The organism is uncultured Sphaerochaeta sp. (assembly GCF_963676625.2).
In the GTDB taxonomy this organism is placed as follows: domain Bacteria; phylum Spirochaetota; class Spirochaetia; order Sphaerochaetales; family Sphaerochaetaceae; genus Sphaerochaeta.
The window spans coordinates 230,230-345,572 of record NZ_CAXXYB010000001.1 but is presented as its reverse complement, the minus strand read 5'-3'; the positions used below and the strand labels follow the sequence as shown (position 1 = coordinate 345,572).

At 44.4% G+C, this 115,343-nt stretch carries 110 protein-coding genes, 1 tRNA gene and 2 pseudogenes (2 of these 113 only partly in view); 69 read left to right on the top strand and 44 right to left on the bottom strand.

Annotated elements, in window-relative coordinates; all coding sequences use genetic code 11:
* From ACHZBG_RS01590 to ACHZBG_RS01575, 4 genes are all read right to left on the bottom strand, one after another.
* Positions 1 to 369: the beginning of an amino acid ABC transporter substrate-binding protein gene (locus tag ACHZBG_RS01590; protein ID WP_320127686.1), read on the bottom strand. The gene continues 441 nt to the left of window position 1, outside the view; 369 of the gene's 810 nt are visible here — the first part of the coding sequence; it begins with the start codon at positions 367 to 369; its stop codon lies off the left edge, out of view.
* Between the two features lie 116 nt (positions 370 to 485).
* Positions 486 to 683, bottom strand: coding sequence for a FeoB-associated Cys-rich membrane protein (locus ACHZBG_RS01585; RefSeq protein ID WP_320127685.1), 198 nt, complete (start codon positions 681 to 683; stop codon positions 486 to 488).
* Between the two features lie 9 nt (positions 684 to 692).
* The gene (gene feoB / locus ACHZBG_RS01580) at positions 693 to 2,654 is read right to left on the bottom strand and encodes a ferrous iron transport protein B (RefSeq protein ID WP_320127684.1); all 1,962 of its coding nucleotides are present in this window, start codon (positions 2,652 to 2,654) and stop codon (positions 693 to 695) included.
* A gap of 3 nt (positions 2,655 to 2,657) precedes the next feature.
* Positions 2,658 to 2,882 (bottom strand): ferrous iron transport protein A, encoded by a 225-nt coding sequence (locus ACHZBG_RS01575; RefSeq protein ID WP_320127683.1) that lies wholly within the window; start codon positions 2,880 to 2,882, stop codon positions 2,658 to 2,660.
* A gap of 132 nt (positions 2,883 to 3,014) precedes the next feature.
* Between ACHZBG_RS01575 and ACHZBG_RS01570 the strand changes: the two genes are divergently transcribed.
* The 5 genes from ACHZBG_RS01570 (at position 3,015) to ACHZBG_RS01550 (ending at position 7,793) form a co-directional block, all read left to right on the top strand.
* Positions 3,015 to 3,392, top strand: coding sequence for a metal-dependent transcriptional regulator (locus tag ACHZBG_RS01570; RefSeq protein WP_320127682.1), 378 nt, complete (start codon positions 3,015 to 3,017; stop codon positions 3,390 to 3,392).
* Between the two features lie 241 nt (positions 3,393 to 3,633).
* Positions 3,634 to 4,944: an extracellular solute-binding protein gene (locus ACHZBG_RS01565; RefSeq protein WP_320127681.1), complete on the top strand. Its 1,311-nt coding sequence runs from the start codon at positions 3,634 to 3,636 to the stop codon at positions 4,942 to 4,944.
* Between the two features lie 165 nt (positions 4,945 to 5,109).
* Positions 5,110 to 6,042: a sugar ABC transporter permease gene (locus ACHZBG_RS01560; protein ID WP_320127680.1), complete on the top strand. Its 933-nt coding sequence runs from the start codon at positions 5,110 to 5,112 to the stop codon at positions 6,040 to 6,042.
* 9 nt (positions 6,043 to 6,051) lie between these two features.
* Positions 6,052 to 6,900 (top strand): carbohydrate ABC transporter permease, encoded by an 849-nt coding sequence (locus tag ACHZBG_RS01555; protein WP_320127679.1) that lies wholly within the window; start codon positions 6,052 to 6,054, stop codon positions 6,898 to 6,900.
* A gap of 2 nt (positions 6,901 to 6,902) precedes the next feature.
* The gene (locus ACHZBG_RS01550) at positions 6,903 to 7,793 is read left to right on the top strand and encodes an HAD-IA family hydrolase (RefSeq protein ID WP_320127678.1); all 891 of its coding nucleotides are present in this window, start codon (positions 6,903 to 6,905) and stop codon (positions 7,791 to 7,793) included.
* A 93-nt stretch (positions 7,794 to 7,886) separates the two neighbouring features.
* Here ACHZBG_RS01550 and ACHZBG_RS01545 read toward each other — a convergent pair whose 3' ends face one another.
* Both ACHZBG_RS01545 and ACHZBG_RS01540 read right to left on the bottom strand, forming a co-directional pair.
* Complete coding sequence (locus tag ACHZBG_RS01545) at positions 7,887 to 8,657, bottom strand: helix-turn-helix domain-containing protein (RefSeq protein WP_320127677.1); 771 nt, start codon at positions 8,655 to 8,657, stop codon at positions 7,887 to 7,889.
* Positions 8,647 to 10,425 carry a sensor histidine kinase gene (locus tag ACHZBG_RS01540; protein WP_320127676.1) on the bottom strand — a complete coding sequence of 593 codons (1,779 nt, stop codon included), beginning with the start codon at positions 10,423 to 10,425 and terminating at the stop codon, positions 8,647 to 8,649. The genes ACHZBG_RS01545 and ACHZBG_RS01540 overlap by 11 nt, the downstream gene beginning before the upstream one ends.
* A 485-nt stretch (positions 10,426 to 10,910) precedes the next feature.
* On the opposite strand from ACHZBG_RS01540, the gene ilvN reads away from it, so the two are divergent.
* From ilvN to ilvB, 9 genes are read left to right on the top strand one after another with little or no spacing between them, the layout of a single operon-like run.
* Complete coding sequence (gene ilvN / locus ACHZBG_RS01535) at positions 10,911 to 11,441, top strand: acetolactate synthase small subunit (RefSeq protein WP_320127675.1); 531 nt, start codon at positions 10,911 to 10,913, stop codon at positions 11,439 to 11,441.
* Positions 11,442 to 11,501: 60 nt separating this feature from the next.
* Positions 11,502 to 12,494, top strand: coding sequence for a ketol-acid reductoisomerase (gene ilvC / locus ACHZBG_RS01530; RefSeq protein WP_320127674.1), 993 nt, complete (start codon positions 11,502 to 11,504; stop codon positions 12,492 to 12,494).
* A gap of 36 nt (positions 12,495 to 12,530) precedes the next feature.
* Positions 12,531 to 14,147, top strand: coding sequence for a 2-isopropylmalate synthase (locus tag ACHZBG_RS01525; RefSeq protein WP_320127673.1), 1,617 nt, complete (start codon positions 12,531 to 12,533; stop codon positions 14,145 to 14,147).
* On the top strand, positions 14,137 to 15,738 hold the full coding sequence (gene cimA / locus ACHZBG_RS01520; RefSeq protein ID WP_320127672.1) for a citramalate synthase: 1,602 nt from the start codon (positions 14,137 to 14,139) through the stop codon (positions 15,736 to 15,738). The genes ACHZBG_RS01525 and cimA overlap by 11 nt, the downstream gene beginning before the upstream one ends.
* 14 nt (positions 15,739 to 15,752) lie before the next feature.
* Positions 15,753 to 17,024, top strand: a complete 1,272-nt coding sequence (leuC, locus tag ACHZBG_RS01515; RefSeq protein ID WP_320127671.1) for a 3-isopropylmalate dehydratase large subunit — start codon at positions 15,753 to 15,755, stop codon at positions 17,022 to 17,024.
* A complete protein-coding gene (leuD, locus tag ACHZBG_RS01510; protein ID WP_320127670.1) occupies positions 17,024 to 17,527 on the top strand; it encodes a 3-isopropylmalate dehydratase small subunit in 504 nt (167 codons plus the stop codon). Before leuC ends, leuD begins: the two co-directional genes overlap by 1 nt.
* The gene (gene leuB, locus ACHZBG_RS01505) at positions 17,524 to 18,582 is read left to right on the top strand and encodes a 3-isopropylmalate dehydrogenase (RefSeq protein WP_320127669.1); all 1,059 of its coding nucleotides are present in this window, start codon (positions 17,524 to 17,526) and stop codon (positions 18,580 to 18,582) included. Before leuD ends, leuB begins: the two co-directional genes overlap by 4 nt.
* 14 nt (positions 18,583 to 18,596) lie before the next feature.
* Positions 18,597 to 20,282: a dihydroxy-acid dehydratase gene (gene ilvD, locus ACHZBG_RS01500; protein WP_320127668.1), complete on the top strand. Its 1,686-nt coding sequence runs from the start codon at positions 18,597 to 18,599 to the stop codon at positions 20,280 to 20,282.
* A gap of 25 nt (positions 20,283 to 20,307) precedes the next feature.
* Positions 20,308 to 21,990: a biosynthetic-type acetolactate synthase large subunit gene (gene ilvB, locus ACHZBG_RS01495; RefSeq protein ID WP_320127667.1), complete on the top strand. Its 1,683-nt coding sequence runs from the start codon at positions 20,308 to 20,310 to the stop codon at positions 21,988 to 21,990.
* On the opposite strand, the gene ACHZBG_RS01490 is transcribed toward ilvB, so the two are convergent.
* The gene (locus tag ACHZBG_RS01490; protein ID WP_320127666.1) at positions 21,921 to 22,190 is read right to left on the bottom strand and encodes a helix-turn-helix transcriptional regulator; all 270 of its coding nucleotides are present in this window, start codon (positions 22,188 to 22,190) and stop codon (positions 21,921 to 21,923) included. The genes ilvB and ACHZBG_RS01490 overlap by 70 nt on opposite strands.
* Before the next feature lie 239 nt (positions 22,191 to 22,429).
* On the opposite strand from ACHZBG_RS01490, the gene ACHZBG_RS01485 reads away from it, so the two are divergent.
* Positions 22,430 to 22,900, top strand: a complete 471-nt coding sequence (locus tag ACHZBG_RS01485) for a rubredoxin-like domain-containing protein (RefSeq protein WP_320127665.1) — start codon at positions 22,430 to 22,432, stop codon at positions 22,898 to 22,900.
* Complete coding sequence (locus ACHZBG_RS01480) at positions 22,900 to 23,385, top strand: 4Fe-4S ferredoxin (protein ID WP_320127664.1); 486 nt, start codon at positions 22,900 to 22,902, stop codon at positions 23,383 to 23,385. Before ACHZBG_RS01485 ends, ACHZBG_RS01480 begins: the two co-directional genes overlap by 1 nt.
* A gap of 37 nt (positions 23,386 to 23,422) precedes the next feature.
* On the opposite strand, the gene ACHZBG_RS01475 is transcribed toward ACHZBG_RS01480, so the two are convergent.
* The 5 genes from ACHZBG_RS01475 to ACHZBG_RS01455 form a co-directional block, all read right to left on the bottom strand.
* Complete coding sequence (locus ACHZBG_RS01475; protein ID WP_320127663.1) at positions 23,423 to 24,679, bottom strand: MFS transporter; 1,257 nt, start codon at positions 24,677 to 24,679, stop codon at positions 23,423 to 23,425.
* A complete protein-coding gene (locus ACHZBG_RS01470; protein WP_320127662.1) occupies positions 24,676 to 25,482 on the bottom strand; it encodes an HAD family hydrolase in 807 nt (268 codons plus the stop codon). The genes ACHZBG_RS01475 and ACHZBG_RS01470 overlap by 4 nt, the downstream gene beginning before the upstream one ends.
* A 278-nt stretch (positions 25,483 to 25,760) precedes the next feature.
* Positions 25,761 to 28,430 carry a bifunctional acetaldehyde-CoA/alcohol dehydrogenase gene (gene adhE / locus ACHZBG_RS01465; RefSeq protein WP_320127661.1) on the bottom strand — a complete coding sequence of 890 codons (2,670 nt, stop codon included), beginning with the start codon at positions 28,428 to 28,430 and terminating at the stop codon, positions 25,761 to 25,763.
* A 194-nt stretch (positions 28,431 to 28,624) separates the two neighbouring features.
* Positions 28,625 to 29,740: a Gx transporter family protein gene (locus ACHZBG_RS01460; RefSeq protein WP_320127660.1), complete on the bottom strand. Its 1,116-nt coding sequence runs from the start codon at positions 29,738 to 29,740 to the stop codon at positions 28,625 to 28,627.
* Positions 29,727 to 30,104, bottom strand: a complete 378-nt coding sequence (locus ACHZBG_RS01455) for a NusG domain II-containing protein (RefSeq protein WP_320127659.1) — start codon at positions 30,102 to 30,104, stop codon at positions 29,727 to 29,729. The genes ACHZBG_RS01460 and ACHZBG_RS01455 overlap by 14 nt, the downstream gene beginning before the upstream one ends.
* Positions 30,105 to 30,342: 238 nt before the next feature.
* Between ACHZBG_RS01455 and ACHZBG_RS01450 the strand changes: the two genes are divergently transcribed.
* The 3 genes from ACHZBG_RS01450 (at position 30,343) to ACHZBG_RS01440 (ending at position 33,312) form a co-directional block, all read left to right on the top strand.
* Positions 30,343 to 31,068 (top strand): response regulator transcription factor, encoded by a 726-nt coding sequence (locus ACHZBG_RS01450; protein WP_320127658.1) that lies wholly within the window; start codon positions 30,343 to 30,345, stop codon positions 31,066 to 31,068.
* Positions 31,069 to 31,078: 10 nt separating this feature from the next.
* Positions 31,079 to 31,804 carry a response regulator transcription factor gene (locus tag ACHZBG_RS01445; RefSeq protein WP_320127657.1) on the top strand — a complete coding sequence of 242 codons (726 nt, stop codon included), beginning with the start codon at positions 31,079 to 31,081 and terminating at the stop codon, positions 31,802 to 31,804.
* A 167-nt stretch (positions 31,805 to 31,971) separates the two neighbouring features.
* Positions 31,972 to 33,312, top strand: a complete 1,341-nt coding sequence (locus tag ACHZBG_RS01440) for a HAMP domain-containing sensor histidine kinase (RefSeq protein ID WP_320127656.1) — start codon at positions 31,972 to 31,974, stop codon at positions 33,310 to 33,312.
* On the opposite strand, the gene yfcE is transcribed toward ACHZBG_RS01440, so the two are convergent.
* The gene (gene yfcE, locus ACHZBG_RS01435) at positions 33,302 to 33,853 is read right to left on the bottom strand and encodes a phosphodiesterase (RefSeq protein ID WP_320127655.1); all 552 of its coding nucleotides are present in this window, start codon (positions 33,851 to 33,853) and stop codon (positions 33,302 to 33,304) included. The two genes, ACHZBG_RS01440 and yfcE, sit on opposite strands and share 11 nt — an antisense overlap.
* A gap of 271 nt (positions 33,854 to 34,124) precedes the next feature.
* Between yfcE and ACHZBG_RS01430 the strand changes: the two genes are divergently transcribed.
* Positions 34,125 to 35,126 carry a hypothetical protein gene (locus ACHZBG_RS01430; RefSeq protein WP_320127654.1) on the top strand — a complete coding sequence of 334 codons (1,002 nt, stop codon included), beginning with the start codon at positions 34,125 to 34,127 and terminating at the stop codon, positions 35,124 to 35,126.
* A gap of 168 nt (positions 35,127 to 35,294) precedes the next feature.
* Here ACHZBG_RS01430 and ACHZBG_RS01425 read toward each other — a convergent pair whose 3' ends face one another.
* Complete coding sequence (locus ACHZBG_RS01425) at positions 35,295 to 36,041, bottom strand: hypothetical protein (protein WP_320127653.1); 747 nt, start codon at positions 36,039 to 36,041, stop codon at positions 35,295 to 35,297.
* A gap of 427 nt (positions 36,042 to 36,468) precedes the next feature.
* On the opposite strand from ACHZBG_RS01425, the gene ACHZBG_RS01420 reads away from it, so the two are divergent.
* Entirely contained in the window at positions 36,469 to 37,641 is a 1,173-nt protein-coding gene (locus ACHZBG_RS01420; protein ID WP_320127652.1) for an MFS transporter, read from the top strand.
* A 65-nt stretch (positions 37,642 to 37,706) separates the two neighbouring features.
* On the opposite strand, the gene ACHZBG_RS01415 is transcribed toward ACHZBG_RS01420, so the two are convergent.
* From ACHZBG_RS01415 to ACHZBG_RS01405, 3 genes are all read right to left on the bottom strand, one after another.
* Positions 37,707 to 38,129 (bottom strand): hypothetical protein, encoded by a 423-nt coding sequence (locus ACHZBG_RS01415; RefSeq protein ID WP_320127651.1) that lies wholly within the window; start codon positions 38,127 to 38,129, stop codon positions 37,707 to 37,709.
* Between the two features lie 153 nt (positions 38,130 to 38,282).
* Entirely contained in the window at positions 38,283 to 40,478 is a 2,196-nt protein-coding gene (locus ACHZBG_RS01410; RefSeq protein ID WP_320127650.1) for a heavy metal translocating P-type ATPase, read from the bottom strand.
* A complete protein-coding gene (locus ACHZBG_RS01405) occupies positions 40,475 to 40,681 on the bottom strand; it encodes a heavy metal-associated domain-containing protein (protein ID WP_320127649.1) in 207 nt (68 codons plus the stop codon). The genes ACHZBG_RS01410 and ACHZBG_RS01405 overlap by 4 nt, the downstream gene beginning before the upstream one ends.
* A 130-nt stretch (positions 40,682 to 40,811) precedes the next feature.
* On the opposite strand from ACHZBG_RS01405, the gene ACHZBG_RS01400 reads away from it, so the two are divergent.
* Positions 40,812 to 40,883 (top strand) — tRNA-Val (locus ACHZBG_RS01400).
* A gap of 409 nt (positions 40,884 to 41,292) precedes the next feature.
* Here ACHZBG_RS01400 and ACHZBG_RS01395 read toward each other — a convergent pair.
* On the bottom strand, positions 41,293 to 41,847 hold the full coding sequence (locus tag ACHZBG_RS01395) for a rubrerythrin family protein (RefSeq protein ID WP_320127648.1): 555 nt from the start codon (positions 41,845 to 41,847) through the stop codon (positions 41,293 to 41,295).
* Between the two features lie 524 nt (positions 41,848 to 42,371).
* Here ACHZBG_RS01395 and ACHZBG_RS01390 point away from each other — a divergent pair.
* Entirely contained in the window at positions 42,372 to 43,406 is a 1,035-nt protein-coding gene (locus ACHZBG_RS01390) for a hypothetical protein (RefSeq protein ID WP_320127647.1), read from the top strand.
* 120 nt (positions 43,407 to 43,526) lie between these two features.
* Here ACHZBG_RS01390 and ACHZBG_RS01385 read toward each other — a convergent pair whose 3' ends face one another.
* Positions 43,527 to 44,741, bottom strand: coding sequence for an MFS transporter (locus ACHZBG_RS01385; RefSeq protein WP_320127646.1), 1,215 nt, complete (start codon positions 44,739 to 44,741; stop codon positions 43,527 to 43,529).
* Between the two features lie 207 nt (positions 44,742 to 44,948).
* Here ACHZBG_RS01385 and ACHZBG_RS01380 point away from each other — a divergent pair, with 207 nt between their 5' ends.
* The gene (locus ACHZBG_RS01380; RefSeq protein WP_320127645.1) at positions 44,949 to 45,401 is read left to right on the top strand and encodes a GNAT family N-acetyltransferase; all 453 of its coding nucleotides are present in this window, start codon (positions 44,949 to 44,951) and stop codon (positions 45,399 to 45,401) included.
* Positions 45,402 to 45,417: 16 nt separating this feature from the next.
* Here the strand turns inward: ACHZBG_RS01380 and ACHZBG_RS01375 are convergent, their stop codons facing one another.
* Complete coding sequence (locus ACHZBG_RS01375) at positions 45,418 to 45,972, bottom strand: chromate transporter (RefSeq protein WP_320127644.1); 555 nt, start codon at positions 45,970 to 45,972, stop codon at positions 45,418 to 45,420.
* Positions 45,962 to 46,543, bottom strand: coding sequence for a chromate transporter (locus tag ACHZBG_RS01370; RefSeq protein WP_320127643.1), 582 nt, complete (start codon positions 46,541 to 46,543; stop codon positions 45,962 to 45,964). Before ACHZBG_RS01370 ends, ACHZBG_RS01375 begins: the two co-directional genes overlap by 11 nt.
* Positions 46,544 to 46,655: 112 nt before the next feature.
* On the opposite strand from ACHZBG_RS01370, the gene ACHZBG_RS01365 reads away from it, so the two are divergent.
* Positions 46,656 to 47,540 (top strand): LysR family transcriptional regulator, encoded by an 885-nt coding sequence (locus ACHZBG_RS01365; RefSeq protein WP_320127642.1) that lies wholly within the window; start codon positions 46,656 to 46,658, stop codon positions 47,538 to 47,540.
* 9 nt (positions 47,541 to 47,549) lie between these two features.
* Here the strand turns inward: ACHZBG_RS01365 and ACHZBG_RS01360 are convergent, their stop codons facing one another.
* The 9 genes from ACHZBG_RS01360 to ACHZBG_RS01320 all read right to left on the bottom strand — a co-directional run bounded on the left by ACHZBG_RS01360 (position 47,550) and on the right by ACHZBG_RS01320 (position 54,614).
* Positions 47,550 to 48,566: an ABC transporter permease gene (locus ACHZBG_RS01360; RefSeq protein WP_320127641.1), complete on the bottom strand. Its 1,017-nt coding sequence runs from the start codon at positions 48,564 to 48,566 to the stop codon at positions 47,550 to 47,552.
* Positions 48,563 to 49,279 carry an ABC transporter ATP-binding protein gene (locus ACHZBG_RS01355; RefSeq protein ID WP_320127640.1) on the bottom strand — a complete coding sequence of 239 codons (717 nt, stop codon included), beginning with the start codon at positions 49,277 to 49,279 and terminating at the stop codon, positions 48,563 to 48,565. Before ACHZBG_RS01355 ends, ACHZBG_RS01360 begins: the two co-directional genes overlap by 4 nt.
* 174 nt (positions 49,280 to 49,453) lie before the next feature.
* Entirely contained in the window at positions 49,454 to 49,924 is a 471-nt protein-coding gene (gene folK / locus ACHZBG_RS01350) for a 2-amino-4-hydroxy-6-hydroxymethyldihydropteridine diphosphokinase (protein WP_320127639.1), read from the bottom strand.
* Complete coding sequence (folB, locus tag ACHZBG_RS01345) at positions 49,914 to 50,291, bottom strand: dihydroneopterin aldolase (protein ID WP_320127638.1); 378 nt, start codon at positions 50,289 to 50,291, stop codon at positions 49,914 to 49,916. Before folB ends, folK begins: the two co-directional genes overlap by 11 nt.
* A 5-nt stretch (positions 50,292 to 50,296) precedes the next feature.
* Positions 50,297 to 51,115, bottom strand: coding sequence for a dihydropteroate synthase (gene folP, locus ACHZBG_RS01340; protein WP_320127637.1), 819 nt, complete (start codon positions 51,113 to 51,115; stop codon positions 50,297 to 50,299).
* A gap of 46 nt (positions 51,116 to 51,161) precedes the next feature.
* A complete protein-coding gene (locus ACHZBG_RS01335; RefSeq protein WP_320127636.1) occupies positions 51,162 to 51,641 on the bottom strand; it encodes an HD domain-containing protein in 480 nt (159 codons plus the stop codon).
* A complete protein-coding gene (gene folE, locus ACHZBG_RS01330) occupies positions 51,628 to 52,236 on the bottom strand; it encodes a GTP cyclohydrolase I FolE (RefSeq protein ID WP_320127635.1) in 609 nt (202 codons plus the stop codon). Before folE ends, ACHZBG_RS01335 begins: the two co-directional genes overlap by 14 nt.
* Positions 52,237 to 52,518: 282 nt before the next feature.
* The gene (locus ACHZBG_RS01325; RefSeq protein WP_320127634.1) at positions 52,519 to 54,156 is read right to left on the bottom strand and encodes a cation:proton antiporter; all 1,638 of its coding nucleotides are present in this window, start codon (positions 54,154 to 54,156) and stop codon (positions 52,519 to 52,521) included.
* An 11-nt stretch (positions 54,157 to 54,167) separates the two neighbouring features.
* Positions 54,168 to 54,614 (bottom strand): PTS sugar transporter subunit IIA, encoded by a 447-nt coding sequence (locus ACHZBG_RS01320; protein ID WP_320127633.1) that lies wholly within the window; start codon positions 54,612 to 54,614, stop codon positions 54,168 to 54,170.
* A gap of 364 nt (positions 54,615 to 54,978) precedes the next feature.
* Between ACHZBG_RS01320 and ACHZBG_RS01315 the strand changes: the two genes are divergently transcribed.
* The 7 genes from ACHZBG_RS01315 to ACHZBG_RS01285 all read left to right on the top strand — a co-directional run bounded on the left by ACHZBG_RS01315 (position 54,979) and on the right by ACHZBG_RS01285 (position 60,872).
* Positions 54,979 to 55,338 (top strand): carboxymuconolactone decarboxylase family protein, encoded by a 360-nt coding sequence (locus ACHZBG_RS01315; protein WP_320127632.1) that lies wholly within the window; start codon positions 54,979 to 54,981, stop codon positions 55,336 to 55,338.
* Between the two features lie 275 nt (positions 55,339 to 55,613).
* Positions 55,614 to 55,856 (top strand): biotin/lipoyl-containing protein, encoded by a 243-nt coding sequence (locus ACHZBG_RS01310; RefSeq protein ID WP_320127631.1) that lies wholly within the window; start codon positions 55,614 to 55,616, stop codon positions 55,854 to 55,856.
* Positions 55,840 to 56,841 carry a lipoate--protein ligase gene (locus ACHZBG_RS01305; RefSeq protein WP_320127630.1) on the top strand — a complete coding sequence of 334 codons (1,002 nt, stop codon included), beginning with the start codon at positions 55,840 to 55,842 and terminating at the stop codon, positions 56,839 to 56,841. Before ACHZBG_RS01310 ends, ACHZBG_RS01305 begins: the two co-directional genes overlap by 17 nt.
* 86 nt (positions 56,842 to 56,927) lie before the next feature.
* Positions 56,928 to 57,413 (top strand): NAD(P)H-dependent oxidoreductase subunit E, encoded by a 486-nt coding sequence (locus ACHZBG_RS01300; RefSeq protein ID WP_320127629.1) that lies wholly within the window; start codon positions 56,928 to 56,930, stop codon positions 57,411 to 57,413.
* A gap of 25 nt (positions 57,414 to 57,438) precedes the next feature.
* Positions 57,439 to 59,154 carry an NADH-ubiquinone oxidoreductase-F iron-sulfur binding region domain-containing protein gene (locus tag ACHZBG_RS01295; RefSeq protein ID WP_320127628.1) on the top strand — a complete coding sequence of 572 codons (1,716 nt, stop codon included), beginning with the start codon at positions 57,439 to 57,441 and terminating at the stop codon, positions 59,152 to 59,154.
* A 15-nt stretch (positions 59,155 to 59,169) separates the two neighbouring features.
* The gene (locus ACHZBG_RS01290; RefSeq protein ID WP_320127627.1) at positions 59,170 to 59,652 is read left to right on the top strand and encodes a hypothetical protein; all 483 of its coding nucleotides are present in this window, start codon (positions 59,170 to 59,172) and stop codon (positions 59,650 to 59,652) included.
* Positions 59,652 to 60,872: a 2Fe-2S iron-sulfur cluster-binding protein gene (locus ACHZBG_RS01285; RefSeq protein WP_320127626.1), complete on the top strand. Its 1,221-nt coding sequence runs from the start codon at positions 59,652 to 59,654 to the stop codon at positions 60,870 to 60,872. The genes ACHZBG_RS01290 and ACHZBG_RS01285 overlap by 1 nt, the downstream gene beginning before the upstream one ends.
* A 61-nt stretch (positions 60,873 to 60,933) precedes the next feature.
* Here the strand turns inward: ACHZBG_RS01285 and ACHZBG_RS01280 are convergent, their stop codons facing one another.
* Positions 60,934 to 61,473: an NUDIX hydrolase gene (locus tag ACHZBG_RS01280; protein ID WP_320127625.1), complete on the bottom strand. Its 540-nt coding sequence runs from the start codon at positions 61,471 to 61,473 to the stop codon at positions 60,934 to 60,936.
* Positions 61,470 to 61,958 carry a prolyl-tRNA synthetase associated domain-containing protein gene (locus ACHZBG_RS01275; RefSeq protein ID WP_320127624.1) on the bottom strand — a complete coding sequence of 163 codons (489 nt, stop codon included), beginning with the start codon at positions 61,956 to 61,958 and terminating at the stop codon, positions 61,470 to 61,472. The genes ACHZBG_RS01280 and ACHZBG_RS01275 overlap by 4 nt, the downstream gene beginning before the upstream one ends.
* A 422-nt stretch (positions 61,959 to 62,380) precedes the next feature.
* On the opposite strand from ACHZBG_RS01275, the gene ACHZBG_RS01270 reads away from it, so the two are divergent.
* From ACHZBG_RS01270 to ACHZBG_RS01220, 11 genes and pseudogenes are all read left to right on the top strand, one after another.
* Positions 62,381 to 63,268 carry a sugar ABC transporter permease gene (locus ACHZBG_RS01270; RefSeq protein ID WP_320127623.1) on the top strand — a complete coding sequence of 296 codons (888 nt, stop codon included), beginning with the start codon at positions 62,381 to 62,383 and terminating at the stop codon, positions 63,266 to 63,268.
* A 2-nt stretch (positions 63,269 to 63,270) separates the two neighbouring features.
* A complete protein-coding gene (locus ACHZBG_RS01265; protein ID WP_320127622.1) occupies positions 63,271 to 64,119 on the top strand; it encodes a carbohydrate ABC transporter permease in 849 nt (282 codons plus the stop codon).
* A gap of 39 nt (positions 64,120 to 64,158) precedes the next feature.
* Positions 64,159 to 65,451: a sugar ABC transporter substrate-binding protein gene (locus ACHZBG_RS01260; protein ID WP_320127621.1), complete on the top strand. Its 1,293-nt coding sequence runs from the start codon at positions 64,159 to 64,161 to the stop codon at positions 65,449 to 65,451.
* A gap of 141 nt (positions 65,452 to 65,592) precedes the next feature.
* Positions 65,593 to 66,008: pseudogene (gene tnpA, locus ACHZBG_RS01255) on the top strand (IS200/IS605 family transposase).
* A 125-nt stretch (positions 66,009 to 66,133) separates the two neighbouring features.
* Positions 66,134 to 67,636, top strand: coding sequence for an FAD-dependent oxidoreductase (locus tag ACHZBG_RS01250; protein WP_320127620.1), 1,503 nt, complete (start codon positions 66,134 to 66,136; stop codon positions 67,634 to 67,636).
* A 101-nt stretch (positions 67,637 to 67,737) separates the two neighbouring features.
* Positions 67,738 to 68,742 carry a LacI family DNA-binding transcriptional regulator gene (locus ACHZBG_RS01245; RefSeq protein ID WP_320127619.1) on the top strand — a complete coding sequence of 335 codons (1,005 nt, stop codon included), beginning with the start codon at positions 67,738 to 67,740 and terminating at the stop codon, positions 68,740 to 68,742.
* Positions 68,743 to 68,965: 223 nt separating this feature from the next.
* Positions 68,966 to 69,529, top strand: a complete 564-nt coding sequence (locus ACHZBG_RS01240) for a TetR/AcrR family transcriptional regulator (protein ID WP_320127618.1) — start codon at positions 68,966 to 68,968, stop codon at positions 69,527 to 69,529.
* 140 nt (positions 69,530 to 69,669) lie between these two features.
* Positions 69,670 to 71,439, top strand: a complete 1,770-nt coding sequence (locus tag ACHZBG_RS01235) for an oleate hydratase (protein WP_320127617.1) — start codon at positions 69,670 to 69,672, stop codon at positions 71,437 to 71,439.
* Positions 71,440 to 71,574: 135 nt separating this feature from the next.
* The gene (locus ACHZBG_RS01230; RefSeq protein ID WP_320127616.1) at positions 71,575 to 72,126 is read left to right on the top strand and encodes an HNH endonuclease; all 552 of its coding nucleotides are present in this window, start codon (positions 71,575 to 71,577) and stop codon (positions 72,124 to 72,126) included.
* Positions 72,127 to 72,151: 25 nt separating this feature from the next.
* Positions 72,152 to 72,781 (top strand): hypothetical protein, encoded by a 630-nt coding sequence (locus ACHZBG_RS01225; RefSeq protein WP_320127615.1) that lies wholly within the window; start codon positions 72,152 to 72,154, stop codon positions 72,779 to 72,781.
* 124 nt (positions 72,782 to 72,905) lie between these two features.
* Positions 72,906 to 74,171 (top strand): MFS transporter, encoded by a 1,266-nt coding sequence (locus ACHZBG_RS01220; RefSeq protein ID WP_394699292.1) that lies wholly within the window; start codon positions 72,906 to 72,908, stop codon positions 74,169 to 74,171.
* Between the two features lie 112 nt (positions 74,172 to 74,283).
* Here the strand turns inward: ACHZBG_RS01220 and ACHZBG_RS01215 are convergent, their stop codons facing one another.
* From ACHZBG_RS01215 to ACHZBG_RS01200, 4 genes and pseudogenes are all read right to left on the bottom strand, one after another.
* Positions 74,284 to 74,622 carry a transposase gene (locus ACHZBG_RS01215; RefSeq protein WP_320127613.1) on the bottom strand — a complete coding sequence of 113 codons (339 nt, stop codon included), beginning with the start codon at positions 74,620 to 74,622 and terminating at the stop codon, positions 74,284 to 74,286.
* Positions 74,623 to 74,930: 308 nt separating this feature from the next.
* Positions 74,931 to 75,386, bottom strand: a pseudogene (gene tnpA / locus ACHZBG_RS01210) (IS200/IS605 family transposase).
* Positions 75,387 to 75,594: 208 nt separating this feature from the next.
* The gene (locus ACHZBG_RS01205) at positions 75,595 to 77,526 is read right to left on the bottom strand and encodes an FAD-dependent oxidoreductase (protein WP_320127612.1); all 1,932 of its coding nucleotides are present in this window, start codon (positions 77,524 to 77,526) and stop codon (positions 75,595 to 75,597) included.
* An 18-nt stretch (positions 77,527 to 77,544) separates the two neighbouring features.
* Positions 77,545 to 78,789: an MFS transporter gene (locus ACHZBG_RS01200; RefSeq protein ID WP_320127611.1), complete on the bottom strand. Its 1,245-nt coding sequence runs from the start codon at positions 78,787 to 78,789 to the stop codon at positions 77,545 to 77,547.
* A gap of 145 nt (positions 78,790 to 78,934) precedes the next feature.
* Here ACHZBG_RS01200 and ACHZBG_RS01195 point away from each other — a divergent pair, with 145 nt between their 5' ends.
* The 9 genes from ACHZBG_RS01195 (at position 78,935) to ACHZBG_RS01155 (ending at position 87,735) form a co-directional block, all read left to right on the top strand.
* Complete coding sequence (locus ACHZBG_RS01195; protein ID WP_320127610.1) at positions 78,935 to 79,834, top strand: AraC family transcriptional regulator; 900 nt, start codon at positions 78,935 to 78,937, stop codon at positions 79,832 to 79,834.
* A gap of 234 nt (positions 79,835 to 80,068) precedes the next feature.
* Entirely contained in the window at positions 80,069 to 80,299 is a 231-nt protein-coding gene (locus ACHZBG_RS01190) for a helix-turn-helix transcriptional regulator (RefSeq protein WP_320127609.1), read from the top strand.
* Positions 80,296 to 80,622 (top strand): HipA N-terminal domain-containing protein, encoded by a 327-nt coding sequence (locus tag ACHZBG_RS01185; protein WP_320127608.1) that lies wholly within the window; start codon positions 80,296 to 80,298, stop codon positions 80,620 to 80,622. Before ACHZBG_RS01190 ends, ACHZBG_RS01185 begins: the two co-directional genes overlap by 4 nt.
* Positions 80,622 to 81,587, top strand: coding sequence for a HipA domain-containing protein (locus tag ACHZBG_RS01180; protein WP_320127607.1), 966 nt, complete (start codon positions 80,622 to 80,624; stop codon positions 81,585 to 81,587). The genes ACHZBG_RS01185 and ACHZBG_RS01180 overlap by 1 nt, the downstream gene beginning before the upstream one ends.
* A gap of 497 nt (positions 81,588 to 82,084) precedes the next feature.
* Entirely contained in the window at positions 82,085 to 83,383 is a 1,299-nt protein-coding gene (locus tag ACHZBG_RS01175; protein WP_320127606.1) for a sugar ABC transporter substrate-binding protein, read from the top strand.
* Positions 83,384 to 83,449: 66 nt separating this feature from the next.
* Positions 83,450 to 84,346 carry a sugar ABC transporter permease gene (locus ACHZBG_RS01170; protein WP_320127605.1) on the top strand — a complete coding sequence of 299 codons (897 nt, stop codon included), beginning with the start codon at positions 83,450 to 83,452 and terminating at the stop codon, positions 84,344 to 84,346.
* The gene (locus tag ACHZBG_RS01165; RefSeq protein ID WP_320127604.1) at positions 84,343 to 85,200 is read left to right on the top strand and encodes a carbohydrate ABC transporter permease; all 858 of its coding nucleotides are present in this window, start codon (positions 84,343 to 84,345) and stop codon (positions 85,198 to 85,200) included. Before ACHZBG_RS01170 ends, ACHZBG_RS01165 begins: the two co-directional genes overlap by 4 nt.
* 28 nt (positions 85,201 to 85,228) lie before the next feature.
* Positions 85,229 to 86,758 (top strand): alpha-N-arabinofuranosidase, encoded by a 1,530-nt coding sequence (locus ACHZBG_RS01160; RefSeq protein WP_320127603.1) that lies wholly within the window; start codon positions 85,229 to 85,231, stop codon positions 86,756 to 86,758.
* 35 nt (positions 86,759 to 86,793) lie between these two features.
* The gene (locus ACHZBG_RS01155) at positions 86,794 to 87,735 is read left to right on the top strand and encodes a helix-turn-helix domain-containing protein (protein ID WP_320127602.1); all 942 of its coding nucleotides are present in this window, start codon (positions 86,794 to 86,796) and stop codon (positions 87,733 to 87,735) included.
* A gap of 57 nt (positions 87,736 to 87,792) precedes the next feature.
* Here the strand turns inward: ACHZBG_RS01155 and ACHZBG_RS01150 are convergent, their stop codons facing one another.
* From ACHZBG_RS01150 to ACHZBG_RS01140, 3 genes are read right to left on the bottom strand one after another with little or no spacing between them, the layout of a single operon-like run.
* Positions 87,793 to 89,538, bottom strand: a complete 1,746-nt coding sequence (locus ACHZBG_RS01150; protein ID WP_320127601.1) for an ABC transporter ATP-binding protein — start codon at positions 89,536 to 89,538, stop codon at positions 87,793 to 87,795.
* Positions 89,528 to 91,273 (bottom strand): ABC transporter ATP-binding protein, encoded by a 1,746-nt coding sequence (locus ACHZBG_RS01145; RefSeq protein ID WP_320127600.1) that lies wholly within the window; start codon positions 91,271 to 91,273, stop codon positions 89,528 to 89,530. The genes ACHZBG_RS01150 and ACHZBG_RS01145 overlap by 11 nt, the downstream gene beginning before the upstream one ends.
* 2 nt (positions 91,274 to 91,275) lie before the next feature.
* A complete protein-coding gene (locus tag ACHZBG_RS01140) occupies positions 91,276 to 91,815 on the bottom strand; it encodes a Chromate resistance protein ChrB (protein ID WP_394699300.1) in 540 nt (179 codons plus the stop codon).
* A gap of 160 nt (positions 91,816 to 91,975) precedes the next feature.
* Here ACHZBG_RS01140 and ACHZBG_RS01135 point away from each other — a divergent pair, with 160 nt between their 5' ends.
* The 3 genes from ACHZBG_RS01135 to ACHZBG_RS01125 all read left to right on the top strand — a co-directional run bounded on the left by ACHZBG_RS01135 (position 91,976) and on the right by ACHZBG_RS01125 (position 95,103).
* Positions 91,976 to 93,037, top strand: a complete 1,062-nt coding sequence (locus tag ACHZBG_RS01135; protein ID WP_320127598.1) for an FAD:protein FMN transferase — start codon at positions 91,976 to 91,978, stop codon at positions 93,035 to 93,037.
* 40 nt (positions 93,038 to 93,077) lie between these two features.
* Entirely contained in the window at positions 93,078 to 93,626 is a 549-nt protein-coding gene (locus ACHZBG_RS01130) for a hypothetical protein (RefSeq protein WP_320127597.1), read from the top strand.
* 232 nt (positions 93,627 to 93,858) lie between these two features.
* Entirely contained in the window at positions 93,859 to 95,103 is a 1,245-nt protein-coding gene (locus ACHZBG_RS01125; protein WP_320127596.1) for a diaminopropionate ammonia-lyase, read from the top strand.
* Positions 95,104 to 95,268: 165 nt separating this feature from the next.
* On the opposite strand, the gene ACHZBG_RS01120 is transcribed toward ACHZBG_RS01125, so the two are convergent.
* A complete protein-coding gene (locus ACHZBG_RS01120; RefSeq protein ID WP_320127595.1) occupies positions 95,269 to 95,823 on the bottom strand; it encodes a hypothetical protein in 555 nt (184 codons plus the stop codon).
* Between the two features lie 264 nt (positions 95,824 to 96,087).
* Here ACHZBG_RS01120 and ACHZBG_RS01115 point away from each other — a divergent pair, with 264 nt between their 5' ends.
* Together ACHZBG_RS01115 and ACHZBG_RS01110 are read left to right on the top strand one after the other, a co-directional pair.
* On the top strand, positions 96,088 to 96,999 hold the full coding sequence (locus tag ACHZBG_RS01115) for an MBL fold metallo-hydrolase (RefSeq protein WP_320127594.1): 912 nt from the start codon (positions 96,088 to 96,090) through the stop codon (positions 96,997 to 96,999).
* A gap of 189 nt (positions 97,000 to 97,188) precedes the next feature.
* A complete protein-coding gene (locus ACHZBG_RS01110; RefSeq protein WP_320127593.1) occupies positions 97,189 to 97,734 on the top strand; it encodes a glutathione peroxidase in 546 nt (181 codons plus the stop codon).
* An 85-nt stretch (positions 97,735 to 97,819) separates the two neighbouring features.
* Here the strand turns inward: ACHZBG_RS01110 and ACHZBG_RS01105 are convergent, their stop codons facing one another.
* The gene (locus tag ACHZBG_RS01105; RefSeq protein ID WP_320127592.1) at positions 97,820 to 98,479 is read right to left on the bottom strand and encodes a response regulator transcription factor; all 660 of its coding nucleotides are present in this window, start codon (positions 98,477 to 98,479) and stop codon (positions 97,820 to 97,822) included.
* Positions 98,454 to 99,758, bottom strand: coding sequence for an ATP-binding protein (locus ACHZBG_RS01100; protein ID WP_320127591.1), 1,305 nt, complete (start codon positions 99,756 to 99,758; stop codon positions 98,454 to 98,456). The genes ACHZBG_RS01105 and ACHZBG_RS01100 overlap by 26 nt, the downstream gene beginning before the upstream one ends.
* 175 nt (positions 99,759 to 99,933) lie before the next feature.
* On the opposite strand from ACHZBG_RS01100, the gene ACHZBG_RS01095 reads away from it, so the two are divergent.
* The 5 genes from ACHZBG_RS01095 to ACHZBG_RS01075 all read left to right on the top strand — a co-directional run bounded on the left by ACHZBG_RS01095 (position 99,934) and on the right by ACHZBG_RS01075 (position 106,179).
* Entirely contained in the window at positions 99,934 to 101,232 is a 1,299-nt protein-coding gene (locus tag ACHZBG_RS01095; RefSeq protein WP_320127590.1) for an ABC transporter substrate-binding protein, read from the top strand.
* Between the two features lie 100 nt (positions 101,233 to 101,332).
* Positions 101,333 to 101,890, top strand: coding sequence for a sugar ABC transporter permease (locus ACHZBG_RS01090; RefSeq protein ID WP_320127589.1), 558 nt, complete (start codon positions 101,333 to 101,335; stop codon positions 101,888 to 101,890).
* Entirely contained in the window at positions 101,811 to 102,212 is a 402-nt protein-coding gene (locus tag ACHZBG_RS01085) for a sugar ABC transporter permease (protein WP_320127588.1), read from the top strand. The genes ACHZBG_RS01090 and ACHZBG_RS01085 overlap by 80 nt, the downstream gene beginning before the upstream one ends.
* Complete coding sequence (locus ACHZBG_RS01080) at positions 102,209 to 103,021, top strand: carbohydrate ABC transporter permease (RefSeq protein ID WP_320127587.1); 813 nt, start codon at positions 102,209 to 102,211, stop codon at positions 103,019 to 103,021. The genes ACHZBG_RS01085 and ACHZBG_RS01080 overlap by 4 nt, the downstream gene beginning before the upstream one ends.
* 14 nt (positions 103,022 to 103,035) lie before the next feature.
* Positions 103,036 to 106,179 carry a glycoside hydrolase family 2 TIM barrel-domain containing protein gene (locus tag ACHZBG_RS01075; protein ID WP_320127586.1) on the top strand — a complete coding sequence of 1,048 codons (3,144 nt, stop codon included), beginning with the start codon at positions 103,036 to 103,038 and terminating at the stop codon, positions 106,177 to 106,179.
* Between the two features lie 4 nt (positions 106,180 to 106,183).
* Here the strand turns inward: ACHZBG_RS01075 and ACHZBG_RS01070 are convergent, their stop codons facing one another.
* Positions 106,184 to 106,600: a GtrA family protein gene (locus tag ACHZBG_RS01070; RefSeq protein WP_320127585.1), complete on the bottom strand. Its 417-nt coding sequence runs from the start codon at positions 106,598 to 106,600 to the stop codon at positions 106,184 to 106,186.
* A gap of 29 nt (positions 106,601 to 106,629) precedes the next feature.
* Positions 106,630 to 107,544: a BadF/BadG/BcrA/BcrD ATPase family protein gene (locus tag ACHZBG_RS01065; protein WP_320127584.1), complete on the bottom strand. Its 915-nt coding sequence runs from the start codon at positions 107,542 to 107,544 to the stop codon at positions 106,630 to 106,632.
* Between the two features lie 90 nt (positions 107,545 to 107,634).
* Here ACHZBG_RS01065 and ACHZBG_RS01060 point away from each other — a divergent pair, with 90 nt between their 5' ends.
* The 7 genes from ACHZBG_RS01060 to ACHZBG_RS01030 all read left to right on the top strand — a co-directional run.
* Positions 107,635 to 108,501: a MurR/RpiR family transcriptional regulator gene (locus tag ACHZBG_RS01060; protein WP_394699289.1), complete on the top strand. Its 867-nt coding sequence runs from the start codon at positions 107,635 to 107,637 to the stop codon at positions 108,499 to 108,501.
* 55 nt (positions 108,502 to 108,556) lie between these two features.
* Positions 108,557 to 109,678, top strand: coding sequence for a DUF1343 domain-containing protein (locus tag ACHZBG_RS01055; RefSeq protein ID WP_320127582.1), 1,122 nt, complete (start codon positions 108,557 to 108,559; stop codon positions 109,676 to 109,678).
* A gap of 12 nt (positions 109,679 to 109,690) precedes the next feature.
* Complete coding sequence (gene nagZ, locus ACHZBG_RS01050; protein WP_320127581.1) at positions 109,691 to 111,220, top strand: beta-N-acetylhexosaminidase; 1,530 nt, start codon at positions 109,691 to 109,693, stop codon at positions 111,218 to 111,220.
* Between the two features lie 8 nt (positions 111,221 to 111,228).
* Complete coding sequence (locus tag ACHZBG_RS01045; protein ID WP_320127580.1) at positions 111,229 to 111,705, top strand: GNAT family N-acetyltransferase; 477 nt, start codon at positions 111,229 to 111,231, stop codon at positions 111,703 to 111,705.
* Between the two features lie 291 nt (positions 111,706 to 111,996).
* Positions 111,997 to 113,544 (top strand): extracellular solute-binding protein, encoded by a 1,548-nt coding sequence (locus ACHZBG_RS01040; RefSeq protein ID WP_320127579.1) that lies wholly within the window; start codon positions 111,997 to 111,999, stop codon positions 113,542 to 113,544.
* 90 nt (positions 113,545 to 113,634) lie between these two features.
* A complete protein-coding gene (locus ACHZBG_RS01035) occupies positions 113,635 to 114,570 on the top strand; it encodes an ABC transporter permease subunit (RefSeq protein WP_320127578.1) in 936 nt (311 codons plus the stop codon).
* 1 nt (position 114,571) lies between these two features.
* Positions 114,572 to 115,343: the 5' portion of a carbohydrate ABC transporter permease gene (locus ACHZBG_RS01030; RefSeq protein ID WP_320127577.1), read on the top strand. 98 nt of this gene lie beyond the right edge of the window; only the first 772 of its 870 coding nucleotides appear in the window; it begins with the start codon at positions 114,572 to 114,574; the stop codon falls past the right edge of the window.

The following is a 115,343-nucleotide window of genomic DNA, read 5'->3' as shown; positions in this document are numbered from 1 at the left end:
TACATAGGGTTTGGTGAAGGTCATATTGGCCAAGCGGTCGGATGTAATGGTGAAGCCATTCCAGATGCAATCGATGTTGCCTGTGTTCAGTTCTTGTTCCTTTGCATTCCAGTCGATGGGTTGGAAGACAGCCTTGATATCCAAGCGGCTACATACTTCCTTGGCAAGGTCTACATCGAATCCAACAATTTCATTGTTTTCGTCGCGAAATCCCATTGGAGGAAAGGAATCATCAAGACCTACGACCAACTGTCCCTTAGCAAGGACTTTCTGTAGGGAATTATCCGTGCCCTGTTCCTTTGTGCCGGCGGCAAACAAAGTGGACATCGAAAAAAGAACTGCTACGAGAACAAGTGTTGTTTTTTTCATTATGTATCTCTCCTAAAAGCGAATATCCCAAAGTGTGTGTTGGGAAGTTTTGGAAAGTGTACCGTGATTAGATCAAAATATCCAGACATAATGCATAATTATTCACTTGATGTATATTATTTATGGCAAGTTCCCGAAAACTCACATCCCTTGCAACCCGAAGAGGGACAGGTATGGTTTCCATCGCAGGAAGCGATGCATTTCTTGCATGAGCCGCAACCGCCTTCCTTCCTTTGTCTGTAGATGGTCCGGATTGCCAGGCCAAGGAAAAGGACGATCACCAAAGCAACAATGATATTAGCAAGTACTGTCATGGACAAACCTCACAGAATAAGAAGCCCGACCCCATAGGTAAGGAGGGCAATGAAATAGGCGAATCCTGTTTGCCATAGAATGGCAAAAAAGAATTTTCTTTTGCTTCCCAACTCCTTGGCCATTGCACTCAAGGCTGCGATACAGGGAGAGGAGATGAGAATGAAGACCATAAAGGAAAGAGCCGAGGCAGAGGTGAAAAAGGTTGTCAGACCACCAGTACCAATGGTAACGCTTAATGTACTTACTATTGATTCCTTGGCGGCTATTCCTGTCAACAAGGCAACGCTGGCCTGCCAGAAACCGAAGCCCAGGGGACGGAAGATGGGCGCGATGATTTTTCCGATCATTGCAAGCATGCTTTGTTCAGATGAAACGGCCTGGAGGGTGAATGAATAGGATTGCAAAAGGTAGATGATGGCAGAGGAGAGGAGAATTACCGTTCCTGCCTTGAGAATAAAACCTCTGATTCGTTCTTTGGTTTGCAACCATACATTTTTTGGGGTCGGTATCTGATATCTTGGGAGTTCAAGGATGAATGCGTTCTTTTCCTTATGCCTGTCCAGGGCTTGGCTTAGCAGTCCTGTGGCGACAACAGCCAGAATACCGAGAAAATAAACAAGAGGGGCAATATACCACTTTCCTTGGAAGAAGTAGGCGATCATCAAGGCAAAGATAGGCATCTTGGCTCCGCACGGAATGAAAGGAGTTACGATGACCGTCAATTCTCTTTGTTTCTGGTGTTCGATGGTTCTGCTGCACATAATCGCCGGCACCGAGCAGCCGGTGCCTATGACCAAGGGAATGATCGACTTTCCTGAAAGCCCGATGGCTCTCATGATTCTGTCCATGATGAATGCGATACGGGCCATGTAGCCGCAATCCTCAAGGATGCTCAAAAGCAGGAATAAGACAAAAAGTTGGGGGACAAAGGTAAGTACACTTCCCACTCCGGCAATAATGCCATCGGTGAGGAGTCCCGAGAGCAAGGGAATTACCCCGATTGATTGCAAAAAGGCCTGCAGGGATTGACTGAGCCATCCAAACGCCGATTCCAGCCAGCCTGTCGTAATTCCACCGACCAAGCCAATGGAGAGGTAGAATACTGCTGACATGATGGCAATGAAGAGAGGAATGGCGCCCCATTTACTGGTGGCTATGGTGTCGAAGGTAAATTTTTTCTTTTGCTCGATCTTGGTTTGGCAGTCCTTGGAAATTTTTTCAGCTACTTTATAACGTTGGTCGATGATGATAGCCTCAAGGTCATCATTATAATGTTCCTTCAGGGCAATTCGTGCAGATTCCAGGGTTTTTTCTGTTTCCTGGGGGATTGGAGGCATCGTGGAAAGAAAAAGTTCATCTTCCTCGAGTAGCTTGATGGCAGCCCAGCGAGGAGGTCGTCCTTTGGGAATGGTATGCAAGTAGTCATCTTCTACGATCTTGTTTATGTATCGTTCGACTGTGTTGGAAAAGAGGGGCAGGGCAGGGAGTTTGCCGGAAACAAGTATCTTTTCCACTTCCTTTGCGAAGTCACTGAGTCCTATTCCCCGGCTTGCCGCGATTTGCACGGCAGGACAACCAGTCATCATGGAGAGTATCTTTGTATCTATGGTAATTCCTTCCTTTTCAAGAAGGTCTCCCATGTTCAATACAAGAAGAACTGGATGTCCCAGTTCCGTCAACTGGGTTGTCAGGTAGAGGCTTCGTTCAAGGTTGGTTGCATCGATAAGGTCCACGATAAGATCCGGGCCCTCATCCAAGATGTATTTTCTGGTTAATTTTTCCTCAGGAGAATAGGGAGATAGTGAATATATTCCAGGAAGATCAAGGATTCTGTTTCCCTTCCACAGCCCTTCCTTCTTTTCAACCGTGACTCCAGGCCAATTGCCAACATAGGCAGTTGTCCCCGTCAACTGGTTGAACAAGGTAGTCTTGCCACAGTTGGGGTTACCAACCAAAACTATTGTTTTCATTGATTACCTCAACTCTATTACACTTGCCTCAGCTTTTCTCAAGCAGAGATTGTATCCTCTCAGTTCGACTTCCATGGGGTCTCCTAGTGGAGCCATCTTCACTACATTGACATTGACGCCCTTGGTAAAGCCCATATCCATCAGTCGTCTTTTTAATTGTTTCGGTGCATTTATGAAATCAATTGCAGCACTTTGGCCGATTGTGAGCTGATCCATTGTTTTTGCCATGTTTTATCTTTTCCTCTGTGTTTGCGTACATAAGTTAGCTTAAACAAACATCCGTGTCAATGCCTTTTTCTTTCTTTTCCTATCGTCCAGGGAATTGATGACAAATGTAAGGATGCGTGATACCATCGTTTTATGCACAAATCAGGTGAAGACTATCTAGAGGCCATTTTAGCTATTGGTCAGGACAAAGAAAAAGTAAGGACGACGGATGTCTCCTTGCGCCTAGGTGTCTCCAAACCAAGTGTGAACAGGGCAATGAAGGTTCTTGGTGCCGATGGGTATGTAAGCCAACAAGCCTATGGGGATATTGAGTTGACTGAAAAGGGAAGGATCAAAGCTTCCCAGGTTTATTTTCGTCATAAGACCCTCACGAGTTTTCTTCAGGATATCCTGGGCGTGGATCCCATTATTGCTGAACAGGATGCCTGCCTGATCGAACATGATATTTCCAGTGAAACGATGGAGAAGCTTGCCTCATATATGCGAACTGTACATACAATACAGGACTGAAGTTGCTTTATAACAATCTTGCTATCAATGAGACCCTTTTGGGGTCTTTTTTTGTTTAGTAAACCAAACTCTTCCAAGTATGCAAAAACCGTTATAAAAATGATACTCAAGGCATAGGAATAATACCGGAAGATATCCTTGATTCAGTCACAAAAATGGGTCAATAAACACAAAATCTTTGGATTGTGAAATATGATTAACAAGGTAAACTATACATGTAGCAAGACTTTAGGAGGTCTTTATGAAGAAAACGTTTGTTCTCTTGGCTGCTTGTGTGTTGGCCATGCCTCTTTCTTTGTTCGCCCAAGGCGCAAAGGAAACCGTCGTAGATGAAAATGCCCCTGTTACCATCCAGTATTGGACCCATGAGGATCCGGCACGAACAGCTCTTGAAACGGAGTTGATCAACCAGTTCATGGCCGCGAACCCGAACATTACCGTAGTCAGGTCCACCCAGGCTTCCGTAAAACAGATTGAACTCGTCCAAACGGCCTTTGCAGCCAATCAGGGACCGGATATGTTCAATCTGCCCATCGAGAATCAGTATGCCTACATTACCAACAAGCGCGTTGCCCCTGTTGACTACAAGGCGGCCGGCTATGCCAGCAAGCAGGATTTGCTGGATAAGTATGCTCCCGGCGTTCTCGATGCAGTTACCGTCGACGGTGAAATCTATGGTTTGCCCCTTGAACTCACCAACTGGAGTATATATCTCAATAAGAAGGTTTTCCGTTCTGCCGGTCTCGATCCTGAAAAGGATTATCCCAAGACTTGGGAAGAGATGGCTGATATTTCCGAGAAACTCGTTATCCGTGATGGCGACATCCTTGTCCGCCGTGGGTATGATTTCAGGTATCCCTATTATCTGACTTTCTTTGTTCCTATGGTAGAACAACTTGGCGGCGAATTGCTCAGTGCCGACGGCAAGACTGCCATTATCGGTGACGATGCCTGGATCAAAGTTCTTACCTATATGCAACAGTGGGGTCCAAGTGGACGTAACCTCGGTTCCCCGACCTACAAGAATGCCCGTAACCTCTTTAATCAGGATAACAATGATATCGCCATGGCCCATACCGGACTCTACCAGGAAGGTCGTATTGAAAAGGACAATCCTGAATTCTTTAAAAGCGGCGAATGGATGGTCATTCCGTTCCCTACCTTCAAGGATGCTGTAAAAGATGTGGCTTCCTGCTTCTATGGCCATTATTTCATGGTAAATGTCGATTCTAGCCCTGCGGTCCAGAAAGCGGCTTGGAAACTCTCTGGCTTCCTGCTTAGCCATGGGGAGGATTATCTTACCCGTGGTGGAAACATCATCCAGCCTACCAAGGCCCTGATAGCTTCCGACACGTTGAAGAATATGCCCTATAGTAGTGTATTCATCAATGATATGGCCCGTGCCCACATGATTTATTACGGTGAAAACTCCGCTCAGATCCAGACACTGATTCGCAATGCCGTTGAATCGGTAATGCTTAGTGGAGTGAGTCCAGAAAAGGCTCTTGCCACTCTCAGAGCATCTGTTCAGGAAGTCATTGACGAGCAATAGCATCAGTTTTTTCCATTCTGCCGGGGCTGTTCCCGGCAGAAGTTTTTTCCTTATTCCTTATCTTTTGCACTGATGATTGCTTCCTTCTTGAAGCTTTCAAATTCAAATGTACATACACCATTACTATCAGGACAGAATTTGTCCTTTTCCTAGGAGTAGATTACCATGGGTTCAAAAAAAAGCTACGGCATCGAAAAGAAACAGGCGCATTGGGGTTTTGCCTTTGTTGTTCCCTCCCTGATATTCTTTTCTGTATTCAGTTTTTACCCGATTCTCAATGCTTTCTATACCAGCTTTTTCAATAAGAAGGCTTTGAGCAAGGCGGCTCCTGATTTTCTGGGATTGGGAAATTATGCCCGACTTTTCAATCCGGCTACCTCAGGAAATGAGTTATCATTCCTTAATTCCTTGAAATCAACACTGGTGTTTACTGTTGGCACTTTTATTCCTCTTTTGATTGTCAGTTTGTTGTTGGCTGTGTTTATCAGCAATCTTTCCAAAAACAGTACCAAGAAATTCTTGCAAATTGCCTATTATTGTCCTGCCATTCTGTCCTCGGTCGTCGCTGCCGCCATTTGGATGATTATCTTTGACCCCAGGGGACTTGGCAACCAATGGGTGAATAACCTGATGCATACCCCGGGAGTGGACCATAGATGGTTGGTGGACCCAGTCATGGAACAAGTTTCCACCATGGTCATCTATTTTTGGAAATACATAGGATATTTTGTCATCCTCTTTATTACAGGATTGGCTTCCATTCCCCCTACAATCTATGAAGCGGCGACCATTGATGGTTCAAACAAATGGAATAGCTTCTGGAGAATAACCCTTCCTTTGCTCAAACCAACGGTTGTCTTGGTCTCTGTCATGGCAATGTTGCAGTGCCTGAAGACTTTCAGCACCCAATATATGTTGTATACCAATGGTGCCCCCCGGGCTCCTATCAATGTCATCACGTTCAATATCTATGTAACCGGTATTCAGCAGCAATATCTTGGAAGGGCAAGTGCAATGAGTGTAGTGCTCTTTATCCTGATGTTGATCCTTACGTTGGTCCAATTCAAGACGACCAACAGTGACAGCGTGGAATATTAGGAGAACAAGATGCAGATACAAAAGAAAATTACCCTATCTCGCGTGGTTATCGATATTGTCCTCCTGGGAATGCTCATTTTTACCTTGATGCCCATCATGTTCATGATTACCGCATCAGTGATGACTTCCAGGGAAATCTTGCAGATGCCTTATCGTTGGATTCCCAAGGAATTCAATTGGGTGAATTTTGCCAAGGCAATCCAAGGAAATGATAAGACCTATGTTTTTGTTCGCAATATCACAAACTCCCTGATCATCAGCATTGCCGTTGCAATTACTACCGTTCTCATAGCCTCTCTTACAGGTTATGGGTTGGCAAAGTTCAAGTTTCGGGGACGCAATACCGTTTTTATGATGATCATGGCTACCATGATGATTCCCTTTGAAGCCATCATGATTCCCCTTTACATGGTGGTAATGAAACTCCATATCCAGAATTCCTATATTGGCTTGATCCTTCCGTTCTTGGTGAGTGCTTTCGGAGTGTTCCAGATGAAACAATATCTAACTACGTTTCCCACCGAATTCCTGGATGCCTCCCGGGTAGACGGAATGGGCGAGCTTGGTATTTTCTGGAAGATTGTTTTCCCCAACTGTAAACCAGTCATTGCAACCTTGGCCATTCTTTCCTTCAGGAGCCAGTGGGATAATCTGCTTTGGCCCCTATTGGTCAGCCAGAGTGATAATATGAAGACAATTCCACAGTATATCTCCACCTTTGCCCAGGAAAGAAGTACCGATGAAGGTGCAATGATGGCAGCTGCCCTTGTCGCCTCAATACCGATGTTTATTCTTTTTATGTCACTTACAAAATATTTCATCGGTGGTTCTGCCGTATATGAATCAAGGAAGGGTTAATCATGGTAGATCGTTGTTGTTTGGATTTTTCACTCTCTTCTTTTCCCGGACAGGAAGAATTTGAGAGACTGCTTGCCTCCCATGGCGTTCCAGTAGATCATTATCCTTTTCGTGAGGATTCTCTTTCCACTAATCGGTGTTTGTTGGTCTCCGATAGCCAAGAGCGTCTTGATAGGGCAAAAAAGGGAGGCTTTTGTACCTTGGGTATCGGCTCTTCCCTGATTGCCGACCATATCGCCTCTTCATTGGAAGATGAGCGCGTCTTCCGCCCGTTGTTTACCCTCTGGAGTGATTCAAGGGAAGGTTGCCAACTTTTTATTTTTGATATGGGAAATGTAATTATCAAGAATATCCGTACGCTGAAGAAGATTGTCAGGCATTGGCATCTTCCCGAGCAGGAATTCATGGAGGACTTCAGGGGGTATGATGCACCCTTGATGGATGGTTTTATATCTACAAGCCAATATTGGGCCCATGTAGAACATAAATTTGGCATTCGGGTAGAGGGAGAACCTTTTGCTCAGGAATTCAAGCCGATTTTCAACGATGAAATGGTTGCCGTTCTCAAACAGTTGCATCAGGAAGGCAAACGTATTGTCTGTGGTTCCAATACCTTTGCTCCCCATTGGGAAATCATAGAGAGGATGGGAGCCCTTGCCTTGTTTGACAGGGCCTATGCTTCTCATGAAATGGGAATCTCAAAACCGGCCAGCCAATTCTTCACCTACATACTGAACAAGGAAGGCTATGAAGCGAAGGATGTCTATTTCGTGGATGACTACGAGGAGAACATCGAAAGCGCCTCCAAGATGGGGATTCATTGCCTGCTGTATGCAGATGGTGGGATGAAGAGTGGCTCAGAAAAGCTGCAGGAAGTGTTTGGGAGTAAGTAAGGTTGCAGCATCTACCGTATATTTTGGTAGTAAAGAAAGGCACCCCTTCGTCAAAAATCTGACGAAGGGGTGCTTTTCTGTATTGTTAGTCAACTATTTGCCGCTATGCTCATCCCTGTACTGGGTAGGGGTAACTCCTGAGAAACGCTTGAATATCTTTGCAAAGTAACCGGGGGTGGGGAATCCGCAACTTGTTGCAATCTCTCCGATGTTTCTCTTGGGGTCCTTCATCAAGTCCACTGCCTTGTTGATTCTCCAGGCGTTGAGATATTGGAGAAAATTGAGTCCTGTCACTTCCTTGAACAGTCTGGAAAGATGACTTTCCGAAAGTTCCAGGAAAGCAGCTGCCTCCTGCAAACCCACCGGTGAGGAATAATTTTGGGAAATAAAGCCAATGGTGCTGTCGATGACATGGTTGTTCACTCCATGAGGAAGAGGAATGAGTTCGGAAGTCGACACACTCCTGGTAGTTCTCAGCTGTTCAAAATCCTTGTCTTCCTCTTCCAATTTCTTGACTAGATTGGAAAGGGTTTCTTCAAGCTCCACATCATCGATGGGCTTGAGCAAGTAATCGAAAACCCCCAGACGGATAGCTTGCTTCATGTAATTGAAATCTGTATGTCCGCTGAGGATAATGGCATGGTTGATCGGACAACGGGAAAGCATGGTCAATCCATCAATCCCTGGCAATCTGATGTCAGTGATGACAATATCGGGTTCATATTGCTTGATGAGCTTTTCCCCCTCGATCCCATCAGAAGCAGTTGCAACCAGGTCCAATCCCAGAAGTTCCCAACGAATGGAAGCTACAAGTTCTTCTCTGACGATTTTCTCATCTTCTATAAAAATAACACTATAACTCATGCTGTACTCCCTTCTCTTGCCTATCAGGAAACGATATAAAAACTTGTGTCCCTTCTCCTTCCCTTGAGGTAATGGAAAATGTCATGGATTTCCCATATTTCAGGAACAGGCGACGATACACATTGTATACACCAACGTGGGTTGAATTTGCAAGGTCATCGAGGTTCTCTGGAAGGCTTCCTTGCGGAAATCCGATGCCGTCATCCTCTATAGTGATATAAATCCGTTCATCTTTTCGTTTGATAATCACTGAAAGATTCCAATTGCCCGCCTTGGGTTCAAGGCCATGGACGATTGAATTCTCCACCAGAGGTTGGATTATGAGTTTTGGTGTCATTATTTGTTTACAAGAATCATCAATTTCCCAATGAATGTTGAGCTTTTCCCCAAAACGGATTTTTTGGATTGTCAGGTAAGAATCGACAAGAGACATGCTTTCCTCCAGTGTACACTCACTTTTATGGTTATCGATCGTCGATCTGAGCAATTTCCCCAGCTTGATAGTAATGGTATAGATCTCTTCCTCCCCATGCATCTTTGCCAGGGCCTTTATCGTGTTGAGGGTATTGAAGAGAAAATGTGGGTTCATTTGGCTTTCTAGGGCTTTGCGTTCAGCTTCTGCCAGATTTTCCTGCTCCTCCCTGGTAATGTCCAATAAGCTGATGATTTGCAATACCATGGCGTTGAAAGAATGGTCCAATTGGGAGAATTCCAGAATTTCCGTATCCTTTTGGTTGGTTTTGAGATTGCCTTCCTCAACCTGTTTCATCGATGAAGCCAAATTTTCGATGGGGATGGAAATGGTACGGGAAAAAAAGAAGGCGAGGATTGTCGCAAGAGTGACTCCTATACCCATCATAAGGGCAAAGACAAATATCCATTGGTTGAGGTTTTCTTGGAAGGGAACCGAGGAAATGGATCCAACAAGGCTCAAGGGAGTTCCAATAATTGGTTCAATTGCCAGGATTGTATCGTTGTATTGTTTCATTCCCCTTGAAAAATTACCTTTCAATTCAGCAAGTATCGGGAAAAGATCAAAGGTCCCGTGTTTTTCAGGGTGAATGAGGGAGGTAGCATAGAACTGTGAGGTGTCCACCAATAATTCTTCACCCAACGACAGGGTTTCCACTAGGGTAGGGGCAATTGCCTCAGAATAGATATCCAATACAAGGTATCCATAGTTTACTCCGTCCTTGTCATAGACACGGCGTAGGATGGAGGCGATTACCAATTTTCCTATAGTTGTCATCCGCGGGCTGTTTATGGTAATTATTGAGGCCGTAGGAGAAGCTTTTTCGTTTTGTGCTATGACATTGTTCAAATCCCAGTCGTTTCCCTGGTAACGTAGGTCATAGACTTGCGGGAAGTCGTGGGTCGATACTCTTACCTTTCCTGAATTGCTTACGAGACTGACGCTTGCGAGGTAGGTATCTCCCTTCATGACATCAAATAAAAATTGATAGAGTTGCCGTGAGGAGGATGAGTTTGCATCCAGGGAATCTTCTTCGAGGATAGAGACGACCAAAGAATTTGTGGAAATCATATAAGCTTTATGTCTGTAGGCTTCCAAGGTAGAGGAAAGTTCAAGTGCATCCTTTCTTACCAATTCACTTGTTTGGTTCTTGAGGTAACGTGCTTGGTTTCTGCTTCCTGATAGGGTATAATAAGAAAAGAAAAGCCCAAGGGGAATGATAAGGACTACTATGAAGTTTGATAAAAGCTTTGTAAAAAGAGATTTCCTTTTCTTTTTCCGAGAGGTGTTTTCCATGGATGGAAGTGTACTTGTAAACCCTGACCGGTGCAATATATTTTGCATTTAAGAATTTTTGTTGCATAAAAATTCAATTTATTGAATATGATGGGTTGACAAGACTAGGGGAAGCGAGATAAAAACATAGAAAGGCATTCTACGCCGCTTTTTGAGGAGTGAATCGTGAAAGCGTTTGCAAGGCAGGTGTTTCAAAAACACTGGACATTTGAAAGGAATCGGATGATGCAGGAAAGCAATGTTACCTGTATCATGACTTCTGCCTCTCGTACTTCTTCTTTGTCTTCTTTGCTAGTCAGCAACACCCTTCTTTCAACCCTAAATCTCCTCCTTCTAGTCTTCCCCCTCGTAATTATTCTAATAGTAGTAAGCATTATTATTCTATAACCACGGCTGCGGAAAGTTTTTTCCGTACGGTCCGTGGAAAACTCCCCATCTGAGGGAGCAATAGCTTATACCCAAATAGCATTACGAAGGAGTCAAAAATGCATAATAGTGAAGAACGTTACACCTTAGCCATATTGGTCAATAACCATGCCGGTGTCTTGATGCGGGTCGTCTCGTTGTTTAGCCGCAGGGGATACAATATTGATTGCCTTTCTGTTGGCGAAACCGAGAATGAAGCTTTTAGCCGAATCACGATTGTTGTTAGCGGAGATCGTGCAGTCGTAGACCAGATCAAGAAACAGGTCGGAAAACTTGTTGATGTGAAACGGGTCTACGAAATGGCTCAGACCAAATCCTTGCAACGTGAGTTGGTGATGGTCAAGGTAAGTACCAAGGATACCCTCAGGACCCAGGTTGTGGAACTTGCGGAAATTTTCAAGGCAAAGATCATCGACGTCACTGCCTCGACGGTAACCTTGGAAATGACAGGGAGCCTTGACAAGATACAATCATTTTTGGATCTCATGCTCCCGTACGGTATTGTGGAAATGGCCCGTACCGGTATTACGGCCCTTGAACGTGGAGCCCGTCCATTGAGTGAAATCAGCTTTAGTGAAGATGACAATTAGTATGCAACGCCAGTTAGGCGCTTACGATATTAAGGCCTGAAGGCCGGAGGACAGAAAACTATGAGCACTATGTATTACGAATCTGATGCGGATCTCTCGAGGCTTGAAAAGAAGAAGGTCGCCATCATCGGGTATGGCAGCCAAGGACATGCCCATGCCTTGAACTTGCACGAAAGCGGTGTGGATGTGGTTGTTGGACTGTATAAAGGTTCACCGAGCTGGGCCATTGCAGAGGAAGCCGGTTTGCAGGTTACCACAGCTGCCGAGGCCGCAAAGATGGCCGATGTCATCATGTTGTTGCTCCCTGATGAAAAACAATCAAAGATTTACTACGAGAGCATTCTTCCTGGCCTTACCAAGGGAAAATATCTCGCTTTTGCCCATGGCTTCAATATTCACTTCGGACAGATCAAGCCACCAGCTGATGTCAATGTCATCATGATAGCTCCCAAAGGTCCTGGCCATACGGTTCGTTCCCAATTCCAGGAAGGCAAGGGTGTTCCCTGTCTCATTGCAATCAGTCAGGACCCCAGCGGGGATTCCAAGGACATCGCTTTGGCTTATGCCAAGGGACTTGGTGCCGGACGTGCCGGAATTTTCGAGACTTCTTTCAAGGAAGAGACAGAAACTGACCTCTTTGGTGAACAAGCGGTTCTCTGTGGCGGTGTCTCCGCTCTGATCAAGGCTGGATTCGATACTCTTGTTGAAGCAGGCTACCAACCTGAAATGGCTTATTTTGAATGTTGCCATGAGATGAAACTCATTGTTGACCTGATCAACCAAGGTGGTCTTTCCTACATGCGTTATTCGATTAGCGACACTGCTGAATACGGAGATTACATCACCGGAAGCAAGATCATAACCGATGATACCAAGAAGGCCATGAAAGATGTCCTTACCGATATCCAGGAAGGGACCTTTGCTCGCAACTGGCTTTTGGAAAACCAGGTAAATAGACCCTATTTCAATGCAAAGAAGCGAATTGAATCAGAAAGCCTCCTAGAATCAACAGGCAAGAAACTCCGTTCGTTGATGAGCTGGCTGAAGAAATAATTTTGTATTTTGCAAACACCTAGAGGGAAGGACACTATGGAAAAAGAACGAATCTTTATCTTTGACACTACATTGAGAGACGGCGAGCAAGCCCCTGGCTACAGCATGAACTTGGACGAGAAAATTCGCATGGCCTTGCAGCTAGAATCTCTCGGTGTGGATATCCTGGAAGCTGGATTTGCCATAGCGTCCCCCGGTGATTTTGCAAGTGTGCAGGCTATCAGCCGTACGGTGAAAAAAGTGACCGTCGCTGCACTTGCGAGAGCCCTGCAAAAGGATATCGATGCTGCCTGGGAAGCTGTGAAGGATGCCCAACGGCCAAGGGTTCATACCTTCTTGGCCACCAGCGATATCCATTTGCAATATAAATTGAAAATGAGCAGGGAACAAGCCTTGGAAAAAGCGATAAAGATGGTTGGTTATGCTCGCAATCTTTGTCCTGAAGTTGAATTTTCCTGTGAGGATGCCTCCCGTACCGACCTGGATTATTTATGCAAGGTTGTGGAATCTGCCATATCCGCAGGAGCTACCATTATCAATCTCCCCGATACCGTCGGGTATGCAACCCCTGAGGACACCTTCAAGATGGTCAGTTCTGTCATGAACAGGGTTCCCAATATGGACAAGGCAATCATTGCCGTCCATTGTCATAATGACCTGGGGCTGGGAGTAGCCAATACCCTTGCCGGTATCAAAGCCGGTGCACGTCAGGCCGAATGTACCATGTGTGGTATCGGAGAGCGTTCCGGCAATGCTTCGCTTGAGGAACTGGCAATGGTAATGAGAACGAGGAACGATGAATATCCCTTTGTCTCCAACCTCAAGACCGAGGAAATCTATCGATCTGCCCGATTGCTTTCTTCCATTACCGGGGTGAAAATTTCCCCGTCCAAGGCAATTGTCGGTGCAAATGCATTTGCCCATGAAAGTGGAATCCACCAGCATGGGATGATGGCAAATAGCCTTACCTATGAAATCATGACCCCGGAGAGTGTCGGGGTACTCACCACCTCTCTTGTGCTGGGTAAGCATAGCGGGCAGCATGCTTTTGAGAAAAGACTGGAGGATCTGGGCTATACGCTGAACAGCGAGGAAGTTTCCAGGCTCTTTGGTGAATTCAAGAACCTTGCCGACAGGAAAAAAACAATTACTGACAAGGATATCATTGCCTTGGCCGAAAGTACCAGCAGTCCCTCGGCCATTACGTGGGAACTCGATTCCTTTGTGGTCAACAGTGGAAACCTGATGACCAGTACGGCTTGTGTTACCTTGTGCAAAGGCGAGAAGAAGTATCAGGAGGTTGCCTGTGGAACAGGCCCTGTGTATGCCTCCCTCAGGGCGGTGGAAAAAATAATCCGACATCCCTTTGGTCTGGAGGATTACAGCTTGCAAGCAGTGACCGAGCATCGTGATGCTCTTGGTGAGGTCTTGGTCAAGATCAGCGACGAACGGGGTTGCTACCGTGGTCGAGGGGTGAGTACCGATGTCATTGAAGCTTCCATTCTGTCTTGTCTTGCCGCGGTGAATCGTATGCTGGATGAATCCTTGCCTCCCGCAGGATCTGGGGTGAAAGCCTCTTCCCTGAATTTTTTCGAGAACGATATGCTCAGTGAGCATAGTGACAAGAATAAGGGAGATGCCCATGATGCATGAAATCGATTTGTTCGATTCCACGCTTCGCGATGGCAGTCAGGGTGAGGGAATCAGTTTTTCCGTGGAAGACAAGATCAAGATTGTGCTTGCCTTGGATTCTTTGGGAGTCAGATACATTGAGGCCGGCAACCCTGGATCGAATCCCAAAGACTTGGAATTTTTCCAGAAAGCCCGCGATTTGCATCTGAAACATGCAAAACTGGTTGCTTTTGGCTCTACCCGACGAAAAGGTATCAGCTCGGCAGAAGATGCAAACCTTGCTTCCTTGGTTGCCAGCAAGACAGATACGGTCTCCATCTTCGGCAAGAGTTGGGATTTTCAGGTGACCGAGATCATTCGTACGGATCTTGACGAGAATATACAGATGATTGAGGATAGCATTCGTTTTGTTTGCGATACGGGTAGTGAGGTTTTCTTCGATGCAGAGCATTTCTTTGATGGCTATCTGGCTAACCCTTCCTATGCAATCGACACACTGAACGCTGCCCTTGCGGGGGGAGCCTCCACCTTGGTCTTGTGTGATACCAGAGGTGGTGTCCTGCCAGAGACCATAGGACGCATCACTGCCGAAGTTGCATCCATTTTCCCTGGCATTCCCTTGGGAATCCATGCCCATAACGATATCGATTGTGCGGTTGCCTCCTCGTTGGCCGCAGTCGAGGCGGGGGCCAGGCAAGTCCAGGGAACCTTGCTTGGGTTCGGGGAACGCTGTGGCAATGCCTGTCTCTTCTCGATAGCTGGAGTGCTCTCCACCAAGATGGGATATGACTGTCTCAGTGGCCAAAGTCTCGAGCAATTGACTGGAATCTCGCGTAAGATCGCTGAGATCAGCAATGTAAGGATCAGCCATTCAGCACCCTTTATCGGGGTGAGTGCCTTTGCCCACAAGGGAGGCATGCATATTGACGGGGTTTCGAAAAATCCAAGTTCCTTCGAGCATATCGATCCTGTCTCTGTAGGCAATGAGCGAAGGCTCCTGATGAGTGAAGTTGCAGGTCGGGCCCTTATGCTCAAACGTATCAACAAAGTAGCTCCTGAATTGGAAAAGGATGACCCTGTTACAATATCCTTGATGGACGAGATGAAACGACTGGAAGCTGAAGGATATCAATTTGAAGGAGCCGAGAGTTCGTTCGATTTGGTTATTCGCCGGCATCTCAAGTTGTATAAACCGTTTTTTACCTTGGTGCATTACCAGACTTTGGGAAGCAGTCCCTATTTGGATCCGCTCAGTGAGGCTTCGCATGCCGCGGTGGTCAAGGTGAAGGTCAAAGGTGAAAGCGCAATAACGGCAGCGGAAGGGGAAGGGCCCGTAAATGCCCTTGACCAGGCTTTGCGTAAGGTCCTGGAGCAGTTTTACCCGACCCTCAAGAGTGTGCACCTTACCGATTACAAGGTCCGGGTCCTGGATTCTGCGGGGGCGACAGCCTCCAAGGTTCGCGTCTTGATCGAATCCACCGACGGGAAAGCGACTTGGTCGACCATTGGAGTGAGCAAAGACATCATCGAGGCTAGCTGGCTGGCTTTGAGTGACAGTATCGAATATAAATTAATCGCCGATGGGATTGCTCCCTCGGACGATACCAACTAAGGAGATTTTTAATTATGGGCATGACAATGACGCAAAAGATCTTGGCACACCATGCAAAACTTGACTCGGTACGGCCAGGTCAACTTATCATGGCAGACCTCGACTTGGTGTTGGGAAATGATATTACTGCTCCTGTCGCAATAAATGAATTTTCGAAGTTCGGGCGTGATAAGGTTTTTGACAAGGAAAAAGTAGCCTTGGTTCCAGACCATTTTGCCCCCAACAAGGATATCAAGGCTGCACAGCAATGCAAGTGCCTCAGAACCTTCGCCGGTGATCAGGAGATTACCAACTACTTCGATGTCGGGCAAATGGGAATTGAACATGCCTTGCTTCCCGAGAAAGGTTTGGTAGGAGCTGGGGATTTGGTAATTGGTGCCGATAGCCATACTTGTACCTATGGAGCCCTGGGAGCCTTTTCCACTGGTGTCGGTTCCACCGATATGGCTTGTGGGATGGCAATTGGCCAGGCTTGGTTCAAGGTTCCCACGGCTATCAAATTCAATCTTACTGGTAAGTTCTCTCCCTATATCTGCGGAAAGGACCTTATTCTTCATATCATCGGCATGATCGGGGTGGATGGTGCGTTGTACCAGAGTATGGAATTCGTGGGAGATGGTATTGCCAATATGACTATGGATGACCGGTTCACCGTAGCCAATATGGCAATCGAGGCAGGGGCAAAGAATGGTATTTTCCCAGTTGATGAGATTACGCTTCAATACCTTAAAGAACATTGCAAACGAACTCCTGTCATTTATGAAGCCGATAGTGATGCTGAGTATGCACAAGTGATCGACATTGACCTCGCCTCCATAAAAAGTACCGTTGCTTTTCCGCATCTTCCCTCTAATACCAGAACCATCGATAACGTCGGTGAAGTGAAGATTGACCAGGTGGTCATCGGATCTTGCACCAATGGACATCTCAGTGATTTGGCAATGGCCGCCTCGATTCTCAAGGGAAAGAAAGTTGCTCCTTGGGTTCGTTGCATCATATTGCCTGCGACCCAGAAAATTTGGAAGGAAGCTATGCATGCAGGGCTTTTCGATATTTTCATCGATAGCGGTTGTGCAGTTTCAACCCCTACCTGTGGTCCTTGCCTTGGTGGCCATATGGGTATCCTGGCCGATGGGGAGCGTGCAGTGAGTACGACCAACAGGAATTTTGTAGGCCGCATGGGCCATGTAAAGAGTGAAGTATATCTTGCAAGTCCGGCCGTAGCCGCTGCAAGTGCGGTAACTGGGTACATCTCAGACCCGAAAAAAGTACAGGAGGACCGATAATGCAAGCCAAAGGTAGCGTTTTCAGATATGGAGACAACGTCGATACAGATGTCATCATCCCTGCGAGGTATCTCAATACCTCCAATCATAAGGAACTTGCAAGCCATTGCATGGAAGACATCGATGATACCTTCATCAAACAGGTAAAGTCTGGGGATATCATTGTGGCAGACAAGAATTTTGGGTGTGGCTCGAGTCGTGAGCATGCTCCGATTGCCATCAAGGAAAGTGGGGTCTCCTGTGTTATCGCCCGTACTTTCGCCCGTATCTTTTACAGGAATTCGATAAATATCGGGCTTCCGATTTTGGAATGTCCCGAAGCGTGTGATTCCATAGAGAAGGGCGATGTCGTATCCGTTGACTTTTCCACGGGAAAGATCACTGATGAGACAAAGGGCAAGACGTTCCAAGCTGAGCCTTTCCCTTCGTTTATGCAAGATTTGATCGCCGCTGGCGGATTGGCAGGATATATTGCAAAGCAAGGCAAGGAAGGTACAAAGTGAAGAAACACATAGCATTGGTTCCCGGAGATGGGATTGGTCCTGATATCGTAGCAGAGGCAGTGAAAGTCCTGGATTCCGTTGGCAGGAAGTTTGGTCATACGTTTACCTATGAGACCTTTTTAGCGGGTGGCTGTTCAATTGATGCAATCGGAAAACCTCTTGCTGAAGAGACCCTTGCAGGATGCAAGGCAAGTGACAGCGTCCTGCTTGGTGCCGTAGGTGGTCCGAAATGGGACCACATGGCAAGCGAACTTCGTCCGGAAAAAGCCCTCTTGGGGTTGCGCTCGGGAATGGGACTGTTTTGCAATCTTCGCCCCGCCATCCTGTATGGGCAACTATCCGGTGCCTGTCCCTTGAAGAATGAGATAATCGGTGAGGGATTGGATATCATGGTGGTGCGTGAGCTCACCGGTGGAATCTACTTCGGAGAACGTGGTAGGGACAAGGACAAAGCCTACGATACGATGAGTTATACGGTTTCTGAAATTGAACGCATTGTTCGCAAGGGCTATGAGATAGCCCAGAAGCGCAACAAGAAAATGACCAGCGTTGATAAGGCCAATATTCTCAATTCCAGTCAGTTGTGGAGGGAAATCGTAGAACGACTTTCCCCTGAGTATCCTGATGTGGTGGTAAATCACCTGTATGTGGACAATGCAGCGATGCAGTTGGTTCGCAATCCTCGCCAATTCGATGTCATCGTTACCGAAAATATGTTTGGGGATATCCTCAGCGATGAGGCCTCCCAGATTACCGGTTCCATCGGGATGTTGCCCTCGGCTTCCTTGCGAAGCGACAACTTCGGGATGTATGAGCCCATCCATGGCAGTGCCCCTGATATCGCAGGACAGGATATTGCCAATCCGATAGCTACCATCCTTTCAGTGGCCATGATGCTCCGGTATTCCTTCGCCATGGAAGTGGAAGCAAAGGCAATCGAAGAAGCTGTTTCCAAGGTTCTCGATGCGGGATACCGCACCGCGGACATCTTTACCGAATCGATGAAAAAGGTCGGTACGAAAGAGATGGGCGACCTGGTTGCCCAGGCTCTGTAACGGGAGAACATAGCATGGACGATAGCAAGAAACGATCTTCAGTAATGACCGAGGGGATTGAGAAAGCCCCCCACAGGTCCTTGATGAAAGCCCTGGGCTGGACTGACCGAGAGATACATATGCCGATGATTGGCATTGTAAACGGTGCAAATGAGATTATTCCCGGCCATATTCACCTGAACCGAATTGTGGATGCAGTCAAGGCAGGGGTACGCGAAGCTGGGGGTAATCCTGTTTCTTTTCCGGTAATCGGGGTATGTGACGGGATTGCGATGGGGCATACGGGAATGAAATATTCCTTGGCCAGCCGTGAGCTCATTGCTGATTCCATTGAGATAATGGCTACCGCCCATCCGTTTGATGCTCTCGTATTTGTACCCAATTGTGACAAGATCATACCAGGAATGCTCATGGCTGCTTGCAGAATGAATATCCCCTCGATCTTCATATCGGGGGGCGCCATGCTTGCAGGCCATGTTCCTGGTGAGGATTCTTGTGGAATGAGCCTTTCTACGATGTTCGAGGCCGTGGGACGCCATGCCGCCGGGACTATGACAGAGGAAAAGCTTCACATCTACGAGGATAATGCTTGTCCTACCTGCGGATCTTGCAGTGGTATGTATACCGCAAATAGTATGAATTGCCTAACGGAGGCCATCGGTATGGGATTGGTTGGTAATGGCACGATTCCGGCTGTTTACAGTGCCCGCGACCGTCTTGCCAAGGAAGCAGGATATATGGTCATGGAGTTGCTCAAGAAAAATATCAGGCCACTGGATATCTTGACCCGTGAGGCCTTCGTGAATGCACTCACTGTCGATATGGCCTTGGGTTGCAGTACCAATACCATGCTTCATCTTCCCGCCATTGCCCACGAGGCCCATGTGAACCTGGATATATTCCTGGCAAATGATATCAGTGCCAAGGTTCCCAATCTCTGTCACCTCGCCCCGGCGGGGAAACACCATATCGAGGATTTGTATCGGGCCGGTGGCATCATGGCAGTGATGCATGAACTGGGTGAAGCAGGATTGCTTGACCCCTCATTGCCTACCGTAAGCTGCAAGACGATTGGTGAATTGTACAAGAATGCCAGCAACTATGACCAAGAGGTAATCAGGCCTATCGACAACCCCTATTCGATAAGCGGAGGAATTGCCGTACTGCGGGGAAATCTTGCACCTGACGGGGCTGTTGTCAAACGAAGTGCCGTTGATGGGAAGATGCTTGTTCATACAGGACCTGCCAGAATCTTTGAAAGTGAAGAGGATGTCATAAAGGCTATCTTCGGTGGAAAGATACAGAGTGGTGATGTAGTGGTTATTCGCTATGAGGGACCCAAGGGAGGCCCCGGAATGCGCGAAATGCTCTCTCCTACCTCTGCCATTGCCGGTATGGGATTGGATAAGGAAGTTGCGCTCATTACCGATGGCAGGTTCAGTGGTGCCACTCGGGGAGCTTCCATCGGACATGTCAGTCCTGAAGCGGCAGAAGGTGGTCCCATTGGACTTGTCGCGGAAGGAGATTTGATCAGTATTGATATTCCAAACGGAAAACTTGAGTTATTGATTGATGAGGCAGTCCTGGCCCAACGGCGTAGTGTCTGGAAGTGCAAACCTTCACCGATTACCACGGGGTACTTGGCCCGTTATGCCAAGCAAGTTACCAGTGCCGCAACCGGTGCTGTCTTCAAGGATTGATTCATTCGGAAAAGGAGAACATACCATGCAAATAACCGGTGCCCAGATAATTATTGAGTGTTTGGTGGAACAGGGCGTCGATACCGTATTCGGATATCCCGGAGGTTCGGTATTGCCCCTCTACGATGCCTTGTACAAGAACAAGGAGAGGGTCAGGCATATTCTCACAGCTCACGAACAAGGAGCTAGTCATGCTGCCGATGGTTATGCGCGATCGACAGGCAAAGTAGGCGTATGCATTGCAACCAGTGGCCCGGGTGCAACCAATTTGGTGACGGGTATCGCAACCGCCTATATGGACAGTGTCCCCCTTGTAGCCATTACGGGAAATGTTTCCGTTCCTCTTCTGGGAAGGGATAGTTTTCAGGAAGTTGATATTTCCGGAATTACGATGCCGATTACAAAGCACAATTTCATCGTCAAGGATGTCAAGGATCTGGCCGAAACAATTCGTTCTGCTTTCCGAATTGCCCAAGAAGGTCGCCCGGGGCCTGTCCTTATCGACATCCCCAAGGATGTAACTCAGCATATTTGTGAATTTGAGACTTTCGTGCCAAAAGAGATCTTTCCGAGAACCGAACGTCTCAGTGAGACTAGCCTTGAGCAGGCCATCGCTTTGATTGAGCATTCTTCACGCCCCATGTGCTACATCGGGGGTGGCGTTATAAGGGGAAAGGCCTCTGAGGAACTTGAAACGTTTCTTTCACTCATTGATGCCCCTGCTTGTGTTTCCCTCATGGGATGTGGTGCCGTGAGTTCATATAGTGAACGATTCACCGGTATGGTCGGTATGCATGGAACCAAGGTCTCCAATATGTGTGTGTCAGCCTGTGATCTTTTGGTTGTGGTCGGCGCTCGGTTCAGCGATCGGGTCGTGAGTAAGGCCAGTGCCTTTGCCAAGAATGCAAAGATTGTGCAAATCGATGTTGACCCGGCAGAAATCGACAAGAACATCAAGACTTTCTGTCATGTAATCGGGGATGTCAAGGTTGTCCTTTCTGAGCTCAATAAACGCATTGCAAAACCGGTAGTCCATGATAAATGGATGGAACAGGTACAATCCTATAAAAAGCGTTATCCGATTCGTGTTGAAGGTGAGAGTGTACGCCCCAAGGAAATCCTTGAAGCCTTGCAAAAGGTCATGCCCGAGGGATCTTTTGTGGCAACTGAAGTAGGCCAGAACCAGATGTGGTCCGCCCAGTTTCTCAAGCATGTGCATCCCGGTCATTTTTTGACCAGCGGTGGACTGGGAACCATGGGATATGGCACCGGTGCTGCCATAGGGGCTCAATGTGGCAACAGTGAAAGTAGGGTAATCAATGTAGCAGGGGATGGTTGCTTCAGAATGAATTGCAACGAACTTGCCACCATTGCACGCTATAACTTGCCTGTCATCATTTTGTTGATGAATAACCATACTTTGGGAATGGTACGGCAATGGCAGACCTTGTTCTATGATAGGCGTTATAGCGAAACTACCTTGGATTCTCCCATTGATTGGAAAATGCTCGCACAGGCTTTTGGTGTCCAGGGGATGCAACTCACCAAGGATGACGATCCCTTGCAAATCTTGCAGACTGCATTTGATTTGCACGCACCTGTGGTAATAGACTGCGAGATTCCCATTGATGACAAGGTTTATCCGATGGTGGCCCCAGGAGCCTCAATCGATGAAATGCTTGGAGTGGAGGAATCGAACGAGTATTGATAATTGATCAAATCGCAATACGATATCCCGAGGGCAACGCAGATTTTATCCAACGTTTGCTTTCGGGGTATTTTTTTGCATGTTTCTATGTAATAAATCTGACTTCTTGTCAGGTCAGCCTTCTCTATGAATTGTTGCTGGGTAAGCTTGTTTTGTAAACGCAAGGTCTTTATGACCAAGCCTATTTTAGGAATGTCCATATTCGATGATACCAAGTAAAAATAGACACGTGTCGAAAAATTGTCACTTGCAGTGATTTCTTTATGAAAACTAAGAAAAATGTTAAAAACCTAACACAATGAACAAATAATTTATGAAAACAAAGCTATGTGTCCATATATTGGGAAAAATATGTAAAACGCATAGGAAATATGATCCTTTTAGCTGATATTGTGTGTGCTATACTGAAAAGGAAATAGAGGTAGGAGGAGGCTGATATATGGAGGGACCCTTGCGTGAGATATCGTGTGGTGAACTGAGTGTAGTATGTTCGAACCTGTCAAAAGCCTGTGCCAAACAGCTACGTAGAAGAGAAGAACTTTTATTTGCACAATTGTCGGATTTCTATCAGGAGAAAGGAATTTCTTCTGATGAAAATTATCAAATGCAGGACTTGCTTCCCCTGATCCTGCAGGATCTTCAAGAATATCCCAAGGCCAAGGAACAAGCTGTCCTTGAAGGGGATCGAGGTTCCTTGCGAGCTCTGGTCTGGGGCGAGAAGGTCTCGAAATTACTCAAAACGCTCTTGGCAAGACAGAAGAAACAGCAAGATACGTTGTTGGAAAACACGAATGTCTATGTGTGCGAAGTTTGTGGATTTGTTACTGTTGCCGATGCACCACCAGAGATCTGTCCTATTTGCAAAGCGCCACGTACTCGGTTTTCGGCAATACAAAGGGAGGTCCAATAATGCATGCTGCAAGAAATGTCCTGCTTTGTTCCAAGGATTGTTTGTGTCTTTTTGTCTGCCCTACAGGGGCTACTGATACTGAGGATGGACAAGTCGATTTCTCAAAATGCCTTGATGGATGCAGACTTTGTATCGATGCCTGTCCTTCCCATGCGCTCTACCTTGTTCCCGATAACTATGCCTTGCCGCAAAAAAAGAGCGATGAGATGAAAAGCTGTCTGAAGAAACTGGCCAAGGCAAAGATTGAACAAGAATGTCTATCTGCCTCTCTTGAAAAGAGTGCAAAAAATCCAATTGAACGTCAGTTGGCTCACTCTTTTGCAAAATCAAACAGGATAATGGCAGAGGATTGTGTACGTGAAGCTGGTTTCATGCTGCCTCAGAGTGAGGAAGTCAGAAGTTTGCTTGCAGGTTTGTTGGAACAAGAGCAACCTGAAGGATTTCCAAGGGAAGTTGTGGAAGAATTGCTTACCTTGCTTGGATAGAGGACAGGACCATCTTCAAAACGGTCCTGTGAGTGAATCAATAGGGGAGAAGAGAGCGGGAGATTCGTTTTCTCTTGCATTTCTCATAGAAGTAGAGCACAGCTATTCCCGTGGCTCCCAGAAAGGCTGAGCCTCCTGCCGTAAGCCAAACCATGCCCATGGAATATTTTTCAATGATGGATCCTGCAACAATAGGGGCGATGGCGTGGCCTGTTCCCATGATGATCGGTATGATGGCATTGAAGCGTGCACGGTGGCTCATGGGGGTATTGTTGGCTATATAGAATTGCTCATTGACTGCTGATATGATTTCCCCGAAGGTAAATACTACGGCAAGAAGATAGAAAACTGTTGGTACCTTTGCAAAGGCCAGCAAAGAAAATCCCAGGCCATACAGCAAGCCTGCGATGGCTGTATTTAGCAGAGGATGATTTTTCCTCATCTTGTTGATGATGACCGGGGTGAATGCCACCACCACAATTGCGTTGAGCGTCATCATCAGGCCATAGACCGAAGCTCCCTTAGCCTGAAAAAGATCAGTGGTAAGAAGCGGTAGGGCAAAAAGAGTCTGGCTATAGGCAAAACTATAAAAAGTAATGAAAAGAGCAAAGAAAACCAAGGTAGGTCTGGAACGCAGGGCTTTGAATAGTCCCCCTTCCTCTGCTTTTTCAGTTGTTTCGGTCTTTTTGCTTTCCTCGATTTGTTCTTTGGTTGGTTTGCTTTCCTTGATTTTCCATATTACCAAAAGTGTAGAAAAAATTCCTGCAAGGGCATTGCCCCAGAATATCCATCGGGGTGCGGCATAAAATAGATAACCGGCAATGATGGGACCACAGGCATACCCAAGGTTATGTCCGAGATATAACAAGGAAAAGGAGACCTGTCGGTTTTCTTGATTGGTCACGTCGGTCTTGAGTGCTTCCCTGGCTGGATCTACCGCTCCATCAAAGAAGAGCCCCAGGAGGACTAGATACGGTACAAGGTTTGTGCCTTCATAAAATCCGCAGAATATGAAACTTATATCCATCAAGAGTTGGAAAATTACCATGACAGGTTTTCGCCCAAAGGTATCCGCCAGCTTTCCCCCGATAAAGGAACCCGGTACATACAATACAGCGGCAAAGGTCATGAGACTTCCTGCTTCCACTGCCGTATAGTGGAGTTTTTGGGTAAGGTAAAGTGCCAAGAACGGATAGACAAAGATACCGATGCCGTTGATCATCGTGGCAAAGAAAAGGACATAGATAGGCTGGGGAAGTCCTTTATAGAGAGAAAGTGAAGAAGCTTTTTTCATAGGATTGCCTGGATGGCCAAGGCAAGTCCATTCTCATTGTTCGAAAGGGTAACGGTATCTGCCTGCATTTGTACATCCTGTGGGGCGTTTCCCATCGCTACACTATAGCCCGCTTCCCGAAACATTCCCAAATCATTGTAATAATCCCCGACTGCCATGACCTGGGATGGAAGGATTCCATAGTGTTTGCAAATGGTCTGTATCGCATGACCTTTGTCGACTCCCTTGGCTGAAATTTCGATATATAGGGGAGAGGAGCTGAAAACATTCAGTTCTGATGCAAAACAGGAGGCGATTTCTTTTTCCGTGGTTTTGATCAGGGAAGGATCTTCGCTCATACCAAGAATCTTGTAAGGGTAGCATCCTTGTTCATCCCAGGCGTCCAACAGGAGGGAGAAATCACAAATATTACCTTGATACAGAGATATCCTTTCTTCTTTTTCATGCCATTTGCCTGGTCTGTCGATATACCATTGATCCTTGGCAAAGATAATTGCCTGCATGCCGACTTTTCTCAGGGAGGCCAAGACCTTTCGAGCCTGATCATTGGTAATGGGATGGGACGAGAGGATATTCTCTTTATCGAGGACGAGGCTTCCATTATAGCAACCAAGGGGGCCTTCCAGTCCGAGCTGGTTTTGCAGGACTTGCAGGCTTCCTGCTATCCTTCCGCTTACAAGGGCAACCATGATGCCTTTTGCTGTTGCCCGTTGTATGGCTATTTTGTTTTCTTTACTGATAGCATGGTTTTTATCAAGTAGGGTACCGTCTATATCGGTACAAATGAGCTTGCAATCAAACATGAAATCATAGTAACGGAACAGATGCTGCTTGTACAGAACCAGTTTGAAAATATACCATATTACAGTCTGTCAATTGTATTGACAAATTGTAAGAATAAAACTGTCCTGTTGCCTATGATAAAAGGAACTGCTGAAACAACTCTCCAGCGACTTGCCAATGGGTTGGTTGGAAAAATGGAATTCCTTGTAGGTTGACGTGTCCTGTCAAAGTAAATCGAAATAAGGCTACCGCAAAATTTCTTTTGCGATAGCCAAAAATAGAGGGACTTTTTCGATTCTTACCTGTTTTCACTCCATTTATTGCCATAGAAGCTGTCCAAGTACAATTGCTTGATTTCGCTGATCAAGGGGTATCGGGGATTGCTTCCCGTGCATTGGTCATCAAAAGCTCTCACGGAAAGTTCATCTACTGTTGCCAAGAAAGATGCTTCATCTACACCCCATTCCTTGATGGAGTGAGGTATTGCCAGCTCGGCTTTCAGTTTCTCGATACCTGCGATGAGGGCCTCAACCTTCTCCTCCTGGGTAGCTCCCTGCTTGATCGTGATATAGGGCGTGTTGCTCTGATCATTTACTTCCATTGCAATATAGTCAGCTGCCCTTGCATACCGACTGACAGCCGATGGGAACTCGTACTGTGGGAACGCAGCCTGTTTGATCGGATTGTCTGTTGCATTGTAGCGGATGATATTGGTCAAAAGCAGTGCATTTGCCATTCCATGAGGTACATGGAATGCAGCCCCAAGCTTGTGGGCCATGGAGTGGCAGAGCCCTAAAAAGGCATTGGAGAAAGCCATTCCTGCTATAGTAGAGGCGTCGTGCACCTTCTCTCGTGCTTTCTTGTCCGTGCCATCAATATAAGCAGAAGGTAAATATTTAAAGATGATCCTTGCAGCTTCCAGTGATAACCCATTGGTGAAATCGGTGGACATGCTGGAGGCCAGGGCCTCGAGGGCATGGGTCAGGACATCTACACCACAACTTGCGGTAAGTCCCTTTGGTTGTCCCATTGCCAGTTCACTGTCCACGATAGCCATGGAAGGGGTGAGTGCATAGTCTGCAATTGCCCATTTCATGCCTGTTTTTTCATCTGTGATGATGGCAAACGGGGTTACCTCGCTACCGGTACCGCTGGTAGTGGGAATACAAACCAGTTCAGCTTTCTTTCCCATGTTAGGGAAGGCATAGATCCTTTTCTGGATATCCATGAAGCGCAGGGCCAATCCCTCGAATTTTACTTCAGGATGCTCGTAGAGCAACCACATGATTTTTGCAGCATCCATAGGGGAGCCTCCACCAAGGCCGATGAGGATGTCGGGCTTGAAGGCATTCATGATGTTCAGACCTTCTGTTATGGTTGCAAGAGTCGGGTCAGGCTTGACTTGGTGAAAGCATTCGCATTCTATGCCAAGTGGTTCCAGCGCCGAGGTAATCTTCTCTACCATCCCGCTGTTGAACAAGAATGCATCGGTGATGATAAAGGCACGTTTCTTTCCCTTCAATTCCTGCAGGGCTACAGGCAGACAACCATATTTGAAATAGATTTTTGGAGGCAGTTTGAACCACAGCATGTTTTCTCTCCTGCAAGCTTCGGTCTTGATGTTCAAAAGATGTTTTGGACCTACGTTTTCGCTGATGGAGTTGTTTCCCCAGGATCCACATCCCAGGGTAAGGGAGGGTTCAAGCCTGAAATTGTAGATATCACCAATGGCTCCCTGGCTGGCAGGCATGTTTATCAGTACTCTGCTGGTCTTAACGGTTTTTCCGTACGAATCGATTTTTTCTTGTTCCGTTTCATCGATGTAGAGAACACTGGTATGGCCAAACCCACCCATTGCAACAAGTTTTGATGCTTTTTCAGTACCTTCCCCGAAATTGTCACATGCGTACATTGCCAGGACCGGGCTGAGTTTTTCGTGGGCGAAGGGTTCATCCTCGGAAATTTTTTCTACTTCGGCGATGAGTACCTTGGCATTTGCCTTGACTTCGAAACCTGCAAGTTTTGCAATGGTCGTGGCCGATTGCCCTACGATTCCCGGATTTACCGTGCCTCGTTTCTTGTCAATGATGACTGCGCGGAGCTTGTCCTCTTCTTCAGGAGTAAGGAAGGCCGCACCACGGTCGATCAACTCCCTTTTTACTTCGTCATATATGTCCTTATGAGAGATTATTGACTGTTCCGAGGCGCAGACTACGCCGTTGTCGAAGGTCTTGGACATCAGGATGGAACTGACTGCCATTTTGATGTTTGCGCTTTTATCGATTAGGGCAGGGGTATTGCCGGGTCCTACTCCAATGGCGGGTTTCCCGGAAGAGTAGGCACTCTTGACCATTGCAGGGCCACCTGTGGCAAGGATCAGGTTTACCAGGGGATTTTTCATGAGGTAGTCGGTTTTTTCCATGGAAGGCTCATCGATCCACCCTATGATATCCTCGGGAGCCCCTGCCTTGACTGCGGCTTCCAAGATAATCCTTGCTGCATTGCAGGTACATTTCTTGGCTCTCGGATGGGGGCTGAAAATAATGGCGTTTCGGGTCTTGAGGCTAATGAGGCTTTTAAATATTGCCGTAGAGGTAGGGTTCGTGGTTGGGATGATCCCACAAATGACTCCCTTGGGCTCTGCGATTTTCTGGATGCCGAAAGCCATATCCTTTTCGATGATTCCACAGGTCTTGTCGTCTTTGTACTTATGAAAAATATATTCTGCGGAAAAATGGTTTTTGATTACCTTGTCTTCCACGATGCCCATACCTGTTTCGGCAACAGCCTCTTGGGCTAGGGATATTCTGCCATCATTTGCTGCAATGGCTGCTGCGCGGAAAATTGCATCAACCTGTTCCTGGGAATAGGTTGCAAATTTGATTTGTGCACGTTTCACGCGTTCGATCAGGTTCTGCAAATCTGCCTGTCCTTCAAATGGCTCTGATTTCTTCTCTTTCTCTGCCATGGTTTAGCTCCTGGTTCTTTGATGAACTAAATATATAAAAATTTATCTAATAAGGTCAATATGATTTAATCCACCTTTTTAATTAATATTTTGTGATGTGTGAATAAATAATAAAAAGAAATAATAATACCTTATTTATTGATATAAAAGCGTAATAAAACTAATATTATGTAAATTAATGTGAATAAGAAATGTTAAATTATGTATTTGCTGACAATAGCAAGAGAGGCTATCAGAAGGGAAATGAGTACGAATAATGGCTTTGAGATGGTTTGTATGTTCCTGCCTTGCTTACTTGCCATTGGGTGATCACCCTGGGCAGTTTTCAGTAAAGCTTGGTCAACTCGTTCTGTAAGAGATCCTGTTCCTGCTTTAAATGAAGAGGAGAGCAGATTGAAATATCCCAGGGTCAAGGGAATGTAGGCAGTAGTTCTTCCCTGTAGGTTGGGATTGCTTGCACTGATGCATTGACTTGCGCTGAGCAGACAAATGAGGCGAAGAGCCTTTATCATGGCAATGTTGAGTGCTCCTTGCGTGACAGCCACTGAACCAACGGAGAGAAGAACTTTTCCGTTTGGTTCAAAGAGACTCAGAATCAGCATGGAGATGACAAGCATTACCGGTGGGACCATCAGTATCCTTCTGTGGGCAAAATGTTGCAGAAGGTACATCAATACGGTTATAAGGACCAATATGATTAAGTTATCCACGAATAGAATAGAAACAATGCAGGCTAGGGAGGCCAGTGCTACTGTTCCGTTATGTTCCCTCTCTTCCATGAGCGGTAGAGAGAGTTCCAGGGTATCTTGTTTCAGTAGAGAGGGGATAGTTCCTTTCTCCTGGTAAATATATGCCAGGATCCCGAGTACCAGACTACTCGCCAGCCCTATTGAGAGCATGAGGGGAGCTGCAACCCAGATGGCTTTTCCATAGGCAACCAGGGAAGCCACTTCAAGTTGTGACAGGTTGCTGGCAAAGGCCCCTGCCAGGCTACATCCGATAACGGATATTTTATCCTTGAACAGGTTTTTCAGAACTTTCATCATAATGCCACTGGAGAGTGTTCCTGCAAGCGATATAAGTATAAGGTAAGAAAAGAGGGTCCCGCTGACAAAACCTTGTCCGATTGACTTGAGTATCAGCAGGATGAAAAACTGCTTGAAGGTGAAATAATCCAGGCAAACAAGCAAGGGAAGATTTGCCAGACCCAATTTTAGGAATGGCAGAGGTTTGGGAATAAGATATTCGAGGGTTGCACAGAGCAGGGTCGAGGCAGCGACAAAGGCTATCTTGCGTTCAATTCGAGACATCGTCAACCTCCACGTCTTGATCAGGGGCTGATACAATTGTCAGTAGAATCTCATTGGGCAAGCAAGCAATCCATCCGTTTCCCTTTGAGATGGGGGTTTGGTGGGTACAACTTTTTGTCGGGCAGGGAGAATCGACGATTCTGGCTTTTCCTTCAGAAATTTCGATTTCGGTTTCCCCCAGGGGGCCTTGTACGTGGAAATGAGCATCCTTGTCCAAGGCATAACGGTAGGTTCCCCCCGGACTCTCGACTTGCAGGTAGCCTCCGCTTTTGGCTGGATGTTTTGCAAAGAGCAGAAACAGTGAGGACAGGCAGAAGAAAAATATAATTGCATCTACGACAAGGGTTGGAGGTCTTTGTTTCACTGAAGTAGTGTATCGTGCCAAGAATTCGTTTGCAACAAGGAAAAGATTGTTGGTTGATATCGGTTTTGGGTGAATAGATTGGAAAGGAAGTGTTTCTCAGTGAATAGGAGGTGCTTTGTTTGACATGATTAACACACTGTGATTATTATTAATAGGTAGTGTGTGGTAAATGTGTAGTAATATGTTGAGTACTGGCTGAGTATTGCCAGAATACCAAAGGTGTGGTGACGTTACAAATATGAAACTGATATATATTGTTGATGATTCACAAAGCGATCGCGAGGGGATGAAGCAGTACCTGGAATTATCAGGGTATGAGGTGCAGGCTTTTGAGGATTTGCATGGAGTTCAGGTGGCGATTGCCAAGCAGGTTCCTGATTTGCTTTTGCAAGATGTCAATCTTCCCGATGGGGATGGTTTTTCCTATATAAAGAAATTGAAGCAAAATTATATCTTTCCTGTCATTTTTGTATCTGCTAGGACAGCGGAAAGTGACAGAATCCTCGGTTTTGAATTGGGAGCCGACGATTATATATGCAAACCTTTTTCTTCCAAGGAACTGGTGCTCAGGGTCCATGCGCTGTTCAGGCGTATTGACATGAGTGTTTCCGCTTTTCGCAGCGGTTCTTCCTGGTTGCTCGGGAATTCCATCATGCAACTTGATGAGGTTTCCCATTTATTTTCCATTGATGGAAAACAGGTTCCCCTTACTGCCGCTGAATGGCGTATAATGAGCTATCTTGTGAGCAACAGTGGTATACTGATTACCCGATCCCAGATTCTGGAGCATTGCTTCGATTATAGCTTTGAATCGTACGATCGTATCGTTGATACCCACGTGAAGAATATGAGAGCAAAGATGGGGCCCCTTGGTTCCCAATGGATCGAGACTGTTCGCGGATATGGATATCGATTTGCCGGGCATAGTACCGCATCTCATTCCATAGCTGACGATCAGGAATAGGGGATACTTTATGATTGGACCTACCGATACTGTCAGCTTGATTTATGTCGTTGAAGATCATGATATGATTCGCGAAGGGGTCAAGCAGTACTTGGAACTCTCTGGTTACAAGGTCCAGGGGTTTTCTACCTTACAAGCAGCCAGGGAAGGTTTTTCCCGAATAGTTCCTACCCTCCTTATCCAGGACGTGATGCTTCCTGATGGGGATGGTTTTTCCTTTGTCAAGCAAATTAAGGCCCAGTATGATTGTCCAGTCATTTTCATGACAGCCAGAACGGACGAAAGTGACAGGATTATGGGATTCGAGTTGGGCGCCGATGATTATATATCCAAACCTTTTTCACCGAAGGAATTGGTTTTAAGGGTACAGGCAGTAATTCGTCGGTTTAATCATGCAAAGGAAAAACCACAGGAAGAAGGGTTGCTCTATAGCGGGAATCATGTGCTCTTATTCGATACGGTCGAACATCGTCTTTTGGTAGACCATGTTGATGTTGTCTTTACCGCTGCCGAATGGAGAATCCTGGGGTATCTCATACAGAATTCCCATCATTTGGTTTCTCGATCCCAGATTCTTGAACAATGTTTTGACTATAGTTTTGATTCGTATGAAAGGATTGTCGATACGCATATAAAGAATATTCGTTCCAAGCTCGGGGAAGCCCAATGGATTGAGACAGTCAGGGGGTATGGTTATCGGTTTATCGGATACCGAAAAGAAAGTGTGGTGGAATGAGGAAACAATTCTTTCGATTATTTTTTGGATTTGTATTTATTGTGGCAGTTTTCTTGGTTATTCAGATAGTCGTCTTTTTTTACAATGGAGAACAGCAACGGAAGCAGTGGACAACTTCAGTTTTTCAGAATTACCTTGAGGTCTTTTCAAGTAAATTGGAGTCGCAAATGCCCTCCAGTGGTTGGTCCATTGCAAATATAGCTCAGGTTTTAGTCAATTCCGCCGATGATAGGGTAAGTGGATTGTATCTTAGGAATCCTGATGGTTCGGTTGCTATTGCTTTTGGGAAAACCCGTCGAGGTAATGTCCTTTCCCAAAATCCCATGGGTTTCAAGTTTCCTCCCGAGATGTTTGTCCATGATCCTTCAGAATATTTTGGACAGCTTGTTCCCACGAACCAAATGGTCGACAAGGATGGGTTTGTCTCAGTAAAGCAACAGTCCGAGGTGTATTCACTCAAGATTATCAACCATGATGGGCAAGTTTCGACTATGAAAACTAAACAGAAAAAACAAAAGACCGAAACTATTCTGTTGCCCTCCGAGGTTAAGTCCAATGATATTGCCGGAAGTCTGAATGTTATTTATAATAATCAATCAATTTGTACAATCGATGTCCTGACGTACACACCTTTTACCTATAAGAATACCAGTAGATTGCTTTATGGGTTGTTGGGGCCATTCTTGTGGTCCATTCCCTTGGCGTTTCTCATTGCTTTGGTTATGGCAGCTTCAATATCCAAAACGGGGGAAAAGTATACCCGTGGGATTGAGGATGCCTTGGAACGTCTTAGTAAAGGGGAGAATGGAGTATCGCTGCCGACTACGAAAATTGATGAACAATTGGTTATCAACAAATCTATTGCACAACTCGATGAAACCCTGCAAAAAAACAGGGTGAGCCAACAAGTATGGTTGAGAAGCATCAGCCATGATCTCAATACTCCTGTTACTTCAATGAAGTTGATGCTTGATGGCATCGCCGATGGTGTATTCCCCCTCAACGAAAAATCCTTTGCGTTGGTCAAGAAAGAGAACGATGAACTCTCGGATAGGATTGCCTCGGTGGTTCTCTATGCAAATCTACAGAATCCCGATGCCTCGGCTACTATCAGAAATTTTGACTGTGCGGAATTTATTGAGGCAACCATGGAGCGTTTTCCTGTTTTGCAGAAAGGAAGGGTCATTGTTCACCCTTCGATTTCTTCAATGCAAGGCGATGCTACCTTGCTTCAGCAGGCAGCATATGCTTTGCTCGATAATGCATTGAAAGCAGGAAAGGGCAATGTTACCTGGGAACTTGGTGAGAATACTATGTCTTTTTCCAACGTAGGCACCCTTGCCGAGGGTGTCGATTTCTTTGAACCCTGGGCAAGGGGAGATCAAGGGCGTAGCACAGGGGGAAGTGGTCTTGGTTTGCCTATTGTCTTTCAGATCATGAGACTTCATGGTGGACAGGCTACAATCAAGCAAAGTGGAGAGCTGGTGGTTGCCACTCTTATATGGTAAGGCTTAGAAGGGTATTGCCTTCGAAATCCAGGATTGTGAAAGTCTTGTCTTTATATAACATATAACTATTCGGCCAGCCACCCTTTGGAATGGAAACCGATCCGGGGTTGAGGAAAACGAATCCGTTTTCCTTTTTTGCCACTGGTATGTGTGTATGTCCATTGATCAGTATATCCCCTTGCTTGAGAGGCGGAAGGTTATCCTGGTTGTAATGATGCCCATGAGTCAAGTAAATCATCCTTCCTTCCAGCTCTTCCAGAAAGAGTGTGCTGTAATCGGCAAGGACAGGAAACTCCAATACCATTTGATCGACTTCTGCCTCGCAATTTCCTTTCACACAAAGAATTGAATCTCTATACATATTTAGTAGCGCATATGTTTTTTTTGGGTTATACTCTAGTGGAAGGTCATTTCTGGGCCCATGATAAAGAATATCGCCAAGGAGGAATAAACGCGAAGCACCACTTGTTTGATAGACATCCATGAGTTTATGCGTAAAGAAGGCACTTCCATGAATGTCTGAGGCTATAAGGTATATCATAATTATATGATAATAGAATCGGTTGAGGATAGCAATGATATTGACAGAATATCTTATAATGTCGGTGTAACCTTCTCGTTAGCTTCATAATTAGTTTGATTACTCACATGAAACACACAAAACACTTATATGTTCACAGTTACTTTAAATACTTTATGGTTTGCTCACATTAATACACGATTCTGTCAAGATTCGTCCATTCTACTTACAAAGTGCATCGACATACTGATGTTACAAATTAACTCTCACGCAAAAAATGGAGATTTACGTCATGAAGAAAAAGTTTGTATTGATTCTGGCTCTGGCGCTTGTAGGATCGATGGCTTTCGCTGCATTCAATTTCAGCGGAGAAGCTGAGGTCGGTTACAAGTTCGATTTGGCAAATGGTGGAGTGTCCACGTATGGGTATGATGCTAACACATCATATTTCGCAATGAATGCCACTACGGATTTTGCAAAGGTTGCTTTCCGGTTAGTCCCTGGCGACAATGATTTCCACTATATGCAAGCCCAGGCTGCAATTTCCTTGTACCTTGACAAAGCACTTGCTGCAAAGGGAGTTGATCTTCCTGTTTCTTTGACCGCTTACATTGGTGACGCATCAAATTCAGGTTTTTATTCATATACTGACCCCAACAGTATTGTTGACGACAGCTATGATGGGTTCAATAAAAACACTCGTACCAATTACCCAATTGGATTTGACGTAGGTTATGCAGGGTATACAGCTCGCACAATGTTTGACATTGTCGGCACCGATGTGAATCCTGTTTTCTCTGTGAAGGGAACTCCTGTTGATGGTGTTAGTTTCGCAGCTTCTTTCCTTGCCGCAAACAAGTACATTGCAGGTTCTGACAGTGAAGTTAATCTTTCTGCCACTGCTGATGTTGCTGCTCTTGCTGGCTTGGATTTCAACCTCAAGGCTTCTGTCTTTACCGTTCTCGGTATGGGTTCCAGCGTAACTGGCGATCCTCTCTTGTTGGCTGCCGTTACTGGTGGAAAAGATGCAATCAATGTATATGCTGAATATAGCTTGAATGCTACTGCAGATAACAACAACAGTGTTGCTGGTTCAAGAGTTTTCGCTGGTGCAAGTTATGCACTTACCGATGTAACTCTTGGTGGTGGTCTTGACTATGAATTCGCCGATACCCTTTTGAGCTACAGTGTGTATGCTAAGTCCACCCTCGGTGGAGTTACCTACAAGGCTGTCCTTGGTGGAAATGCCGATGGTGCTTTGTACATCAAGACACAGGCTTACCTCGCTTTCTAATTTCCTAAAACAGAATCAGCAACCGGTTTTCTGGTTTCTAAATCCTGTTAATATGAGTGGCCCATCATTGATGGGTCACTTTTATATTTGTCAAAATATAAAATAATTGGCTCAGAACAATGAAAAGAGGCAAGGTCAGTGCTTTTAGGTACTGCCAGTGATATCAAACTAATTATCAGAAAGCATTTGAGGATATCCTAACATTTGATGCAGATTGCCTTGTTGAGTCTGTTCAAATGAATTTTCCTGTACATTCATATTAGTTCTCTGCATGGGTTGAGAGGATGTAAGTACCATGATATAGATGATGGTTGTTCTAGATTGCTGTTGCATGTCAGAACTTCTCTGCTGAGTATAGGGGAATTGCCTTTGCATACCTTGATAGGGTGGTCTATTCATTGTTCTTTCATTATTGCCATTGACAGACACTCTTTCGGTTCTTGCTGTTTTTCCTGAGGCATAGGTATCTGGAAATCCAAAAAATTGATTTTCTTGAGAAGGTATCATATTATTCATGGGATTGGTTCCTGTTTGCCTTGATCGCCTGTTTTGAATATCCAAAATAATCTTGTCATGATCTTTGAACATGACTACAAGTTGCCCAATACCGGTAATTTGTAGGTTGGTAGGAGTCTTGTCACCTTTCCAGATGATCTGTTGGCGAGCTCCGTTTTCCAGTCGTATGATGGCGTTGTTTCTCGCTAGGTAAAGGACCCCGTAATCATCAACTGTGAATACTGCAACTGATTGATCTTCCTGTTGTGTTACTTTTACCACGGAAGGAGAGGCAGGGATTCCTGTTGGACTTAAGGGATTCTGTAATTGACTGGTATTTTGATTGATACCATTTCCTGCCCATAGGGCTGTCACTATAAGTCCCATGAATGCAAATGATGCAAGCATACGTTTTTTCATTCTGCTTTTGCTCCTTGTATGTTTAGAAGATATAACACTTTGAGGAAATATATTTCATTTGAAATGAGAGTCCTTACTTCTCCATAATGGTTCATGAGGAATACAATACATCTTGTCCAATACATTGTTTTAGATAAAGAAGTGTGGTGTCTGTGTATAGTTTTTAACTGTTACTGTACAAAAAAAGAAATTCAAGGGTTTCTGTTTCAAGGGTAGGCTGGTAAGGAAATATCATGTATCAAGGCTGTTCTTCCTTTTTTATTAAAGGAAATTGGTTCTGTTTTATGCTTCATTTATATTGTTTTGTAAAAAAAGCAATAATAATAGCAAGGATCCAAATCCTTGGAATATACTAAACATGTGGCATTCTATTTCTCAGGATTCCATGGTTTTCATAAATTCGAAGATTTTCATCTAGGAAGGCATTATGGCACCTCTCATCATTTTTCTGGGTTTCTTTGTATATTCGGTTGCTGTAAGTATGTTTGGAACTCAGGTTGGCGAGATCATGAAGACTTTGTCGATACCTATTTCACAGGCAGGGTCTTTACTGAGCACGCAACAGATGGGTGCCTTCTTGGGAATCGTCCTTTCACCTTTAGTACTTAAGCACTGCAAGGAAAAATCCATCCTTCGGCTTGGCATGGTAGTCATGGGTGCGAGTCTGGTGCTTCTTTTCGTTTTCCCTGCAAGATTCGTTTTGTTTGCAATCTTTGCCTGTTTGGGATTTGGAGGATTTTATGTAGATAGTGGTTCGAATGCCTATCTGGCAAGCCATTTCCCTGAGAAACGAAGTATTTATATCCCTATCTTGCATTTTGTCTATAGTCTTGGAGCCTTATCCTCTGGATATCTGGTGCTTCCGTTCAAAGGAATGAAATGGCATATTGGGTATGCTATTTGTGGTGTATTATTGCTCAGTTTTTTACTTATTGGTATGGAAAATGAGAGACGTGTAGGAAAGCGTCCTGCACAGTCGCAGAAAAAACAGGAAATATTGGAAAAACTTCCGTTCAAGGTGATTCTTGGCGATAAGAGGTTCCTCCTGTATTGCTTGGTGTTGATGTTCTATATGTCCAGCCAGCAAATTAGTGCAAGTTGGCTTCCTCTTTACGTTGAGACGGCATTTCATGCGTCTCCGTCGCTGGTAGCAGCTACCTTGATGAGTTTCTGGATAGGAATTGCGTGCATGCGTTTGGTTTCTCCCTTGTTTCTTTCAAAGGGCATTCCTCCTTTGTTGCTTACCGCAGGTGGAATGTTTCTGTCATTCCTCACCTTGATAATTGCCTTGCTCTCAAAGAATCTTGTTTTTGCCTATATTGCGATAGTTATCAGTGGGTTCGGTTCAGGTGCTACCATTCCGCTTTTCATTGTCACAGCATCTTCCTGGTTTCCTGCAAATACAGCTTTTGTCTCTGTCTTTTATATTCTTAGTGGCACCGTGGGACGAATGATATTCCCTTACCTTGTCGCTCTCTTTGCTGAAACCTATGGCTTGCAATATTCTTTGCTTTCATCCTCCCTACTGTTGTTGCTTGGAAGTCTTTTAGCAATAGTAGTGTATCGAAAAAGAGAGCTGAAGGCAGTCAGGACTTACTGATCACATAGAAATTCAAAAGGCTAAAAATAAAAATTCTATGTGAGGCAAGTCCTGGATACTATTGGTTAATAGTCCGAAAGGGTGCCAAGGTCAAAAGTTTTTCCATTCAATGGTCCCTGCCCGGAACAAACTGCCTTGAGTTTGTTGTTGGTAAGAGAAAAGATGACAGTGATTGTTTGATCGCTTCCTGAAGTTGAACTTACTGGATCTGCATAACTGATATTGTAACCGTAGGTACCGGTAAAGATTCCTTCTAGATAGTTTCCATCGCCATAACAGAAATATGAATCATTACCATCATACCAAGAGATATCAAGCAGTGGACCAGTCATCACACTGATATGTGGTCCGTCTTGATCTCCTATGCCTGCAGGAAAATCCCATTCTCCCAGTATGTCATCATAAGACAGTCCTGTATTTTGGTCACAACTGGCAAAAAGTAGGAGTATGAGCGTAGCGAACAAAGTAATGGAAATTCGTTTAGACATATAAGGCCTCCTGTTCAAAAAACATACAAATATAAGAATAAGTATAAAGTATGTTGGGAGGATTTCAAGGTTTTGTGTTTAACTTGTGGTATATGTGTAGACCCTTGGATATTCCAAGGGTCTACAGGTGTTAGTGGATGTTCTGTTTTTGATCTACTTGAATCTATTGAGTCTCAAGGCATTGGTTACGACACAGACGCTTGACATTGACATGGCGAAGGCTGCAATCATCGGACTGAGTTCAGGACCTCCGAAGAGCGTAAGCAATCCTGTTGCCACAGGAATACCCAGAATGTTGTAGAAGAAGGCCCAGAAGAGATTCTCGTGGATATTACGCATTGTTGCCTTTGAAAGCAGGAATGCCTTTCCTACGTCCTGGAGATTGTTTCGTACCAATACGATGTCTGCTGTTTCACGAGCAACGTCGGTGGCGTTCCCGACAGCAATCCCTATATCTGCCTTGGCGAGTGCAGGAGCATCATTGATACCATCTCCAACCATGGCCACGGCGCCTTTTTTGGCAAACTCAGCGACAGTCTGTTCCTTTTGGCCTGGAAGTTGACCCGCCAAGTATTCATCGATACCAGCCTGTTTGGCTATGGCTTTCGCCGTGCGTTCATTGTCCCCTGTTAGCATTACTGTCTTGATGCCTTGGCTTCGCAACATTTCAATTGCTTGCGCTGTCTCTTTCTTGAGCGTGTCGGCAACGGCGATGATGCCGATGAGTATTCCATCTTTTGCCACGAGTAGGGGAGTCTTGCCCTGGTCAGAGAGGCTAAGCAATTGCTGTTCTGATTCTGAGTCAATTGCGATGCCTGTCATATCCATCATGGCCAGATTTCCAATCTTTACTTGCATTCCATTGACAGAGGCTTCAATTCCTTTGCCTACGGTAGCCTTGAAGTCCTGGGTTTCCAACAACTCGAGGTTTTCCATTTTTGCTTTAGAGACAATTGCCCGGGAGAGTGGATGTTCGCTATTGTTTTCCACACTGGCAGCAAGTTTAAGCAAGAGAATGGGCTCTTCGCCAAGAAGATCGGTTACCACAGGTTTCCCTTCGGTAAGTGTGCCTGTCTTGTCAAACAGTACCGTATGCACTGTCTTCAATTGCTCGATTGCGGCGGCATGCCTGAAGAGTATGCCAAGTTTTGCACCCTTGCCAGAGGAAACCATGATTGCAATGGGTGTTGCAAGCCCCAGGGAGCATGGGCAGGCAATGACCAAGACACTTACGGCTCTTATAATCGCAGTATCAAAAGAGGTTCCTGAAAGGATCCAGGCAAGAAAGGTCAGGACTGATATGCCCATGACCGTGGGAACGAAAACTCCCGAAATTCTGTCTGCGATCCTGGCGATCGGAGCTTTGGATCCTTGAGCCTCTTGCACTAGGCTGATGATATTGGCCAAGGCCGTGTCAGAGCCAACCTTGTTTGCTCTGTATTGCAACATTCCGGTGGTGTTGATCGTAGCCGCATATACATTACTGCCCAAGGTTTTTTCCACAGGGATGCTTTCGCCTGTCAGTAGGGATTCATCAATGGAAGAGGAGCCTGAAAGGACAACTCCGTCAACGGGAAGTTTCTCACCCGGTTTGACCATGACGATATCTCCGACGACTACTTCGGACGCATCAATGGTGACTTGCTCGCCATCACGGAGGATTATAGCCTTGGATGGGGCAAGTTCCATGAGTTTACGAATGGCTTCACTTGTCTTACCCTTGGAAAGGTTTTCCAAGTACCTGCCAAGCATGACAAGGGTTATGATTGTACCTACACCCTCGAAATAGAGGGCATGGGCTGCCATATGGTTTCCCAAGGTAAGTTGTACGATTCCCCAGAGGCTGTATAAGAAGCTTGCAGAGGTTCCTATGGCTACCAAGCTATCCATGTTCGGTTCACCCTTGAAAAGGCTCTTGTAGCCCTTTGTGAAGAAGGCAGAGCCACAAAGCATAGTGCCTATGCTGAGTACAAGTTGTATATAGGCCTGAACGATGGGGGAGAAGGGTACAGCAATGCCAATCATCGGACCCATTGCAAAATAGAGAAGGAAGACAGTGAGAATAGAGGAAATGATCAGCCTGACCTTGAGGTTCTGCAGTTCCTTTGCCTTCTTCTCCATTTTTTCCGCTTCCGTCTCTTTTTCGATAATGGAATAACCGATCCTGTCGACCGCATGTTTGATTTGATCCAGGGTTATCTGGCCTTCATCGAATTTTATCGAGGCTGTCTCGGTGGCAAGATTTACCTGGGCTTCTTCCATTCCCGGGAGTTTGTTCAGTGTCTTTTCCACTGCTGAGCTACAGGAGGCACAAACCATGCCTCCTATGCCGACATGTATTTCTTTCATGTATCCAATACCTCAAAGCCGATCTCACCTATCAAGGATTTGGCTTCGGCTATTGTTGTTTCTTGAGAATGTTTGATAACGACTTTTCCTGATTTTGCATCAGCTTTCGCATCCTTGATATCTTTAATGCCCTTGAGGGCTTTGACCATTCTATTCTCACAACCATCACAATGCATTCCTGTTGTCATGATTTCAGTTTTCATAGCTTGAGTTCTCCTTGCTTATAACATACTAAATTACTAGGTCTTAGACTAGTGATTTTCTTTTTTCAAGAAGACCCTAGACAGACTGTAAAAAATTAGGTATTATCCTTTTTGTCGCATCGCGAACAACGGGCGGTTAACTCAGTGGGAGAGTGCCACCTTGACATGGTGGAAGTCGTTGGTTCAAACCCAATATCGCCCATAAGGCAACTATTTACAATATAAGTAATTAGTTGCCTTTCTTTTTATGATAATCAGTATCAATAGGGCTGTGATAGAAAATTTGATAGTAAACTATTGGAATCATTTTCCCGAATTCAATATGCTTGAATCGAGAGGTGAAATGATGTTTTCCCAGAAATTCTATATCGTAACCTAAGTTCCGAAATCTAAACTATAAAAGCTCAACTCAGAATTCTGTGGGATTTATATCGTAGGTAGAATCTCCTGCTGGTTTTCATGATTTTCTGGTGGTCCATCCACGTCAGGGTATATCTTGGGCAGTTCTTCTCTGATAATACCACAGGTACGGGTAAGGTTTTTTTTCTCTAAGATGTCATTTTTGGGATGTCGTTTTAGGGTTTGTCCCCAAAACGACATTGAAAAAGGGTTTAGAACTCTACGTACCGTTCCTTTTTTGCTCCACAGACTGGGCAATGTTCAGGAGCTTCGTCAAGTATGGTATGTCCACATACAGGGCAGATGAAGATTCTCTTCAATTCCATATCATGACCGGCTCGAGCGGCATCCTGAGCTTGCTTGAACAATTTGACATGAATCTTTTCCGCTTCCAATGAAAAATGGAATGAACGTTTCGCATCCGATTCATTCTGGAATTCAGCGGTATTCAGATACACGGGATACATCTGGTCGACTTCATGGGCCTCTCCGTTGATTGCTCCCTGCAGATTGTCTACGGTTTTTCCTACACCGAATATACCGCCACCGGTAACTGATGCATCTGCGGTAGTCCCGTCAATTGCCCTGAAATGATTTCCGGCATGAACACTCTCAGCATAGGCGATAGCGGTGAACAACCTTGCGATATTAGGAAAGCCTTCCTTCTTTGCCATATCACTCCAGATCAGATAACGCATGTGGGCCATGCTTTCTCCGCTGTAGGCCGAGTGTAGAAATTCAGATGTCATTGCATTCTTGACAGCCATAAATAGACCTCCTGTAAATAATATATAGGGCTTATAGAAACAAATCCTATATGACAACGATACTCCTGTTTGGGGATAACGTCAATTCTGGATAGAAATAGCTTGCAAAATGAATACAAGAGAGTTTTCGGAATCTTTGAAAAGTTATCATGTTTGTTATGGCTTTTAAAAATCGAGCCATCGTGATGAAGTCAGAGGTACCAAAACAATGGGTAAGGGGTTTGTCCTCGATAATATGATTTATATAAAAAAGGAAAAGGATATGCGCTTGTTCAAATAGATTATACTATCAGTGTTTTTTAATTTCTGAAAAGCAGTGGCAGGCCTCTTGTAGCGTTCATTATTGCATTCAATGCCATTATCTGAAGGTAAATCCCGTAGGTATACATATTTATACATATGTATATATACACATGTATACTACTTATTGCACGCATTTCTTTATCCAATTGACTTCTAAACCTCAAATAATAGGACTAACCCTAATATTGTCAACTGGCCCTATTTCAAAGGAGAATGTTTTAATGAAACAGTATAAAGTGATTATCTGGGGACTTGGAAGTGTTGCACGTGTTGCAGTACGAATGATTTTGGAGAAGCAATCTTTGTGCCTGGTGGGTGCAATAGACGTTGACCCAAAAAAAATCGGAAAGGATGCCGGCGAAATATTCGGTTTTTCCAAGACAGGTGTAATCGTTAGCGATAAAGTTGATGAGGTATTGGCTAAGGAAGCTGATGTAGTTCTTGCCTATCTGCCTACAGGTATCGATGCCCAAGGCAATATTGATGCAAAACCTGCTGTCGATAGTTTTTGCAAGGCTTTGAATGCCAAGAAAAACGTCATCACCACGGTTCCTATCAACTATTATAAAGAGTTGCATCCTGAGATTTTTGCCACCCTTGATAATTGCGCCAGGAAAAATGGAGTAACCTATACTCCGTATGGATTGCTTCCGGGAGCTTTTGGAAGTTATATTCCGGTGATTCTCTCCGGAATAGTCGAACGTGTCGATAAGCTTGTCATGAACAGTGGTGAAGATGACCAGCATAATACTTCAGGTTGGCTGAGTTATTTTGGTTATGGCAAGGATCCCGATACATTCAATTCAGATATTCTGGCTAATTACATCCTTAATTATTATAAAGTCGGCGTTTATGAAATAGCAGAACGTCTTGGTTTCGACCTTGATGATTTCAAGGGAACCCATGAAGTATTTGCTGCTCCCCAAGATTTGCCAATGGATGTCACTACGGTCAAGAAGGGTACTATCTACGCACATAGGTTCAATATGGTAGGGTATGCAAAAGGTGAGGAGAAAGTTTCTTTACACTATGTCCATAGGATTTGTCATACAATTGTAGCCGATCCTGTGATCAATAGTACGATTCACCTGGAAGGTCTTACCAATCTGGATGTTGAGCTGAAAGGGATGATTCCACAGGGGGAGGGCTATGTTACCAGTACTGCTCCTACAATCAGTGCCATTCCTTCTGTCGTAGAGGCCGCTCCAGGCTGGCAACAGGCTCTTGACCTCCGTACGATTGTTCCCGTTAAATAACGGATTGCATTTCGTTGGATCAATTCGTAATATTGGCTTGCATAGTCCCAGCGTCCTAAGCCACTCCAGGGATTTACCGGGGTGGCTTAGGATTTGCACCGCTTTTTTGGGCCATTCTTCTCAATATGGTTTGTCAGAAACCTTGCATACCAGAATACCTATTCCCATGAGAACCGACAGGCTGGAAATGGTCCATAAGGCAGAGAACGGGAATACGGAAAGAATGACTCCTCCCATAAGAGGAGCAAGGGTGGCTCCTATTGTCTTGGAAATCGGGAGCACGGTATTAAACCTTCCCCTGAAATTGATCGGCGTATTGTTGTTCTGATACGTCTTGAAGTTGTTTGAAAAGAGAATCTCGCCAATGGTATATACTGCTGTCAATACGAAAAACTGCCAAGGCAACTTGGAAAAGCCGAATAACAGAAAAGCCACCGCGTAGAGAAGGCATCCGATCAATATGTTCCTGCGTGCATCGATATGCTGGCTGAACGACAGTACGATCGGGTTGAGAAAGATTACGATCAGGGCATTGACAGAAAGAATTGTCCCATAAAAAGCGGAACCACTTTCTCCAAACAAGGTCGTTGTCTGTAAAGGCAAGGTAAAGGTTATTTGCTTATAGGCAAAACTGACAAAGAAGGCTATCAGGGCAAGCCACAGCAACTGGGGACGTTGTTTCAGTGCCGTGAATATGTTGCCCTCCACGGCTTTCTCTGCAGTCTTTTCCCATTGGCTATCTTGCAATTCTTTTTCCGAGGGTTTTGATTCCGGAACGAAAAACACGATGAGCAGTACTGACAGGACTTCGACGATTCCATTGCCGAAAAACAACCATGCAGGATATTTATAGAACAAAAATCCCGCAAGCATTGGACCTATGGCAAAACCCATGTTCAGGGCTTGGTAGATGAGGCTGAAGGCAGCCTGTCGTTGCTCTGGCTTTGTTACATCTACTTCCAGAGCCCTTCTGGCAGGGTCGGTGATCCCATCGAAGAAACTTCCCAGGAAAACAAACAGGGGAGCGTAGGGGGCATCAAGGAAAAAGCCACAAAGTATGAAAGAAACTCCCATGAGTGTCTGGCTGCAGACAATAATCGTTTTTCTTCCGATCTTGTCACAGAGCTTTCCACCTAACAAAGCCCCCGGAATATGACAGACTATCAGCAAAGAGACCATTAGGCCAGCTGTTTTCATGTCATATCCAAGACGGACCGTAAGATATAATGAAAAGAAAGGACCGATGAATTCTGCAAGACAATTGATGAACGTAACCAGCGCCATCAGATAAATACTTCTGTTCAGACCTTTATACGCCGAGAGTGGATTCTTCATGGAGAAAACCCTTACCAAAATAATTGGTTGTCTTTCGATTCAGTTTATTGATAGAATACATAAACGAACTTAGAAAAAAGTTGTTTTGCTATCATAAAAATGCTTGCGTATAGCGTCAAGTCTGTTTTGTATAAAAAACAGTAAGATATGAAAATTTTTATAAAAATTTCTGTCTTGGTTTTGAAAAGAAAAGGAGGCTGAAAGCGTATGGTGCTGTATGAGGTTATGACCCTTGAAGATTATGAAGAGGTTCATGCATTGTGGCTTCAGACTCCAGGGATGGGGCTCAATGCATTTGATGACTCCAAAGAAGGGCTTGGGCGCTATATACTGAGGAATCCCTCAACCTCTTTTGTCGCACGAATTGACAAATCCATGGTGGGCTGTATTCTTTGTGGACATGACGGGAGGCGAGGGTATATCTATCATCTTGCCGTGGCACAAACGTGCCGAAAACAAGGCATAGCAAGGGAATTGGTACGACATAGCCTGGAAGCCTTGCATCAAGAAGGAATCGGAAAGGTTGCCTTTGTTGTCTTTGGAGACAATGAAGGAGGGAATGCTTTCTGGACACATCTGGGCTTTATGGAACGTCCTGATTTGGTGTATCGGAACAAAGTCATTGCCGATGTCGAGATGGGATTCATAAAAATAACCTGATGGCATTATCCGCTTGTTATAGGATTCCCAAAGCAAGGTAGAGGCCTCCCCCAAGTATTCCCGCCAACAGAAGAACAAGAATTGAATTTGTTTTTTTCCATCGCAAAAAGAGCAAGGACAAGGCAAAAATGAGGATGGCCCAGTAATTGATGGAGCTTCCATCTTTCCCTTTCAGGGCAAGGATGGTGAGCGTCACTCCTGCTGAGGCAATCATGGCAATTACGGCGGGCCGCAACCCTGCTAGTACATCCTGCAATAACTGCAGATGCTTGTATCTGCTATACAGGAATCCCAAGATGGCAACGAAAAAACAGGAAGGAAGCAAGGACCCCGCCGTAGCTACCAGAGCCCCGACAGTCCCTGCCAGCTTGATACCTACAAAAGTTGCACTATTGACAGCTATGGGTCCAGGGGTCATCGCCGAAATGGAAATCAAATCGGTAAACTGCGTCAAGGTAAGCCAATGATGTATCGTTACTACTTGGTTTTGTATGAGGGGAAGGGCGGCATACCCCCCTCCGAAGCTCAAAGCCCCAATTTTCAGGAAGCTGATGAATAAGTCAAAGAGCATCGGTATGTCCCTCCTTACTTGTCTTTTTACTGGAAACCAAGGAATAAATCCCTCCTACCACTCCGCTTGCCAGCAAAATAAGCAGTAGGTTTACATTCCCCCAGTAAGTGGCAAGGAAAGCAAGTATCATTACCAGAATGAAGGTTATCTTTTTTTCTTTGATGATATTCCATCCGAGACTCAGCACCACATCCACGATAATTGCGGCAATTGCAGGTTGCATGCCTGTCAGAAACGCATTTATATAGCGATTTGAACGGAACTGCGTATAGAAGACAGAAATAACCGAAAGGATGATGAACGGCGGGAGAATCGTACCCAACACCGAAATGACGGCTCCCTTGAAGCCCCCGATCCTATACCCGACAAGCATGGATCCATTGACTGCCACAGCTCCTGGTGAAGATTGGGCAATGGCTATCAGATTGAGCATTTCATCATCCTCTATCCATCCAAGGCGATCGACAAATTCCTGCTTCATCATTGAGACGATTACATAGCCGCCCCCAAAGGTAAACGCACTGAGGGTCAACATCTTCCAAAACAGCTGGAAATATTTTTTGGTAGTCATCGCCTCTGGACCTCCTCGTCCTTAAACAACTATACAGAAATCTTTAATATATGTAAAATACAATATATAAATAGATAATATACTAATAATCATATATATGGAGGGATTGCCAATGACCTTGCGTCATATAAGGATATTCAATACGGTATGCGACCAGGGTAGTACAGTCAAGGCCGCGGAAGCTCTTCATATCTCGCAACCCTCGGTAAGTCTTGCCCTCAAGGAGTTGGAGGAGCATTATGGCATCAAGCTGTTTGATCGGATATCCAGACGACTGGAACTGACTGAGCAAGGAAAGAATTTCTTGACCTACGCACGTAGTATTGATGATGCCTTCCTTAGCCTGGAGACCCAGGTCAAGGATTATGGACACACCAGACAACTTGGCATTGGGGCAAGTATCACGATTGCGATTTTTCTTCTTCCCTCATTGCTTGGACAATTTAAAGAAAACCATCCGGAAACAAATCTGGATATACGAGTCATGGATAGCACGACTATTGCCAGATTGGTCGTGGAAAACAAACTGGATGTCGGTATCATTGAAACCCCGGTACATAATGATTTTTTGTCAGTATTGCCGTTCTACCAGGATCATTTGACCCTGTTTGTATCTTCTGATCATACTTTTGCCAACCAGGACCAGGTGAGTCTGGCTCAGCTTACCAGTGAACAGCTCATTCTTCGGGAAAGTACCAGTGCAGGAAGAAAACTGATAGATTCAACCTTCAAGGCTCAGGGACTGGAATGCAACCATGTATGGGAAAGCGTAAGCTATGAAGCGATTCTTGCAGCTGTGGAGGAAAACCTGGGGATTGCCATTCTTCCCCAAAGTCTAATCCGGCTTGCAAAAAATCGAAGGATTGTCCAGGTCCCTCTTTCCGATGCCTTGTTTGCACGTACCTATTCAATTATCCACCATAAAAATAAATACTTGACGGAAGGTGCCCGGAATTTCATTGATCTATGCCAAAAATTCGGAAAAGAGGCAAAATAGGCAAGAATATCAGAGGGTACGGTATTTTTTCAAGGCAATGATATTCAAAAAGAAAAACAACCCGATGCACACCAAGAGGGCTCCGATATCCCCTATTACGGATTGTAGGGAAGCACCTTGCAGCATAAGGGCCTTCAAGGCATCGCAAGCATAATAGACCGGCATGATCTTGGACAACAGTCCAAGATGCAAGGGAATCGTGTCCAATGGAATGATTCCTGAGAAAAATATCTGGGGGATGACAATGATGGGGATGAATTGCATCATCTGGAATTCATTATTTGAAAAAATGGAAAAGAAAGCTCCTATACATACTGCACTGAGAGCCAGCAATACCATGATAAAACCGACGGAAAGAGCTGAACCTGCTATGCCCATATGCAAAACAATAATGCAATACGCCAGCAATACAATACTTTGCAAGATGGCGAAAACACCAAACCCCAAGGTATAGCCAAGTATTACCTGCCACCGTTTGATGGGTGACATCAAAAGTCGTTCCATGGTCTGTCCTGTATTTTCACGGACAAAGGAAATGCCCGCAAGAATGAAAATGAGGAAGAAGGAGACGATGCCAAGCATTATATAAGCCAGATTGTCAAATAGGTTGGCATCTTTGTTGCCGTGAAGGAACTCGATATCAATTGAGCCAAAGGGAAGGACTTGTTTCAATCCATTTTGGATATCCTTGCTGATCAAGCTAGTTTTTATCGTGTCATTCATGTCAAAGGCGAGCATGGTTGTCTTGTCTTGTTTATAAAGGAAGGCATCAATGGTTCCTTGTTGCAGCAGCACCTTTCCCTCAGAGATTTCTACTGGGGTTACGGTAGCTCCCTGGGTCTCGATAGCCTCGACAAGGCGTTTTGGCATGCCATTCACCCCTATATTGGGTTTGAAATCAGAATCCCCAAGCAACAGAAAAAGGAGGGTGAACAAAAAGAGGGGGCCGATAAGGATAAGTGCAATGGTTCGTTTATCGCCGAGAATTTCCTTGACTATACGTCGTACGATTCCAAATGTTTTCATGATGCACCATTCTCCTCATTCAGAAATAGTCCTTCAATCGTATGATCCGGAGAATCGTGATGAAGGGTTGCCACAGTACCGCAAGCCAAGATTGTTCCCTCATGCAAAAGACAAAGCTTATCGCATCGATCCGCTTCATCCATGGCATGGGTGGTTATGATAATGGTTTTGCCTTCTTGTTGCAGTTGTTTGAAGCGATCCCAGATTTTTTTTCTAAGTAGGGGATCTATTCCTACGGTAGGTTCATCCAGAATCAAGAGACGCGGTGAATGCAAAAGGGAAATCGCCAATGAGAGACGTTTTTTCATACCTCCTGAATAGAGGGCGACGCTCTTGTGGAGGTCTTGTTCCAATTCGACCAAATGCAAGACTTCCTCGATATGTTCCTTCAGTACCTTTTTTTTCATCCCGTACATGGAGCCGAAGAACACAAGGTTTTCATATCCTGAAAGATCCAGGTACAAAGCATCATTCTGGGGCATATAACCTATTTCATTGAGGACGGATAGGTCGGGGATACGCTTCCCATATATTGAAATTGAACCGCTATCAGAAGCTATGGCTCCCATGAGCAATCGAATCAAGGTAGTTTTGCCTGCACCCGAGGGACCGATGATCCCAAATAATTCCCGGTCCTCAATGGTCAAGGAAATACCTTTAAGTATCTGTTGACCTGCAAAGGACTTTGAGACATCTTGCATTTCTATTGGCATTTTTCTTGAAGCCTCCGAAGTAATGAGTCTATTTATATGACAATAATCATTGATACCGAATCACTATGAAATTCTCCCTACATCGTGTCAACAGGGATGACCAAGCAGTTAATTTTCTTATTTATTTCATTATCCTTATTAAAGATTCCGAATAAGGAATAGTCTACATACTTATTATGAATCTTTTCTGTACAACTCTTCAATGGTCTTGTTGCATTGGGGATGTATGAATAAGGGGGCAATTTCACAGAGGGGTTGCATGACAAACTCACGTTCAAGCATCCGGGGGTGGGGAATGGTCAACTTCTCTTCCTGTTGGATGAGATTGCCATACAACAGGATATCCAGATCGATGGTTCTGGGACCCCAATGGATGAGCCTGACCCTCTTCAATGTTTGTTCTATTTCATTGCACCGTTTCAGGAGTTGATACGGAGTGAGTGTCGTTTGGACTCCCACCACTCCATTGAGAAAATTGGGTTGGTCCGTGTATCCTACGGGTGCAGTTTCCAGAAAAGAGGATACAGCGGTGACTTTGATACCCTCTGTCTTGCCCAGTTCTGCTATTGCCTTATCCAGATTTTCTTTCTTGTTCCCTAGGTTTGAACCCAAGGCAATATATGCAAGCACTTCGTTACCAAGCATCCCTATCCCCTCGACTGCGATATAGTTCAACGGCAGCATAGGTAAGATGATGGCCCATAGGGGCCCAGGGTTTCTTCAATACGACTTTCAATTGCTCGATGCAAGGGAACGTATGAAATAGATGCTCAATGGTATGAAGAGCAGCAGCCTCAATGAGATTATAAGGTTTTTTTTGCAATACCTTTTCCACTTCATTGCATACCTCTGCATAGCTGAGCGTCTTGGTAAGGTCATCAGTCTTGGCTGCTTGGTCGAGGTCAACCCCGATTTCCAGACAGATTGTGAACATCTGGCCAAGGTTTTTTTCTTCTTCTGCCACTCCATGGTGGGCATAGACCTGTAAATCTTGAATTTGTATTGTATCCATTGTATCTACCTTACTATTTTATCAGTCATTCTCGCTACCCGTACATTTTCCAGCACATCGTGTACTCGCACGATATCGACTTTCTTGGTTATGCCTATGGATGTAACGGCCAAGGTTCCCTCCAGACGGTCCTGAACTTCCAGTCCCAGGGTTTTGCCTATGAAGCTTTTTCTCGAAGCTCCCAAGAGAATGGGAAAGCCCAGCTTTTTGAGCATTTCGAGATTTTTCATCACCAACAGGTTTTGCTCCCAGGTCTTTGCGAAGCCAATGCCTGGATCCAGAATTATCTGCTCCTCTTTCACCCCGGCTCGGGCGGCAATCTCAAGACTCTGTTCCAGATCAAGGAGTATGTCCTTCATAAGATTGGTATATACGGTGGTCTCTCGGTTATGCATGATGCATACGGGAACTTTCAAGGATGCCACTACTTCTGCCATTTCAGGATCTTTCTTGAGTCCCCATATATCATTGATCATATGCGCACCTGCCTCGATTGCAAGTCGTGCAGTCTTGGCCTTGTAGGTGTCGACTGAAATAGGTATCTCAATATCTTTTGACAGTCGTTGGATGACAGGAAGTATCCGTCTGAGCTCTTCATCTGCTGTTACGATATCATTTGCTCCCGGGCGAGTGGATTCCCCACCAATATCGATGATATCGGCTCCCTCATCTTTCATGCGAGTTGCCTGGGCAAGCGCAGCTTCGATATCGGAAAAGCGACCACCGTCCGAAAAAGAATCAGGAGTTACATTCAAAATCCCCATGATAAAGGTTTTGCTTCCCCATTCCCACGTTTTTCCGGCCATGGTTATACTGTTTTTCATTTCCTTATCCTTTAGGACATATTCTATGGCAATACGATAGAAAATGTCAGTATTGAAGTAAAGGCTTTCTGCCTTCGGCAAAACGTTTGCAGTCTTCCAGGCTCTTGCAAAAGAGGCAAGGCCTGCAAGCCTTGTCACTTGCATACAGTATTTCACCTAAAAGGGACTTCTTGCTCTCTCTGTCCCGATGGGTCCTGATGGCATCCTGTATTTCCAGAGAGATTTTCTCTTCCACCCCAATGTCACCAAGAATGATCCCTGCAAGGTTGGCTCCTTGTAGTGCATGGTCAAGTCCTGATTCGTATTGTTTCCACTTTCCCAGGTCGTGCAACAGGGCAGTTGCATATATAATGTCCTTTTCAAGGGGCAAGTTTTTTTCCAGGATCATGCAATAGGCTACCCTGGCAACATCCAGGCAATGCTGGAAGTCATGGTGGCAATATACCCTGTCTTTCTCATCTTCACCATTTCTTTCCAAGGAACCCCTAAAAAGAGGATGGGCAAGGATGCTCTCAGTGATTTTCATGCAATTCCTTGCCATACATAATCATGAGTTTGTTCATGAAACTTTGGTCAGTATTGAATTTTCCTCTCAAGGTAGTTGTCAGGGTGACTGAATTGGTATTTTTGATACCTCTGGTGGTGATGCAAGCATGTTGTCCCTCAATAATGACTGCAATATCTTCTGAATCGGTTACTTTTTGCATCACTTGGGCAATATCGGAACCGATTCGTTCTTGCAATTGCAATCGCTTGCTTACCATATCCACAATTCTTGCAATCTTGCTCAATCCCAGGACTTTCTTGTTGGGGATATAAGCTACCGTTGCCTTCATGTTATACATGAGTGACATATGATGTTCGCAGTGGCTGAAAAATGAAATATCACGCATCATGACGATCTCATTGTTATTTTGTGGTAAATAGAGATCATCTTCAAACGTTTTGTCAAACATATGTGCAATCTCTTCATTTGAATAGGCAATACCTTCAAATAGCTCCTCGTACATATGTGCAACACGCTTGGGGGTATCCAAAAGACCTTCCCTCTCAGGGTTTTCTCCCAAGGCAAGTAAAATACCTTTGATATGTTCCTCTATCTTTGCCGAATCAATTGCCATTCCAATCTCCCTCCCTTGGAAACTTCTGCAGTAATGGGATGTGGTAAAAGGCCACAAGGCTTCTTTGGGATAATTCTTTGTCTCATCTTATCGTTTGAGCCTTATTCGTCAAGGGGGTGATATCCTCCCAATAAGGTATTCAAGGCGAAGAAAGCCTTCTTCCGTTGGTTTTCAGCATATAAAACAAAGTTTTTGTAATAAAAAATCCCTTCCTCCTTGGTGGGGGGAAGGGATTCTTTCCATCTGGGGGCTCCCTGAATATTCGGGAGAACCAAGGCTTGGTCAATATTTTATATTCTGCTTTGCATCTTCTTTGGCAAACATGTCGATCAACAAGTGGGCACCCATCATGTCAGGACTTTCCATGCTCTTTATCCCATCGATGAAACCATGGAAATCAACCAACGATTCAGAAAGCATCAGCCGAATGAAATCCTCATCCTCTTTCTTGCAATTGGTTTCCAGCTTGGTATTGATGAGTTTCATGGTAAAGATCATATTCTCGTTACGAATCTGCCAGGCACGTACAGTTCCTTCCAGACGCTTTATAAAGAATCCCTCAGATCTGAATCCTTCGGCGATTGAACGGCGAATGAAATCTGCGGCACGTTCGGAAGGGAATTCCAGCTCAATGGTTATGATATCTTCATCATCAGGTTTGGCAAGTGATTTCTTGTAGCCTGAGGCTCCACCCTTGAAAGCAAAGACTACCAGTGGAGGCGCTGCAATGGAAGCCAGGAACATGGTTACGACAGCAACACCAAACATGTCTTCCCCGATTGCCCCTGAGGCCAGACCTATTCCTGCTACGATGAGGGTGACTTCTCCCCGTGGCAACATACCTGCCCCGATACGAAATGCCCCACGTATATTGAAACCGGCAAAAAGAGCTGGCAATCCGCAACCGACAAGTTTTCCGATAAAGGCGACAATGGCGAATATCAGGCCAAATCCGAGAACGGGTTTGATCATGGAAAAATTGACCATCATTCCCATTACTGCGAAGAACATCGATACAAAGTAATCGCCGACTGCGTTGATACGCTCGGAAATTTCAAAGGACACGTCAGTTTGCGAAAGAGAGAGTCCCATGATATAGGCTCCTATGATCATGGCCAGTCCTACCATCTCAGAAAGTCCCGCCAAGAGAAGAGCCAAACCAAAGGTGACCTCAGCGATAAGTTCCAGAGAATTGAATCGTTTCATGCTACGTGTGATATGGGGAGCAATAATTATGCCAACAACCATGCACAACAACCAGAAGCCAATTGCTTTTCCAGCTACCAGTCCAATGGTGGTCCAGGCAATGGTTCCCCCGTTCTTTTCCACCGTCGCAATACCTACGATAATGGATAGCAGAATGATACTGATCACATCATCAAGCACCGCTGCGGCAAGGATGGTTACTCCTTCCGGAGTGGATATCTTCTTTTTCTCGTTCAATATCCTGGCGGTTATTCCTATAGAAGTCGCCGTACAGATTGTCCCGAGAAACAAAGGTTCCGGTTCCATGATCGAATGGATTCCCGGTACCAGCAAGACTGTAATTCCTGCTCCTAGGAAGAAGGAAACGATTACTCCACCGAAACCAACGATGGAAGCTTTTCCAGAAAATTTGATGAAGGTAGGTAAGTCGGTTTCCAACCCGGACCCAAACAAGAGGAAGATGGAACCAATCGTTGCAAAGCCATACAATTCCACCGAAACTGGAATAGGTCCTGAGACCATAGGGAACATAGGGCCAAAGGTTTGTCCCAGTGGAATTGCACCGAGCATGAATGGTCCGATGATCATTCCGGCGATCAATTCCCCAAGTACCTTTGACTGTTTTAGTTTTTTCGAAAAAAACCAACCCATGAATTTGGATGCAATCAAGATTATTCCCAATTGCATCACCAACCGCATCATTTCTTCTGTCATTATAGTTTCTCCTAGACCCCGAACTCTGCCAAGACTTCTTCTGGTGTTTTTGCGTTGAGCAATCGCTTGCGTGTATCAGCTGTTTTTATTACTTTGCTGATCTCTGCAAGGAACTGTACATGGGGGCCGACACGATCGATAGGAGAAATGGTCATTATGAAGAGATTGCTGGGTTCCCCGTCGAGTGACTGGAAATCGACTCCTTCTGGTTTGAGCCCAATGCAGGCAACAAGACTTTTCACCGAACGGGTCTTTACATGGGGAATTGCCACTCCATATTGTATCCCCGTGGACATTTCCTGTTCGCGAACCATTATTTCAGAAAGTACTGTCTCTGTATCGGAAATCTTTCCGTTTTTTTCCAGGATACCTAGAAGTTCCCTGATGATTTCTTCTTTTGTGTTTCCCTTCAAATGCATCGAAACAAGGGAAGGAGAGAGAATAGTTTTTAATTTCATACCTTTTGTGATACCACTGTTTAGGTGTTCACTCAAGAAAAAGATTCTGATTACTCGTTTTTACTTGCAGAATGTTCATTTTTGGAACCAGTAGTGGATCAGCCGTGGTGATTTAATTTGGGCTGTTATTATCTAAAAGCACATAAATATATTCCTATATAATCATTTAATTTACTAAATGATATAAAAAATAGGTATTTTTTTGTTAAAAAGTAGAAATAATAATTCGATAAATTTTAATTGATAAAAAAATAGCAATAACCATACATATCATCTGTTCTGTATATTGTGAATATAAATTGAGGGTGTTAACGTAACTTGTTATGTATGTAACGTGCGAAGTTTTTTACCGGAGGTATGAAAAATGCAAGAAGATCCAAGAGAGATGTTGAATGATTTTGTGAATGGTTTGGATGAGTTCAGCAAGATGGACGCTACCAAGGATTCTGTCGAGAGTTTTATGGGACTGTTGGGAACAACCTATACCGAGGGGGCCTTGGATGTAAAGACGAAAGAGTTGATTAGCATCGGTATCGCGACTTACAATCGTTGTCTCTATTGTATTGTATATCATACCTACAAAGCTCTTGAAGCTGGTGCAAAACGCGATGAGATCCTTCAAGCTGCAATGGTTAGCGTGGCTTTTGGCGGTGGACCTTCCATGGCATATAGCGTAACCCTGCTCAAGAAGAGCATTGATGAATTTGAGAAAGATTTTGCCTAGGATTTAGGTTATGAAGAATACCAATGGATAGTGATCTGCTATCTGGAGCGTTATAGGCAGCCTGATTGCAGATTAGGCTACCTGTTATTCAGTTCCGGATAATAGAATCCATTGATAGTGCCATGTCAGTGCATCCATTTTTTATGTATTTTTGTTATTGGCTTTTTGGGGAGAAAACCCCAGAAGGATCAGAACAAATAATCATTGGTAAAAATGAGGGAATGACCTGCTATCTTTGGAACTAGCTCATCGTATAGTGCCAAAAGGAAGAGATTATGTTACAAAAAGTTATACTTGAATCATTACTTAAGAATGCAAAACAGGGCAAAGTTGGAAAGATTTCCGTGAAGGTTGATGATCCAATTAAAATTGGGGATAAAATCCTTCAGGTCGAATCGGTAAAGGGAAATACCATTGTTAAGTCAAAAATGAACGGTATGGTGAAGAATATTCTGGTAAGTGAAGGGTCCTTGATTAAAATCGGACAAGAGCTTATAGAAATTGAAAAAGCTGAATAATTCCATAGTCTTTTCAAAAAGCAGCAATCCTTGGTTCAACCTTGCGCTTGAAGAACATCTCTTTTCTACGATACATGAGGATCAAGTCATCATGTATCTTTGGCAAAATAACGATACCGTTGTTATCGGGAGTAACCAGAATCCCTGGAAAGAATGTGATTTGAACAAGATTGAGGCAGATGGGGTCAAGATTGCCAGGCGCTTGTCCGGAGGGGGAGCTGTGTACCATGATAACGGGAATCTGAATTTCACCTTTATCACGGACAATGCTCTCTATGACCAAGAACGACAAATGAACGTAGTTCTCGAAGCGGTAAACGCTTTTGGTGTCTCTGCTACTTTTTCCGGAAGAAATGATTTGCTTATAGATGGTAAAAAGTTCTCAGGTAATGCTTATTTCCTTGGAGACAAGGCTTCCTTTCATCATGGAACTTTGCTGGTTTGTACCGATTTGATGCGACTTTCAAAATATCTGACACCCTCAAACCATAAAATCCTATCGAAAGGAATCGATTCAGTGTCCTCACGGGTAGTGAATCTGAATTCAATCAAACAGGAAATTACCATTGGCGGTTTGCAGGAGAGTCTTATCAGGTCTTTTCAAGCTGAATATGGGGAATGTGCTACTCCAAAAACTTTTTTCCAAGATAGCAGTACTGTGCAGGAACTGGCTGGACTCTATGAGAAGTATTTCTCCTGGCAGTGGATCTTTGCCGAAAGTCCTTCGTTTGAAGTGCACTTTGAGAAGGATTATGACTGGGGAGAGATTTGGATTGGTCTTGTCTTGGTTGATGGTTGTATCCACGAAATGGAGATTTTTACCGATACGCTTGTTTCGACGTTTGTTCAAAAAATGAAGAAGGCGCTTCAAGGGATACCGTATGATTTTCATTCTGTCGAGAAAGCTTTGCTTTCCGTTGCAAGCACAAACGAAGAAAAGCCCTTGTTTGAGGATATTCTGCTTCTTTTCAAGGAATGCCTATGATTGGAAAATAGCGCAAGCTGAATGGGTTTATTCCAGTTTTGACGATTTCTGTATTGAATGATTTTTAATTTTTGGAGGTAGTAAAAGTGAATGATAATAGCATGGACAATTTTTCGACTGTCCAAATACAACAACTTGATGTTCTTATACAAGAGTGCGGTAGCAATCAAGGTAATTTGATTCCCTTGCTGGAAAAAGTGCAGTTGCTTCTGGGATATATTCCCCTCTGTGTACAAGAGTTGATCTCAGAAAAGACCGGAATTCCTGTCAATCAGATATATGGGGTAGTGACTTTTTATTCGTTTTTTTCCATGAAAGCGAGAGCTCGGCATAGAATTCAGGTTTGTCTTGGGACCGCTTGCTATGTGAAGGGCGGAAAAGAGATAGCCGAAAAGATTGAGCATGACTTGGGTATAACCTTTGGTGAAAGCACAAAAGACGAACGTTTTACCTATGAAAAGGCAAGGTGCTTTGGTTCTTGCGGCTTGGCGCCTGTCATGGTTGTCGACGGTAAGATTTATGGAAAGGTTACGCTTGAAAGTGTTGATGAGATTTTAGCCCAATACAAATAAGGATTTTCGTCTTAGGAGAAAAAAAATGCAAAGTAAAATGCCAGCAGATATAACCAATATCCGGGACAAGATGAGAAAAGCTGAAGCTGAGAACAATACTGTCACGAATATTTATATTCATATGGGTACTTGCGGGATAGCCTCGGGGGCTGTCGAGGTTTTGAATGTCATTAAAAAGAAACTGAAAGAGGACGATGTCAAGAACACCAGAATCATCACTACCGGTTGTGCCGGAATTTGCTCCAGGGAACCTCTCATTACTGTTCAGGTACCAGGACAGGAACCGATAATCTATCAAAAAGTCGATAGTAAGAAAGCCGAGAAAATCATACAAGAGCATGTCGAAAATCTTCGCGTAGTACCTGAGTATGCCTATGCTCGTGGTAGAGAGGCAGATATCAGGGAACGAAAGGAACACCAGGGAATAGTGGTTGGACAATCTGTAATGGATTCTTCCATCCCAGCCATCGAGGATATTCCATTTTTTAAACTTCAGGAACAGCGTGTCATGAGAAACAGGGGTCTTATCGATCCCAATAAGATTGACGATTACATAGCAAGGGATGGATATCAGGGTGCAATCAAGGCCTTGACTGGAATGACAAGCGAAGAAGTCATCGAGGAAGTCCTCCAGTCAGGAATCCGGGGGCGTGGTGGTGCAGGTTTTTCTACCGGCCTCAAGTGGAAGTTTGCAGCGAAGGAAGATAATGCCACCAAGTATGTCCTGTGCAATGCTGATGAAGGTGACCCCGGGGCCTATATGGACAGAAGTGTGCTTGAGAGCGATCCCCATAGTGTGATAGAGGGAATGCTTATTGCCGGAAAGGCCATTGGAGCTCACCAAGGATATATTTATTGCAGGGCAGAATATCCGTTGGCCGTAGAGGTCTTGAATAAAGCAATAAAATCGGCACGACGTTATGGTTTGCTGGGCGAGGATATCCTGGGATCTGGTTTTTCTTTCGATATTGAAGTTTATGAAGGAGCAGGGGCCTTTGTCTGTGGCGAGGAAACTGCCTTGATGCGCTCGATAGAAGGGCGTCGGGGAAATCCACGACCACGACCACCATTCCCTGCCCACGCAGGGCTCAACGAAAAGCCTACCATTCTGAACAATGTAGAAACCTTGGCTAATATCCCCCAGATCATTGTAAAGGGAAGCATTTGGTTTTCCCGAATTGGAACGAAAAAAAGCCCAGGTACAAAAGTATTCTCGGTGACAGGGGATATTAATAATGTCGGCTGTGTCGAAGTTCCCATCGGGACTACCTTGCGTACCATTGTTGAAGAAATCGGCGGTGGAGTGGTTGAAGGAAAACGGTATAAGGCTGCCCAACTCGGTGGACCTTCCGGGGGGTGCATTCCCTTGCAACATATCGATGTTCCCGTTGACTATGAGACACTTCAGGAATATGGGGCCATCATGGGCTCCGGTGGACTGATTGTCATCTGCGATGATAAATCAGCAGTAGATATTGCCCGGTTCTTTATGGAGTTCTGTAAAGAGGAAGCCTGTGGAAAGTGTATTCCCGGACGAGAGGGAACAAAACAGATGCTGCAGATTCTGGATAGGATTTGTGCAAAGAAGGGGCATTCCGATGACATCCAGAAACTAGAGGAATTGGCTCGGGTCATTCAGAAAACTGCTCTCTGTGCTTTGTGTAAGACCTCAGCGAATCCTGTCTTGAGTACCTTGCGATACTTTAGAAATGAATATGAAGAAGCCCTGGCAATATCTTAACAAAGGAGAAATGGCATGATATTTACGAAAAAAGTTTGCTATGAAGATATCCGAAAACAATTGGATAAAGATACAGATACTATTTCCTTGGTAGGCTGTGAGACTTGTGCCAGGGTAGCCGGTACAGGAGGCCAGGCAAGAATGAAAGAGCTTGCCCTGCAACTACGCAAAGATGGCTATAAGGTAAAAGATGGTTTTTTGATTCCTACCGTCTGCACCCCGAAGTTGGGTTTTGCCAAGGTCGGGAGTGATGTGAATACGATCCTGTCTCTGGCGTGCAATGCGGGAACCTCCAATATCAGAAGATTTTTCCCTAATTGTAAAATAGTTGAGACAACTGAGGATGTGGGACTCATGATTGAGGATGCCAAAGAAGAGACCCTGCAGATTACGATGTCCTACGATAAATTCACTATGGAAATCGGGAATACATTTGAGGCTTTTACGGGAGTTCGCAAAGATTCAATCAATGCAATGGTGTCCAAGGAGGCCCGGTGATGATTATTTCCTTTCGCTCAAAGAGCTATGAAGATTTAAAAAAACAGCTGGGAAAAGATGATAAAATCGTCGTTATCAGTTGCAATAGTTGTGTCGTAGCGTGTGGGGTCGGTGGAATACATCCCCTTCAGACCCTTGAACAGATGCTGAAAGCAGATGGTTACAAGGTTATTGGCAAAGATCTCATCAGCATTGGTTGTACATTGACGCTTGTCGAGAATCATCGTGCCGACCCGAAAAAGAAAGAAATGTATGACGAAGCAACAGTCATTATTCCTCTTATTTGTGAAAATGGGGCGCAGTGCATCAATCAGGTCTTCCATGACAAAAAAATAATAACGGTCCTCTCTACTGTCGGAACCGGTAATTTTACCATGACTAAAGGGGCTGTCTTGACGCATCCGTTTGAGAGTACCTCCCTAGCTCCTTCAGATGAGGGCTATCCCTTAGCTGAAGTTGCAGAAAAATTAGGATTTTTCCCTGGATTCTTTGATGAAGATGAAGCTGCTTCCCCTGACAAAACCCATGTAAATCTTACAATCGATGGGCAAGAGGTCGTTGCCGAAAAAGGACAGAATCTTTTGCAAGTCTGCCAAGAGAACGGGATTGAGGTTCCTCACCTTTGTTATCATGAAGAATTGTCAGAGGCAGGGGTCTGCAGATTATGTTTGGTAAAGATTGAGGGACGACGAGATCTTGTTCCTTCTTGCTGTACCCATGTTGATGAAGGGATGGTCATCATTACCGAGGATGAGGAGTTGATAGAATGCAGACGTGTCATCCTGGAACTTATTCTTGCCTCGCACAACCATTCTTGTCTTACCTGCCCGAAAGGGGTTGCCAATGTTTTTACCAGTTGCGAACTTCAGTCAATGGTCAGGAAATATGGTGTTGACAAGACCAGATACGATGAGAACAAGGAAGCGTTGCCAATCGACGACTCAAGCCCAATCATTTCCTATGATCCAAACAAATGCATTCTTTGTGGTAGTTGTGTACGCGCTTGTGAAGAGATTTCAGGTATGTCAAACCTTGGATTCGCCCATAGAGGATCAGATACGGTAGTTGTTGCCGGTTTGAACCAGAGTATGGACCAAAGCGATTGTGTTGCCTGTATGGCATGTGTCAATGTGTGCCCGTCGGGAGCTCTTAGTGAAAGGTATCTACACTTTGAGGGAACTGACTGGAAGCAGAAGAAAATCTATAGCGATTGCCTGTAGGTTACGTTTCCTGTAGGGGCTGTTTAGAAAGTTACTTTTGAAACAGCCCCTGCTGATTAATTTAATTTGTTAAAACCAGAAGGCCCTTTTCCTTTGCAATCAGATAGGCACAGAGGGTCTTTGCATCATGTATGGATCCGGCCGATATAAAAGAGTGGAATGTTTCCAGATCAATCCACTCAGCGGTCAAGATTTCATCGAAATCAAGATCTTGCTGGGAAGGTATGATTTCCTTGGCAAAATAGAGCCAAAGCTTTTCATCCAGAATTCCGGGAGAGGGGTAGACATACCCCAAAAAGGTCCACTCCTTGGCCAGACAGCCAACTTCTTCCCTCAGTTCTCTTTGGGCTCCTTCAAGAGGAGTCTCTGTTGCACTCTTGTCCAATTTTCCGGCAGGAAGTTCAAGGGTTTCTTCTTCTATGGCAAAACGATTTTGTTTGACAAGAGCTACTTGGTTCTTGTCATTGACAGCCAGGATGACGACTCCTCCCGGATGGTGCATAAGAGGAAATTTGCAATGGATACCTTCGCCCAGGTCAAGATTGACCGCATCGATACTATATGAACTATCGCTGTAAATTCTTTCTTTTATTGCATTCATGTCAGCTCCCTGTAACATAGTGGATTTTGGTGCTCTTCGATTATGCGTACCAAATCGGAGAACAAGAGAATGAGGGAAGAGGTATTCTCGTTGGGATGTACTCCAACTGACTCAGTGGGCAAGAATTCCGAATCAAGGACTACCGTTACTGTTCTTTGCTCATCATTGAGAATTCCCAGGGGCGTTACGGAACCGGGAGCAAGCTTAAGAAGAGTTTCAAGTTGTTGTTCGCTTGCAAAGGACAAACCCCCTGCTACGGCAAGTCTGGAAGCAAGCTCTTTAAGACGTACTTGTTTATTGCCCCGTACACATACCAGGAAAAACCTTCTTCCCTTATGGTCGCGTAAAAAAAGGTTCTTGATCTCAGTGCAATCCAGTCCAAGTTTGAGGTTTTCCATCTCTTCCATGGTCGCTGCAGCTTGGTGGGTAACCAAACGGTAAGGAATGGACAATCTTTCCAAGGTGTCTTTGACAATTTCCTTCATGGTTGCAGAGTATAGCAAATATGAGGGAAAAAGCGCCAGAGGGCCAATTATCAGGTTGGAGGGAATTCCCTAGCATTAGTCTTTCCGGGACATCAATGTCTTGATTGAATGAATATGCACAAGAAGGTAGCGAAAGCACTCGAAAGCAAGAGAACCAAGGATTTCTAATCAAAGGGAATTTGTCATGCCATGTTTTCCTTCTTTCTTCGATTTGGTACGAAAACCAATATGACCGATTGAAGGAAAGATCTTTTGCAAATGGGGACAGAGGCGCCTTATCCTGTAGAAGTATACGTATACATATAATATAGTATAAAAGGGTAATATTATTATTTAATGTAATAAAAAATTTGACAAACTAAATATTATGTGTGATAAATGTATACGTATACATTAGGAAATAAAGGAGACTTTACACACGTATGAATAGGGGAATACCACAAAAAAGGAATTCTGATAGATTGTATGGGATACTATTTCTTGCTCCCATATTCATTCTGATGGCCTGTATAACTTTCATTCCGATTTTATCGGCATTTCGCACAAGTCTCCATGAAACAAGCTATGCCCAGGTAAAGGAATTCATTGGTTTAAATAATTTTAGGGAAGTTCTTGGAAGTACAGAGGGTTTGCATAGCATATTGAATTCCATATTGTTTGTTATTGGTTCCTTACTCATTGTCATGCCGTTTGGAGTCATCATTGGTACTTTGTTAAATTACAAGGTAAGGGGAATCCCTGTATATCGTACAATGATTATTATACCATGGGTACTCTCTCAAACCGTGACGGCATTGTTGTTCAAATGGATTTTGAATGGCAATTATGGACCGATTTCCTATCTTGCAATGTTGCATACTGGAGCTAAATTGGATGTTTTCAGTAACGGGGTTCAGTCAATGATACTTGTTGTGCTAGCCAATGCATGGAATACACTCCCCATTGTTGAAATACTTACTCTTGCAGCTTTACAAAGCATCCCCCCTGAAATATATGAAGCAGCCATGGTAGATGGTGTTCCTCGGATAAAGGTTTATACAGCCATAACCCTGCCAATGATCAAGCCAACTTTGATAACCTCCCTGGTCATGCAAAGCATGGAATATTTCAATATGGTTACTTTGATTTATATCCTTACAGCAGGAGGTCCTCTAGGTTCGACTCAGACTTTAAGTATAGCAGCCTTTAGAAATGGTTTTGATTTTTGGCATTTGGGGTTGGCGTCAGCATATAGCGTTGTCATTTTTCTCCTGAATATTATGTTCAGTCTCTTTTATATTCGATTGATGAGTAAAGGGAGGGAGGACTAATCATGGCAAAGAGAAGTAGGCTTCAATCCAACCCAACTTTGGATACCTTGGTGATCATTGTTTTGTTATTCGTTTCGTTGGTGACGTTATTTCCAGTCTTGTGGGCGTTTGGGACCTCAATAAAACCGGATATTGAAGTAACCATGTATCCTCCAAGAATCCTTCCAATCGCAATTACCTTGCAAAACTATTACAAAGTGTTGTTTCAATCTGATTTCCTGCGTTATTTCTTCAATAGCATCCTGATTACTGGCATAGGTATCGTCATCACTACCATGGTTGCCGCCCATGCTGCCTATGCCCTGACTCATTTCGAGATAAGAGGCAAGAGGAAGATTATGTTTATAATCCTGATGACCAGCATGATTCCTCCTGTAGCTCTGTTGGTTCCTTTGTATCTCATGACAGTGAAAGCTGGCCTCTATAATACAAGAATTATACTAATTATTATCTATGCCGCTTGGAGGGCTCCTGTTCTTACATGGATATTACAGGGTTTTTTTGCGAAGCTTCCCAAGGCAATCGTCGAAGCGGGAATCATCGACGGCTGTTCAAAGCCCATGACATTCTACCGTTTGGTTCTTCCCATTTCGCAACCAGGAATCGTTTCGGCATCATTGTTGTCAGCTGTATATATCTGGAACGATTTTCTGGTTTCGTTTTCGTTTACGACAAAGAATGAAATCAGAATGCTGTCTGTAGGTCTATATCAATATATATCTCAGTATGGAATCCAATGGGGACAGCTAATGGCTGCCGTGATGATTTCCATCATTCCAATCATTGTGTTGTTTATCTGTCTTCAGGGGAAATTCGTATCAGGGATGGCTGCTGGAGCAGTTAAAGGTTGATGTATTGTTTGATTTGTTAAAAAAAGAAGGAGAAGAAAAATGAAGAAGAGATTTATTGTTGTGCTATTGGTTGCTGTAGTTGCCTGTTCTTTTGCTTTTGCAAATGGGCAAAAAGAAAAGGATTCGCAAGTCGCAGCCACCCAAAAAGGTGGGCTTACCATGAAGTTCTGGATTTTCCTTGACCCGAATTCCACGGAAGATCCAAGGAGTGTGGTATTGAAGGATATTGTCGATGAATACAATATGAAAAACCAGTTTGGGAATAAAGTTGAGGTGGAAAGTATTCACTGGAGCAAATTCGAATCCCAAGTGATTCAGGCGGCTGCCAGTGGAACAGGACCTGATATCATCAATGCTTTCTCTGATCAGCTTCGGTTGCATATTGGGGCTGGTACAGTACAGCCGATGACTGACTTTGCGATTCCATTTATTGCATCTATGCCTGATTACATCCATTCTGCAGCAAAATTGACCCAAGGGGATGGTGAAATCTATTCACTTCCATGGGAAAGTCGGGCAACAGTTCTTTGGTACCGTTCAGATATCTTTCCAAAAGCTCCTACCTCTTGGGATGATCTAAAGACAATGGGATCTGCAGCAGCGGATAAGAACGGATTGGGTTTTGCCATAGCCTTGGGGGAGGGAAGCAATGGGACCGGACTGATGGAAACTTTCATACCTTGGATAAGAAGCGCTGGTGGTGACTTGCTTGATTCTAATGGGAAAGCCATTTTCAATTCAGAAGCAGGAGTCAAGGTTCTTGAGTACATTAAGTCACTTATTCAGGCTGGATCAATGAATAACACTACAATGAGCATGGTTTATGACGATCTTGTTGATGGCTATAAAAGTGGAACGATTTACGCAGGTGATATAGGAACCCAGAGATCTTCTACTATCAGGACATCTTCGTTGGTCGACAAATTCGCCAGTGCCCCGATTCCTGGAATGACTTCCTCTGCCCCAGCACCAGCTTATGTGGCAGGCCAAACCCTTGCAATTGGCAAATTTGCCCAAGACCCAGAGATGGCCTTTGATTTTATCAAGTATTTCTACACAACTGAGAATCAGACCAAGTGGGTAAAGGCAAACATTCTTCCCGTGAGAACTTCGGTGTACGATGATCCCGAAATTAAGGCAATGCCTATGTATGATTCCATGCAAATGTGGAGTAACTATGCAAAAACGGGTTCTATTGTCTTCTTTCCTGCTGATTATTCTGAACTTTCTTCCAAGTTGGCACAGGCTGTCCAGAAAGTGGTATTCAAGGGAGCTGATGCAAAACAGCAACTTGATGAGGTTGCTTCTTGGTACAATTCAAAGAGCCATTAAGGTTTGATGGTAAATAGATAAAAACCACAGGTTATACCTGTGGATGGAAAGACTTGGGGCTTTGCCTAAGCGGGAAAAAGCCTCCTGTGTTACAGTGTTTGTGGTGCCAACCGCAAACACAAAAACACAAGGAGGCCATCCATGGATGAGAGTAGCCTATCACATACGAGGTGGAATTGCACGTATCACCTCGTATTCATGCCAAAGTTCAGGCGCTAGGCCATAGTGCAGTACCTGAAACTGCTATGTAGCTACAAGGATGTGGGAATACAGGAAGGAAGCGCATGCATCGACCATATCCACCTGTGAGTGAAGATTCCGCCGAAGCTGGCGGTAAGCAGTTTTGTCGGGTGCCTGAAAGGGAAAAGCATGCTGATGATATTCGAGCACCACGCGAACCTGAAATACAAGTATGGGAAGCGGGAGTTCGGGTCGCGCAGGTATTAGGTGAGCTGAACAAGGTCACCATCAAGAAATATATACGCGAAAGTGAGGACGCTGACCAGATAATCGACAGGGTGAGCGTACGAGAGGCGGGAAACCCCTTCAAGGGGTAGAAGAGAACAACTGCGGTTGGCGGATCTCAAACAACGTCTTTAGGCGTAGCTAGTAAGGGCCCCTTTATGGGGGCTGTTTAAAATCACCGGTTTTACCGGTGGATAATTATTCGAGGAAGAATAGCGTGAAACAAATCTATGATGTAATTGTTATCGGAGGAGGTCCTGCAGGGATTATGTCTGCAATGGCTTCTGGAAAACTTAAGGCCAGCACTCTATTGGTCGAGGCCAATGGATTCCTTGGTGGCGCGGCCACAGCCGGGGTGCTTGGACCAATTTCGCCTTTTCACTTTCATGATGAACAGGTCATCAATGGAATTCCTCAGGATTTCATGGACAGAATGGTGGAAGAAAATGGAAGTACAGGTCATATGAAGACCATAGATCCTTTTGGAAGTGGCGATTCACTGGGTTTCTATGATAGAGAGAAATACAAATATGTTGCGGCCAAGATGCTCGAAGAACTTCATGTTGATATCTTATATCATGCTTTTCTCAAGGAAGTAATATGTAAAGACAGTAAAGTTACTGGAGTAGTAGTCATGGGTAAGGATGGTGCTTTGACCCGTATCAATGCATCAATCGTGGTTGATGCTACCGGCGATGGTGATGTTTCTGTCCGTGCGGGCGAAAACTATGTACTTGGAGATGCCAATACCCATAAGATGTCCCCTTCCTCAGCTATGTTCGAGATGGCTAATGTCGACACAAAAAGACTTTTAAAATATATCCAAGAGAATATTGACGATTTTGAATTCTATACCGATGTTGTTCCCCTGAGGAAATTTTCCTCCCGGTTTAATCAGCATTATTTTGTTGCACAGGGATTTAAAAAACTCGTAAGTCAAGCGATTGAAATGGGAGATCTTTCTTTTGGTAGAGATTCGGTGCTTGTACTCAATGGCATTCACCCCAATACCATTCATTTTAATTCGACTCGTATATGTGGAGGCGACTCACTTTCAACTGAAGGACTGACCAGGCAAGAAATCGATGGAAGAAAACAGATAGATTCTGTTTCTGAGTTTATGATCAAATATGTTCCCGGTTTTGAAAATTCTTTTGTCAGTGTGACCAATTCATCGATTGGGGTACGCGAAACAAGACATATTGAAGGCTGTTATACATTGAATAGAGATGACGTGGCAAACGGTCGCAAATTCCCTGATGTAGTGAGCCGAGGATATTTCCCTATAGATCTGCATAATCCTGAAGGTGGTTCCGGTTATGGGAATGGAAGTGTCTGGCAACCTTTGGTCGATACCTTTGATATTCCCTATCGATGTCTTGTTCCTGCCCATATCGATGGACTTCTTCTTTCCGGTCGTTGTATTTCTGGAACGAGTGAAGCTCATGGTTCATATAGGACGCAAGGAGGAATCATGGGAATAGGTCAGGCTGCCGGAGTTGCCGCTGCACTTTGTGCATTATCCCATATAGAACCAAGGCATCTGGAGACCAAGAAAATTCAAGAACAGTTGATAGCCCTTGGGGCTTCTTTAGCCCGGGATGAGCGAAAAGCCGAGGAAGAGGCAAAAAAGGCTAGAAAGATCACTCAAGAATATATACTCACGCATCAAGACGATTTGATTACCAGAAAAGAAATTCTTGATACATTTATTGACTGAAAAAAGTTATTTTCCGGTGTTGCCATGGTTACTTGATTTATTTTTACGTGACCATGGCAACACTTATGAGTATACTTAAGAAATTATGGAGGGATATTTGAATGAGTTCAAAAAGGAATGTGACTTCTAGGGAAATTGCCCACCTTGCAGGAGTGTCTCAGGCAACCGTGTCACGTTCTTTCAATTACCCCGATAAGGTATCTCCTGAAACACGGAAGAAGATATTTGGATTGGCAAATAGGCTTGAATATTCACCTAATGTTATAGCAAAATCTCTTGTTTCCTCCAAAACAAATATCATAGGGGCTGTTATTGAGGATTTTGAAAACCCTTTCTATGTATCATTTGTTCATAGGCTTGCCGAAAAACTGGCGACCTATGGTAAAAAGATTTTACTTTTTAATCCTCGGGGAGACGAGGGAATTCAAAAGCTTCTCCAAGAGGCACGTGGTTTTCGGATTGATGGTTTGATTGTTGCCTCTGCTACTCTTTCCCAACAGCTTACTGAACGGGAAATCCCCACTTCAATTCCAGTGGTGATGATAAATAGGCAAAGTGCTTCTTCTCATTATTGCTCAGTGGCCAGTGATGATGTCTCTTGTGGTCGGGCCGTAGCCGACTATTTGGTTGGTATAAAGCGTTTTGCCCAATATGTATACGTCTCTGGGAGTATCGCAAAATCAAGCAGTATAGATCGAAAGAAAGGATATGTAGAAAGATTGAAGGAGTGGGGGATTTCCTCTCCAGTTGTAATTTCCGGTGATTTTTCTTATCTGAGTGGGTTTGAAGCAGCTAACCAGCTCTTGAAAAAAGAACTTACCCTTCCATTGGCTGTCTTTGTAGCAAATGACTTGATGGCAATGGGATTTCTGGATGGAATAAGAAAGGCTGGGAATTTTATTATTCCCCAGGATATTGCAATAATTGGGGCTGATAATATCGAACAAAGTAGTTGGGTAAGTTATAATTTAACCACCATGCAACTTCCTACTGCTGAAATGATTGACTATGCTTTTCAATATCTTAATTCGGATGAATCGCGAAGAGAGGAGATGAGTGGGAGACATTTATTTCCTTGTTCCCTGATTGTCAGGGGAACTGTCTAAAATCTGGTTCTTCAATAAAATTCCTACAATGCAAGGAGTTTTGAATGCGACTGATTTATTTTGGGGCATGTAAGAAAATCTATTTGTCAACTGGCCTACAATCAAGATTGTTGTTGATTCATATTCTTGGCTTTTTTCCAAACTGTACGCTAAAGATGAAAATTCCAATAGTGTTGGAATAATTATCAGGGTAGGGTACACTTGGGAGACCTGGAGGTTGAAGGTGTCGGAAATTACCAAGAAAGCGTTGACTGCATCCTTGAAAAAATTGCTTGTGGAAAAGTCTCTTGATAAAGTGACCATTGTAGATATAACCGAAGACTGCGGTGTCAACCGGCAGACTTTCTATTATCATTTCCAGGACATAAATGCCATGATTGAGTGGATATACCACTATGAGGCTACAAAAGCCCTCGGCGGCAAGAAGACCTACGATACCTGGCAACAGGGCTTCCTGCAAATCTTTAATTACGTTCTGGAAAACAAGGTATTTGTCATACGAACCTATCATTCGAGTAGTTTCAACAACTTACAGGAATACCTCTATAATGAAACTTTTGCTCTCTTGTATGCTGTCATTGAGGAAAAATCTGGGCATATGAGAGTCCGTGAGGATGACAAGCAGTTTATTGCCAATTTCTATAAATTTGCCTTCGTAGGGTTGATGCTTGCCTGGGTTGACCAGGGAATGATGGAAAAACCGGAAGTTATTATCGAACGGTTGAGTACGTTGCTGCAAGGAGATCTCTTTCTTGCCCTGGAGCGATTCAGAACTGATCATGCATGATATACAGCTTATGTAATTTGTATAAAAATACTCCAGATATAGGGAAATGACAATATTTACACCATTGAGGTGCAGTTGTACGTTGTAGGTGTCCAAGACTCTTTGTACTGTTTAGATATACAAAGTATGAGGAGTCAGATATGTATTACAGTAATGGCAACTATGAAGCTTTTGCCCGTCCGAGGAAACCGGAAGGTGTCGATAAAAAATCTGCCTACTTGGTAGGTTCAGGATTGGCTTCACTTTCAGCTGCTTGTTTCTTGATTCGTGACGGACAGATGAAAGGTGAGAGAATTCATATTTTTGAAGAATTGCCACTTCCTGGTGGAGCTTGCGATGGTATCAAGGATGAACAGAAAGGCTTTGTCATCCGCGGTGGCAGGGAGATGGAGAACCATTTCGAATGTCTCTGGGACTTGTTCCACTCGATTCCTTCCCTTGAAACTGAAGGAGTTTCGGTCCTTGATGAATTTTACTGGCTCAACAAGAAAGATCCGAACTTTTCCTTGATGCGGGCAACTCAGGGTAGGGGGCAGGATGCCCATACCGATGGAAAATTCGGCTTAAGCGAAAAGGCTTCCCAGGAAATCATCAAATTATTCATGACCAGGGATGAAGACCTCAACGACAAGAAGATTTCCGATGTGTTTACCGACGAATTCTTTTCTTCCAATTTCTGGTTGTATTGGAGAACTATGTTTGCCTTCGAGGACTGGCATAGTGCGTTGGAAATGAAATTGTATATCCAGCGGTTTATCCACCATATTGGGGGCCTTCCCGACTTTTCGGCCTTGAAATTCACGAAATACAACCAATACGAATCCTTGATTCTTCCCATGGTCAAATATTTGGAAGCAAATCATGTGCAGTTCCAGTACAATACGACCGTTACCAATGTGCTATTCGAAAAACAGGGAACGAAGAAGCTTGCCAAACAGATAGCTTGCCTTCATGACGGTATTCAGGAAACCATCGATTTGGTGGAGGACGACCTGGTTTTTGTAACCAATGGAAGTTGTACCGAGAATTCCACGTTGGGCGCTAATACCCATCCTGCGAAACTGAATGCAGAAGAGGGTGCCTGTTGGAGACTCTGGAAGAACATTGCCAAGCAGGATGATTCCTTCGGGCATCCCGAAAAATTCTGTTCGGACATTGAGAAGACCAATTGGGAGTCTGCAACGGTAACTACCCTGGATGATAAGATTCCCCCCTATATCGAAAAAATATGCAAACGTGACCCGTTCAGTGGAAAAGTAGTAACAGGAGGAATTGTCACGGCAAAGGATTCTTCTTGGTTGATGAGTTATACGGTCAATCGGCAACCACATTTCAAGGAGCAACCAAAGGATCAACTGGTAGTTTGGGTATATGGATTGTTCACGGATGTCCCCGGAGATTATATCAAGAAACCCATGAGGGATTGCAACGGTATTGAGATTACTGAGGAATGGCTCTATCACATGGGGATCCCTGAATCGGAGATTCATGATTTGGCGACAAAATCAGCGCTGTGTGTGCCGTGTATGTTGCCATATATCACTGCTTTCTTTATGCCTCGCAGCAAAGGAGACAGACCGAGGGTTGTTCCCGAATGCTGTTCTAACTTTGCCTTTCTCGGACAATTTTCCGATACGCTCAGGGATACCGTATTCACCACAGAATACTCTGTCAGGACGGCCATGGAAGCGGTGTATACCCTCTTGGATATCGACCGCGGGGTGCCTGAGGTTTTCAATTCCTGCTATGATATCAGGGTTTTGCTCTCTTCCAGTACCAAGATGATGGATGGGCAGAAAATGGGCGATATAAAGCTTCCGTTCCCCTTGAACATCGTGAAGAAAAAGGGCTTGAAAAAGATCAAGGGAACTGTCATTGAGGATTTGTTGAAGCGATATGGAACTATTTAGGTAGTTCAATCGTGCAAGCTGGCGGGTATCTTTGGTATAGGATACCCGCCAGTTTCTGTCTTGAATGTATAAAAAGAATCGAAAAACTGAAAAAGAGGGCGTATACTTGGGTCTGCTATAAAAAGGAGAGGAGATATGCCAGATCGTGAAGTCAAGACAATCAAGGAACTGATTTTCTACCAGTATGCCAAGATAATTGCCAGGTCGGCTTTTGGCCCTGATTCCAAGAAGGAAGCCTATGGCTTTATAAAGAAAACCTTTCGATCGTTGCGCGACGATGAAAAGAAATGGTCGGATATTCTCCGGGAAGATAGACAATTCATTGAATCAGATCGGGTTTGCGCATACTGCGGATCCTCTGACCATTTGCAATGGGAGCATATCGTGCCAAAGTCCTTGTGTATCAACGATCGTTGTCAGACTTGCGATCATATCCAGGGAATCCATAATCAAATTTGGGCTTGCCAAGCCTGCAATGTCAGAAAGGGAACCAAGGGGTTGTACCGTTTCATGAAAGAATTGCACCCTGAGGCAAAACCTTTCTCCGATATCATTCCTCCCTTGCTCGAAAAGAAATACCTGAAGACGATTTATCTATGTCATCAATGCAATGGTACCCTCGACTGGGACGGGGGTGGAAAACTGGATGTTTTCTCCCTTGATTTTCCGTGTGTTGGCGGTATATAACAGATACTGAAAATAGGGGAACTGCATGCCTACCTTCAACCAAGACTCTGAGGAAATTCAATATTTATGCACCAAGGATCCGTTGCTTGCCAAGGGCATTGCTCTGGTTGGGTCTCTTTCTTATATGAACGAGACTGATGGCTTTCCTTTTCTGGGCAATATAATAGTTTCCCAGATGCTCTCTGCCAAGGTTGCTGATGTAATCTGGGCCCGTCTGGTATTGCTTTGCGATGGAAAATTTGATATCGAAACAGTGAAAAAACTTGAAATCAATCAGATGAGAGCTATTGGTCTTTCGAATCGAAAAGCACAGAATATATTGAATTTAGCTTCGTATCTTCTAGAGCATCCCCAATTCTTGGAAGATTTTGCCATCCTTGGTGATGAAGAGATAGTGAATGAACTGACCGCCCTTAAGGGTATCGGTCCCTGGACAGCAAAGATGTATCTCATATTCGCATTGGATCGAAGAGACGTCTTGCCCTATGAGGACGGTGCTTTTCTGCAGGCCTATCGATGGTTGTATAGGACAGAAGATCTTTCTGTCTCCTCAATCAAGAAATGTTGCGAACCTTGGACTCCGTATGCCTCCCTGGCCTCAAGATATCTCTATCGTTTGCTCGATCTTGGATTTACCAAAGAAGGTAGGGCTTGACTCTCTTTTTTTCTCGTGCAACTAATCCATCTAAGTGGCATATCGAAAAATAAACAACTTTTCAGCATGTCTGATAAAGCTTGTTGGGTAATTTTTTATCGATAAAATAAGACTCATAGTTAATATGATAAAAAGGCCGGTTATGGATAAAAATCCTGCATTTCGAAAGAAATCATTTCCTGTATTGTTTTTTGGGATATTGATGATGTACTTTTTCTCAGGTCTCCAAACAGATCATTTGAATGTATTGACTCCTTATTACACGAAACTTGGGTGGAGTGCCACTGCCATCACCAACCCAGTGACTTTTGCTTGCTTTGTGGTCATTCCCGCAACTTTGTTGGTGGGGACCCTATTTTTACGGTATGGAGTGATAAAAGTAGTGGTTCCTTCGACGTTTATCGTCGGTATTTCGGTAATGGCCCTTGCTTTTTCAGGGGAGAATCAGCTTGCCTATGACGTTTCACTTTTTAGTGTAAGACTTTTTATCTTGCCCCTCCAAATGGGTGGTTTCATGCTTTGCACGAACTGGTTCATAAAAGCCCGGGGGAGAGCCTTGGGGCTTGTTACCCTTGGAAGTCCCCTCTGTACAGCTTCCTTCATATTTTTTTTGACTAAAGGAGTCAGCAGTTTGGGTTTTGGCAAGACCTATTGTTTGGTCGGTAGTTCGGTACTTCTTCTTGCCTTGGGTATTGGTCTTTTCGTGAAATCTTCACCAGAAGAACTGGGCTTGAATCCTGATGGCGCCTTGGATTGCCAGATTACCTGTGCGGTTGCAGTCAATTCCAAAATGTCTTGCAAAGAAGTCTTGGGACACAAGGAAGCATGGTTTTTGATCGTCTCCTATGGGTTCTTGCAGTTCTGCATCTCAGGAATCATGTCATTTTATGTCGTGCGTTTGAATATGACTGGTACTGCTCCTTCTCTCTATTTCTTTTGGTTGTCGATAGCCGCGATCCTCGGTATTCCCGTTAGCATTCTCTTTGGTTTTCTGGATGATACATTCGGCACTATCATTGCCTCCTTGGTACTCTGCTGTACTTTCTTCCTTAGTTTGACGGGACTGTTGCTTATGGGTCCAAATAATAAGCTTTTGTTGATTGCCACAGCTATCGGTATTGCAGGAGTTACAGGGGGTACTCCTACCTTGCATCCTTCGATTACTTCCTATGTTTACGGACGTGCTCGATATCAGGCGGCGAATCGTTGGATTATGACCATTCAAGCAGGTATCATGGCTTTTGCCATTTTCTTCATGGCCTCAATTCTCGATGCAACGGGAAGCCTTGTATTTGCTTATAAGATTATGATTGGGCTTGTTTTGATTGCAATGATCTGTCTGATAATCATCGGGAGAAAGCCCGATTACGATCGTTCTCCTCTATCATAATTTTATAGTATGCAATCGGAGGTTCTGAGGCATTCAACCCAAATATATAATTATCCACCGGTAAAACCGGTGGTTTTAAACAGCCCCTATAAGGGGCCCTTACTAGCTACGCCTAAAGGCATTGTTTGAGATCCGCCAACCGCAGTTGTTCTCTGAAGGGGTTTTCCGCCTCTCGTACGCTCACCCTGTCGATTATCTGGTCAGCGTCCTCTCTTTCGCGGATATATTTCTTGATGGTGGCCTTGTTCAGGCCCACCGTGCTCACATAATACCCGCGCGACCAGAACTCCCGCTTCCCGTACTTGTATTTCAGGTTCGCGTGGTGCTCGAATATCATCAGCGTGCTTTTCCCTTTCAGGTACTGCACTATGTCCTTGCGCCTGAACTTTGGCGTGAATACGAGGTGATACGTGCAATTCCACCTCGTATGTGATAGGCTACTCTCATCCATGGATGGGCCTCCTTGTGTTTTTGTGTTTGCGGTTGGCACCACAAACACTGTACCACAGGAGGCTTTCTTCCGCTTAGGCAAAGCCCCAAGTCTTTCTATCCACAGGTATAACCTGTGGTTTTTTATCGAATCGTTGCTTCGCTACGATTCGAGGATAATCAGCACCACCCTTCCAAAGGGTGGTTTGCTCTACGGCTATAAGCCGTGGTTCACCGACCAGCGCCTAAAGACGCTGGCTTCACTCATATCGTTCAGCCCAAATGCCTTTGCCTCTTTGGCTGCCCCCAAGGGGGAAACCGTATTACCTGCTACCCCTTAAAGGGGTCCTCGTATTCCTTCACGCTTAACTTGTCCAGCATGATGTCATGCTGTTCCTGTTCGCGTATGTACTTTGCAATGGTTGCCTCGTTCAGGCCCACCGTGCTTACGTAGTATCCTTCCGCCTAAAAATGCCTGTTGCCAAACTTGTATTTCAGGTTTGCATGCTTGTCGAACAACATCAATGCACTCTTGCCCTTCAGATACCCCATGAAGCTCGACACGCTCATCTTCGGCGGTATACTCACCAGCATGTGCACATGATCGCTCATCAGGTGTCCCTCTATCAATTCGACACCCTTGTATCCGCACAGCGAGCGCAGGATCTGGCCCACACTCTGCCTGTATTGATTGTAAATTATCTTTCTCCTATACTTTGGCGTGAACACGATATGGTATTTGCACAACCACTTCGTGTGGGCCAACGAATTTTCTTTACTCGCCATCTTTCACTCACCTTTTCCTGTATGATTTTTGGGCTGAACTCCAAAATCCTACCATAAAGGTGAGTGTTTTTGTGTAACAAATCGTTTCCGCACCCGCATAGCGGGTGGTTTATTGTTTCGCACGCATCGCGTGCTCAACTGTCTAAAGACATAGAATAAAAACCCGGCTTCAGAAGCCGGGTTTTGTCGTACATAAATCCAAAAGAATCTAGAACAGGATTGCTGCACTGTAGGCGCTGTACATGGCCGTTTCCACAGTCCCTACTTTTGCACAATCCCCGATTGATATATATCGTTTAGCCACATGTGAAAATTGTGCAGCCTCTGTATCATGCGATCGCATACCGACAGAGACAATGATATCAGTTCCTTTTGCCTTCAGATTTTTTCCTTCGCCATCAAGGTAGTTAACCCCTTCTTCATCGAGACTGGTACAGTGACAAGAGGTAAGATATTGCAAGCCTTCCGTCCTATCCATCTTGAGCAAGAGTTCCGTTCGATGAGTCATCGAGGCATCAGGGGCAAGGGAGTTCTGCATTTCAATGACGGTTACCTGTTTGCCCAACATAGCGAGATGCAAGGCTGTCTCACAACCGACTTGACCGCCACCGATGACCACAATGGAATTTCCTAATTCAGCTTCATGTCCATAGATAGGCAATGCCATATGGACATTCTTTCCTTTCATGCCAGGAAGTCTCGGCTGTATTGGTTCTGCACCGATTGCTGCCAGCAAAATATCCGCATTCTCTTTTTCCAGGAGGGCTGGGGTAGCTTCTGTATTGAGATGAACGGTAATTTTTGATTTTTCTACCTGATGAACCAGATAATTCTTGAAATGCGCAAGGTCATACTTAAAATTGACTTTTTCGGCGAATTTCAAAGTTCCACCGAGTGAATCACTTTTCTCGAAGAGCAATACTTCATGGCCTCGTTTGGAAGCTATAAGGGCAGCTTCCATACCTGCAGGGCCACCACCGATGATACAAACTTTTTTCTTGCTTTCCACTGGTTGTCCCAGCCTTCCCAAAAGATGCTCGAGACCTATTTCAGGATTGACCGTACAGGAGAAGCGCAAACCATAGCAGGCGCTATCGTGGCATTTCATGCACTTGACGCAAGGCCGAACATCTTCGTTATTCCCTGTGTAGGCCTTCTCGACGAGTTTTGGATCGGCAATCATTCCCCTGGCAATGGCAACGACATCCGCTTTTCCGTCGGCAAGTATTTTCTCGGCACCCTCAAGGTCCTGAATGCCTCCTACAGTAACGACAGGGATGGATATTCCTGACTTCTTGATGGCTTCGGCCAAGAATACATTTGGCATAGGGGGAAGAAAATCACAGGGATGGGTAACTGTCATATATTCGGGACCAATCATTCCCGCCGATACATGAATGAGATCTATACGGCTTTCAATGAGTTTTGCAAATTGTATTCCTTCTTCTATGGTTATTCCCCCTGGAGCAAATTCACTACCACTTATACGTACTTCAAGAAGCAGTTTCCTACCTACTTTTTCCCTGATCTTGTCGATGATCATACATGCAAAACGTGCCCGATTCTCAAAGGAACCTCCGAATTTGTCGGTGCGTTTGTTTGTAAGAGGAGAAAGGAAAGAGCCAACCAAAAGACCATGGCCGAAATGAAGGAGTGCCATATCAAAGCCGGTTTCAAGGAGTATCTGGGCTGCATTTCCGTAGCCTTCCACGATACGTTCAATTTCCGCCTCTGGCATTTCCAGACCTTTTTGCCCGGTCATGAGAGGTGCCCCATCACTGACTCCATAGGGAAGCCCCACTACTCCGGCAACCCCAAGTTCCATGGAAGCTTTTGCCCCATAGAAATGGATACGGTTTGCCAATAGAGCTATGGCATAGCGATGATTGGTCTGGTAAAGGTCGAAATCTGCATGGATTCCATCACTTTGGGCAATGGGAAAGAGGCTTGCCCCCACGCAGGTTACGCAAGCTGCTCCTCCTTTTGCCTTGTTTGCATAATGGGTTATTACTGCCTCTGTTGGATACGGAACTGGTTCGTTCAAGGTATGGACGCCAATGGGGGAAGAGAAAATACGGTTACGGAACACTGTTCGTCCGACTTTCAGTGGTTCCAGAAGATGTGGATATTTCTGATTCATACGATACTCCTCAAAGAATTATTTATTTTGCTGACTGCGGTCGAGGTCGGGTTTCCTGCCGATGATCACAAGGCAGATGATTGCGATGACAATAAGCCCAAGCATTATCTGGTAGGCAAGGTTCAGACTTCCTGTGGTATCCATGATGGTTGACATGAAATAGATTCCGAATGCCATAATGACTGACTGCACTGTCATGATCCAACGATTGGCGGCCTGGTAATTTTTTCTGCCATATACATAAGTTGTAAGCGAGGGATGGAGCGTTCCTGTTCCTCCTGTGATACCTGCAATGCCAATTGCGGTAACTACAAGCATGAAAATGTCATTCTTCCCCATGCAAAGCAGTCCAACTGCAGAGAGGATATAGGCAAAACACAAGACATAGGAAGCTTTTACGGTTCCGAATTTGTCATCCAGGAAACCAAACAGGTTGCTGGAGAAAATTCCCCCGATTGCGGCAGCAGAGAGGAAAGCAAAGAATAAGGGAGGGTTTGTGCCTGACATATTCATTCGGACGACAAAGAAAGGCATGATACTGCAGATGCAGAATTGAAGAAGGCCGAAGGAGAAAACCAACAACCAGGCATTGAGATGGCTGAATACCTCTTTGAAGGTCAAGGTTTTTGTTTCTTCCTCAGCCAGGGGAGCTGTTGAGGCTCCGTCAGGATACAAGCCAACTTCTTCGGGGGTTGCCTTGATAAACAGCGCGATAAGAAGAGCGAGTACCAAAATTATTACCCCTGTTATTGTGTAGGTATTTTGCAACCCCAAAAAATTTACACCGATGGTAAGCAAGGCTATGAAGGTAGCTGTACACAAAGGACTTCCCATGACTACGATTCCGAGGGCCCGACCACGAGATTGAATAAACCAGTTGGTGCAAAGCATAAAGGCGCCCATCTGCAACGGAAGGATAAAAAGGCGCATGCAGAAGAGTGAAATGCTGTACATGACGAGGTTCTGCCCGGAGAGGGCAAGGCAAATGGTTGATGTTCCGACAATAATCGTGGAAGGTACGACTACTTTCTTGATACCAATTTTTATCAGCAACGTGCCGACGAGCAAGGTTGCGGGAATTACCACGAAGCCTGCCCAGGTAACTGGATTGGTAATGGTTGTGGTAAGCCAACCCAACTTTGCATAATAGGGCGTCAGTACGTTGAGGTGGTCAGCCTGCAACCCTGAGTAGAAGTACATCATAAATACTCCCAGGATTAAGAGAGGCAACGATTTTTTCTGGAAAACTGTGTTTTTATTCATTTTTACCATCCATAAAGATTCGAGTACCGGTAGTCGGTGCTCGTTTGTTTCGATTTAATTTTATCGATAAAAATATATATCTCAAGCTATGGATTGCATGGAGAAAAGTGGCTTATTTTTCGATTCTATAGTAGTATTATATTAGATGAACACAGAAATCTCTTTTGACATAGACGCAGAAATCGAAAAAAACCTTGCAGATACGAAAGGTAAGGCTGAGCATTATACCCTGAAGCTGATTACGGGAGTCGAAAAACAGCCTTGTATCTCGTCATTTGTGACTTTGGTTATTTTCCTTCACCATGCAAAGGTTACGATAGGAGCCAATTCTTTGAGTTGTTGTCCTGGAAATATCTTGATCATGAAAGAAAAATGTTCTTTTTCCATTCTGCCGGGGCAAACAACCCTATCATCAGGAAAAGCAAATGGAATTGCATATATTCTTGATATGAAAGAAAATATTTTCACTGATTTGTTCTATTCCCAACTTCCTGACTGTCCAATCTTTTATGACTTTTTTCGCCTTAGGGCAGGGACTTCAGAATACTTGTTTTTTGATAATTCTGATTCTGATCCTGTTTTCTGGTGTAGCCGTCAATTGGTCTGGGAAGCTTCCTTTACTAGTAAAAAGGATGAAAAAAACCTGCTGGCAGCCTTTGTGGTGTTCATTACCAACTTGCATAGAACGCATCAATGGCATTTGGTAATCAGTGAATCATCCATGATGACGGAATACAAGGCTGGACGCTTTCTTAAATATATGGCCGATCATTACAGAACAGTGTCCCTGGAATCAATTGCTTCCGAATTTGGCTACAGCCCAGCCTATTTCTCCACTATGTTCAAGAATATGGTTTGGGTAACTTTTACAGACAAGCTTCTTGAACTGAAACTTGAACAGGCCAAGCGATTTCTCATTACTACCGATCTTTCCATAGAGGTTCTTGCCATGGAAGCGGGATTCACGGAAAAGAGTTATTTTCATCGGTGCTTCAAGAAGATTTTTGGAATGACACCTGGAAAATACAGGAAATTAAACAAATAGGGAATAGGCTCGATTGTAAATTGAAATATAACCCTAAGATTTGAATTCTGTTATTTCCCTGTTCTTGTGAAACAAGGTATTGCTGTATGTTCTGTTTTTCAGAATAGTGTATATTTTTATTAAATTATACCATATCAGGTATAATTTATAAAAAAATATCATATTTGCACCCTATAGGGTATAAATAATATAATTTATATACAAATTATACGCGAAAGGGTATAGTATATAACTATGAAAGATGCAGTACTCAACCCAATCGGGAATTATATAAAAGAAGAACGGAAGAAAGCTGGTTTGACCCAACAGGATTTCGCCTTGCGTTCCGGTCTTGGTCTTAGGTTTATCCGTGATTTGGAGCAGGGTAAGGAAACAGTGCGGATGGACAAGGTGAATCAGGCTTTGTCGATGTTCGGCAGTATGGCAGTCCCCGGGAAAATGCCAAGGGACGGGGAGGCCATATGATTTTTGACTATCGGCAGGGGAACGTATTCTTTGATGGCATCTTTGCAGGAGTGATAGCGGAAACGGAAGAAGGATATTCTTTCCTCTATGATGCTTCCTATCTTGCCGGAAAAGAGCCACGGCCAGTGAGTTTGACATTGCCGTTGCAAAAGGACGCTTTCATAAGCACTGCTTTCTTTCCTTTCTTTGATGGACTTATTCCTGAAGGGTGGCTTTTGGAAGTTGCAATGAGGAACTGGAAACTCAATTCCCGGGATAGGATGGGATTGTTGCTTGCAACTTGCAAGGACAGCATCGGTGCTGTTTCTGTGGAGGCATTTTGATGCAACGATGTCTTTTTTGTGGTAAGTCCCTTGAAACTAAAAATTCTGATCAATGGCATAGTCTTTGTTGCAAAAAGTTTTTCGGCACAAAAAGTCTCCCTGAGTTGGATTTGTCGGAAGCTATTGTCGAGGAGTTTGCAAAAGAATCCGTAGGTTTGGGTATGACGATTACTGGAGTCCAAAAAAAACTTTCCTTGCATTTATTTGATGGAGAGAAGGGAAATCCTTCCCGATTGACTCTGGTAGGATTTCCTGCAGGTTTTATTCTCAAGCCAAATTCCGCGGATTTCAGGGAACTGCCCGAGGCCGAAGACATGGTCATGCGAATGGCAGATGCTGCTGGAATACAAACGGTACCCCATGCTCTGTTCCGCCTTCGTGACGGAAATCTTGCCTATATTACACGGCGTATCGACAGGAGGAATGTAGAGGGAATTGTACACCGTCTTCCGATGGAAGATTTCTGCCAACTTTCGGGTCGTCTTACAGAGGATAAATATAAAGGTTCCTATGAACAATGTGCAAAACTGGTGGGTAAGTGGTCGTCCCACCCGAATCTTGATCTTGCAAACTTGTTCAATCTGTTATTGTTTTGTTTTATGACGGGCAATTCTGACATGCACCTCAAGAACTTTTCCCTCATAGCTGAGAATACCAGGGATTATGTGCTTTCCCCAGCCTATGACTTATTGCCTGTTCAGCTCATTATACCCTCCGATAAGGAAGAAACCGCACTTACACTGGGCGGGAAGAAAGCTCGTCTTGGCCGTAGTGATTTTCTGAAATTGGCCCAAAGTTTCAATTTATATGGCAATGTAGCCGAAAATCTCATAGGTCGTCTTCTGGGGCTTGAAGAAAACTTGATGGAAATCATTGAAGCTAGTTTTGCCTCCGAAAATCTGAAGGAGCGCATGAAAGAGCTTCTTTTTGAAAGGCTGGCAATTCTTGGAAAAACTGGAGAGTAGTTACAAAAAGTTTATTTGAGTGTCCTTCTGTTTGTCAGTCTTCATCTTGTGTTTTCATGGTTTGTTTTTAAAGCAGGAGTCTATTTTCCCGCATGTCCCTGTGTTGGATCTTCAAGAATACAGGAAAAATTCTGTGGACTACTGCCAACAGGGTAAATGTGACTTGTTCCCATTTCAAATGCAAAGGAGCCTTGTTTTTCTGATGAAAATCATGATGAAAATACTTTTTTACATACATCTATATCTGAAGTATTAAAACATAAATCTTGTAATTAAATAGAGTAATTACAAGATAATTAACTATTATTGATAGAAAACCTGGTAGATATGTCTGGTTTAAGAAAGGATTAAATTAAATCAAACCTATTATTATATAAGAAAATAATTGACAATATGAATATTGGATTTATACTGGGTACGGAAAGGAACAATAATATTGTAACAAAAGAATTGAGAGAGGAGAAAACAAAGAGATTGTTTCAAAAAAGGAGAATTTCATGAAAAAAGTCTTACTGTTCATGGTACTCGTACTCAGCATGACCTGTATGGTATTTGCAACAGGTTCTTCCGAACCGGCTCCTGCAGGTGCTGCAGTTCTGGCTCCCACGGAAATCAATTATTGGACATACCAAGACCTGCACTTACAGTATTTTGAAAAGATGGCAGGAAAATGGAATGAACAGAATCCAAATCGACAGATCAAATTTGTTGGGGAAGTCCTACCGTATGAGGATATGCATACCAAGTTGCTTGTTTCCCTTCAGGCAGGGACAGGAGCCCCTGATATCGTCGATATTGAAATCGGAAAATACCCCAACTTCTTGAAAGGGGATATTCAGCTTGCTCCACTCAATGACGTTATCGATCCAGTCCGAGACAAATTCATTACCGCCCGATTGGACATCTACAGTAAAAATGGCACGAATTATGGGATGCCATTTCATGTCGGTGCCGAAGTCATGTATTACAATATGGACATTCTCAATGCTGCCGGAGTCGATCCCTATGCCATCAAGACCTGGGATGATTACATGAAGGCAGGTTTGCAGGTAAGGGCAAAGACAGGAAAACCGATGACTACTGTTGAAGTGACTGAGCAATGGTCTTTCTGGCCACTCATTGCCATGCAGGGTTCGGATTTTGTGGATAAAGATGGCAACGTGATTTTGGATAATGCCATCAATATCAAGACACTTCAGATGCTCAAGGATATGATCAATAGCGGAGTTGCGATTCCGACTCCCGGTGGTTTTCAGCATTCAGAGGAATACTATGGTTTCATGAACGACGGAGGAGCCGCATCTGTCTGGATGCCCATGTGGTATATGGGACGTTTCACAGACTATATGACTGACCTCAAAGGCAAGATGTTGATACTTCCGATGCCAAGATTTACCGCTAATGGCGACCGATCTGCAGGTATGGGTGGTACGGGGACTTCCGTAACGATGCAAGCCAAGGATTTGCAACTTGCCAAAGATTTCCTGATGTTTGCCAAAGGCTCGAAGGAAGCAAACATTTTGTTGTGGAAAGATCTTGGGTTTGATCCTCCCCGTTGGGACGTTTGGGATGATCCTGCAATGAACGAGCCCAACAAATTTACAGAATTTTTCATCAATGATGATATTTTCGGTATGTTGCTGGATATCAAGGACGAGATTCATTCTGTTAATATCAAAGAAAAACTTCCAGGTGTCCTTGACCGGGTAAAGTCCTCAGTTATGATTCAGGCCCTGCAACAGCAGACGAAGACTCCGGCACAGGCTTTGAAGGAAGCTGCCGATCTTAGTCGATAATCAGTATGCATGCAATGCCGGCGATGTTCATCGTCGGCATCTTTAGTCCGTCAGGAGGAGATAAGAATGAGGCGAAAAGGTTCTCTCAATTCCATGCAGGTTGCCCCGTACGTATTTATATTTCCTTTCATTGCTTCCTTTCTGATATTTTATCTCTATCCGATTATCAGTACCTTCGTCATGAGTTTCCAACAGATATATCCAGGTCAGGTATCATTCATCGGATTGACGAATTATCACAAACTGGACAACCCAGAATTCAAGATAGCTTTATGGAATAGCCTTCGTTATACTGTCTATACCATTGCTCTTTTAATACCTATTCCTCTTTTCCTGGCCGTTTTACTCAATACCGGAAATAGAAGGATCAATGCGTTATACCGCTCGATTCTCTATATTCCCAGTCTTGTTTCCATTGTTGTGGCAGGCACTATCATGCGATTGCTTCTGGTCTCCAGTCCCAAGGGTATCGTGAATGCCGCAATCATATTCTTTGGAGGGGAGGCGAGACAGTGGTTGCTTGGTGGACCTGCACAGGCGATGGTCCTCCTGCTTATTCTGGCTTTATGGCGTTGGGTAGGTGTAAATATTATCTATTTTCTGTCTGGTTTGCAGGCAATCCCTGATGAGCTGTATGAGGCTGCCGATATTGATGGAGCCAGTTCTTGGCAGCGATTACGATTCATTACCATACCCTTGCTCAAGAACACCACTATTTTTGTCACGACAATCAGCATTTTCGGTGGATTTGCAATGTTCGAAGAGAGTTTCATTCTCTGGGCTGGCAAGCCTTCCCCAAATAATGTAGGGTTGACCATGGTCGGTCATCTTTATAACAAAGGATTTCAGGAGGGAGACTTGGGAATGGCCTCGGCCATTGGTATCGTTTTGCTGTTCATCGTATTTTCCCTAAGTATTTCATTCTTGAAGATATTCGGTTTTTTCTCAAGTGAGGGAAAATGATGAGTACATTCTACGGACGAACAAGCTTTGCTCATAAATTCATAAAGTATTTTTTGCTTTCCTTGCTGTGTTTTCTTTATATGGTTCCTCTCTATTCCCTTGTCTTGGCGGCATTCCGACCAGGAAAGGATTTGCTCCGCTATGGGATTACCCTGGGGACCTTGATTCCCAAAGGATTGCAGCTCGGCAATGTCAAGTTTCTCTTTACCAATCACGATGGGATATATTTTACTTGGTTTGGCAACAGCCTGCTTATCTTGGCAGTTCAGACCTTGTTGGCGCTTTTTTTCAGTTCTTTCGTTGCCTATGGACTTTCTGTCTACCGTTTCAAGGGAAGGAAGGCAATAATGACCTTGGTGATTTTTCTTTTGCTTGTTCCTATACAAATACTTATCCTACCGCTCTATAAGCTAATGATTACCTTGCATCTGATGGATACGTATGCAGGAGTATTTCTTCCGATGATTGTCTCGCCTTTTGCAATTTTCTTCTTCCGTCAGTTCATTGATGGAATTCCGCGTGATCTCATTGATGCAGGGAGAGTGGACGGTCTGACCGAATATGGTATATTCTTTCGTATTATCGTTCCTGTCATGCCCCCTGCCTTCGGCGCCATGGCTATTTTTATGTCTATGCAGAGCTGGAATAATTTTCTCTGGCCTCTGATAGTGCTGAGAAGTGGCAACCATTTTACCTTGCCAATAGGACTTAATACCCTGTTGACGCCCTACGGCAACAACTATGAACTTCTGATAATGGGATCTTTGGCTGCGACCCTTCCCATCATCATTGTATTTATATTTTTCCAGCGTTATTTTATTGCGGGTCTTACCTCTGGTAGTGTCAAAGGTTGATTCTATCCATGAACAAAGGAGTACAATTGTGGAATGTTCGATTATAGCTAACAAGAATTTCAGCAAAGGAACGGTGGATCCACGTTTGTTCAGTTCGTTCGTTGAACAACTGGGGCGGGCAGTCTATGGAGGAGTGTACGAACCTGGTCATCCACTTGCCGATTCCGATGGATTTCGGACGGATGTGATGGATCTGGTCAAGGCCCTCTCTGTTCCCCTGGTACGCTTTCCAGGAGGGAATTATGTATCAAATCATACTTGGGAAGATTCTGTGGGACCGGTTGATGAGAGACCGGTCCGACTCGATTTGGCCTGGAGTACCCTCGATCCCAATTTGTTTGGAATCAAGGAATTTATTTCCTGGACCAAAAAAGTTGGTACGGAACCGATGATGGCAGTCAATCTCGGAACCCGTGGTATCGAGGCTGCCAGGAATCTTGTTGAGTATTGTAATTTCCCAAAGGGTTCCACCTTGAGTGACTTGCGTCGTTCCCATGGTTCCCAAGACCCCTACGATATAAAAATGTGGTGCCTCGGCAACGAAATGGACGGTCCTTGGCAAGTCGGTCATAAGAGTGCAGGGGAATATGGAAGCCTTGCAGCGGAAGTGGGAAAGGCCCTCAAACTTTTTGACCCAACGCTGGAACTTGTGGTATGCGGAAGTTCAAATGCCGAGATGCCCACATTCCCCCAATGGGAGGAGACAGTCCTGGAACAAAGTTATGAAGTGGTCGACTATCTGTCCCTTCATTGTTATTACCGCAATGATGAAAATGATTTTTTGACCTTTCTGGCTTCTTCAGTTGGCATGGATGCGTTTATTGAGGGTGTCGTGCATGTCTGTGATTGCGTCAAGGCCAAGAAACGTTCCAAGAAAACTATATATCTTTCCTTTGACGAATGGAATGTCTGGTTTCATTCCAAGGGGAAGGACAGGCAGCAACCCAAATGGATCATAGGGCCTCAGTTGCTGGAAGATATCTATACCTTTGAGGATGCTCTTGTAGTGGGTACCTTGCTTAACAGCCTGATGCGCCATTGCGATAGGGTAAAGGTTGCTTGTCTTGCCCAATTGGTCAATACCATAGCTCCAATTATGACCGAGACTGGTGGACCTGCCTGGAGGCAGACTATCTATTGGCCATTCTACTACGCATCCAAGTATGGAAGGGGAGAAATCCTTGATCTTCGTTTTTCTTCAAATTCGTATGAATGCAAACAGTACGGAACCGTCCCTTATGCCGATCCCCTGATGGTTTACCATCCAGAAAATGGAGAGTTGGATTTGTTTCTGGTGAATAGATCTCCCCTTGAAACGCTGACTGTAAATCTCGATTTGTCTGGATTCGGGGAACATGTTGAAGTTCTGGAACATATAGTGTTGAACCACGACAACCTAAAAGCTGTCAATGACAAGGAACATCCGGATGAAGTATACCCACAGGTCTTGGAAGGGGAGTCCTTGTTCAGTACAGATGGAAACCTTTGGAAAGGGAAGGTTCTTCCTGCAAGCTGGAATCTGTTCCGTTTTACAACTACTTGTTTGAACAGGGAATAAAGATGTGGTAGGATTATCTGAATGAGGGTCTTCGGATGCTAAAAGAGATTTTTCTGGATTATACGGACAAAGAGAGGATGCTTGTCATTGCCAAGGCAATTGCAAACAAGGCTCGGATAAATATTTTGGAACTTTTGAACGAGCGAAGCCTGAGTGTCAATGAGATTGCCGAACAACTGGGAATCCCAACCTCTACGGCAGCCCTCAATGTCAGGATTCTGGAAGAAGCTGGGCTATTGTTCACCGAATCGCAACCAGGTATCCGTGGATCCATGAAAGTAAGCAGCCGAGTTTGTGACAGGGTGGTCCTTAAGCTTCTTTTGGACTCTTCGGTAATTCAGGGTGCCCGGGATAATTCCGTAGTCCTGAGCATGCCAATAGGCAACTTTGTCAATTGTGAAATTCATCCTACTTGTGGGCTGGTCAGTGAAAAGAGTGCCATCGGAACTTTTGACCAGCCTTGCAGTTTCTATTATCCTGATAGGACAAACGCCCAACTGTTGTGGTTTTATAAAGGTTTTGTTGAATATCGCTTTCCCAATACTATTCTCAACCTAGGAACCCCCAAATTTTTTGATCTCTCCTTTGAAGCTTGCTCGGAAGCCCCGTTCTATCGGAACGATTGGCCCAGTGACATTACCGTATGGGTCAATGACAGGGAGATAGGAACTTGGACCAGTCCCGGTGATTTGGGAGGCAGAAAGGGGAAATGCAACCCTTCTTGGTGGCCTGAATCGTTGAACCAGTATGGGTTGTTGAAAAACTGGAATGTCAATGGGAACGGAACGTATCTGGATAATGAACAAGTTTCCAAGGTTTCCATTTCAGATTTGCATCTAGATAAGGATTGTTTCATCAGTGTGAAGATTGGAATCAAGGAAGATGCAAACAATATCGGTGGGGTAAGCCTCTTCGGTGAATTTTTTGGAGATTATCCCCAGAATATCGTGTTGCGCCTTGGCTACGAAATAAATTAAGGCATTTTTTCTTTTGGCTCCTAAAAATATAGGGAAATTTACTGAGGGAGAGGCCCCTTAACCTCTGGTAAACCTTTCCAGTTCCCTATGGCTTCTGACCCAATCATCCTCTTTCAAGAGTTTCTCGGGAGAGCCGCTGTTTTTGATCTTTCCCTTTTCCAGGATAACCATGGTGTCACAGTCGATCATCGAGGAAAGTCGATGGGAAATGGAGAGTACTGTATGAGCCTGGCTTGTTTTCTGCAGCACTGAGGTCAGCTTGGCCTCGGTTGCCGAGTCAAGATTTGCCGTTATCTCATCGAGCAGGAGGATCGGGGGGGCCATGACGATTGCCCTCGCAATCGCCAGCAACTGCTTTTGCCCTTGGGAGAAGAGAGTATTGTCTGTGACCAGGGTGTCGATTCCTTTGTCCAGGGATTCTACATATTTCTGTAGATCAACAATTTCAAGGGCCTTTTCGATTTGGTTTTTTGTAATGGCAGGATCCTTGAGACTGATCTGTTCCCCGACAGTACCTGGAATAATCTGGAACCCTTGGTCGACATAGCCGAAAATCTTGCGTTTCTCGCTGTTCGGTATTGCATATACGTCTACTCCGTTGATGGTAATTGTCCCTGCAGTTGGTTTTAGCAAGCCAAGAACCAGCTTGAACAAGGTTGATTTCCCGACTCCTGTTCTTCCGACTAACGTTACCTTCTCCTGTTCCCCGACCTTCAGGGAAATGTCTTTTAGTATTTCGACACCTTTGTCATACTGGAAACTGACATGATCGAAAACCAGGTTGGCGCTGTTACTTTGTGGAAGGATTGATTTGGCGGTAAGGTTGCTGTCCTTGCTATCGTCTTCCTCTTCACGGCAGAATTCGTCGATACGGTGGATGCCTGAGATTGAAGTCTGGATGTTCTGGAGCTCCATGCCAAGGTTTTCTATGGGGACGAAGAGGTTTGATACCAAGTCGATGGAGGCAGCCACCATTCCCAGTGTGATACCCAGAAAATTCAATTCCTTGGAAGAGAGAACCACGATCAGGGCTATAACCAAAGCCCTGATCATCTGGATGATCGGAGGGAATATGGAATCGAAGAAATTGACCTTGTCGATGGTCTTGAAATTCTTTTGGAGGTATTTGACATAGGTGTCTTCCATATAGCGTTCCTTGCTATTGGATTTGATCATCAACATGTTCTTGATGCTCTCTGCAATATGGTTGTTTACCATTCCGATGACCCTACGGTTATCCAATTGAGCCTTGAGCATGCTTTTCTGGAATAGGCGGGAAATAACAAAGATTACCGGTAAAAGAGATAGGACGATGAGGCCAAGGCGGCTACTGAACAACCAAATGGAAATCACAATGCCTACAATCTTGAAACAATCGATGGCCAGGCCTACTATCCCGCTTGAAAACATGGCGTTTACCGAGTCGACATCATTGGTAAATCTTGAAACGATGACCCCGGAGTCCTGAAACGAAAAATACCTTGCTGGCAGGGTTTGCAGTTTTACCATCATCTTTGAGCGTATCTCCTTGATGATTGACTGCCCGAGGATCGCGATAATTACTTCCTTGATGAAATCGAACAGACCTATACAGAATAAGGCGCCGAGATAGAACAGGGATAGAGAAAGCAATCCTTGGGGAACCTTGGGGACAAGGTTCTTGTCGATCACCAATTTCAATATTTGGGGAGGAGCCAGACTTGCCAGGACTGTGCCTGTCACTGCAAAAAAAAGTATCAGACAGGATCCCTTTTTTGTTCTGCAAACTTCAAGGATGGCATTTTTGACCAGGCTAGGCTTCATTCTTCTCGCCTCTCTCTTTGTTTTGCAACTGATAGATGGTTGCATAGAAGGGTGAACGTTCCATCAGCTCCTCGTGGTTTCCGTATTCGGTATGATTGCAGCCATTGATCAATATAATTCTGTCTACTGAACTGAACATTGCCAATCGATGAGAAATGATAATGATAATGCTCTCCTGGTATCTTTGTTTGAGATTTCTGATGATTCTTTCTTCTGTTTTCATATCGACTGCAGAGAAGGGGTCGTCCAGTATGATGATCTTGCGTTTGTCCAATAGTGCCCTTGCCAAGGCAATTCTGGCTTGCTGTCCACCACTGAGCCTGATACCGCTACTGCCGACCAGAGTGTTTGCCCCTTCTTTCATTGTTGAAAGATCCTCCTCAAAGCAAACATCCTGGAGAACTTGGGAAATATCCTTTTCAAGGCCCATCGTTATATTATTGTAGAGGGTATCGGAGAGCAGCTGGCTTTGGTGCCCTAGGTAGGAAATCATCTGGCTTCGTTCCGCCTCCGTGTAGTCTCTCAGTTCCTTTCGGTCAATACGCACGCTTCCAAGATAGGGATATAACCCGAGCAGTGCCAAACCCAAGGTTGATTTTCCTGAAGCCACAGGCCCTGTTACTCCGATGATTTCCCCACTTCTGGCCGTGAACCCAATATTTTCCAGTACAGGGGTTTTCCCGGTAGGGTAGATGAATCCAAGGTTTGCTACTTCCAAGGTCGTTTCATCTTTTTGGTTATCTTTCGGTTCTTTCTTAGTCCGGTATTCACCGAGGAAGGGTTTTATCCGTTTCCAGGAAATCTGGGATTTCTGGACCGAATTGAACAGTTTGGCAGCTTTGCTGGCCTTTACTGCCAAAGCTCCGAACATGGACATATATGTCACGAATATGCCCAATGTCCAGCTTCCTTCTATAACCTTTGTTCCTCCTAAATACAGAACAGTGACGACACCGAGCATGGCGATGAAGTTGTAGATAGGTTGCATGGTGTTTTCCAGAATACTCGCCTTCATGGCCTTATGCCGTAAATCTTCCAATTCAGAGGTATATCGCTCAGAATTTGCACCTTCCATCCCATTTGCCCGGTACATAAGTACATTTTCAATGGAATCATAGGTGATGCTTGCAATTTCGCTGCTTTTTTGCCGGTAGGCCAGGGAATATTTGTACATAAGGGTCTTGAGTTTCTCCGCTATGACCATTGCAACGGGAATGAAAAGACAGGAATAGAAGGTAACCTTGGAATCATAGATAAAAAGGGAGACCAGATATGCGGTCATCAGTACCCCGGTATCGAAGATTTCGGTAGTGAACTTGCGCATGCCCTCGACACACAGATCAACATCGGAAATTGCCCTGGTCATGAGATTCCCTGCATTTTCCTTTTCAAGTTCCGTCATGCTTTTGTGCATGATGTTGTTATAGACCATCAAGCGCATGGTGGCACTCGTGTTGTTGGCAAATCGACGAATAAAGAAGCGCTTGCAATAGCGAAGGAGTTGGATGGTTCCAATGAGAAGGATGAAGGTTGCTGCCAGATGCAATAAGGTTGTCAAATTGTTGCCTTTGACAATTGCATCGATGAGTTTTCCTTGGTAGATAGGTCCCAGAATTATGGAGATGTTGAAAGTCAGTCCGAAAATGACAATACAGACAACAATAAATTTTTCCTTTTTCCAGTAATTGACTATCTTGTCAGGTTCTTTGATTGGTTTTATTTCTTGCAATGCCATATTCAGATTGCCCCTTCTTTCTCTGATGAACTATATACCTTGGTACTGAATTCCTCCAATAGAAGCCTGCATTGTTGCAATTTCTGTTCGGACTCAAATCGAAGCGAGGAGGAAAAGAAATCCCGATCCATTATTTTCTGAAGCCACTCGACAAGTTTTTTGTACTCCTCTTCGTTTTCCTCCAGCTCTCCGAACGAAAAATTCTCGATCTTGGTCTCCTTCTCGATTTCCTTGAAAAAGTCCCTGCCTTTATCCAGGAACTCCTTATATTCCTCATTCCTGGCCGAGTTGAAGAGTCCTTGCACATCGACGTCATTGAATTCAGGGAGGAAAGTTGATTTCAGTAGGTAGGCGGTTCCTTGGTTTTGTGATATTTCCTGGGCTATTTCCTGGAAAAATATGAGATGGGCATCGTTGATGGGTAATATCCACATGGATTGCCCTATATTGATCGAGCCTTTTTTCTTTAGTTTTCTCCAAACACTTACCCGTACCCGGGAAGGTTCTTTGGGGAGCGTAAAATTGATCATAAGCCATTGCATGGTATTCAATCTGGACCCTCAAGTTAAAATTGTAATACTTGTTACATTTTTCATTGATTGCAGAATAGGTGTTTTCTACTTGAAAGTCAAGGAAAAGGCAGTGCCTGCTTGGTTGCAATAACCATCATATAATCGCATAATACGACATACTTTTAACACTATGAAAAATACTAAAACACATTATATAAAACCTGTCTTATTTTTAATCGGTCTCTCTTTTCTTTTGCTGGGTTCTTCCTGTACCCAAAAGAGTGTCGATCCCCAATCGAAGTCCTTCTTGCTTCTCGATACTGTCTGTAAGATTACTATCTATGATAATCCATCGGATGAAGCCTTCAAGGCTGGTTTTGACAAGATCAGGGATATCGAGGCAAAAATGAGCCTGCACAAGGCAACCAGTGAATTGGAAGCTGTCAATGCAAAGGCCGGAATAGGGATGCAACAGGTTTCCGCTGATACCTATGCAGTGGTCGAAGAGGCCTTGAAGATTGCAAAATTGAGTGGTGGGGCCTTCGACCCAACTATCGGACCCTTGGTGCAAGCTTGGGATATCGGAGGCGATAATCCCCGAAAACCTTCTCAAGCGGAAATTGATTCCCTCCTGCCTCTTATCGGTTATGAACGAGTGAAAATGGACCCTGTAACTCACTCCATCGGATTGGAAGCTCCTCATATGGTCCTTGACCTTGGGGGAATAGCCAAGGGGTATGTAGCCGATGAAGTTGCCAAGGTCCTTGCCCTCTATAAAGTCAAGAGTGCAATTATAAATCTTGGGGGCAATGTGCTGACGGTAGGAAAGAAACCTGATGGAAGTCCCTGGAAAATTGGAATCCAGGATCCAGACTTGGAGAGAGGTGGCTATGTCATGATTCTTTCCCTGGTTGACCAATCCTTGGTTACCTCAGGTCCCTATGAACGATTTTTCAAGGATGTGGATGGGAAGATCTATCACCATATCCTGGATACGAAGACTGGATATCCCGTGGATTCTGATTTTACCAGTGTAAGTATCATAACTGAAAAGTCCTTCTTGGCAGATGCTCTTTCCACTTCGGTTTTTGCCCTCGGTTACGAGAAGGGCATGGCATTGGTTAATTCGCTTCCTGGTGTCGAGGCAGTATTCTTTACCAAGGAGAAGCAAATCCTTTTTTCCCAAGGACTCAAGGAAGGCAAGATTCCCTATACCATTACCAATACAGATTACTCTCTTTCCTCCGAGTGAGGCTTGAGTGATTATCATAGGGTATGATATTCTTTCAGCCATGAAAATGAAAAAAACTGTCATGACCTTCTGCTTGTTATCTTGTATTCTGGGTATTGTATCGGCTGCAGGTGAAGATCCCATAAAGGCCTTCCCCCAGAGAAGTATCGGAGTCCAGATAGGAGAGCTTTCCGGTTATGGTTTGAGTTATCAAGACCGCTTTTCTGATTTGGATGCCCTTCAGACGACAGTGTGGTTTTCTCTCAATGGGAATCCTTCATCCTATGAGACCTTTCTTGAGTATATGATTGGCCTGGAATACCAACATACTGTCTATAGCAATTCTTATTCTGACTGGTTGCTGGGGCAGTTATATCTGTTTGGAGCCATAAGCCATTATGCATCCCTAGCCGACGCGAATGATTGGGGGACTTTTGAGCCAAACCTTGCCTTGGGCGGTGGAGTCGGGGTGGAGGTTCTATTCCTGGACCATTTCTCGATGCCTATCGAGTTTGGTTATGACCTTTTGTGGGAACGGTCCAATACTTCATTCTTTTCTCAGTTTGATGTTGGTTTCGTTGCCCAGATAGGGATACGTTATCGATTCTGATTCCGCTTTATAGTGTCAAAATCCCTGGTTTGTCTCCGGGGATTTTTTATTATCCTTTTTCCTTGTGTTTTATATGCAATTTCTGGGTGACATTTTCCTTCCACGATAAATGGAAATAATGAATAAAACTATTAATATTAATTATATCGGTAATTAACACTTGAAATATTTATGAAATGAGTAGAAAATATATAAATAAATAGGCTAAAAAGCAATTTATATGGAGAACAAGATGATTGATACTAAACAAGATATTTCATGGATTATTCGAAATCACGATGTAAAGAATGTTGAACTGGCCTCGAATCTCTTTTCAATGAAAAATGCCCGGACAGCCCAAAAATTCCATAGCCAGATACCAGGGTATAAAATGAGCCCCCTTCAGGGACTTCCTCATTTGGCAACTATGTTTGGGGTGGGGGGAATCTGGACCAAGGATGAATCAAGCAGACTTGAATTGAATAGTTTCAAGGTCCTTGGTGGTTCTTTTGCCTTGTACAGGTTCTTGCAAGATAAACTGGGAATCCTTGGGCAGGATACACCTTTTGCCTATCTTGCTTCCCAAGAGGTCAAGGACAAGGTTGGCCAGATTACCTTTGCGAGCGCAACAGATGGAAATCATGGGCGAGGTATAGCCTGGGCTGCACAAAGACTGGGGTTCAAGTGTGTTATTTATGTACACTCAGAGACTTCTTCACGCAGGATCGACGCCATTCGCAGCAATGGCGCGAAAGTAGTCGTGATTGATGGGAATTATGATGATGCGGTTCGGCAGATTGCCCTGGATGCCGAAACGAATGGTTGGACGATTATCAGTGATACCAGTTGGGATAATTATACAAAAATCCCCACATGGATCATGCAAGGGTATCTGACGATGCTGGTTGAGGCGCAGGAACAGTTCAGTGGACAAGGAATTGTGAAACCCACCCATGTTTTCATACAGGCAGGAGTTGGTGCACTTGCTGCTTCCGTAGTTGGATTCTATCATGCCTTGTTCGGACAAGAGGCCCCCAAGTGTGTTGTCATAGAACCTGATAAGGCTCCTTGCCTTTTCGAGAGTGCCAGGATAAATGACGGCAAACCTCATACGATAACAGGATCTCTTGATACCATTATGGCAGGCCTTGCTTGTGGTGAACCAAGCCCGATTGCCTGGGAAATCCTCAAGGAAGATGTAGATGTCTTTGTGAAGGTTCCTGACTATATTGCTGCAAAAGGCATGAGAATGTATGCAACACCCCTCAAGGGAGATCCGTTTATCATCAGTGGAGAGAGCGGGGCCGTAACTCTGGGAGCCTTTGCCTCCATTATGCAAGAACCTCAGCTAGCTGAACTTTGCACTGCCTTGGGTCTCGATGGTGACAGTCAGGTTCTCTTCATCAATACCGAAGGGAATACTGATCCTGTGCATTTCAGGCAGGTCATCTGGGAAGGAGCAAATCCTGTACCCAAGGAATATTGGATCAATAGGTAATTGATAAAGATAGCAATAAAAAAGTCAAAACGAATTAGCCTCTCGTTTTGACTTTTTTTATTTGAAAACTCTCCCTTTACGGTTTACCTAGGGGAGTCCATCACAAAGTAAATAAAGACAGATAACTGTTGTTGGTTTTCTGCCTTTTGCACCTAGGAATAATTCCTAGAATGCGTACAGAACCCCGAAAGTAGTGGTAAAGAGTCCTAGCAGTGGTAACCAAGGATTGAAGGCTACCATTGTATCCATATCACTGAATTCATTTACTGCTACGCCATATAGCATAATCGGGACATTTAGGTTTACAAATAATCCGGTATTTTTATTCGGGATCCAGTATTCACCTTTCAGACAGGGGCCTGCGATTCCTCCGAAGACAGGTCCAAAGTTTGTGAGTGCTATCGTGCTGATTCCTAGTTTCAGGGAAAAGGAATCACTTAGGTCAAAGGCCGTAGTAATATCTGCAGTTATGGTTGCAACATTTGCAATTTGATCTTCAGGATCTGCCTCGCTCAAAGATGCAATATAGGTATAACCGATAGGATAGTTCAGGCCAGCGCTCATTCCCAAGGAACCCTTTTGGATGTCAATGACGACTCCCGTGGCGGCAAAACCTACTTGGACTCCTGCTGCCAAGGTATTTTCACGGGCCGTCAGATTTCCCATTCCAAGAAACGCCACTAGCATAAGAATTGTCAGCGATAAGATCATTTTTTTCATTATAATTCCATCCTTTTTTCGAATTCATGGGGACGAGAAAGAAAACAAGAAAAACTTTCGTTTATCTATTCTTCCTTTCTAAACAGACAAACGTATTATGTAATAAATAGTAACAAAATTTAATAATTGGGTAATAAAAAATTGGATGTACTGATGAGATAATGTAAAAAAATTCATTGATAGTTTTTTGTTTTCACTACGAATCATGTAGTAAAATAACAAATCGACAAGTGTCTTAAAAAGCCTTGAAGGAAAAAAAATAGTATGCATAAATCATGTAGGGCTTTTGTTCTCCTTTTATTGATTCCTTGTTTGGCTTTCGGTGCCACCAATACCATCTTTACCCAGGAAAAAGGGAAGCTCAACTTGTTTTTTCTTGATTTGGACGTGAGCGCGGGAGCGAAGGATAAAAGTGGGGATGCAACAATCCTTATTTCACCGGATAATAAGGTCCTTTTACTTGATAGCGGTCATCCTGAGAGTGGAAAACAGGTAGTAGCGGCCTTGAAAGCCTTGGGGATACAGAAAATTGATTACTTTGTAGCCTCCCATCCGCATATTGACCATATCGGGGGATTTTCTGAAGTTGCCGATAATTTCGAAATCGGAAAGGTTTATCGTTCAGCCCTGAAATATCCTTCAAGTACGAACGCTACCTTCCTTGCAGCGGTAAAAAACAAGAAAATTCCGGTGGAAATCCTATCTGAGGGTGATTCTTTCCAGTTTGGGGATGCAATTTCCGTAAAGGTTTTCAATCCTCCTGCAAGAATCATCTATCCCTGGAATTATCCCAAAAATTGTACGCAGTTCGTAAACAACAACTCTCTTGCCCTTAAGTTTACCTATGGTGAATCCTCTGTTTGGTTTTCAGGAGATTTGTATGCTTCCAGAGAGAGGAAATTGGTAGCAAGATATGGTAATTTACTGCAATCGGATGTAGCAAAGGCAAATCATCATGGGGAGTTGACCTCGAATACCTTGCAATGGAGCAAGACCATACGGGCAACGGTGGTGGTTGCCATGCATGATATCTTTGCCAGCAAGGCCGTGTATGAAAACTATACGAGGCAAGGATCTGATTATCATCTTACGCTCAATGACGGGAATGTAAAGGTAGTTCTGGACAATGCCAGGCATTGCCAGGTCACCGATGAAAAAGATAGTTGGATGAACTGATCTTCTTTAAGCTAAATTCGGTGTGAAAGCAGTAGGTCTGGAAGCAAAACTTGGTTTTGAGTTTTTAGGTTCCAAAGGAATTCCTTGGATATTTTGCTGAGGTTCCTTGACAACTCGGGAAAGGAGTTGTATTGTTGAATTATAGATTGTGATTGATTTAATAGCGAGCAATATAACAAGGAGTTTTTTATGAATGTATATGATTTTCAAGTGAAGGACAGGGTAGGAAAGGATGTTGAACTTTCATCGTTCAAGGGAAAAGTTTTGCTTATTGTAAATACTGCTACCCGTTGTGGATTCACCCCTCAGTATGAGGAGCTTGAAAAGATGTATGAGAAATACTCCGAAAAGGGATTGGAAATCCTCGATTTTCCCTGTAACCAGTTCAAGGAGCAGGCTCCAGAAAGCAATGAAGAGATTCATAAATTCTGCCAGTTGAATTATGGTACCAAGTTCCCTCAGTTCGGGAAGCTTGAGGTGAATGGCGAAAACGCCCATCCCCTATATAAGTATTTGAAAGGCCAGAAAGGATTTGCCGGTTTCGACCTTACCCATAAGATTGGACCGATTCTTGTGGATATCCTAAGCAAGGAAGATCCTGATTATGCAAAAGACCCTTCCATCAAATGGAATTTCACTAAATTTCTCGTTGATAGAAAAGGGAATGTAGTCACTCGTTTCGAGCCGACCCATAATCTTGATGACATCTCCAAGCAAATCGAAGCCTTGCTGTAAACAATCAGCCTTGGTTCTGATTTTGAAGGCCCTCCTGGTGAACTGACAACAGTTCCTGTAGAGGGCCTTTTTCTTATACGTCAACCTAATGATATTCGATCATATTAGCCAAGCGTATGATCTCAAATCTATCTTTTACTTCAAGTTTCGCATAAATCAAACTGATATTGTTTCGCACCGTTTGTTCTGCCAAAGAAAGTTTTTCGGCAATTTGCTGGTTATCATAGCCAGTTGCTATGAGCCCGAATATCTCTTTTTCCCTGCAAGTCAGGGTTTCAAACCATTCGAATCTGTTCGTGGCATCGGGAGCCTTGGGACTGGTTCCGTTGTACATGGTATTGATGAGCTTTGCAGCTATCTTCGGGGAAATCTGGACCAGACCCGATTGCAGAGCCCTAATGGCGGCAATCAGTTCCGTAGGGGAAATGTCCTTGAGCAGGTACCCGGCAGACCCTATTCGCAAGGCTTTTCTCACATACTCATCCTCATCATATGTCGAGAGCATGATAATCTTGATTTTCTTATGCTTCTCAAGGATTCTTCTGGTTGCCTCGACTCCATTGATGTCGGGAAGATGTACATCCATAAGAATTACATCCGGTTCATATTGCTCTGCCATATCAATTGAAGCAAGCCCTGTTTTCGCTATTCCGACGATACGAATATCCTCGACATAGCTTTCAATGGACATCTTAAGGCTTTGCACGAATAAAGGCTGGTCATCGACTAGCAATATCCTGATCATCTGAATATTCTCCTTGTGTTGTTTGTTCAAGCGGAATGGTAACAGTCAGCTGAAACCCTCCTTCCGGTGCATTTATAGCTTTAACGGTTCCTTGCATCTTGCTGATTCTTTCTTCCATTCCTGCAAGTCCGATTCCCTTGATTATTTTCTTTGCACCACTGCCGTTATCTATGACGATTACCTGGACTCTTTGTTCTTTTATCCAAAAAAGAATGCGTACATGACTTGCATGCCCGTGTCGCAGGGCATTGGTAAGTCCTTCTTGCACTACGCGGCACAGAATGAGATCCACTTCATCTCCAAAGCAAGCCGGTAGGTTTCCCGTTTCAATATCAACGACTACCCCTGTTGTTTTTTCAAAGACTGTCTTGATCTTGAAAATCGCTTTCATCCCCTGATTTTCTTCATCTTCGGTATTTCTCAGAAGGTGAAGGGCTTTTCTCGTTTCCACCAATCCTTCCTGGGCTTGGTTACGGGTGGCAAAACACATTTCACTGGTTTGTTCACTGGATTTGCAACCAGTACTGATAATTGCATCCATCAGGGCAATGATATTGGTGAACATATATCCGGAGATGTCATGGATTTCCCTGGATATCCTGAAACGTTCTTTTTTAGTTGCCTGAAGTTCAACCGTCCTGGCATAGCTTTGAAGGCTCTGGCTGAAGACTGTCAGTTTGGTGATGGTCGTATTGAGAACCTGTATTTGCAAAAGGGCTTTTGTCCAGTTGTCAAACAATTTTCGGATATAGGCTTGGGCGATTCCTGCGATACCCAAGATAAAGAAAAAACCGATTTGCTGGGAAAGTGTGATGGGAAGAAGTCCCTGGGAGATGGAATTTTCGCCCAGAAACTGCGGGACCTTTTGCAACAAAGTACCAGCCAGTGTGAAACTGAGAGCTCCCGCAAGGCTTGCAGGCCATTCGAAATGATTGGTCCAGGCTACCTGGAATGCCAGATAAAGCCATAACCGGATAGTTAGATAATCATTCAAGGAATAATCAAGGACCAACAGGAACATAAGCAGGAGTAGACTCAGCAAGATTATGCTGATAAGCCTTGTCGTATATACAAGGGACACGATGCAAAAGGTCGCAATGAAGAAAAAAACAAAAAAAGTACGATAAAATTCGGGAGTCTGTTGGGCTGTCCTTGAACTGATGCCATATTTTAAAATAAACAAGGTAAGTGCAATTAGGAGAAACAAAGATACAATACAGGCTATTGTTTTTTGATAGGTTGTCTGATATCCCTGATTATCTTGTTCAATTTTCCTCATGGACGAAAGTATATCATGGTTTGATTAATTGTCTGGTACAAATGTACTTGGGAATGTGGAAAAAAGGGGTTTACCGGTATTTCTGTAACTGTCGGGCACGGAAAAACACTCTTATGATTTGAAATATATGGCAAATACATTGCATATTTTATTTAGAACACAAGGAGGAAATGGTATGAGAAAAACCATACGTGTTACTTTGGTCTTGATGGTACTTGTCTCGAGTATGCTGTTTGCAAATGGTAAAACTGAACAAGCTGCTCCTGTTGACCCAAATGCACCGGTGACCCTTTCGGTCTGGTGCTGGGATCCTACCTTCAATATTTTTGCGATGAATGAAGCTGCAAAAATCTATGGGGCCGACCATTCCAATGTATCAGTGAAAGTAGTGGAGACTCCCTGGGCAGATTTGCAACAGAAATTGATTACTTCCCTTTCTGCAAATTCAACAGATAATCTTCCGGATATCATTTTGATGCAGGATAATGCAATCCAGAAAAATGTCGTGAATTATCCTGATGCCTATGTGGCTTTGAACGGAAAGATTGACTTAAGCCAATTTGCACAATTCAAGGTAGATGTCAGTACCGTAAATGGCAAGCATTATGCAGTACCTTTCGATAATGGGGCAACAGGTACCTTCATTCGTACCGACATACTGAAAGAAGCAGGGCTGAAGGCTTCAGATTTCAATGATATTACCTGGGAGAGGTTCATTGAACTCGGAAAGATAGTCAAGCAAAAAACTGGATTGCCTTTGGTTTCGACCGTTGCCAATGAACCCGATTTCATCATGATCATGCTGCAAAGTTGCGGTGTCTGGATGTTTGACGAGAATGGTAAGGCATACATCAAGGACAATGCCGTACTCAAGGAGTGTTTGAAGGTATTCAAGGAAATGGTGGAGTCAGGGGTATGTGTTTTGGTTACTGACTGGAATGCCTATATTGCCACATTGAACAATGGTTCTGTTGCCGCTACCATCAATGGTTGTTGGATTGTCGGCTCCATTTCGGCCGAAAAGAGCCAGAGTGGAAAATGGGCAGTCATAAATACTCCTAGGTTCGGGTCAATTTCCTCTTCAGTCAATTATAGTAGCCAAGGGGGATCAAGTTGGATAGTCATGGCCAATTCCAAGCATCAGGATGTTGCAATTGATTTCCTTTCAAAGACGTTCGGAGGAAGCGTGGAACTCTATGATACGATTCTTCCTTCTTCAGGTGCGATTGCTACCTGGCTTCCTGCCGCGAAGGCTCTCGCTTATGATAAGCCTATCCCCTTCTTTGGTGGTCAGAAAATATATGCCGATCTAGTTGGTTATTCAGGAAAGGTGCCCAATGTGAAATATGGTATCTACAACTATGAGGCAAGGGATGCAATCGCCCGTGCACTTTCCGATATCCTCAAGGGTGCGGATATGGACTCGGCCTTGGCAACTGCCCAGAAGAACGTTGAGTTCCAAATGAGCGAATAGATTTTTCCGATGGTGGATTCCGGTATTGCATTTTTTGCGGTACCGGAAATATTTACTTGCTTTTGTATTGTCAACATGTTCGCCATAAGGAAAGGATTTCATGGAAAAGAACACACTGTCAAAGAAAATCAATCTGTATGGATGGTTGTTTGTCATTCCCGCAGCACTATTCATTTTTATTCTCAATTTCTATCCGATGATCAATGCCTTTATGCTCTCCTTGCAATCAGGAAGGGGCAATAATCTCAAATTTGCCGGATTGAAAAACTATGGAAGGCTTTTCCAGGATGAAATGTTTCTTACTTCGGTAGGAAATGTAATGACGTATCTGGTTATCCAGGTTCCTGTCATGTTATTCCTGGCCCTTATTCTTTCTTCGATCCTCAATGATCCTCATCTGAAAGGGAAGGGCATTTTTCGTACGATGATATTTTTACCGTGTGCAACTTCCTTGGTTTCCTCAGCCCTGATTTTCAAATCCTTTTTTTCCATCGATGGAATAGCCAATATATTCTTGATGAACATGCACATTCTTTCAGAACCAAAAAGCTGGTTGACTGATCCTTTTTGGGCAAAATTTGTCAATTATCTTGACTATCACCTGGCGATGGACAGGATACAACACCGTCTTTTACCTTGCAGGTTTGCAAAATATTGACCGAACGATCTACGAAGCGGCAAAAATTGACGGAGCTTCTTCTTCAACCCAGTTCTTTCATATAACCATGCCCTTGCTTAAACCAGTCATCCTTCTTACCGCAATCATGTCAACAAATGGTACCTTGCAACTATTTGACGAAGTAAAGAACATTACCAATGGTGGTCCGGGTATTTCTACCCTTACCATGTCCCAATATATATATAACTTGTCCTTTATGTATAATCCGCAATTTGGATATGCAGCGGCTGTTTCCTACGCAATATTGATTCTGGTTGCCATTCTTTCCTTTGCGCAAATAAAAATAGGGGGCAAGAAATGAAACGACAAAAGAAAGCTGCCATCCCAAAATATATCTTCTTGTGCATCATCTGTCTATTTTCAGTCTTTCCTTTTTATTTCATGCTTGTTTCTGCAACGAACTTGAGTGTTGAGGTAATACAGGGCCGGATGGTCCCGGGCCTCCACTTGATTGACAACTGGAAAAAGCTTATTGGTACTGTCCATCTTGGCAATGCATTTTGGAATTCCATGAGAAATTCCATATTGGGAACTGTTGCCAGTCTTCTGGTTTGCTCTCTTGCCGGGTATGGCTTCCAGGTTTTTCGGGACAAGGGGAAAGATACCTTGATGAGTCTTCTGCTGCTCTCGATGATGGTACCTTTTGCAGCCATCATGGTTCCTTTGTTTCGTATGTTCAGCCAAGCAAAACTTTTGGATTCCACCATGGGCTTCATCCTTCCTACTATATCAACTGCCTTTCTGATTTTCTTTTTTAGGCAAAGTTCACAGTCCTTTCCCATAGAGACCATTCAGGCAGCTCGGGTAGATGGTCTAGGAGAATTTGGAATTTTCTTTCGGATTTATGTGCCTATCATGTCGCCCACCTTTGCCGCGGCCGCCATTGTTACCTTTATGGCAGCCTGGAACAACTATCTCTGGCCACTTATCATAATGCAAAGCCAGGGTAGCCAGACCATGCCTCTTCTTATAACAGGACTGATGGCCGGTTATACGACAGATTATGGTATACTGATGCTCTCGGTAACCGTGACGACGCTTCCAACGATGATTCTCTTCTTTTCCCAGCAGAAACGATTTGTCGAAGGTGTCCTTGGTTCAGTCAAGTAATGGAGATGGTACATATGAAAAAGGTTTTTTCTTCAATAAGACCTTGGGAACTTCCCGAGATCACCGGAATGAATCGTTTGCCTATGGATGCGTTTTCGCTTCCGTTTGCCTCCGCCCAAAAAGCATATATTGACGCTGTAACAGGACCTGTGGGGCGTACTTGGGAGGAAAATCCAAATTACTGTTGTCTTGACGGTACATGGGATTTTCAACTATACGATAGTCCCCTGGCCATTGAGGAGTCTGTCCTTGGCAGTGAGCGTTTGGGAAAATGGTTTTCCATACTGGTTCCCGGATCTTGGTCTGTCCAGGGTTTTGATAAACCGCACTATACCAATGTCGTGATGCCTTTTTCCCAGGAACCTCCCAAGACTCCCGAAATGAATCCTACCGGGGTTTATCGGCGTACGTTTACTCTCGATTCAGCATGGAAGGGGAGACGAACGGTGCTTAAGGTAGGGAGTGCGGAGAGTTATCTTGAAGTACATGTAAATGGACAGTTCGCAGGTAGTTCCAAGGATACCCGATTGCCATCTTCCTTTGATATTTCTTCGTTACTGAAAGACGGTGAGAATGTATTGGTATTGCTTGTGGTCAGGTATAGTGATGCAAGTTACGTCGAGGATCAGGACCAGTGGTGGTTCGGTGGCCTGCATCGTAGTGTCTACCTATACAATACTTCGTTTACAACCCTGTTGGACGGGGATGTCCGGGCAAGATTGTCCAAGGACCATATCCAGGGAACCGTGGATATTCGCCTGAGCGTTGCTTTTCCCAAGACAAGAGAAATGTTGAATTGCCTTTCTCTCAGTCTTTTTGACCCCGAAGGGAAAAAGATCGCCCAGGATGTAGGTTCTCCTGACAAAGAAGGAACCTGGGCTATCAGTATCCCGGTTGAAACGCCACAGCTTTGGAACCATGAGCATCCTGTCTTGTATACGGTAGTGTTTGCCCTGGAATCCGAACAAGAATACCGAGCGATTCGCATTGGCTTCAGGTCTGTGCAAGTAGTTGACCGATCTTTGTTGATAAATGGCAAACGAGTCCTCATAAAAGGGGTGAATCGACACGAACATGACCAATGCATGGCAAAGACGCTCTCAGTGCAGGGTATGGTGGACGATATTCTCTTGATGAAACAGTACAATTTCAATGCCGTGAGGACGTGCCATTATCCGAATATGGAAGCTTGGTATGAACTATGCGACCTCTATGGTTTGTATGTCATGGATGAAGCCAATATTGAATGCCATGCTTTCTACGATAGGCTTTGCCGGGATTCACGGTGGGCCTCATGTTTCCTTGAACGGGGTGTGAGGATGGTTCAGCGGGACAAGAACCATGCCTGCATCATTGCCTGGTCTTTGGGCAACGAAAGCGGCTATGGACCTCATCATGATGCCATGGCAAGTTGGATCCACCGTTTTGATCCGCTTCGTCCCGTTCATTATGAAGGAGCTGTTCGTCCTGAATGGGGGCAGGGTGCCTATACATTGGAGAGTCTACGCCGCGGGCGTTCCTCCACTGATCTGATAAGCCCGATGTATCCTTCCATTGCCTTGATCGAGGAATGGGACAAGAATACTGACGCTTCTGTAGATGATCGTCCCTTGATCATGTGCGAATATAGCCATGCCATGGGCAATTCCAATGGTAGTCTTTCTGATTACTGGAAAGCGATCAAGGCTTCCAGGGGAATCCAAGGTGGATTTATCTGGGATTGGGTTGACCAAGGAGTGCTCGTCGATGATGAAGGAAAACCAGTAGGGCCACGGGGAAAGGCACAGGCTGCCAAGACTCAGGTTCCTGCGTGGCGGTATGGCGGCGATTTTGGCGATACCCCGAATGATCGTGATTTCTGCCTCAATGGTCTGTTGTTCCCTGATAGGTCGATAAAACCAGCCATGCAAGAGTGTTTTAAGCTGTTCCAGAATATCAGTATTACTTCACCTCACCCGACAAGCGGTGTTTTTATCCTGGAAAATCAATTTAGTTTTTCTTCCCTCGAAGGAATTTCTCTTTCCTGGAGAATTTTATCCGAGCAAAAAACATGTTTGAAAACTGGCAGGGTGGAAATTTCGTTCCTTGAAAGCGGTGGGCGATACGAGTTTGTTCTTCCTGAATTTTCTGATCCAGCTTTACTTACTGCGCTATCAGAAGGAGAGAGTTTCATCCTGTTTGAAGCTTTCTTGACCAAGGATCTCATTTGGGCTAAGAAGGGTCACCGTATAGCCTGGGAAGAGATTCAACTTTCGAAAAGAAAGGCCTTATCCATAGACGAAATTCTCGTCAAGGGCGAAATGCAACCCTCAGGGAGTTTTGCGTGCCAAACCAAAGCCTATGGGATACAGATTTCCTCCGAGGGGTTTCTCGAGTCCATACTATTTTCAGGCCAGCAAGAGTTGCTTGCCAGTCCTCTTCGACCCTCTTTCTTTCGTGCACCGACCGAGAATGACGGATTGAAAGTTTCAGGTGTATCGCAGGGACCAAAGGCTTCTGATCAATGGTTTACCAACAATCTGGATGAATTGCACTTTGACAAACTTTCACAAATTCAGGATACTTCAGGAGCGTTGCATATCACCCATTCTGTCAAGACCATAGCTGGTTGCCAGCTTGGAATTTTTTCCCAAGGCTGGAAATTTGGGGAGAAGAATCTGACTGGGGAATTCAATTTTCATATGAATTCGGTCATCAAGGATTTTCCCAGAATCGGGGTTTCCTGTTCCTTGCCCGAAATCTGGAAAGAAGCTGGATGGTTCGGCAGAGGCCCTCTTGAAACCTATCCTGATCGGAAAGAAGGTGCACGAATCGATGATTTTCATGCTGCTTTCAAGGATTTGTATGTTCCCTATATTGTTCCCCAGGATTATGGGGAGCATATGGAGGTCCGGCGACTGGATTTGTTCACCCAGACAAAAGGACTTCGGTTCATTTTTCCCCATCCTGTTTCCTTCAGTATCCAGCAATATGATCTTCAGCAACTCTGTGAGGAATCACATGCTGATGCCTTGAAGGTTTGTACTGTATCGTTTTTATATCTGGATGCTGAGGTGAGGGGAGTGGGGACTGCTACCTGCGGCCCGGATACCTTGGAACAGTATTTGGTTCGACCTGGCTTCCATTCAATGAGCTTTACCCTGACTGCAATGGAATGATACCTTACCCTTGCTTTCTGGTATTCATTGAATTTCGATAGATTATCAGGCGGTTGACCATGAATTCAGTTATGAAATTGATTATCATGGTACCGCCGAGGACAATATAATCATTCCAGCCAAGGGATACCAAAGCATCTCCCCACCAAGTTGAAAGTGGGGTAAAGATTGCATAGTAAAGGCCTAGTTGTATCATTGCCTTGGGAATATTGTTCGAGCTTTTAAACGTAAAGCGCCTATTGACCGTAAAGTTATATACAACACTGGCAACCAGGGCAGTAAGGTAACTTGGCCAATAAGGTAACTTGAAAAGTTGTTCAAACAGAGTAAAGGTAAGGACCTGCACAATTCCGGCGCTGATGGAGAAAAGCGTGAATTGCAGGAATTGGGAAATGTTCTGTTTCCGACTCATTTTTTCCATTTTGCCTATACTATCCTTTTTTATTTTTTTCAGTGTACCAAGGAGAAGGCCAGGATGCCTGCTCCATCGAGGGCATTGCCCCTGTTCGGGCAAACTATCAGGGTAGGTGGTACCTTTGCAAGGAATAGTTTTCTGATGAACTTGTCATGTTCAAGGACTCCTCCCCCAAGGGTAAGTCGGTGCAGGAAGTTTTCACCAAGACGTGACTCAACTGACTCGACCAATTCAATCAACTCCGAGACTGCCTCTCCAATGATTTCCAAGGCCAGTGCATCCCCTTGTTCCGCCGCTGCTGATACAAAGGGGGCAAATTCAGCAAGTACTTTCTTGGGAAGGTTCTTGTCATTGAAAAACGTAATGCTGTCGAAGATGGACTCGAGATGGAAAAAAGCTTTTATGGGATTCCCGAGAGTGGTCGGAAGGTCACGGTTTTCCAGGCTCTTGAGAGTCCTTCTGACGGCTTCTTTTGCTATCCACCAAGCAGAACCTTCATCCCCCAGAACTGTTCCCATTCCCCCAGAGCGTATGGTGATTCCCTCTTCGTTTCTTCCTATGCAAATGGAGCCCGTTCCGGCGATGAGCCCGATGCCAGTCGGTTCCTTCAATGAACCGGCAAGCATTATTTCGGCATCACTGCACAGCAATAGGGGAAAACGGTTCTGAAAAATAGTCTGAAAGAAAGTTTCCCAACGTTTGCGTTCGTTCTCCCTGGCAAGGCCTGCACTTCCGAAACAGAGGGAGAGTATCTTGCAATCCTTGGAAATAGGATCCTGTGCAGCTTTATCCAACAGGCTTTTTACATTGGCTTTTGCCTGTTCAAACCCCACAGCATAGGCGTTGGAACTTTCTCCTTCATCGTTGTATATCATTTGCTTGTTTTCATCCCAGATTGCCAAGCGGCAACGGGTTCCACCGCCATCGAGACCGTAATATATACCTTTCATGGATTCAGTATGGTTGGAGTTGCCAAATATGTGCAACATTTTTTTTTAAAAATTTATGAAAAAATTATACAATGTGGTATGCTTGATGGCATGGAAGGATGCTTGACATTACTGAAACAATCTCTATCTTATCTTTCTCCCTCTGAGAGAAAAGTCGCCCAATATCTCTTGGAGAACCCTGATCAGGCCGTTTTGCACAGTATTACGGCCTTGGCCCAGAAATGCGGAGGCAGTACTGCGGCCGTGGTGCGACTATGCAAGCGACTCAAATTCGATGGTTACAGTGATTTGAAACTTGCCTTGGCAAAGGAAGTATACGGGAAAAGTACTCCGAGTGAGGGCCCCTATATCTTTGATCTCTCGAAAACTGATGGGACCGGTTCCATTGCATCCATGATGGTCGACACCGTCTGCGAAAGCATTACCTCCTTGAAAAGCGTATTGGCAGCCAAACAACTGGATCTGGCCATTCAGGCATTGTCTCATTCTGAAAAGATTTTACTTGCAGGTATTGGGGCCTCGGCCTTGGCTGCAATGGATCTTTATCAAAAATTGGGTAGATTGGGAATATATTCCAGCTTTCCCAGTGAACCGGATCTGCAGATAGTCAATGCCTGTGCCCTGGATGCGAAAAGCACCTGTCTCGTATTTTCCTATTCAGGAGAAACCAAGACGATGAGGCAAGTAGCCCAACAAGCAAAGAAAGCTGGTTCCACGGTTATTGCCATTACCCGGGTAGGAGGAAATTCCCTTTCAAAGCTGGCCGATATAGTGTTGGCTGTACCGGATAGTGAGGCGTTGTATCGTCAGGGAGCAACCTTGTCGAGACTTAACCAACTTGTCGTAGTTGATATATTGTACAGTAGCCTGATCGTAAACAGGAGTAACGCCGATCGGTTCATCACTACTACCTGGAAGGCTGTCTCCGAAGCGAATAATTCCGGTAAAAAATCATGATAGGTAACTATATGCACTTTGGGATTTTTTTTCTGGTTGTTAAGGAGTGAATGCAATGATTCAATATGGATTGGATCGTATAGGAACCTTTTCCTCGTTATTCAAGGGCAAACGCCTAGGCCTGGCAATTACAGGCAGTTCGGTCAATTCTTCTTTTTCCCTGTCGTATGAAGTAGTGAAGAGTCAGTATCATGTGGTTGCTCTTTATGGACCTGAGCATGGCTTTCGTTCGAATTATAGTGCAGGGGCGAATGTTCCCGATCACTTTGAATTGTATGATGGCATACCTGTCCATAGTCTCTATAGCAAGGAGAGCCAACATCTTGCAAAGGAAATGGTGCAGGACGTAGATACGATTGTATTTGACATACAGGACCTGGGCTTGCGATTTTATACGTACATTGCAACTCTGAAGAATCTTCTGCAAGACTGTGCCTTGTTTCAAAAAGAACTTGTAGTTCTTGACAGGCCCAATCCTCTTGGAGGTGAGGTGGTCGAAGGAAATATCCTGCAACCTGATTTCTTTAGTTTCGTAGGACCGTATAGCTTACCCGTCAGGTATGGATTGACCATTGGAGAATTGGCACTGTTTCTCAATGATAGGTTGGGGTATGGTTGCAATTTGACTGTAATCCCCTTGGTTGGCTGGGATCGTTCTAGTTTATTTTGTGCTCTTTCCCGTCCTTGGATGATGACCAGTCCTGCAATTGGCCATTTCGAAGGTGCTTTGCTGTATGGGGGAATGTGCTTTCTTGAAGGTACCAATATAAGTGAGGGAAGAGGGACCAGTTGTCCCTTTGAATTGATAGGAGCCCCTTTCATTGATGCCGAAAAACTTTGCAAGGCTTCCAATGATTTGCATCTGGATGCTGTGGCCTTTACTCCTGTCTATTTCAATCCGACCGCAGATAAATATGCGGGGGAACTCTGCAATGGCCTCTATGCCCATGTACTCGATCCCCAGGCTTTTCGACCGGTTGAAACAGCGATCCGTCTTATTTCTCTTATAGCGAGAATGTATCCTGATGATTTCAAGATTCTTCCTGCCTTGGAGAAACTCTTGGGTATTGAATTCCCTGAGACTATCATCAACGATTGCGAATCTGTCTTGGCCAGATGGCATCAGGAGAGCCAAGTCTTTGCCAAGGAAAAACTGAACTATCATCTTTATCGATAAATTGGAGTGAATATGGATATTACACAAAAAATTGGGCAACATTTTGTTTGTGGTTTTCCCGGGACTACGTTGGATGAGCCTTTCAGACAGGCTGTCAGAAAGTATAAAATAGCGAATTGCATTCTTTTTTCACGAAATATTGAAAGCAAGGAGCAACTCAAGACCCTCTGTGAGGATATCCAGACCTTGGTGCAGGCGGAATGCGGTACCTCTGCTTTGATCTGCATCGATCAGGAAGGAGGAATGGTAACACGGTTGTCTGAGGATTGTACCAATATTCCCGGTGCCATGGCCCTTGCGGCAACAGGGGATAAAACCTCTGTATCTTCTGCAGGTTCGATAACGGGAAAGGAATTGCAGGCGTTGGGCGTATCCTGTGACTTTGCGCCATCCTTGGATGTGAATAGCAACAAGGACAATCCGGTAATCGGGGTGAGAAGCTATGGCGATACAGCTGATGGCGTTGCAACCTACGGTTTGGCAATGATCGAAGCCTTGCAAGGTGAGGGAATCATGGCAGTGGCCAAACATTTCCCGGGACATGGAGATACTCATGTGGATTCTCATCTTGATCTTCCCTTGGTCACCTCAAAAAAGGAAGACCTTGCGGAACATCTTGCTCCCTTCAGGTTGGCAGTGCTCAATGGAGTGCAAGGTATCATGAGCAGCCATATCTTGTTTCCTTCCCTTGAGAAGGAAAAAGTTCCTGCCACAATGAGTCGGGCAATTCTTACCGATCTTTTAAAAAAAGAAATGGGATTCAAGGGACTTGTTTTCAGCGATTGCATGGAGATGCAGGCGATCAAGGATTATTATGGGACGGCTGCAGGATCTTTTGCCGCCTTGAAGGCAGGAGTGGACCTGGTTTGCATAAGTCACCATGTTGATCTTGCCATCCAGGCGATCGAATTGGTTGTTTCTGCCTTAAAGGGGGGAGACTTGGATGCCAGTGAATTTGAATCTTCAACCAAGAAAATCCTCAAGGCCAAAGTTATGCTTGCCTTGGAAAAGAAAGCATCCTTCTCTGAGGTCGGGTCCAAAGAACATAAGGCATTGGCCCAAAAACTCTGTGAAAGGTCCCTGACGTTGGTTCGTGGGCCTCTTCCTGATCTAGGTAAAACCCCCTTTTTCATTGGTCCTCGATGTTTTCAGGCAACCAAGGTCTCAAATGGAACAGAAAGTGCGCTCTTTCCCTTTGAAATGGCCAAATTTTTCACCGGGGATTATTATGTTTGTTCTGAGGATCCTGATGGTCAGGAGATAGAGATTATAAAAACCTCGGCAAAAGATGCTTCGGCTTTGATTGTAGGGACGTACAATGGACATATTCACCCCAAGCAGATTGCCTTGGTCAATATCCTTGCCAAAGAACCGATTCCTGTCATCTGCATTGCCCTCAGAAATCCGTATGATCTTGGGTTGGTCGATGAGAAGGTTGTTACCGTGGCTGCCTATGAATATACCCATCGGGTATTCCCTGCCTTGGCAAAATTATTGAAAAAAGAGATTAAGGCCACAGGAAAGCTCCCTGTTGCCCTCTAGGAGGTTCTATGCCCGATATGTTGGTCAAACTCTATGAATTGCCACCTCTTGAGCCTTTGTTGATTTTCCTTGAGGCACAAGGTATCAAAATTCGACGGGCAATGGCTCCCGATAAACTGCATATCGTGGAATGGGTGAAATCCCATTCAAACGAATTTGCGGCAGGTGAAGCTGAGGTCTGTTTTTCCCATACTCCAGTCTCCTTGTTCCTTGCGACCCGTGAAAAAGATATCCTTGGATATGCCTGCTACGATGCCACTGCCCCGGACTTCTTTGGGCCGACAAGAGTGCTGGATAGTGAGCAGGGCAAGCAGATCGGGAAAGCCTTGCTTCTCAGGAGCCTGTATGCCTTGAAGGAAGAAGGTTATGCCTATGGGATCATTGGTGGTGTAGGCCCTTGGCAATTCTACGAGAAATGTGTAGGGGCGACGTTGATCGAAGGTTCCCAGCCTGGAATTTATAAAGACTTCCTTGCATTAAAATAATGAAAATGTCCAGCAATTTCATATTGCAAGGAGAATGAAATTTATTGGCGGTGGTTGCTATGGAATGTTGCCAGGATGGAAATGGGAAAATTCTTCGCTAAATGAAAAAAATTTTCAGTCCGTAAATTGAAAATTCTGAAAATGATTATTGATGAGTTTCAAATTCGGTGCATATAATAGTGGTACTTACCTGATTTATTTCTTTTGTTTTCTAAAAGTGATTTCATGATATTTCCCTATTGCACGTAGAAGCCGGTTGTCCGGTTTTTCGAATACTGAAGGAGGTGATCTATGAAGAAAACCCTGTTGGTTTCACTGTTGGTTCTTGTATCAGTTTCGGTTTCCTTGTCGGCCGGGGGAGTTCAGGAAACAAAGGTCAGCAGTACTGCTCCGATCAAGATTTCCATGTACTATTCCGATAATGCTACCTTGCCGTTCAAAAAAGATTGGCTTACGGTAACCGAGGCTCAGAAACGGGTCAATGCGAATGTTGACTTCGAAGCCATTCCGATTGCGGATTACCAGACCAAGGTTTCCTTGGCCCTGAATACAGGGACGAACGCCCCTGATGTAATTTTGAATCAGGATACAAAGGGTGAAAATGCTGCCCTTGCCCTCAACGGGGCTCTGGTGCCTATCAGTGACTATCCTGAATGGACACCTAATTTCAATGCCAGGGTAAAGGAATTCGGACTTGAGGATGATGTCAATAGTCTGAAATTGAAGGATGGCAAACGGTATTACTTGCCCTCCTTGTTTGATGTTCCCTTCTATGATGGTGGCTTGATTCTCAGGCAAGACCTTTTGGAAAAGTATGGACTTCAGCAACCCAAGACCTTTGATGATCTGTACAATGTCCTGAAGGTTTTCAAGCAGAATAATCCGGAATCCTATCCTTTGACCATTCTTGCCGCTCCTAGGGTGCTCTATCGCATGACTATGCCTTCCTGGGGTATTTCCCTGGGGAAAAATGGCTCAAGCGGAAGTAATACCCTCAGTTGGGATTATACCAAGAAACAATTCTTCGCAGGGGCAATCAGCGATGAATACAAAAGTTACATAACCTTTTTCCATAAGCTCTATGCAGAAGGTTTGCTTGACCCGGAAATGGCAGCACCCATCGACGGTGACAAATGGTCGCAAAAATTGGCAATGGGGAAATCCATGGCTTCCTACGCCTATTATGATCAGATTGGTGGCGTAACCGCTATGAGTACCATTCCTGGTTTTAAATTACAGATGTATCCTGCGTTGGCTGGACCTGCCGGGGCTCATCACCAACCCAAGAGCAAGACAGGCACTGGTATCATGTTCCCTATCAAGACTTCCAAACGAGCTGATTTTGAGCAATTGGTGAGAACTGTGGATGAAATGTTCTATTCCGCCGATAATGCAAAGCTGTGGTGTCTTGGAGTGGAAGGTGTAACGTATACCATGGAAAATGGTAAGGTTGTCTTCTCTGACGAACTTCGCAATTCCTCTGAGGGGCTCTACAAGAGCCTGCAAGTAAAATATGGTGGTGGTTGCGATGGCATCCAGTTGGTTTGGATGAATGCCCGGGAGATGACAAAATATGATGCCAATTACGCCAAGATCAATGCAGAGGTTGAAGCAATCGGCGATGTCATTCAAGCCATCCCCCCAACTCCTAAGTTTGATGATATGTTGGCAGAGGATGCAGGTACCCTCCAGACACCCTTGTCCGATGCCTTTGATCGATGGAATTCGGCATTCCTGACAGGAAACAAAGACCTCTCCAAGGATTGGGATTCCTATGTCAAGGAAATGAAAACATTGGGAATTGAAAAGTTTAACGATCTCTATAACACAAATCTGTAGTCAATGTTGATTACCCAGTCACTTGGGTCACTCTACCGGATGCATTCAGCTATCCGGTAGGGGTGTATTATTGTTTCGTTGGAGGTTTTGATGAAGCAAAAGAAACTTGGGGCCAATACCTTATCCAACAGAAAATATTTTGTCAGGTATTGGCAACTGTACGCCATGATGGTCATACCTCTGGCCTATTTCCTGATTTTTAAATATATACCGATGTTCGGAAATGTCCTTGCCTTCAGGCGGTATCGTCCCGGAATGAGTTCTTTCGGAACCGAGTGGGTCGGCTTGAAATATTTTCAGCGCTTTTGGCAGGATCCTGCTTTTTGGCGTGCTTTTCGTAATACGCTTCTCTTGAGTCTTCTTAATTTGATAGTGAATTTTCCGATTCCCATCCTCTTTGCAATTCTCGTAAATGAGGTTCATAATCTTGCTTTCAAAAAAGTTGTCCAGACTGTTTCCTATATGCCCCGGTTCATTTCTACGGTTGTGGTAATAGCAATACTCGGAGAATTGCTTTCCCCTTCGACAGGTATTTTCAATCTGCTCCGGGAAAAACTATTCGGGCAGGAAGCAATCTACTATATGAATGACAGTAAATATTTTAGGTTAATCTACATCTTGGTCGATACCTGGCAATATACGGGATGGACGGCAATCATCTATTTAGCGGCCATTACGGGAATCCCCGCAGATTTATATGAGGCTGCAACCATAGATGGGGCTAGAAAAATCCAACAAGTCTGGTACATTACCATTCCTTCAATCATGCCGACGATCATGGTAATGCTGATACTGAGTATCGGGCGGTTGCTTTCCTTGGGATTTGAAAAGGTTTTGCTTATGTATACTCCTGACAACAGCATGGTCAGTGATATAATTGACACCTTGGTATATCGTACAGGACTCGCCAACCAGAACTACTCGTATGCCACGGCCATAGGACTGTTCAGTGGTATTATCGGTATCATCCTTGTTGCAGGTAGCAATAATCTGAGCAAGCGATTGACCGGGGATGGAATATATTGATATGAGAGAATATAAGACACGTTCGAATTTGGTATTCACTTTACTGGTAAACCTTGTGATGATACTCACTTTGTTTGCTTGTCTTGTTCCCTTTGTGTATATGATTGCCCTTTCTCTCTCCAGCCCGAAGGCAATCGTGAATAATGAAGTTTTCCTGATTCCCAAGGGATTGACCCTTGAATCCTATCGCCAGATTTTCTCGTATCCAAATTTCTTTCACGCCTATGGGAATACAATTCTCTATACCGTAGCGGGAACTGCCATTTCCCTGGTCATGATGGTCCTCTTTGCCTATCCACTCAGTAAATCCAGACTTCGAGGAAATACGGTCATCATGAAACTGGTTATATTCTCCATGTTCTTCTCCGGTGGTCTCATCCCGAATTATTTGCTTGTCTCTTCCTTGCATCTTATCAATACCCGATGGGCCATGTTGCTTCCTTTTGCCATCAATCAATTCAATCTGATTCTCATGATCAATTTTTTCAAGGCCATTCCACTGGATCTCGAAGAAGCTGCCATTATTGACGGGCTCGATTATTTCGGGGTGCTCCAGCGAATAATCCTTCCTCTTTCCGGAGCTGCCTTGGCCACCGTTGGACTCTATACCGCCGTATTTTTCTGGAATGATTGGTTCAATGGATTGATTTACCTCAAGAGTACTCAATTCCCGGTCATGCTTTTCTTGAGAAATATCGTAAATGGAACCAGTATGGTAGGTGATGCCGCAGGGGCAGGGGATAAGACGACCATAGCAATTTCCATCAAGAGTG

Coding starts and splice junctions, on each gene's coding strand:
- ACHZBG_RS01105 (WP_320127592.1), bottom strand. CDS start 98,479: ATGATCAGGATATTGCTAGTCGATGACCAGCCTTTATTCGTGCAAAGC.
- ACHZBG_RS01275 (WP_320127624.1), bottom strand. CDS start 61,958: ATGAAGGAAATTGTCAAAGACACCTTGGAAAGATTGTCCATTCCTTAC.
- ACHZBG_RS01045 (WP_320127580.1), top strand. CDS start 111,229: ATGCCCGATATGTTGGTCAAACTCTATGAATTGCCACCTCTTGAGCCT.
- ACHZBG_RS01470 (WP_320127662.1), bottom strand. CDS start 25,482: ATGTTTGATTGCAAGCTCATTTGTACCGATATAGACGGTACCCTACTT.
- ACHZBG_RS01140 (WP_394699300.1), bottom strand. CDS start 91,815: ATGCAATGGCTTATGATCAATTTTACGCTCCCCAAAGAACCTTCCCGG.
- ACHZBG_RS01070 (WP_320127585.1), bottom strand. CDS start 106,600: ATGGAAAAAATGAGTCGGAAACAGAACATTTCCCAATTCCTGCAATTC.
- ACHZBG_RS01410 (WP_320127650.1), bottom strand. CDS start 40,478: ATGAAAGAAATACATGTCGGCATAGGAGGCATGGTTTGTGCCTCCTGT.
- ACHZBG_RS01570 (WP_320127682.1), top strand. CDS start 3,015: ATGCACAAATCAGGTGAAGACTATCTAGAGGCCATTTTAGCTATTGGT.
- ACHZBG_RS01150 (WP_320127601.1), bottom strand. CDS start 89,538: ATGAAGCCTAGCCTGGTCAAAAATGCCATCCTTGAAGTTTGCAGAACA.
- ACHZBG_RS01190 (WP_320127609.1), top strand. CDS start 80,069: ATGAAAGATGCAGTACTCAACCCAATCGGGAATTATATAAAAGAAGAA.
- ACHZBG_RS01540 (WP_320127676.1), bottom strand. CDS start 10,425: ATGGAAAACACCTCTCGGAAAAAGAAAAGGAAATCTCTTTTTACAAAG.
- ACHZBG_RS01290 (WP_320127627.1), top strand. CDS start 59,170: ATGATATTTACGAAAAAAGTTTGCTATGAAGATATCCGAAAACAATTG.
- ACHZBG_RS01100 (WP_320127591.1), bottom strand. CDS start 99,758: ATGAGGAAAATTGAACAAGATAATCAGGGATATCAGACAACCTATCAA.
- ACHZBG_RS01490 (WP_320127666.1), bottom strand. CDS start 22,190: ATGGACATTCCTAAAATAGGCTTGGTCATAAAGACCTTGCGTTTACAA.
- ilvN (WP_320127675.1), top strand. CDS start 10,911: ATGCATAATAGTGAAGAACGTTACACCTTAGCCATATTGGTCAATAAC.
- folB (WP_320127638.1), bottom strand. CDS start 50,291: ATGGATACAATACAAATTCAAGATTTACAGGTCTATGCCCACCATGGA.
- ACHZBG_RS01205 (WP_320127612.1), bottom strand. CDS start 77,526: ATGAATCAGAAATATCCACATCTTCTGGAACCACTGAAAGTCGGACGA.
- ACHZBG_RS01450 (WP_320127658.1), top strand. CDS start 30,343: ATGAAACTGATATATATTGTTGATGATTCACAAAGCGATCGCGAGGGG.
- ACHZBG_RS01525 (WP_320127673.1), top strand. CDS start 12,531: ATGGAAAAAGAACGAATCTTTATCTTTGACACTACATTGAGAGACGGC.
- ACHZBG_RS01065 (WP_320127584.1), bottom strand. CDS start 107,544: ATGAAAGGTATATATTACGGTCTCGATGGCGGTGGAACCCGTTGCCGC.
- ACHZBG_RS01145 (WP_320127600.1), bottom strand. CDS start 91,273: ATGGCATTGCAAGAAATAAAACCAATCAAAGAACCTGACAAGATAGTC.
- ACHZBG_RS01260 (WP_320127621.1), top strand. CDS start 64,159: ATGAAGAAGAGATTTATTGTTGTGCTATTGGTTGCTGTAGTTGCCTGT.
- ACHZBG_RS01370 (WP_320127643.1), bottom strand. CDS start 46,543: ATGACTACCAAAAAATATTTCCAGCTGTTTTGGAAGATGTTGACCCTC.
- ACHZBG_RS01040 (WP_320127579.1), top strand. CDS start 111,997: ATGAAGAAAACCCTGTTGGTTTCACTGTTGGTTCTTGTATCAGTTTCG.
- ACHZBG_RS01585 (WP_320127685.1), bottom strand. CDS start 683: ATGACAGTACTTGCTAATATCATTGTTGCTTTGGTGATCGTCCTTTTC.
- ACHZBG_RS01080 (WP_320127587.1), top strand. CDS start 102,209: ATGAAACGACAAAAGAAAGCTGCCATCCCAAAATATATCTTCTTGTGC.
- ACHZBG_RS01135 (WP_320127598.1), top strand. CDS start 91,976: ATGAAAAATACTAAAACACATTATATAAAACCTGTCTTATTTTTAATC.
- ACHZBG_RS01360 (WP_320127641.1), bottom strand. CDS start 48,566: ATGAAAACATTTGGAATCGTACGACGTATAGTCAAGGAAATTCTCGGC.
- ACHZBG_RS01095 (WP_320127590.1), top strand. CDS start 99,934: ATGAGAAAAACCATACGTGTTACTTTGGTCTTGATGGTACTTGTCTCG.
- folE (WP_320127635.1), bottom strand. CDS start 52,236: ATGGCAATTGATTCGGCAAAGATAGAGGAACATATCAAAGGTATTTTA.
- ACHZBG_RS01485 (WP_320127665.1), top strand. CDS start 22,430: ATGGAGGGACCCTTGCGTGAGATATCGTGTGGTGAACTGAGTGTAGTA.
- ACHZBG_RS01355 (WP_320127640.1), bottom strand. CDS start 49,279: ATGCCAATAGAAATGCAAGATGTCTCAAAGTCCTTTGCAGGTCAACAG.
- ACHZBG_RS01425 (WP_320127653.1), bottom strand. CDS start 36,041: ATGAAAAAACGTATGCTTGCATCATTTGCATTCATGGGACTTATAGTG.
- ACHZBG_RS01200 (WP_320127611.1), bottom strand. CDS start 78,789: ATGAATAAAAACACAGTTTTCCAGAAAAAATCGTTGCCTCTCTTAATC.
- ACHZBG_RS01285 (WP_320127626.1), top strand. CDS start 59,652: ATGATTATTTCCTTTCGCTCAAAGAGCTATGAAGATTTAAAAAAACAG.
- ACHZBG_RS01335 (WP_320127636.1), bottom strand. CDS start 51,641: ATGAAAATCACTGAGAGCATCCTTGCCCATCCTCTTTTTAGGGGTTCC.
- ACHZBG_RS01035 (WP_320127578.1), top strand. CDS start 113,635: ATGAAGCAAAAGAAACTTGGGGCCAATACCTTATCCAACAGAAAATAT.
- ACHZBG_RS01175 (WP_320127606.1), top strand. CDS start 82,085: ATGAAAAAAGTCTTACTGTTCATGGTACTCGTACTCAGCATGACCTGT.
- feoB (WP_320127684.1), bottom strand. CDS start 2,654: ATGAAAACAATAGTTTTGGTTGGTAACCCCAACTGTGGCAAGACTACC.
- ACHZBG_RS01385 (WP_320127646.1), bottom strand. CDS start 44,741: ATGAAGAATCCACTCTCGGCGTATAAAGGTCTGAACAGAAGTATTTAT.
- ACHZBG_RS01215 (WP_320127613.1), bottom strand. CDS start 74,622: ATGGATGAGAGTAGCCTATCACATACGAGGTGGAATTGCACGTATCAC.
- ACHZBG_RS01420 (WP_320127652.1), top strand. CDS start 36,469: ATGGCACCTCTCATCATTTTTCTGGGTTTCTTTGTATATTCGGTTGCT.
- ACHZBG_RS01165 (WP_320127604.1), top strand. CDS start 84,343: ATGATGAGTACATTCTACGGACGAACAAGCTTTGCTCATAAATTCATA.
- ilvC (WP_320127674.1), top strand. CDS start 11,502: ATGAGCACTATGTATTACGAATCTGATGCGGATCTCTCGAGGCTTGAA.
- ACHZBG_RS01445 (WP_320127657.1), top strand. CDS start 31,079: ATGATTGGACCTACCGATACTGTCAGCTTGATTTATGTCGTTGAAGAT.
- ACHZBG_RS01195 (WP_320127610.1), top strand. CDS start 78,935: ATGAACACAGAAATCTCTTTTGACATAGACGCAGAAATCGAAAAAAAC.
- ACHZBG_RS01380 (WP_320127645.1), top strand. CDS start 44,949: ATGGTGCTGTATGAGGTTATGACCCTTGAAGATTATGAAGAGGTTCAT.
- ACHZBG_RS01320 (WP_320127633.1), bottom strand. CDS start 54,614: ATGAAATTAAAAACTATTCTCTCTCCTTCCCTTGTTTCGATGCATTTG.
- ACHZBG_RS01430 (WP_320127654.1), top strand. CDS start 34,125: ATGAAGAAAAAGTTTGTATTGATTCTGGCTCTGGCGCTTGTAGGATCG.
- ACHZBG_RS01230 (WP_320127616.1), top strand. CDS start 71,575: ATGCCAGATCGTGAAGTCAAGACAATCAAGGAACTGATTTTCTACCAG.
- nagZ (WP_320127581.1), top strand. CDS start 109,691: ATGGATATTACACAAAAAATTGGGCAACATTTTGTTTGTGGTTTTCCC.
- ACHZBG_RS01315 (WP_320127632.1), top strand. CDS start 54,979: ATGCAAGAAGATCCAAGAGAGATGTTGAATGATTTTGTGAATGGTTTG.
- ACHZBG_RS01325 (WP_320127634.1), bottom strand. CDS start 54,156: ATGACAGAAGAAATGATGCGGTTGGTGATGCAATTGGGAATAATCTTG.
- ACHZBG_RS01075 (WP_320127586.1), top strand. CDS start 103,036: ATGAAAAAGGTTTTTTCTTCAATAAGACCTTGGGAACTTCCCGAGATC.
- ACHZBG_RS01270 (WP_320127623.1), top strand. CDS start 62,381: ATGAATAGGGGAATACCACAAAAAAGGAATTCTGATAGATTGTATGGG.
- ACHZBG_RS01565 (WP_320127681.1), top strand. CDS start 3,634: ATGAAGAAAACGTTTGTTCTCTTGGCTGCTTGTGTGTTGGCCATGCCT.
- leuC (WP_320127671.1), top strand. CDS start 15,753: ATGGGCATGACAATGACGCAAAAGATCTTGGCACACCATGCAAAACTT.
- ACHZBG_RS01170 (WP_320127605.1), top strand. CDS start 83,450: ATGAGGCGAAAAGGTTCTCTCAATTCCATGCAGGTTGCCCCGTACGTA.
- ACHZBG_RS01120 (WP_320127595.1), bottom strand. CDS start 95,823: ATGAAAAAAATGATCTTATCGCTGACAATTCTTATGCTAGTGGCGTTT.
- ilvD (WP_320127668.1), top strand. CDS start 18,597: ATGGACGATAGCAAGAAACGATCTTCAGTAATGACCGAGGGGATTGAG.
- ACHZBG_RS01220 (WP_394699292.1), top strand. CDS start 72,906: ATGATAAAAAGGCCGGTTATGGATAAAAATCCTGCATTTCGAAAGAAA.
- ACHZBG_RS01390 (WP_320127647.1), top strand. CDS start 42,372: ATGAAACAGTATAAAGTGATTATCTGGGGACTTGGAAGTGTTGCACGT.
- ACHZBG_RS01550 (WP_320127678.1), top strand. CDS start 6,903: ATGGTAGATCGTTGTTGTTTGGATTTTTCACTCTCTTCTTTTCCCGGA.
- ACHZBG_RS01155 (WP_320127602.1), top strand. CDS start 86,794: ATGCTAAAAGAGATTTTTCTGGATTATACGGACAAAGAGAGGATGCTT.
- ACHZBG_RS01090 (WP_320127589.1), top strand. CDS start 101,333: ATGGAAAAGAACACACTGTCAAAGAAAATCAATCTGTATGGATGGTTG.
- ACHZBG_RS01225 (WP_320127615.1), top strand. CDS start 72,152: ATGCCTACCTTCAACCAAGACTCTGAGGAAATTCAATATTTATGCACC.
- ACHZBG_RS01110 (WP_320127593.1), top strand. CDS start 97,189: ATGAATGTATATGATTTTCAAGTGAAGGACAGGGTAGGAAAGGATGTT.
- folK (WP_320127639.1), bottom strand. CDS start 49,924: ATGCTTGGTAACGAAGTGCTTGCATATATTGCCTTGGGTTCAAACCTA.
- ACHZBG_RS01460 (WP_320127660.1), bottom strand. CDS start 29,740: ATGTCTCGAATTGAACGCAAGATAGCCTTTGTCGCTGCCTCGACCCTG.
- ACHZBG_RS01280 (WP_320127625.1), bottom strand. CDS start 61,473: ATGAATGCAATAAAAGAAAGAATTTACAGCGATAGTTCATATAGTATC.
- ACHZBG_RS01125 (WP_320127596.1), top strand. CDS start 93,859: ATGATTGATACTAAACAAGATATTTCATGGATTATTCGAAATCACGAT.
- yfcE (WP_320127655.1), bottom strand. CDS start 33,853: ATGATATACCTTATAGCCTCAGACATTCATGGAAGTGCCTTCTTTACG.
- cimA (WP_320127672.1), top strand. CDS start 14,137: ATGATGCATGAAATCGATTTGTTCGATTCCACGCTTCGCGATGGCAGT.
- ACHZBG_RS01055 (WP_320127582.1), top strand. CDS start 108,557: ATGATTCAATATGGATTGGATCGTATAGGAACCTTTTCCTCGTTATTC.
- leuD (WP_320127670.1), top strand. CDS start 17,024: ATGCAAGCCAAAGGTAGCGTTTTCAGATATGGAGACAACGTCGATACA.
- ACHZBG_RS01295 (WP_320127628.1), top strand. CDS start 57,439: ATGCAAAGTAAAATGCCAGCAGATATAACCAATATCCGGGACAAGATG.
- ACHZBG_RS01365 (WP_320127642.1), top strand. CDS start 46,656: ATGACCTTGCGTCATATAAGGATATTCAATACGGTATGCGACCAGGGT.
- ACHZBG_RS01265 (WP_320127622.1), top strand. CDS start 63,271: ATGGCAAAGAGAAGTAGGCTTCAATCCAACCCAACTTTGGATACCTTG.
- ACHZBG_RS01310 (WP_320127631.1), top strand. CDS start 55,614: ATGTTACAAAAAGTTATACTTGAATCATTACTTAAGAATGCAAAACAG.
- ACHZBG_RS01245 (WP_320127619.1), top strand. CDS start 67,738: ATGAGTTCAAAAAGGAATGTGACTTCTAGGGAAATTGCCCACCTTGCA.
- adhE (WP_320127661.1), bottom strand. CDS start 28,430: ATGGCAGAGAAAGAGAAGAAATCAGAGCCATTTGAAGGACAGGCAGAT.
- ACHZBG_RS01560 (WP_320127680.1), top strand. CDS start 5,110: ATGGGTTCAAAAAAAAGCTACGGCATCGAAAAGAAACAGGCGCATTGG.
- ACHZBG_RS01475 (WP_320127663.1), bottom strand. CDS start 24,679: ATGAAAAAAGCTTCTTCACTTTCTCTCTATAAAGGACTTCCCCAGCCT.
- ACHZBG_RS01185 (WP_320127608.1), top strand. CDS start 80,296: ATGATTTTTGACTATCGGCAGGGGAACGTATTCTTTGATGGCATCTTT.
- ACHZBG_RS01115 (WP_320127594.1), top strand. CDS start 96,088: ATGCATAAATCATGTAGGGCTTTTGTTCTCCTTTTATTGATTCCTTGT.
- ACHZBG_RS01180 (WP_320127607.1), top strand. CDS start 80,622: ATGCAACGATGTCTTTTTTGTGGTAAGTCCCTTGAAACTAAAAATTCT.
- ACHZBG_RS01545 (WP_320127677.1), bottom strand. CDS start 8,657: ATGAGTTATAGTGTTATTTTTATAGAAGATGAGAAAATCGTCAGAGAA.
- ACHZBG_RS01235 (WP_320127617.1), top strand. CDS start 69,670: ATGTATTACAGTAATGGCAACTATGAAGCTTTTGCCCGTCCGAGGAAA.
- ACHZBG_RS01375 (WP_320127644.1), bottom strand. CDS start 45,972: ATGCTCTTTGACTTATTCATCAGCTTCCTGAAAATTGGGGCTTTGAGC.
- ACHZBG_RS01415 (WP_320127651.1), bottom strand. CDS start 38,129: ATGTCTAAACGAATTTCCATTACTTTGTTCGCTACGCTCATACTCCTA.
- ACHZBG_RS01395 (WP_320127648.1), bottom strand. CDS start 41,847: ATGGCTGTCAAGAATGCAATGACATCTGAATTTCTACACTCGGCCTAC.
- folP (WP_320127637.1), bottom strand. CDS start 51,115: ATGAAAAACAGTATAACCATGGCCGGAAAAACGTGGGAATGGGGAAGC.
- ilvB (WP_320127667.1), top strand. CDS start 20,308: ATGCAAATAACCGGTGCCCAGATAATTATTGAGTGTTTGGTGGAACAG.
- ACHZBG_RS01555 (WP_320127679.1), top strand. CDS start 6,052: ATGCAGATACAAAAGAAAATTACCCTATCTCGCGTGGTTATCGATATT.
- ACHZBG_RS01060 (WP_394699289.1), top strand. CDS start 107,635: ATGGAAGGATGCTTGACATTACTGAAACAATCTCTATCTTATCTTTCT.
- ACHZBG_RS01405 (WP_320127649.1), bottom strand. CDS start 40,681: ATGAAAACTGAAATCATGACAACAGGAATGCATTGTGATGGTTGTGAG.
- ACHZBG_RS01575 (WP_320127683.1), bottom strand. CDS start 2,882: ATGGCAAAAACAATGGATCAGCTCACAATCGGCCAAAGTGCTGCAATT.
- ACHZBG_RS01440 (WP_320127656.1), top strand. CDS start 31,972: ATGCCCTCCAGTGGTTGGTCCATTGCAAATATAGCTCAGGTTTTAGTC.
- ACHZBG_RS01130 (WP_320127597.1), top strand. CDS start 93,078: ATGAAAATGAAAAAAACTGTCATGACCTTCTGCTTGTTATCTTGTATT.
- ACHZBG_RS01480 (WP_320127664.1), top strand. CDS start 22,900: ATGCATGCTGCAAGAAATGTCCTGCTTTGTTCCAAGGATTGTTTGTGT.